General features: G+C 70.2%; 88 protein-coding genes, 2 tRNA genes, 1 pseudogene and 2 riboswitches (1 of these 93 cut by a window edge). Of the genes and pseudogenes, 34 read left to right on the forward strand and 57 right to left on the reverse strand.

Annotated features, from left to right (window positions below):
- Positions 1 to 1,009, forward strand: the 3' portion of a protein-coding gene (locus ACPL7H_RS11535) for an MFS transporter (RefSeq protein WP_424797054.1). Its footprint begins 266 nt before the window's first position; 1,009 of the gene's 1,275 nt are visible here — the last part of the coding sequence; its start codon lies beyond the left edge, outside the window; it ends in the stop codon at positions 1,007 to 1,009.
- Between the two features lie 19 nt (positions 1,010 to 1,028).
- Here ACPL7H_RS11535 and ACPL7H_RS11540 read toward each other — a convergent pair whose 3' ends face one another.
- From ACPL7H_RS11540 to ACPL7H_RS11580, 9 genes are all read right to left on the reverse strand, one after another.
- Positions 1,029 to 1,553: a tetratricopeptide repeat protein gene (locus ACPL7H_RS11540; protein WP_424797055.1), complete on the reverse strand. Its 525-nt coding sequence runs from the start codon at positions 1,551 to 1,553 to the stop codon at positions 1,029 to 1,031.
- A gap of 130 nt (positions 1,554 to 1,683) precedes the next feature.
- Positions 1,684 to 2,961, reverse strand: coding sequence for a DUF6350 family protein (locus ACPL7H_RS11545; protein ID WP_424797056.1), 1,278 nt, complete (start codon positions 2,959 to 2,961; stop codon positions 1,684 to 1,686).
- A gap of 87 nt (positions 2,962 to 3,048) precedes the next feature.
- Positions 3,049 to 3,483 carry a hypothetical protein gene (locus ACPL7H_RS11550; RefSeq protein WP_424797057.1) on the reverse strand — a complete coding sequence of 145 codons (435 nt, stop codon included), beginning with the start codon at positions 3,481 to 3,483 and terminating at the stop codon, positions 3,049 to 3,051.
- A gap of 123 nt (positions 3,484 to 3,606) precedes the next feature.
- On the reverse strand, positions 3,607 to 4,506 hold the full coding sequence (sucD, locus tag ACPL7H_RS11555) for a succinate--CoA ligase subunit alpha (RefSeq protein ID WP_424797058.1): 900 nt from the start codon (positions 4,504 to 4,506) through the stop codon (positions 3,607 to 3,609).
- A gap of 39 nt (positions 4,507 to 4,545) precedes the next feature.
- Complete coding sequence (sucC, locus tag ACPL7H_RS11560) at positions 4,546 to 5,721, reverse strand: ADP-forming succinate--CoA ligase subunit beta (RefSeq protein WP_424797059.1); 1,176 nt, start codon at positions 5,719 to 5,721, stop codon at positions 4,546 to 4,548.
- A gap of 108 nt (positions 5,722 to 5,829) precedes the next feature.
- The gene (locus ACPL7H_RS11565; protein WP_424797060.1) at positions 5,830 to 6,543 is read right to left on the reverse strand and encodes a TVP38/TMEM64 family protein; all 714 of its coding nucleotides are present in this window, start codon (positions 6,541 to 6,543) and stop codon (positions 5,830 to 5,832) included.
- 23 nt (positions 6,544 to 6,566) lie between these two features.
- On the reverse strand, positions 6,567 to 8,015 hold the full coding sequence (locus ACPL7H_RS11570; protein ID WP_424797061.1) for a hypothetical protein: 1,449 nt from the start codon (positions 8,013 to 8,015) through the stop codon (positions 6,567 to 6,569).
- A 78-nt stretch (positions 8,016 to 8,093) separates the two neighbouring features.
- The gene (gene pcrA / locus ACPL7H_RS11575) at positions 8,094 to 10,571 is read right to left on the reverse strand and encodes a DNA helicase PcrA (RefSeq protein WP_424797062.1); all 2,478 of its coding nucleotides are present in this window, start codon (positions 10,569 to 10,571) and stop codon (positions 8,094 to 8,096) included.
- A 48-nt stretch (positions 10,572 to 10,619) separates the two neighbouring features.
- The gene (locus ACPL7H_RS11580) at positions 10,620 to 11,009 is read right to left on the reverse strand and encodes a glyoxalase superfamily protein (RefSeq protein WP_424797063.1); all 390 of its coding nucleotides are present in this window, start codon (positions 11,007 to 11,009) and stop codon (positions 10,620 to 10,622) included.
- A gap of 37 nt (positions 11,010 to 11,046) precedes the next feature.
- On the opposite strand from ACPL7H_RS11580, the gene ACPL7H_RS11585 reads away from it, so the two are divergent.
- Both ACPL7H_RS11585 and mgtE read left to right on the forward strand, forming a co-directional pair.
- Positions 11,047 to 11,919, forward strand: a complete 873-nt coding sequence (locus tag ACPL7H_RS11585) for an alpha/beta fold hydrolase (protein WP_424797064.1) — start codon at positions 11,047 to 11,049, stop codon at positions 11,917 to 11,919.
- A gap of 216 nt (positions 11,920 to 12,135) precedes the next feature.
- Complete coding sequence (mgtE, locus tag ACPL7H_RS11590; RefSeq protein WP_424797065.1) at positions 12,136 to 13,503, forward strand: magnesium transporter; 1,368 nt, start codon at positions 12,136 to 12,138, stop codon at positions 13,501 to 13,503.
- A 17-nt stretch (positions 13,504 to 13,520) separates the two neighbouring features.
- Here the strand turns inward: mgtE and ACPL7H_RS11595 are convergent, their stop codons facing one another.
- Positions 13,521 to 16,532, reverse strand: a complete 3,012-nt coding sequence (locus ACPL7H_RS11595) for a glycoside hydrolase family 2 TIM barrel-domain containing protein (RefSeq protein ID WP_424797066.1) — start codon at positions 16,530 to 16,532, stop codon at positions 13,521 to 13,523.
- A gap of 206 nt (positions 16,533 to 16,738) precedes the next feature.
- Here ACPL7H_RS11595 and ACPL7H_RS11600 point away from each other — a divergent pair, with 206 nt between their 5' ends.
- Both ACPL7H_RS11600 and chrA read left to right on the forward strand, forming a co-directional pair.
- Entirely contained in the window at positions 16,739 to 17,662 is a 924-nt protein-coding gene (locus tag ACPL7H_RS11600; protein ID WP_424797067.1) for a class I SAM-dependent methyltransferase, read from the forward strand.
- Complete coding sequence (chrA, locus tag ACPL7H_RS11605; RefSeq protein WP_424797138.1) at positions 17,662 to 18,951, forward strand: chromate efflux transporter; 1,290 nt, start codon at positions 17,662 to 17,664, stop codon at positions 18,949 to 18,951. The genes ACPL7H_RS11600 and chrA overlap by 1 nt, the downstream gene beginning before the upstream one ends.
- A gap of 31 nt (positions 18,952 to 18,982) precedes the next feature.
- On the opposite strand, the gene ACPL7H_RS11610 is transcribed toward chrA, so the two are convergent.
- Positions 18,983 to 20,827, reverse strand: a complete 1,845-nt coding sequence (locus ACPL7H_RS11610; RefSeq protein WP_424797068.1) for a DUF222 domain-containing protein — start codon at positions 20,825 to 20,827, stop codon at positions 18,983 to 18,985.
- A 150-nt stretch (positions 20,828 to 20,977) separates the two neighbouring features.
- Here ACPL7H_RS11610 and ACPL7H_RS11615 point away from each other — a divergent pair, with 150 nt between their 5' ends.
- Positions 20,978 to 23,959 (forward strand): BTAD domain-containing putative transcriptional regulator, encoded by a 2,982-nt coding sequence (locus ACPL7H_RS11615; protein WP_424797069.1) that lies wholly within the window; start codon positions 20,978 to 20,980, stop codon positions 23,957 to 23,959.
- Here ACPL7H_RS11615 and ACPL7H_RS11620 read toward each other — a convergent pair.
- Entirely contained in the window at positions 23,916 to 24,986 is a 1,071-nt protein-coding gene (locus tag ACPL7H_RS11620) for a hypothetical protein (RefSeq protein ID WP_424797070.1), read from the reverse strand. The genes ACPL7H_RS11615 and ACPL7H_RS11620 overlap by 44 nt on opposite strands.
- A 198-nt stretch (positions 24,987 to 25,184) precedes the next feature.
- On the opposite strand from ACPL7H_RS11620, the gene ACPL7H_RS11625 reads away from it, so the two are divergent.
- Positions 25,185 to 27,329: an alpha-glucosidase gene (locus ACPL7H_RS11625; RefSeq protein ID WP_424797071.1), complete on the forward strand. Its 2,145-nt coding sequence runs from the start codon at positions 25,185 to 25,187 to the stop codon at positions 27,327 to 27,329.
- A gap of 4 nt (positions 27,330 to 27,333) precedes the next feature.
- Here ACPL7H_RS11625 and ACPL7H_RS11630 read toward each other — a convergent pair whose 3' ends face one another.
- On the reverse strand, positions 27,334 to 27,876 hold the full coding sequence (locus ACPL7H_RS11630) for a DUF1992 domain-containing protein (protein ID WP_424797072.1): 543 nt from the start codon (positions 27,874 to 27,876) through the stop codon (positions 27,334 to 27,336).
- Positions 27,877 to 27,963: 87 nt separating this feature from the next.
- Positions 27,964 to 28,554, reverse strand: a complete 591-nt coding sequence (locus ACPL7H_RS11635) for a GNAT family N-acetyltransferase (protein ID WP_424797073.1) — start codon at positions 28,552 to 28,554, stop codon at positions 27,964 to 27,966.
- An 84-nt stretch (positions 28,555 to 28,638) separates the two neighbouring features.
- On the opposite strand from ACPL7H_RS11635, the gene ACPL7H_RS11640 reads away from it, so the two are divergent.
- Positions 28,639 to 29,736 carry a YihY/virulence factor BrkB family protein gene (locus tag ACPL7H_RS11640; protein ID WP_424797074.1) on the forward strand — a complete coding sequence of 366 codons (1,098 nt, stop codon included), beginning with the start codon at positions 28,639 to 28,641 and terminating at the stop codon, positions 29,734 to 29,736.
- 190 nt (positions 29,737 to 29,926) lie between these two features.
- Here ACPL7H_RS11640 and ACPL7H_RS11645 read toward each other — a convergent pair whose 3' ends face one another.
- The 3 genes from ACPL7H_RS11645 to ACPL7H_RS11655 form a co-directional block, all read right to left on the reverse strand.
- Positions 29,927 to 30,514: a DUF3618 domain-containing protein gene (locus ACPL7H_RS11645; RefSeq protein WP_424797075.1), complete on the reverse strand. Its 588-nt coding sequence runs from the start codon at positions 30,512 to 30,514 to the stop codon at positions 29,927 to 29,929.
- Positions 30,511 to 30,891, reverse strand: a complete 381-nt coding sequence (locus ACPL7H_RS11650; RefSeq protein ID WP_424797076.1) for a phage holin family protein — start codon at positions 30,889 to 30,891, stop codon at positions 30,511 to 30,513. The genes ACPL7H_RS11645 and ACPL7H_RS11650 overlap by 4 nt, the downstream gene beginning before the upstream one ends.
- A 148-nt stretch (positions 30,892 to 31,039) precedes the next feature.
- Entirely contained in the window at positions 31,040 to 31,903 is an 864-nt protein-coding gene (locus tag ACPL7H_RS11655) for a hypothetical protein (protein ID WP_424797077.1), read from the reverse strand.
- A gap of 162 nt (positions 31,904 to 32,065) precedes the next feature.
- On the opposite strand from ACPL7H_RS11655, the gene ACPL7H_RS11660 reads away from it, so the two are divergent.
- Positions 32,066 to 32,461, forward strand: coding sequence for a hypothetical protein (locus tag ACPL7H_RS11660; RefSeq protein ID WP_424797078.1), 396 nt, complete (start codon positions 32,066 to 32,068; stop codon positions 32,459 to 32,461).
- Positions 32,462 to 32,519: 58 nt separating this feature from the next.
- Here ACPL7H_RS11660 and ACPL7H_RS11665 read toward each other — a convergent pair whose 3' ends face one another.
- From ACPL7H_RS11665 to ACPL7H_RS11675, 3 genes are all read right to left on the reverse strand, one after another.
- Entirely contained in the window at positions 32,520 to 32,897 is a 378-nt protein-coding gene (locus tag ACPL7H_RS11665) for a VOC family protein (protein WP_424797079.1), read from the reverse strand.
- A gap of 78 nt (positions 32,898 to 32,975) precedes the next feature.
- The gene (locus tag ACPL7H_RS11670) at positions 32,976 to 33,995 is read right to left on the reverse strand and encodes an aldo/keto reductase (RefSeq protein WP_424797080.1); all 1,020 of its coding nucleotides are present in this window, start codon (positions 33,993 to 33,995) and stop codon (positions 32,976 to 32,978) included.
- A 261-nt stretch (positions 33,996 to 34,256) separates the two neighbouring features.
- Positions 34,257 to 34,799, reverse strand: a complete 543-nt coding sequence (locus ACPL7H_RS11675; RefSeq protein ID WP_424797081.1) for a PadR family transcriptional regulator — start codon at positions 34,797 to 34,799, stop codon at positions 34,257 to 34,259.
- A 67-nt stretch (positions 34,800 to 34,866) separates the two neighbouring features.
- On the opposite strand from ACPL7H_RS11675, the gene ACPL7H_RS11680 reads away from it, so the two are divergent.
- The gene (locus ACPL7H_RS11680; RefSeq protein ID WP_424797082.1) at positions 34,867 to 36,006 is read left to right on the forward strand and encodes a serine hydrolase domain-containing protein; all 1,140 of its coding nucleotides are present in this window, start codon (positions 34,867 to 34,869) and stop codon (positions 36,004 to 36,006) included.
- Positions 36,007 to 36,040: 34 nt separating this feature from the next.
- On the opposite strand, the gene ACPL7H_RS11685 is transcribed toward ACPL7H_RS11680, so the two are convergent.
- Positions 36,041 to 36,514: an Lrp/AsnC family transcriptional regulator gene (locus tag ACPL7H_RS11685; RefSeq protein WP_424797083.1), complete on the reverse strand. Its 474-nt coding sequence runs from the start codon at positions 36,512 to 36,514 to the stop codon at positions 36,041 to 36,043.
- A 43-nt stretch (positions 36,515 to 36,557) separates the two neighbouring features.
- Here ACPL7H_RS11685 and ACPL7H_RS11690 point away from each other — a divergent pair, with 43 nt between their 5' ends.
- Positions 36,558 to 37,187 carry a LysE family transporter gene (locus ACPL7H_RS11690; protein ID WP_424797084.1) on the forward strand — a complete coding sequence of 210 codons (630 nt, stop codon included), beginning with the start codon at positions 36,558 to 36,560 and terminating at the stop codon, positions 37,185 to 37,187.
- Here the strand turns inward: ACPL7H_RS11690 and ACPL7H_RS11695 are convergent.
- The 3 genes from ACPL7H_RS11695 to ACPL7H_RS11705 all read right to left on the reverse strand — a co-directional run bounded on the left by ACPL7H_RS11695 (position 37,168) and on the right by ACPL7H_RS11705 (position 38,678).
- Positions 37,168 to 37,482, reverse strand: coding sequence for a YdeI/OmpD-associated family protein (locus ACPL7H_RS11695; RefSeq protein ID WP_424797085.1), 315 nt, complete (start codon positions 37,480 to 37,482; stop codon positions 37,168 to 37,170). The genes ACPL7H_RS11690 and ACPL7H_RS11695 overlap by 20 nt on opposite strands.
- A gap of 39 nt (positions 37,483 to 37,521) precedes the next feature.
- Positions 37,522 to 37,758, reverse strand: coding sequence for a hypothetical protein (locus ACPL7H_RS11700; protein WP_424797086.1), 237 nt, complete (start codon positions 37,756 to 37,758; stop codon positions 37,522 to 37,524).
- 83 nt (positions 37,759 to 37,841) lie between these two features.
- Positions 37,842 to 38,678 (reverse strand): sigma-70 family RNA polymerase sigma factor, encoded by an 837-nt coding sequence (locus ACPL7H_RS11705; RefSeq protein ID WP_424797087.1) that lies wholly within the window; start codon positions 38,676 to 38,678, stop codon positions 37,842 to 37,844.
- Between the two features lie 244 nt (positions 38,679 to 38,922).
- Between ACPL7H_RS11705 and ACPL7H_RS11710 the strand changes: the two genes are divergently transcribed.
- Positions 38,923 to 39,513, forward strand: coding sequence for a dihydrofolate reductase family protein (locus ACPL7H_RS11710; RefSeq protein ID WP_424797088.1), 591 nt, complete (start codon positions 38,923 to 38,925; stop codon positions 39,511 to 39,513).
- Positions 39,514 to 39,601: 88 nt separating this feature from the next.
- On the opposite strand, the gene ACPL7H_RS11715 is transcribed toward ACPL7H_RS11710, so the two are convergent.
- From ACPL7H_RS11715 to glp, 4 genes are all read right to left on the reverse strand, one after another.
- A tRNA-Ala gene (locus tag ACPL7H_RS11715) sits at positions 39,602 to 39,677 on the reverse strand.
- A 138-nt stretch (positions 39,678 to 39,815) separates the two neighbouring features.
- Positions 39,816 to 41,081, reverse strand: a complete 1,266-nt coding sequence (locus ACPL7H_RS11720; protein ID WP_424797089.1) for a hypothetical protein — start codon at positions 41,079 to 41,081, stop codon at positions 39,816 to 39,818.
- A gap of 120 nt (positions 41,082 to 41,201) precedes the next feature.
- Complete coding sequence (locus tag ACPL7H_RS11725) at positions 41,202 to 41,828, reverse strand: GNAT family N-acetyltransferase (protein ID WP_424797090.1); 627 nt, start codon at positions 41,826 to 41,828, stop codon at positions 41,202 to 41,204.
- Between the two features lie 59 nt (positions 41,829 to 41,887).
- Positions 41,888 to 43,096: a gephyrin-like molybdotransferase Glp gene (glp, locus tag ACPL7H_RS11730; RefSeq protein WP_424797091.1), complete on the reverse strand. Its 1,209-nt coding sequence runs from the start codon at positions 43,094 to 43,096 to the stop codon at positions 41,888 to 41,890.
- Between the two features lie 93 nt (positions 43,097 to 43,189).
- Here glp and ACPL7H_RS11735 point away from each other — a divergent pair, with 93 nt between their 5' ends.
- Entirely contained in the window at positions 43,190 to 43,807 is a 618-nt protein-coding gene (locus tag ACPL7H_RS11735) for a 5-formyltetrahydrofolate cyclo-ligase (protein WP_424797092.1), read from the forward strand.
- A gap of 333 nt (positions 43,808 to 44,140) precedes the next feature.
- Here the strand turns inward: ACPL7H_RS11735 and ACPL7H_RS11740 are convergent, their stop codons facing one another.
- The gene (locus ACPL7H_RS11740; protein ID WP_424797093.1) at positions 44,141 to 46,801 is read right to left on the reverse strand and encodes a penicillin acylase family protein; all 2,661 of its coding nucleotides are present in this window, start codon (positions 46,799 to 46,801) and stop codon (positions 44,141 to 44,143) included.
- Positions 46,802 to 47,015: 214 nt separating this feature from the next.
- Between ACPL7H_RS11740 and ACPL7H_RS11745 the strand changes: the two genes are divergently transcribed.
- Both ACPL7H_RS11745 and ACPL7H_RS11750 read left to right on the forward strand, forming a co-directional pair.
- Entirely contained in the window at positions 47,016 to 47,384 is a 369-nt protein-coding gene (locus ACPL7H_RS11745; protein WP_424797094.1) for an FmdB family zinc ribbon protein, read from the forward strand.
- Positions 47,385 to 47,550: 166 nt separating this feature from the next.
- Positions 47,551 to 48,198 carry an SAF domain-containing protein gene (locus tag ACPL7H_RS11750; protein WP_424797095.1) on the forward strand — a complete coding sequence of 216 codons (648 nt, stop codon included), beginning with the start codon at positions 47,551 to 47,553 and terminating at the stop codon, positions 48,196 to 48,198.
- 49 nt (positions 48,199 to 48,247) lie between these two features.
- Here ACPL7H_RS11750 and ACPL7H_RS11755 read toward each other — a convergent pair whose 3' ends face one another.
- The gene (locus tag ACPL7H_RS11755; protein ID WP_424797096.1) at positions 48,248 to 48,829 is read right to left on the reverse strand and encodes a dihydrofolate reductase family protein; all 582 of its coding nucleotides are present in this window, start codon (positions 48,827 to 48,829) and stop codon (positions 48,248 to 48,250) included.
- Between the two features lie 195 nt (positions 48,830 to 49,024).
- Here ACPL7H_RS11755 and mscL point away from each other — a divergent pair, with 195 nt between their 5' ends.
- A complete protein-coding gene (gene mscL, locus ACPL7H_RS11760; RefSeq protein ID WP_424797097.1) occupies positions 49,025 to 49,462 on the forward strand; it encodes a large conductance mechanosensitive channel protein MscL in 438 nt (145 codons plus the stop codon).
- A gap of 90 nt (positions 49,463 to 49,552) precedes the next feature.
- Here mscL and ACPL7H_RS11765 read toward each other — a convergent pair whose 3' ends face one another.
- The 7 genes from ACPL7H_RS11765 to ACPL7H_RS11795 all read right to left on the reverse strand — a co-directional run bounded on the left by ACPL7H_RS11765 (position 49,553) and on the right by ACPL7H_RS11795 (position 61,691).
- A complete protein-coding gene (locus tag ACPL7H_RS11765) occupies positions 49,553 to 54,421 on the reverse strand; it encodes a hypothetical protein (RefSeq protein ID WP_424797098.1) in 4,869 nt (1,622 codons plus the stop codon).
- 109 nt (positions 54,422 to 54,530) lie between these two features.
- Entirely contained in the window at positions 54,531 to 55,451 is a 921-nt protein-coding gene (locus ACPL7H_RS11770) for an AEC family transporter (RefSeq protein WP_424797099.1), read from the reverse strand.
- A 6-nt stretch (positions 55,452 to 55,457) separates the two neighbouring features.
- On the reverse strand, positions 55,458 to 56,432 hold the full coding sequence (locus tag ACPL7H_RS11775) for a LacI family DNA-binding transcriptional regulator (protein ID WP_424797100.1): 975 nt from the start codon (positions 56,430 to 56,432) through the stop codon (positions 55,458 to 55,460).
- Positions 56,433 to 56,602: 170 nt separating this feature from the next.
- The gene (locus ACPL7H_RS11780) at positions 56,603 to 57,952 is read right to left on the reverse strand and encodes an ABC transporter substrate-binding protein (RefSeq protein WP_424787384.1); all 1,350 of its coding nucleotides are present in this window, start codon (positions 57,950 to 57,952) and stop codon (positions 56,603 to 56,605) included.
- 264 nt (positions 57,953 to 58,216) lie between these two features.
- Positions 58,217 to 59,152 carry a carbohydrate ABC transporter permease gene (locus ACPL7H_RS11785; RefSeq protein ID WP_424797101.1) on the reverse strand — a complete coding sequence of 312 codons (936 nt, stop codon included), beginning with the start codon at positions 59,150 to 59,152 and terminating at the stop codon, positions 58,217 to 58,219.
- The gene (locus ACPL7H_RS11790; protein WP_424797102.1) at positions 59,145 to 60,104 is read right to left on the reverse strand and encodes a carbohydrate ABC transporter permease; all 960 of its coding nucleotides are present in this window, start codon (positions 60,102 to 60,104) and stop codon (positions 59,145 to 59,147) included. The genes ACPL7H_RS11785 and ACPL7H_RS11790 overlap by 8 nt, the downstream gene beginning before the upstream one ends.
- Before the next feature lie 252 nt (positions 60,105 to 60,356).
- The gene (locus ACPL7H_RS11795; protein ID WP_424797103.1) at positions 60,357 to 61,691 is read right to left on the reverse strand and encodes a Gfo/Idh/MocA family protein; all 1,335 of its coding nucleotides are present in this window, start codon (positions 61,689 to 61,691) and stop codon (positions 60,357 to 60,359) included.
- 235 nt (positions 61,692 to 61,926) lie between these two features.
- Between ACPL7H_RS11795 and ACPL7H_RS11800 the strand changes: the two genes are divergently transcribed.
- Positions 61,927 to 62,853, forward strand: a complete 927-nt coding sequence (locus ACPL7H_RS11800; RefSeq protein WP_424797104.1) for an aldose 1-epimerase family protein — start codon at positions 61,927 to 61,929, stop codon at positions 62,851 to 62,853.
- A gap of 74 nt (positions 62,854 to 62,927) precedes the next feature.
- Here the strand turns inward: ACPL7H_RS11800 and ACPL7H_RS11805 are convergent, their stop codons facing one another.
- Complete coding sequence (locus tag ACPL7H_RS11805; protein WP_424797105.1) at positions 62,928 to 64,046, reverse strand: acetylxylan esterase; 1,119 nt, start codon at positions 64,044 to 64,046, stop codon at positions 62,928 to 62,930.
- Positions 64,047 to 64,212: 166 nt separating this feature from the next.
- Here ACPL7H_RS11805 and ACPL7H_RS11810 point away from each other — a divergent pair, with 166 nt between their 5' ends.
- Both ACPL7H_RS11810 and ACPL7H_RS11815 read left to right on the forward strand, forming a co-directional pair.
- On the forward strand, positions 64,213 to 66,171 hold the full coding sequence (locus ACPL7H_RS11810; protein WP_424797106.1) for a DUF2207 domain-containing protein: 1,959 nt from the start codon (positions 64,213 to 64,215) through the stop codon (positions 66,169 to 66,171).
- A 200-nt stretch (positions 66,172 to 66,371) separates the two neighbouring features.
- Entirely contained in the window at positions 66,372 to 67,067 is a 696-nt protein-coding gene (locus tag ACPL7H_RS11815) for an SRPBCC family protein (protein WP_424797107.1), read from the forward strand.
- 6 nt (positions 67,068 to 67,073) lie between these two features.
- Here ACPL7H_RS11815 and ACPL7H_RS11820 read toward each other — a convergent pair whose 3' ends face one another.
- Both ACPL7H_RS11820 and ACPL7H_RS11825 read right to left on the reverse strand, forming a co-directional pair.
- Positions 67,074 to 67,253 (reverse strand): hypothetical protein, encoded by a 180-nt coding sequence (locus tag ACPL7H_RS11820; protein ID WP_424797108.1) that lies wholly within the window; start codon positions 67,251 to 67,253, stop codon positions 67,074 to 67,076.
- Positions 67,254 to 67,522: 269 nt separating this feature from the next.
- Positions 67,523 to 67,595 (reverse strand) — tRNA-Arg (locus tag ACPL7H_RS11825).
- A 218-nt stretch (positions 67,596 to 67,813) separates the two neighbouring features.
- On the opposite strand from ACPL7H_RS11825, the gene ddaH reads away from it, so the two are divergent.
- Together ddaH and rocD are read left to right on the forward strand one after the other, a co-directional pair.
- Entirely contained in the window at positions 67,814 to 68,695 is an 882-nt protein-coding gene (ddaH, locus tag ACPL7H_RS11830; protein WP_424797109.1) for a dimethylargininase, read from the forward strand.
- Between the two features lie 32 nt (positions 68,696 to 68,727).
- The gene (gene rocD / locus ACPL7H_RS11835; RefSeq protein ID WP_424797110.1) at positions 68,728 to 69,930 is read left to right on the forward strand and encodes an ornithine--oxo-acid transaminase; all 1,203 of its coding nucleotides are present in this window, start codon (positions 68,728 to 68,730) and stop codon (positions 69,928 to 69,930) included.
- 229 nt (positions 69,931 to 70,159) lie between these two features.
- Here rocD and ACPL7H_RS11840 read toward each other — a convergent pair whose 3' ends face one another.
- The 3 genes from ACPL7H_RS11840 to ACPL7H_RS11850 all read right to left on the reverse strand — a co-directional run bounded on the left by ACPL7H_RS11840 (position 70,160) and on the right by ACPL7H_RS11850 (position 73,412).
- A complete protein-coding gene (locus tag ACPL7H_RS11840) occupies positions 70,160 to 71,107 on the reverse strand; it encodes a universal stress protein (protein WP_424797111.1) in 948 nt (315 codons plus the stop codon).
- A gap of 227 nt (positions 71,108 to 71,334) precedes the next feature.
- On the reverse strand, positions 71,335 to 72,180 hold the full coding sequence (locus ACPL7H_RS11845; RefSeq protein ID WP_424797112.1) for a C40 family peptidase: 846 nt from the start codon (positions 72,178 to 72,180) through the stop codon (positions 71,335 to 71,337).
- Positions 72,180 to 72,349: riboswitch (cyclic di-AMP (ydaO/yuaA leader) on the reverse strand. Its footprint overlaps the gene before it by 1 nt.
- A gap of 370 nt (positions 72,350 to 72,719) precedes the next feature.
- On the reverse strand, positions 72,720 to 73,412 hold the full coding sequence (locus ACPL7H_RS11850; protein WP_424797113.1) for an iron dependent repressor, metal binding and dimerization domain protein: 693 nt from the start codon (positions 73,410 to 73,412) through the stop codon (positions 72,720 to 72,722).
- Between the two features lie 178 nt (positions 73,413 to 73,590).
- Here ACPL7H_RS11850 and serC point away from each other — a divergent pair, with 178 nt between their 5' ends.
- On the forward strand, positions 73,591 to 74,703 hold the full coding sequence (gene serC / locus ACPL7H_RS11855) for a phosphoserine transaminase (RefSeq protein WP_424797114.1): 1,113 nt from the start codon (positions 73,591 to 73,593) through the stop codon (positions 74,701 to 74,703).
- 180 nt (positions 74,704 to 74,883) lie between these two features.
- Here the strand turns inward: serC and ACPL7H_RS11860 are convergent, their stop codons facing one another.
- The 4 genes from ACPL7H_RS11860 to ACPL7H_RS11875 all read right to left on the reverse strand — a co-directional run bounded on the left by ACPL7H_RS11860 (position 74,884) and on the right by ACPL7H_RS11875 (position 78,834).
- Positions 74,884 to 76,215, reverse strand: coding sequence for an MFS transporter (locus tag ACPL7H_RS11860; RefSeq protein WP_424787368.1), 1,332 nt, complete (start codon positions 76,213 to 76,215; stop codon positions 74,884 to 74,886).
- Entirely contained in the window at positions 76,212 to 76,667 is a 456-nt protein-coding gene (locus tag ACPL7H_RS11865) for a MarR family winged helix-turn-helix transcriptional regulator (protein ID WP_424787367.1), read from the reverse strand. The genes ACPL7H_RS11860 and ACPL7H_RS11865 overlap by 4 nt, the downstream gene beginning before the upstream one ends.
- 323 nt (positions 76,668 to 76,990) lie before the next feature.
- Positions 76,991 to 77,686 carry a hydrogen peroxide-dependent heme synthase gene (gene hemQ, locus ACPL7H_RS11870; RefSeq protein WP_424797115.1) on the reverse strand — a complete coding sequence of 232 codons (696 nt, stop codon included), beginning with the start codon at positions 77,684 to 77,686 and terminating at the stop codon, positions 76,991 to 76,993.
- Between the two features lie 47 nt (positions 77,687 to 77,733).
- Entirely contained in the window at positions 77,734 to 78,834 is a 1,101-nt protein-coding gene (locus tag ACPL7H_RS11875; RefSeq protein ID WP_424797116.1) for a ferrochelatase, read from the reverse strand.
- Positions 78,835 to 79,156: 322 nt separating this feature from the next.
- Between ACPL7H_RS11875 and ACPL7H_RS11880 the strand changes: the two genes are divergently transcribed.
- Genes ACPL7H_RS11880 through ACPL7H_RS11890 form a run of 3 tightly spaced genes read left to right on the forward strand, consistent with a single transcriptional unit; the run spans position 79,157 to position 82,256 of the window.
- Positions 79,157 to 80,224 carry a FecCD family ABC transporter permease gene (locus ACPL7H_RS11880; RefSeq protein ID WP_424797117.1) on the forward strand — a complete coding sequence of 356 codons (1,068 nt, stop codon included), beginning with the start codon at positions 79,157 to 79,159 and terminating at the stop codon, positions 80,222 to 80,224.
- Positions 80,221 to 81,108 carry an ABC transporter ATP-binding protein gene (locus ACPL7H_RS11885; RefSeq protein WP_424797118.1) on the forward strand — a complete coding sequence of 296 codons (888 nt, stop codon included), beginning with the start codon at positions 80,221 to 80,223 and terminating at the stop codon, positions 81,106 to 81,108. Before ACPL7H_RS11880 ends, ACPL7H_RS11885 begins: the two co-directional genes overlap by 4 nt.
- Positions 81,109 to 81,119: 11 nt before the next feature.
- Positions 81,120 to 82,256 carry an ABC transporter substrate-binding protein gene (locus tag ACPL7H_RS11890; RefSeq protein ID WP_424797119.1) on the forward strand — a complete coding sequence of 379 codons (1,137 nt, stop codon included), beginning with the start codon at positions 81,120 to 81,122 and terminating at the stop codon, positions 82,254 to 82,256.
- A gap of 62 nt (positions 82,257 to 82,318) precedes the next feature.
- Here the strand turns inward: ACPL7H_RS11890 and ACPL7H_RS11895 are convergent, their stop codons facing one another.
- Complete coding sequence (locus ACPL7H_RS11895; protein WP_424797120.1) at positions 82,319 to 83,194, reverse strand: lysostaphin resistance A-like protein; 876 nt, start codon at positions 83,192 to 83,194, stop codon at positions 82,319 to 82,321.
- Positions 83,195 to 83,570: 376 nt separating this feature from the next.
- Between ACPL7H_RS11895 and ACPL7H_RS11900 the strand changes: the two genes are divergently transcribed.
- Positions 83,571 to 84,347 carry a FadR/GntR family transcriptional regulator gene (locus ACPL7H_RS11900; RefSeq protein ID WP_424787360.1) on the forward strand — a complete coding sequence of 259 codons (777 nt, stop codon included), beginning with the start codon at positions 83,571 to 83,573 and terminating at the stop codon, positions 84,345 to 84,347.
- A gap of 392 nt (positions 84,348 to 84,739) precedes the next feature.
- Here the strand turns inward: ACPL7H_RS11900 and ACPL7H_RS11905 are convergent, their stop codons facing one another.
- Positions 84,740 to 85,498, reverse strand: coding sequence for a DUF429 domain-containing protein (locus tag ACPL7H_RS11905; protein WP_424797121.1), 759 nt, complete (start codon positions 85,496 to 85,498; stop codon positions 84,740 to 84,742).
- 107 nt (positions 85,499 to 85,605) lie between these two features.
- Between ACPL7H_RS11905 and ACPL7H_RS11910 the strand changes: the two genes are divergently transcribed.
- From ACPL7H_RS11910 to ACPL7H_RS11925, 4 genes are all read left to right on the forward strand, one after another.
- Positions 85,606 to 87,267: a protein adenylyltransferase SelO gene (locus ACPL7H_RS11910; RefSeq protein ID WP_424797122.1), complete on the forward strand. Its 1,662-nt coding sequence runs from the start codon at positions 85,606 to 85,608 to the stop codon at positions 87,265 to 87,267.
- A gap of 46 nt (positions 87,268 to 87,313) precedes the next feature.
- On the forward strand, positions 87,314 to 87,517 hold the full coding sequence (locus ACPL7H_RS11915; protein ID WP_424797123.1) for a PLDc N-terminal domain-containing protein: 204 nt from the start codon (positions 87,314 to 87,316) through the stop codon (positions 87,515 to 87,517).
- 468 nt (positions 87,518 to 87,985) lie between these two features.
- Complete coding sequence (locus tag ACPL7H_RS11920) at positions 87,986 to 88,939, forward strand: hypothetical protein (protein WP_424797124.1); 954 nt, start codon at positions 87,986 to 87,988, stop codon at positions 88,937 to 88,939.
- Between the two features lie 142 nt (positions 88,940 to 89,081).
- Positions 89,082 to 89,188, forward strand: a riboswitch (TPP riboswitch).
- 42 nt (positions 89,189 to 89,230) lie between these two features.
- Positions 89,231 to 89,917, forward strand: coding sequence for a YkoF family thiamine/hydroxymethylpyrimidine-binding protein (locus tag ACPL7H_RS11925; RefSeq protein WP_424797125.1), 687 nt, complete (start codon positions 89,231 to 89,233; stop codon positions 89,915 to 89,917).
- Positions 89,918 to 89,979: 62 nt separating this feature from the next.
- On the opposite strand, the gene ACPL7H_RS11930 is transcribed toward ACPL7H_RS11925, so the two are convergent.
- Both ACPL7H_RS11930 and ACPL7H_RS11935 read right to left on the reverse strand, forming a co-directional pair.
- The gene (locus ACPL7H_RS11930) at positions 89,980 to 90,729 is read right to left on the reverse strand and encodes a hypothetical protein (RefSeq protein WP_424797126.1); all 750 of its coding nucleotides are present in this window, start codon (positions 90,727 to 90,729) and stop codon (positions 89,980 to 89,982) included.
- A gap of 212 nt (positions 90,730 to 90,941) precedes the next feature.
- Positions 90,942 to 92,426 (reverse strand): NCS2 family permease, encoded by a 1,485-nt coding sequence (locus tag ACPL7H_RS11935; protein ID WP_424789813.1) that lies wholly within the window; start codon positions 92,424 to 92,426, stop codon positions 90,942 to 90,944.
- Between the two features lie 320 nt (positions 92,427 to 92,746).
- Here ACPL7H_RS11935 and ACPL7H_RS11940 point away from each other — a divergent pair, with 320 nt between their 5' ends.
- Genes ACPL7H_RS11940 through ACPL7H_RS11955 form a run of 4 tightly spaced genes read left to right on the forward strand, consistent with a single transcriptional unit; the run spans position 92,747 to position 95,537 of the window.
- Positions 92,747 to 93,040, forward strand: a complete 294-nt coding sequence (locus ACPL7H_RS11940; protein ID WP_424797127.1) for a hypothetical protein — start codon at positions 92,747 to 92,749, stop codon at positions 93,038 to 93,040.
- On the forward strand, positions 93,037 to 93,978 hold the full coding sequence (locus tag ACPL7H_RS11945) for an NAD(P)-dependent oxidoreductase (protein WP_424797128.1): 942 nt from the start codon (positions 93,037 to 93,039) through the stop codon (positions 93,976 to 93,978). The genes ACPL7H_RS11940 and ACPL7H_RS11945 overlap by 4 nt, the downstream gene beginning before the upstream one ends.
- A gap of 29 nt (positions 93,979 to 94,007) precedes the next feature.
- Positions 94,008 to 94,826: an acVLRF1 family peptidyl-tRNA hydrolase gene (locus tag ACPL7H_RS11950; RefSeq protein WP_424797129.1), complete on the forward strand. Its 819-nt coding sequence runs from the start codon at positions 94,008 to 94,010 to the stop codon at positions 94,824 to 94,826.
- A 39-nt stretch (positions 94,827 to 94,865) separates the two neighbouring features.
- On the forward strand, positions 94,866 to 95,537 hold the full coding sequence (locus ACPL7H_RS11955) for a DUF305 domain-containing protein (protein WP_424797130.1): 672 nt from the start codon (positions 94,866 to 94,868) through the stop codon (positions 95,535 to 95,537).
- A gap of 307 nt (positions 95,538 to 95,844) precedes the next feature.
- Here the strand turns inward: ACPL7H_RS11955 and ACPL7H_RS11960 are convergent, their stop codons facing one another.
- From ACPL7H_RS11960 to ACPL7H_RS11985, 6 genes and pseudogenes are all read right to left on the reverse strand, one after another.
- On the reverse strand, positions 95,845 to 96,843 hold the full coding sequence (locus tag ACPL7H_RS11960; protein WP_424797131.1) for an O-methyltransferase: 999 nt from the start codon (positions 96,841 to 96,843) through the stop codon (positions 95,845 to 95,847).
- Positions 96,815 to 97,657: a polysaccharide deacetylase family protein gene (locus ACPL7H_RS11965; RefSeq protein ID WP_424797132.1), complete on the reverse strand. Its 843-nt coding sequence runs from the start codon at positions 97,655 to 97,657 to the stop codon at positions 96,815 to 96,817. Before ACPL7H_RS11965 ends, ACPL7H_RS11960 begins: the two co-directional genes overlap by 29 nt.
- Positions 97,654 to 98,613: an agmatinase gene (gene speB, locus ACPL7H_RS11970; protein ID WP_424787346.1), complete on the reverse strand. Its 960-nt coding sequence runs from the start codon at positions 98,611 to 98,613 to the stop codon at positions 97,654 to 97,656. The genes ACPL7H_RS11965 and speB overlap by 4 nt, the downstream gene beginning before the upstream one ends.
- Before the next feature lie 35 nt (positions 98,614 to 98,648).
- Positions 98,649 to 99,434 carry an SDR family NAD(P)-dependent oxidoreductase gene (locus tag ACPL7H_RS11975; RefSeq protein ID WP_424797133.1) on the reverse strand — a complete coding sequence of 262 codons (786 nt, stop codon included), beginning with the start codon at positions 99,432 to 99,434 and terminating at the stop codon, positions 98,649 to 98,651.
- Entirely contained in the window at positions 99,435 to 100,142 is a 708-nt protein-coding gene (locus ACPL7H_RS11980; RefSeq protein WP_424797134.1) for an SDR family NAD(P)-dependent oxidoreductase, read from the reverse strand. It lies immediately after the preceding gene.
- Positions 100,129 to 100,445: pseudogene (locus tag ACPL7H_RS11985) on the reverse strand (hypothetical protein); the annotation flags it as partial. The gene ACPL7H_RS11980 and the pseudogene ACPL7H_RS11985, both read right to left, overlap by 14 nt.

Raw genomic sequence — 100,445 nt, forward strand, 5'->3', positions numbered from 1 at the left:
CCTGGCCGCGGTGGTGCTGGGCACGATCGCCGGCCTGGCCTTCACCGATCTGCTGACCGTGCCCGTGCTGGCCGCCCTGGTGTTCGTGCTGGGGTTCACGACGATGTTCTTCCGCGCCGCCCAGCAGAGTTACCTGCCGGCCCTGGTGCCCACCCGGGTCCTGCCGCGCGCGTGGGCCCGCATCGAGCAGACCATGACGGCGGCCGAGTCGGTGGGTCCGATCCTGGCCGGTGCACTCATCCGCCTGACCTCCGCGCCGGTGGCGATCGTGGTGGCCGCGGCCACGCACGCCGCCTCGGCGCTGCTGCTGGCCGGCATCCGCCAACCGGAGACCGCACCGGAGGCGGCCGGCCGCCGGCACCTGATCACCGACCTGCGCGAAGGGGCCTCCTGGGTCTACCGGCATCGCACGCTGGCGCCGTACGCGATCGGGCTGCACCTGTGGTTCTTCTTCAACTCCCTGGTCATGACGCTGTACGTCTTCTACGCCAACCAGGACCTGGGTCTGGACTCCTTCGCCGTCGGCCTCACCCTGGGCTTTGCCGGCGTCACGGGAGTGGTCGGCGCCGGACTGGCGCCGTGGGCCGGGATGCGCTTCGGCATCGGGCGGGTGTGCGTGTTCAGCGACTGGCTCAGCCCGCTGGCCTACCTGGTGGTGCTGCTGGCCCCGGCCGGCCCGATGGCGGTGGTGGTGCTCAGCGCGGCATTCGCCCTGCACGGGGTGGGGATGGGCCTGAAGGGGCCGTTGGAGGGCAGTTACCGCAACGCCGTCACCGCCGCCCGGCTGCGAGGCCGGATGAACGCCACCATCCGCACCTTCAACTGGGGCATGCTGGCGTTCTCGGCCCCGCTGGCCGGGTTCCTGGCCGTGTGGTGGGGCAATCGCGCCACCATCGCGCTGGCCGTCGGCGGGCTGGTGGTGGCGGCGTGCGTGGTCACCTTCTCGCCCTTCCGCACCGCCCGGATGCCCGACGACGACGACGCCCCGGCGGTAGCCCCACCGTCGTGAGTCGCCGGTTCGGTCGCCCCTACTCGGCCGCGTCCTGCATCGCGACGGCGATCCCCAACCGCTGCAGGCTCTGCCGGGTGGAGGCCAGTTGGCCCTCGTCGACGCCGGCGGCCTCACGCAGGGCCAGCACCTCGGCGAACTCGGCCTCGGCATCTCGCAGCCTGCCCTGGTGGAACCACACCTTGGCCCGGTGCTGACGAATGACGGCGCTGCGCACGGGATCGTCACCGGCACGGGCGAGAAGGTCGGTGTAGATCGCCTCGGCCGCGTCGAGCTGACCCTGATCACGCAGGACGTCGGCCCGCAGCGCCTGGTACCGGACCGAGTCCGGGTCCTTGGTGTGCAGTTCGTCCAGTTCCTGGAGGGCGTCGTCGAAGCGCTCCTCACTCAGGGCGATGATGACCTCCGCAGCCGGGTCGTCCCCGGCGGCGGCGCGGAAGGCTGCCAGGTCGGTCACCTCCCCGCGCAGATCGCTACCGCGGATGCGGTACCCGCCGCCCAGGTCAAGATCTGCCACATCCACCGTCGATGAAACGTTGACCATGAAGCCCTCCCGTGTCGATGCTCAGGACCCTATGACACCCGCGCACGCAAAGGAAGCGTAATGGATGAGTATTTTCCTGCCGGTCGTGGCAGTGGGGAGGTGAACCTGGGAGGTGAACCTGGGAACCGCCTCAGTCCTTCGCCGAGCCTGCCTCCGCGCTCGCTCGTGCGCCCACCTGCGCGCGGACCCACTGCACCAGGCGCACCAGTGCGCGATGCGTGCCGGGGTGCAGGCCGATCACGGCCACGGTAGCCCCGGAACCCACCTGCCACGCCACCGCCAGGGCCATCCGGAACGGCTCCGGACCGGTGACGGCCATCGCACCCGGGCCGACCCCACCGGAGGACAACCAGCCCAGCCCGCCCACCAGCGCTGCCGTTGCGACCACGGCGAGCACCGCACCGGCCAACGACTGCCACAGCGGCGCCTGGCGTTGCCCACGCAGCAGCCACCAGCCGACCAGCAGACCGACCACCACCCCGGCCCCCGCCGTCAGCGGCAGACTCCCGGCCAGGCTGTCCGGTTCCGGAAGCGCCCCCAGCACCGGGATCACCGGCAGTGGGCCCGACTCGATCCCGGCGGTGGAGAACAGCGTGCCGGCACCGACGGTGAAGCCGGGCCCGAGCAGGAACGCCAGCGCCCACACGATCAGCACCGGGAGCAGCACCACCTGGGCGAGCACGATCACCACCGTGCTGACCGGGTCCGCCTGCAGGCTGCGCTGGATCTGGACGATCTGGTCGAAGCCGAGCGCCACCGCCACGATCAGCAGCGCGGTGGCCACGGCCAGCAGCGCCGCCGTGGCCCGCCAGGTCGCCCGGCCTGCCAGCCGCAGCCACTGCGGAAGGCGCCACCGTGCCAGGGCTCCGGGCGCCCGCGGGTAGCGTCCCCGCATCCCCCACACCGAACCGACGACGGCGACCACACCCGCCCCGATCAGCCCGAACGGCGCCCCCGGCGGGGTGGCCAGCGCCAGCAGCAGCGCTCCCAGGGCGACGTAGGTGCAGATCGCCACCAGTACCGGCGCCCAGTTGACCAGCCGGGCCCGGCGGACAGCGGCCGAGACCAGGAAGGTGTACAACACCGTCAGTCCCAGCGGGGTCACCGAGATCGCCGCATCCGCACCGTGCAGTGAGGCCCCGTGCGCCAGGAACCAGCCGGCGGTGCCCATCTGGGCGGCCTCGACCCAGCCCGCCGATCCCAGTGCCGGGGAGGCCGCGGTGGCGATGTAGGTCGCGATCGCCGGCACCACCAGCACCAACCAGCCCAGCATCAGTGCTTCGGCACCGGCGAGCAGTCCCCGCAGCCACTGGGCGGGCAGTCGGATGGCTCGGCCGGATCGGCCGTGGTCCCCGACGTGCTCGATCAACCGCGGCTGATAGGACGGTGGTCTGGCGGTGGTGGTCATGACAAGACCCATCGTCGCCTGCCCAGGGCGCTCACGGGCCGAGGGGCAACGGCGTGTCTGCACCGCTCCGCCGGCGGGCGGTGGGCCTCAGGAGAGGCCGATCACCAGTTCGGCCGGTCTGGTGCCGGGCACGTCGGCGATCAGTTCCACCACGCCGGGCTGCTGGTCCTGCGGAACCGGCACGGTGACCTCGAAGGTGCCGTCGGTGCCGGCGTCCACCGTCGTCAGGGTTACCGACCCGGCCGAGTCGACCATCTGGATGGCGACGTCGAGGTAGGGCACGGCCGGTTCGGCGAGGCGGAGTACCTCCCGGTCCGAGGCCGAGGCCCCCGGACATCCGTCCAGGAAGTTCTCCCCCATCACCAGGACCTCCTCGCCGGCGGTGGCGCTGGCCGGGCTGACACTGAGCACGGGCGCGGCGCAGGCGGCGGTCTCCTCGTCCGCCTCGGCACTCGCACACCCGGCGAGCAGGCCGGTCCCGACGAAGACGGCAGCGATCAGACGTGCCGAAGTGCCTGACACCACAACGCCCCCTCACGGGTCACCGAACATACCGACAGGATCAGATTAGGCTCACCGTCGGGGCGGCGCCACACGACGCCGCCTGGGCGCAGCGGGGCCGCCCCCGGTTCCGCGGTGGGCGCCTCAGGAGGCGCGGGACTCCAGCAGCTCGCGCACCAGCGCGGCGGTCTCCGAGGGGGTCTTGCCGACCTTGACCCCGGCGGCCTCCAGGGCGTCCTTCTTCGCCTCGGCGGTGCCGGAGGACCCGGACACGATGGCGCCGGCGTGTCCCATCGTCTTGCCCTCCGGGGCGGTGAACCCGGCCACGTAGCCCACCACGGGCTTGGTCACGTTGGCCTTGATGAACTCGGCGGCACGCTCCTCGGCGTCCCCGCCGATCTCACCGATCATCACCATGACCGAGGTCTCCGGGTCCTCCTCGAACGCGGCCAGCGCGTCGATGTGCGTGGTCCCGATCACCGGGTCACCGCCGATCCCGATCGCGGAGGAGAAACCGAAGTCGCGCAGCTCGTACATCATCTGGTAGGTCAGCGTCCCGGACTTGGACACCAGCCCGATCGGGCCGGCGCCGGCGATGTTGGCCGGGATGATGCCGACGTTGGACTTGCCGGGACTGATCAGGCCGGGGCAGTTCGGGCCGATCAGGCGAACGCCCTTGGCTGTGGCGTAGTTGTAGAACTCCGTGGTGTCCGCCACCGGCACACCCTCGGTGATGATGACCACCAGCGGCACCCCGGCGTCCACGGCCTCCACGACCGCGGCCTTGGTGAACGGCGGCGGCACAAACAGCACCGACACGTCGGCACCGGTCTGCTCCACGGCGTCGGCCACGGTGCCGTAGACCGGCACCGAGGTGGTTTCGCCGTCGACGTCGAAGTCGACCGACGTACCGGCCTTACGCGGGTTGACCCCGCCGACGATGGTGGTGCCCGAGGCCAGCATGCGCCGGGTGTGCTTCTGACCCTCGGCGCCGGTCATGCCCTGCACGATGACCTTGGAAGCGGAGTTGAGGAAGATCGCCATGGTGTGTGTCTCTGCGTTCTGTGTCGTGTGCGGGTTCGGTCAGGAAGCGGCCAGCTCGGCGGCCTTGTCGGCGGCACCGTCCATGGTGTCCATGACGGTCACCAGCGGATGGCCGGCTTCTTCGAGGATGCGGCGGCCCTCCTCCACGGCGTTGCCGTCCAGGCGTACCACGAGCGGCTTGGTGGCCGCGTCGCCGAGGATCTCCAGAGCGTGCACGATGCCGTTGGCGACCTCGTCGCACGCGGTGATGCCACCGAAGACGTTCACGAACACGCTCTTGACCTGCTCGTCGCCCAGGATCACGTCCAGGCCGGCGGCCATCACGGCGGCGGAGGCGCCACCTCCGATGTCGAGGAAGTTGGCGGGCTTGACACCACCGTGCTGTTCGCCGGAGTAGGCGACCACATCCAGGGTGGACATCACCAGGCCCGCGCCGTTTCCGATGATGCCGACCTCACCGTCGAGCTTGACGTAGTTCAGGCCGGACTCGGCTGCCTTGGCCTCCAGCGGGTCGGTCTCGGCGACCTCGGCCAGTTCGGTCCACTCGGGGTGGCGGAACTCGGCGTTGTCGTCCAGGGTGACCTTGCCGTCCAGTGCCACGACGTCACCGGATGCGGTGCGTACCAGCGGGTTGACCTCCACCAGGGTGGCGTCGGACTCGGCGTAGACGGTCCACAGCTTCTTGATCGCCTCGGTCACGCCGGCGGACACGTCGTCGGCGAACCCGGCGGCGGAGACGATCTCCGCGGCCTTGGCCTCGTCGATGCCCTCGCTGGGGTCCACCGCGATGCGCGCCAGCGCCTCCGGGCGCTCCTCGGCGAGCACTTCGATCTCCACGCCGCCCTCGACGCTGGCCATGGCCAGGTAGCGGCGCTCGGCACGGTCCAGCAGCACCGAGAAGTAGTACTCCTCGGCGATGTCGGCGCCCTCGGCGATCATCACCCGCTGCACGGTGTGCCCCTTGATGTCCATGCCCAGGATCGCCTCGGCGTGTGCCTGGGCCTCATCGGCGGAGCGGGCGACCTTGACCCCACCGGCCTTGCCGCGGCCACCGACCTTCACCTGGGCCTTGACCACGACGACCCCGCCGTCGGCCGGGAGCAACTCCTCGGCGGCTGCTCTGGCCGCCTCGGGGGTGGTGGCGACGATGCCGCCGAGCACGGGGACCCCGTGCTTCTCGAACAGATCACGTGCCTGGTACTCGAACAGGTCCATGTGCGCCTTCCGTTGTTCCCTCCGTGACAGCCACGGGTCACCGCATCGCAGCCTATCGCGGTTTCACATGGGCCTGAACGTTCGTGAGGCCGGCATCACACCTGTCCGCTACCGCAGCCCGGCACCCGGCAGCGGCCGCCGTGAGGTACCCCGCCAGCTTCGCCAGGCCCAGATCGTCATCGCCAGGACCACGGCCCAGGCGATCGCCACGACCACCCCAGTGACCACGGTGGGGTCGGCGGCGAACGCCCCGACGGCCACCAGCGAGACCTGCCCGGGAACCGTGGCCAGCACGCTGGCGACCACGAAGTCGCGCTGGCCCACGCCGAAGGCACCGCTGCCGTAGTTCACCGGCCAGTACGGCACCCCCGGCATCAGGCGCAAGGTGTACACGGCGTGGAAGCCCTTGCTGCTGAGTCGCTCCTTCACGGTGGGTCCGTGCCGGCCCAGCATCCGCTCGACGGTGGCCATCCCGAGGCCGCGGGCGAGCCAGTAGGCCCCCCAGCACCCGGCCAGGACCCCGATCACCGACAGGATCGAGCCCTCCAGCACCCCGAACAGCACACCGGCACTGACCGCCATGATCGACACCGGGATCGGGGTGGTGGCAACCAGGGCGTAGGAGACGGCGAAGACGATCCGGGCCGCCCAGCCCCACTGCTCCAGACCCTCACGCAAGTCCTCGATGGCGGGCAGGCGCACGTTGAATGCCAGCCACAACATGACCAGCACGACGACGACGAGCGCCGCGTTGCGCAGGAAGACCCCCCAGTGCGGACCGCTACCCGGCGGCGCCTGCACGCCCGGCTCATCGACAGTCACCACCCCACCCTAGGCGGTGTACGTCAGTGCTCCGCGGCGGCGGGGAACGCCAGGAGGGTGGCCTCGTCGGCGTGCACCGCGATCGCGTCGTCGTTGCCGTGCACCCAGGCGTCGGTGAGGCCGGTCCGGTCCAGTTCCGCGCCGGTCGCGGCGTCCAGCCGCAGTAGTTCGGTGGCCGGAGAACCCCTCTGGACACCGAGCACGATCACGTCGGTGCCGGAGACCTGTCGTGAACCGGGCGACCCGGCCCCCTCCCCGGCCCCGGCCGCCCACAACTGGGATCCGGTGGAGGCTGCGCGGGCCTGGATCAGGTCCGTGCCCACGCTCACCAGCCAGGCACGCTCCCCGTCCACCTCCACCGCTCGGACCGGGACGCCGGTGTCCAGAGTCAGCCCGATCGAGCCCTCGGTGCTCCACAACTCGTTGCCATCGAAGTCATATGCGACGGCGCCCTCGTCCTCAACCACGCACGTGCGGCTGGCCACGTCCCGGCTCGCGGTGAAGTGCCCGCAGGGTTGGCCCTCGGGGTACATCCGCGCCCGGCCGGTGTCGAAGTCCGCCAGGGCGAGCACGCTGGTGGTGGCACTGTGCCATGCCTGCAGCGCAACCTGGTGCTCGGAGACCGGCCACATGGAGATCATCTCGACCGCACCCTCGGTGAGCGCCACGCGGGTTTCGGTGTCGAATTCGATCACGTCGGTGCCCACCTGCCCGGTGTCGAGGTCGAGGCTGTGCACCTGCACCTCGTTCCCGTCCATCTGCCAGTACCAGGCCCGCGTGCCATCGGGCGAGGACACCCCGGTGACCTCGCCGGTGACCTCCAGCAGTCCCAGCACCTCGCCGGTGGCGGCGTCGATGCTGGCCGCTGCCGCGCGAGGCTCGGCACCGGCACCGGCACACGGCTCACCGAGCGCGTCCACCAGGACCGAGCCGGGCGCGCCCGGTTGCACCGAGGCCTGCTCGGTGCAGGAGAACAACGCCGCCACGGGCTGCTCCCACACCTGGTTCCCCTCGGCCCAGGTCAGGCCGCGCAGCGTGGTGACGTCGCCGTCGGCGTCGATCAGCGCCACGTACTCCCCGGCCGAGGCGGCCTCGGGAAGGTTGTGCCGCTCCCGCACATCGGCGTGGGTCCATACCTGCTGCCCGTCTGCGTCGACGGCGATCACGTCCCGGGTGATCACCTCACCGAAGGACTGGTCCCCGGTGGCCAGCAACGCCAGATCCGCGGTGGCGGTGACGAAGTAGGTCCGCGCCGGAAGTTCGGCCCACTCACCGAGAGTGGTCGCACCGGTCGGCTCCTCCTCGGGCTCCTCCTCAGCCTTCTCCTCGGGCTCCTCTGCTTCCGAGGGCGCGCTCGGCCCCTCACTCGTGGGCTCGGGCGTCGGTTCGTCCCCCTCGGCTCCGGTGCACCCGGCGAGCAGGAGCGCTCCCGCCGCGATCATCACCAGGCACGACCCCGTGCTGGCCTCCATCGGTCCTCCCCTGTGCGGACGCACGACTGACATCGGCACCTTCCCACGAACGCCGCCGGACGTCACGGAGAAATCGCGCTAGAGCTTGGCGACCGGGGAGAAGCGCAGCAGCAGGCGCCTGGTGCCGGTCTCACCGCCGAAGTCCACCTTCGCCACCGCGTTGTGCCCGGCACCCTCCAGCCCGACCACCCGGCCCATGCCGTAGGAGTCGTGGGTGACCCGGTCCCCTATCGCCAGGGAGGGGATGTCGGTGCGGGGAGTGGCCGAACCGAACGACGGCGTGCCCTCCCCCGCGCTCGGCGGGGCGGAGGGGCCGCGCGAACCTCCGTGCCGGGGCCCGCCGCTGCCGCGGCCGGCGTAGGGACCGCCGCGCAGCAGACTGATCGAGGACTCCGCGCGCTTCCAGTCCAGCAGTTCCACGGGCACATCGTCCAGGAAACGGCTGGGCGGGAACTCGTTCGGCATCCCCCAGGAGGTACGCACCGCCGCCCGGGACAGGTACAACCGCTGCTTGGCCCGGGTCAGGGCCACATAGGCCAGGCGCCGCTCCTCGGCGAGTTCGTCCTCGTCGGCCAGGGACCGCTGGTGCGGGAAGGTGCCGTCCTCCAGCCCCGTGACGAAGACCACCGGGAACTCCAGGCCCTTGGCGGTGTGCACCGTCATCAGGGTGATCACGCCGGAGTCCTCGGCGTCGGGGATCTGGTCGGCGTCGGCCACCAGGGCCACCCGCTCGAGGAAGTCACCGAGGTCGCCCTCCGGCTCCGCCTCGGTGAACTCCATCGCCACCGCGTGCAACTCGGCGAGGTTCTCCACCCGGGAGGCGTCCTGGGGGTCCTCGCTGGCGCGGAGTTCGGCCAGGTAGCCGGACCGTTCCAGGGCGGCATCGAGCACCTCGGCCGGCCCGGCCCCACCGTCGGCGAGCGCGCGCAGGCCGGCCATCATCTCCGCGAACGCCTGCACCCCGGACAGCGCCCGGGTGCCCAGTCCGATCGCGTTCTCGGCGTCGTCGACGGCGGCGCCGAAACTGACCCGCTCCCGCTCGGCGTGGGCGGCCAGCATCGCCTCGGTACGGTCCCCGAGGCCGCGCTTGGGCACGTTCAGGATGCGGCGGGTGTTCACGGCGTCGTCGGGGTTGGCGATCGCACGCAGGTAGGCCACGGCGTCCTTGATCTCGCGGCGCTCGTAGAACCGGGTGCCCCCGACCACCCGGTAGGGCAGGCCCACCCGGATCAGGACCTCCTCCAGCGCCCGGGACTGGGCGTTGGTCCGGTAGAAGATGGCCACATCCGCCGGGGTGATGCCCTCGGAGTCAGCGAGACGATCGATCTCGGAGGCGATGAAGCGGGCCTCCTCGTGTTCATTGTCCGCGACGTAGCCCACCACCTGCGGTCCGGCGCCGGAGTCGGTCCACAGGTTCTTCGCACGGCGGCCCGTGTTCCGGGAGATCACGGCGTTCGCGGCGGACAGTATGGTCTGGGTGGAGCGGTAGTTCTGCTCCAGCAGGATGGTGGTGGCCCGGGGGTAGTCGGCCTCGAACTCCACGATGTTGCGGATGGTGGCGCCGCGGAAGGCGTAGATCGACTGGTCGGCATCACCGACCACGGTGAGTTCTGCGGGAGGCACCCCGCCGCCGCCGGTTGCGTCGTCGTCGTTCTGGGAGACCCCGACGAGTTCGCGCACCAGGACGTACTGGGCGTGGTTGGTGTCCTGGTACTCATCGACCAACACGTGGCGGAACCGGCGCCGGTAGTGCTCGGCCACGGCGGGGAAGGCCTGCAGCAGGTTCACCGTGGTCATGATCAGGTCGTCGAAATCCAGGGCGTGGGCCTGGCGCAGACGCTCCTGATACGCCCGGTAGGCGGCGGCCAGGTTCTGCTCATAGGGGTTGGAGTCGTTGACCGTGGCGGCGTAGTCGTCGGGGTCGATCAACTCGTTCTTCAGGTCCGAGACCCGGTTGCTGAAGGCCTTGGGCGGGAACCGCTTGGGATCCAGGTCCAGTTCCCGGCAGACCAGGGTCATCAGCCGTTGGGAGTCCGCGGCGTCGTAGATGGAGAAGGAGGAACGCAGACCCAGCGTCTTGGCCTCCGAGCGCAGGATCCGCACGCACGCGGAGTGGAACGTGGACACCCACATCGACCGCGCCCTGGGCCCGATCAGGTCCGCGACCCGCTCGCGCATCTCCGCAGCGGCCTTGTTGGTGAAGGTGATCGCCAGGATCTGGCCCGGCCGGGCCCGTCCGGTGGCCAGCAGATAGGCGACCCGGTGGGTCAGCACCCGGGTCTTCCCGGACCCGGCGCCGGCGATGATGAGCAGCTGCCCGCCCTCGTGCACCACGGCGGCCCGTTGGGCGGGGTTGAGGCCCTCGAGCAGTTCCTCGGCACGCTCCCGGGCGGCCCGGGCGGCGGCCTCCTGGGCCTGCTCCGGTCCCACCGGTTCCGGCCCGACCGGGATCTCCTCACCGTCGTGGCCGTTGCGCGGGGGCATGGTGGTGGGCAGGTGGGCGGCCGCACTCGGTTCGCCGGAGGCCAGGTGCAGGTTGTCGAACAGTGAGGTCATAGCACCGCTGAGCCTACGTCGTCCCACCCACAGGGTCCGAACCGCGGGTCAGGTCTGGGGCTGGCAGAACCGCAGCACGTTCCCGAACGGGTCGGTCACGCTCAGTGTCGGCCCACCGGCGGCGTCCGGTTCCACAGCGGGCAACTGCGCGGAGTAGCTGGTGGCGGACAGGTCGGCGTGCAGGGTGGCCACGTCTGCCACCGGCACCCACACCACCGTCCCCGGGGTGCCGTCGCCGTGGTGCTCGGACAGGTCCAGGACCATCTGGTCCCGGCGCAGCCGCCGGTACAGCGGCAGGCCGGGTTCGAAGCGGTGGTCCCACAGCACGGTGAACCCGAGGAAGTCCTGGTAGAAGCGCGCGGCGGCGCCCTCATCGAACATGCGCAGCACCGGGACCGGGTGGCCCAGGCCCGCACCGGCGTCGGTCGTGGTGTTCATGTCCCCACCTTCCTCGTAGGGGTTTAGCGTAGGCGGAGTGAGCGCTCCGAGCCCAGAGGACATCCTGATCCACCGCCCGGAGGGCACCTGTTTCACCCTGCGGTGGTATCCGGGGCCGGCCGGTGCACCCGTGGTGCTGGTGGTGCCGGCGATGGGGGTGCAGGCCGGGTACTACAACAAGCTCGCACCGGCCCTGCGCGAGGCGGGGGTGTCGGTGGCGGTGACCGAACTACGCGGACACGAGACGTCCGGGGGGCGCAGGCCCTCGCGCCGCTACGACTTCGGCTACGCCGACCTGGTCGAGGACGTGGGCCGGTCGGTGGACGAACTGCGCGTGCGAGTGCCCGGGGCGCAGATCCTGCTGCTCGGGCACAGCCTCGGCGGACACGTCGGGTCGGTCTACGCCGCCCAGCACCCAGGCACCCTGGCCGGGTTGATGCTGGTGGCCACGGGGTCGGTGTGGTGGCGGCTGTGGGACTGGCGGATGTACGCCATCGGGGTGCTGATGAGCCTGCTGACGGCGCTGCTGGGGTACTTCCCCGGCCACCGGCTGGGTTTCGCCGGCCGGGAGGCCCGCGGCCAGATGCGCGACTGGATCCGCTTCAACCGGACCGGGCGGTTGGAATTCGGCGCTCCCCGCGTCAACCACGACCCGGGGCTGGCGAGGTTGGAGCTGCCGATCCTGGCCGTCTCCTTCGAAGGGGACTCCTTCGCCCCACCGAAGGCCCTCGAGGGCCTGCTGGCCAAGTTCGACCGCGCCCGGATCACCCGGTTGCACCTGGGTGCGAAGGAGCAGGAGCCGCCGGGACACCTGCGGTGGGCCCGGCGCCCCGAACTCCTCATCGGGACGATGACGACCTGGATCGACAGCTCCGCCGAGCACTTCCGAACCGGAGACCACCGGGGCTGAGCACCAGGCGATCCGTCCCGGTGTGACGCTCACGATTGCCGTCGTCCCGCGACAAGGGCACACTGGTAGGCAGATCCCGGCAGTCCCGAGCGCAGGAGGTGAGTGCGATGCGCACCGACCCTCCTAGTTGCCGGCCGCGCGGCATCGTCGTCACCCGCTGACGCACCGGTGCCCGCGGCGCCCCGCGTCTCGTCCCGCTGACCTCGAGGATCCGCCATGCCACAGCACACCCTTCCCGGCGAGCGCCGCACCGAACCGACCGGTTCGCTTGAGGACCTGCTCACCGAGCACCAGTACACCGCGGCGGCCGCCTGGCTGAACGAACACGCCGCACACGTCATCGCCGACGAACTGGCCCGGATTCCCCCGGACACCGCAGCGGTCGCGTTCCGGATGCTCGCCAAGGACGACGCCCTGGAGGTGTTCGAGGAGCTCGAACCCACCGACCAGCAGGCCCTGCTGGAAGGCATGCGGGGGCCCCGGTTCTCCGAGCTCGTGGAGGGGATGGACCCGGACGACCGCGCCCGGATGCTCCGGGAGGCCCCGGCCAAGGTGGCCAAGCGGGTGCTCGCCGGCCTGAGCGCGAGCGAGCACCAGATGACGGCGGCTCTGCTCGGTTACCCGGACGGCTCGGTGGGCCACTACATGACGCCGGAGGTGGTCGCCCTGGCCGAGGACCTGTCGGTGGCCGCGGCGCTGGAGGTGGTGCGCGCCAAGGGTGGTGAAGCCGAGACGGTCTACACCCTCCCGGTGGTGAACTCCTCCCGCCGGCTCCGCGGCGTGGCCGAGTTGCGCGAACTGGTGTTGTCCGACCCGACGGCGATGGTCTCCGACCTGGTCTCGACGGCCCCGACCTACATGTTCGCCACCGACCCGGCCGAGGACGCCGCCCGGTTGATGAGCGAGGCGAACCTGCTGAACCTGCCGATCGTGGACTCCGAGAAGCGCCTGGTGGGGATGCTCACCTTCGATGACGCGATCGAGGTGCTCGAGGAGGCCGAGTCCGAGGACGTGGCCCGCCAGGCCGGGTCGGCCCCGTGGGAGGGGCACTACATGGCGGTGGGCGTGCTGCGCCTGGCCCGCACCCGTGCGGTGTGGCTGAGCCTGCTGCTCCTCGCGGCCACGCTCACGGTCGGTGTGACGCAGGCGTTCGAGGAGACCCTGGCCCAGGTGGCCGCCCTCGCCCTGTTCATCCCGATGCTCATCGGCGCAGGGGGCAACGCCGGCGCCCAGGCCGCCACCGCGTGCGTGCGCGCCATCGCGGTGGGTGAGATTCGGATCTCGGACCTGGGCCGGGTGATCTGGCGTGAGGCGCGGGTCGGTCTCCTGCTGGGAACCATGCTCGCCGTGCTGGGCCTGGGTATCGGTGCGGCGTTCGTGGACTTCCCGATCGCGGTGGTGGTGGGCATCTCGCTGATCCTGATCTGCGCCTGGGCCGCCACGATCGGGGGCACCATGCCGCTGCTGGCCCGCAGGTTCGGGATCGACCCGGCCGTGGTGTCCGCCCCGATGGTGACCACCCTGGTCGATGCCACCGGGTTGGTGATCTACTTCGTCACCGCCAGGCTGGTGCTCGGGATCTGAGGCCGGCCGTGCCGGGCTCAGACCGCTTCGATGGTGACGGCGTAGCCGACCCGCTGCGGGACCAACCGATCGGCCACGAACACGTCGGGACCGCAGGCGGCGGTACCGATGCCGTTCACCGCGGGGTCCAGTGTCAGCCAGGACACCTCATCGGGTACCAGTTCCTGCGTGTGGGCGGCGGCGGTCAGCGCCTCGGCGGTCCACGGGCGCACCGTGGCGTTGAACCCCGGGGAACCTCCGGCGGCGCGGATGCGCAGACCCGCCTCGCCCTCAGCCCCGAGCGCCAGCTCCCGCACGTCGGTCAGGTTGCCGTTCTCCTGCGGGTGCACGTACGGGGTCTGCAGCCCGGCCAGGTCGGAACTGAACCGCCCCACACGGGTGCCGGCGGAGGTGTCGGGGTAGGCCTCGCCGGGGCCGCGGCCGAACCAGGACACCTGCTGCACCGGGCCGGCCACCGCGAGGCGCAGACCCACCTTGGGCCAGGTGATCACCGGGCCGGGGATGCGTCCCCGGTCGTGGGGGTTGGTGCGGAACTGCCCCACCGGGTCGATCTGCACCCGCAGACCCAGCGCGGTGCCGTCGCTGCTCCAGCGGTAGGTGGTGCGCACCCCGGCGTCCCGGCCGGCGGCCATCGACATGGTCACGACCACCAACTCATCGCCCTCGGCGGCCACCGACTCGGTGCGGTGCAGCAGCCGGTCCAGGCCCAGTTGGCGCCAGTTCCGGGCCTGCCCCCGCTTGCTCAGGTCGTTGTCGGTGGGGGCGCGCCACAGGTCGGCACGGGGGCCGTCCAGACGCACCTGTCCCACTGCCTGCAGCAGCCCATCGGGACTGAACCGCGCGGGCCCGAGGCGCCACCCGTCGTCGTCGGCCTCGGGGGCGACCCCACCGGCCAGATCAACGACAGCCGGTTCGGCCAGGCGTCGCTGGCCCAGGCCCAGTTGGAGGCCCGCCGGCACCCCGGGGGCCTCAGCGGCAGAAGTTGCCCGCACGTCGAGCCACCACTCTCCCGCGCCCTCGGCCTTCAGCGCCTCCAGCGGCAGGTCCACCTCCACCGCCGAGCGTGCCGGAACCGCCGGGACGTCCAACTCGCCCTCGGTGACGACGTGCCCGTCCCGGTGCAGGGTCCAGGTGAAGGTGACGTCGGAGGTGTCGATGATGTCGCGGCGGTTCTCGATCACCGCGGTGCCCTCGCCGATGGTGATCCGGATCGGGGCGATCACCGCGGCGTACTCCACCAGCCCCGGGGAGGGGGTGCGGTCGGGGAAGATCAGGCCGTCGGCGATGAAGGTGCCGTCGTGGACCGGCTCGTCGAAGTCCCCGCCGTAGGCGAAGAACTCCCGGCCCTGCTCGTCCACCTGCCGGATGCACTGGTCGATCCACTCCCAGATGAAGCCCCCGATCAGGCGCGGGTGGGCATCGAACAGTCGCTCGTAGTCCACCAGCCCGCCCGGGCCGTTGCCCATCGCGTGCCCGTACTCGCACAACAGATAGGGCAGTTGGCGGCGCCGGGCGTCCGCTGCGCCCTCGCGGGTGGCGTCCTCGGCGTGCACACCGATCCGGGCCACCTCATCGGGATGGGTGTACATGTGGGAGTACACATCCACGTAGGTGCTCTCCCGGTCGCCCTCGTAGTGCACCATCCGGTCATCGTCGCGGGAACGGATCCACTCAGCCATGGCCGCCAGGTTCGCTCCCGTCCCCGATTCGTTCCCGAGGGACCACATGATGATGCTGGGGTGGTTCTTGTCCCGCTCCACGGTGCGCCGGATCCGGTCCAGGTAGGCCTCGGTCCAGCGCGGGTCGTCGCTGGGGTTGCCCACCCAGCCCACCTGCTCGAACCCGTGGGTCTCCAGGTCGCACTCATCGATCACCCACAGCCCGTACTCATCGCACAGGTCCAGGAAGCGCGGGTCGGGCGGGTAGTGGGCGGTGCGCACGGCGTTGATGTGGTGGCGCTTCATCAACTCGACGTCGGTGCGCATCATCTCCTCGCTCTGGGTGCGCCCGGTGTCGGGGTGCCACTCGTGCCGGTTCACACCCTTGAACCGGATCGGGCGGCCGTTGACGAGAACCTGCGCGTCCTTGACCTCGATGGAGCGGAACCCGATGCGCAGGGTCAGGGTCTCGGCGTCGGTGGTCACGGTCGCGGTGTACAGCTGCGGCGACTCGGCGCTCCACGGCTGCACCGGGCCCGCGTCGATGTCGGTACCGGCCTCCCCGTCGATGCCCAGTTCCGGGATGGCCACCCGTGCCGATGTCGTCCCTTCGGCGAGGTCGGCATCGATCCGGAGCGTGCCGGTGCCCGTGGCGTGGTCATACCCCGCGCGCACCCGGACGTCCTCGATACCGCCCAGCGGACGTTGGCGCAGCGAGACCGAGCGGAAGATGCCCGAGACCCACCACATGTCCTGGTCCTCCAGGTAGCTGGCGGCCGACCACTGGTGCACCTGGACCGCCAGGGTGTTCGCCCCGGCGCGCAGGTGCTCGGTGACGTCGAACTCGGCGGCCAGCCGCGAGCCGGTGGACCAGCCCAACTCCACCCCGTTGACCCAGGCGGTGAAGATCGAGTCGACACCCTCGAACCGCAGCACCCACCGGTCCAGGCCCGGGTCATCGACGGTGAAGGTGGTGCGGTACTGCCCGGTGGGGTTGTCGTGCGGCACGTGCGGGACGTCCAGCGGGAATGGGTAGATGACGTTGGTGTAGGCGGGGGTGGAGTAGCGGGCCCGGCCGCGCGGCAGCAGGGTGCCGTCGGCGTCGCGCAGCCCTTCGATCTGCCAGGCGCTGGGCACGGTGATGTCGTCCCAGCCGGCGTCATCGAAGGCCTCCTCGGCAAAGCCGGCGACCGCGGCGTCCGCCCTGGGTGCGTAATGGAACTTCCAGGTGCCGTCCAGGTCGATCACCTGGGCGCTGGTCCGGGCGGTGGCCCGGGGTGCGAGGCGACCGGCACCCGGGGTGAAGCTGGTGAGACGTTCGGCCAGATCCTCCGTGGGCGCGGCGGTAGAGGGGATTTTCGGGGCAGACACGGTGCCAACTCCTTGGAAAGTCGTCGCTCGGGGCTTGGGGCGGGCCGGGTGGTCCGCCGGCGCGGCCGCTGGGGCCGGTGCACGCCACTGTTCACCAGCCTATGGGGTGGTCCGCGGGCGGGCGCGGCCGGGTGGGCCGGAGCGGACATATCCGTGCTGCTCCGGCCGCCGGCAGGCTGTGCTGCCCGCGCGCTAGCCTGGCGGTGATGACACCACCCCGATCCAACTCGGCCCCGGACCTGCCGCCCATGGCCATACCCGAGGCCCTGCTCACAGCGTGGCGGGCCGAGGAGACCGGCCCGGCCCAGGGGTGGGATTTCTCCGCGCTGGCCGGCCGGGTGGAGGAGTCGCCGGTTCCATGGGACCTCGACGATCTCTACCGCGAGCGCCTCGCCGGCGCCCGGTCGGTCCTGGACCTGGGCACCGGTGGTGGCGAGCACCTGTTGCGGTTCGTCGACCTCCTACCTCCCGACACCATCGCCACCGAGGGGTGGGAGCCGAACGTGCCGATCGCCCGGGCAGCACTGGCCGGCCACGGGATCGAGTTGGTGGCCTTCGCCCAGCCGGATGATGCGGCCGACCCGGCTCCGATGCCCTTTCCCGACGCCCGGTTCGACCTGGTGCTGAACCGGCACGAGTCCTATCACCCGGTGGAGGTTGCCCGGGTGCTGCGGCCCGGGGGGTACTTCCTCACCCAGCAGGTGGACGGCCGCGAGTTCGGTGAGGTCCGCGGGGCCTTCGGCCTGGGACCGCACGCTCCGGGCGTGACCTACCGGGTGCTGCGGGAGGGCCTGCTCGGGGCTGGTCTGGAGATCGTCGACGGCGCCGAGTCGGTGGGCCACTACGCGTTCGCTGACATCGCCGCCCTGGTGGCCTACCTGCAGTTGATCCCCTGGGAGGCCCCGGCCGACTTCACCGTGGACCGCTATGCGCAGGCCTTGCACTCCCTGCACCAGCGCGGTCCGGCCCGGGGCGAACCGCTGCTGGTGGAGCGGCGTCGGTTCTGGCTGCTCGCACGCAAGCCTGCCGGCCCCGGCCCTGCGCCCGGCGCGACGGCGAACCCTGCGTCCCGCGCTGCTACTGATCCTCCCAAGCCTGCGCCCGCTCCCGCGCCGGCCGAGGACGATTGATACCCGTGGCTCCCCCTGCCTCGGCGCGTTCGGGCGGTTCAGTGCTGGAGGTGTTCTGGATCTTCTTGCGCCTGGGCCTGACCAGTTTCGGCGGACCGGTGGCGCACCTGGGCTTCTTCCGCACCGAGTTCGTCCAGCGCCGACGGTGGTTCACCGACACCGCTTACGCCGACCTGGTGGCGTTGTGCCAGTTTCTGCCCGGACCGGCCTCCAGCCAGGTGGGCATGGCGATAGGGCTGCAGCGGGCCGGGGCGGCCGGGCTAGTGGCAGCGTGGTTGGCCTTCACGCTGCCCTCGGCGGTTGTGTTGGTGGCCTTCGCCTTCGGTGTGCAGGCCCTCGATGCCTTCGGGCAGGGGTGGCTGGCCGGGCTGAAGGCCGCTGCCGCAGCCGTGGTGGCCCACGCCGTCTTGGGCATGGCGCGCACCCTGACTCCCGACCTTCGCCGCGCCCTCATCGCGGTGGCGGCCCTCGTCCTCGTCCTGGCCGTGCCGCACCCGCTGGTGCAGGTCGGGGTCATCGTGGCGGCCGGGTTACTGGGGCTGATCGTGCTTCCCCGCGATTTCGGGGCGGGGGCGGCTGAGAGCACCAGGAATGGCACCGGGACGAGCGAAGACGCCACCGAGGCCGGCCGGGACAATGCCGGGCGCGGCGCGACCGAGGGGCACCGCAGCGTCGGGGGGCGCCGCACGCTGCCGGCGGTGAGCCTGGGCCTGTTCGCGCTGTTGCTGGCTGCCCTGCCGCTGCTGGCCCGGTGGAGCGGCCACGGTGTGGTGGAGATGGCCGATGTCTATTACCGCACCGGCGCCCTGGTGTTCGGTGGCGGACACGTGGTGCTCCCGCTGTTGCAGACCCAGGTGGTGACCACCGGAATGGTGGATGCCGAGGCGTTCCTGGCCGGTTACGGTGCCGCGCAAGCGGTGCCCGGCCCCCTGTTCACGTTCGCCGGCTACCTGGGCGCGGCCAGCTCGGTGCCGCCATCGGGCATCCTCGGTGCGGCGATCGCGCTGGTGGCGATTTTCCTGCCCTCGGCGCTGCTGGTGCTCGCGCTGCTGCCGTACTGGGACCGGTTGCGCCGTCGGATCCGCGTGCGCCGGGCGCTGGCCGGGGTGAACGCCGGCGTGGTCGGGCTGCTGGCGGCGGCCCTGGTGAACCCGGTGATCACCCAGGGCGTCACGACCCTGTGGGGGCTGGTGCTCGCGCTGGCCGCGTTCGCCGCGTTGGCATGGTGGAAGGCCCCCTCCTGGGCGGTGGTGCTGCTGGCAGCTCTAGCGGGGTTCGCGCTTCTGTGAGTCGCGGACAACCCGCCCGGCGGGCCCGGGCTCAGAATGGCGGCGGGTCGGTGCTGGTCGGGAACTCGCCCGGGTCGCTGGTGGCGGGAGGCTCCGCGCGCAGGTCGACTGAGCCGGGCGGATGGGGTAACTCGGGCGAGCCGGCCGCGTCTGGCCGATCGGGCAGGCCAGGCGGTTGCAGCCGGGCGAGGATGGCGGTGATGTCCTCGGCGCGTTCGGCGCAATCACAGACGCCGGGCCGGGCATGGGCAGGGGTTCGGCACATCGCTCGTGCCCATTCGACTTCGCTGACTATCCCGGGTGACAGGGGGGCGGACTCGGTGAACATCTCTGGCTGGTCGGCGTGCTCGACACGTATCGCCTGGAGCTGCCGATGCAGGACCGGTAGGTCATGAGCGGGGTCGACGACCTGCGCGGCGCGGGTGTAGGTGTAGCCGAGCGGGGAGGTCCAGTGGGTGTCACCGGTGGCCGGCTCACGAGTGACGCTCCAGGCTCCGGCGGTCTTCAGCCCGTGGTGGCGTGCGCACAGCAGGTGCAGGTTGCCCTGATGCGTCTGTGCCCACGCCGGCAGGTCGGAGGTGAACGGAACGATGTGGTCGATCTGGCAGCGCCGCCCTGGCTGGCGACAGGTCGGGAACCTGCAGGTGACATCGCGGTCGAGGATGAACTCCCGTAGCGCCACCCCGGGCTGGTAGGAGTCACACGCGAGGACCCCCATCGCGGCTAACGCTGCCGCCGGATCGTCGGGTAGGCATGGCTGCGGTGGGACGTGCTCCGGTACACCCTGCTGTGATGGGACGCCCTCCGGTAGGCCTTGCTCAGGCGCGGTTCGCCGCAGCGCAGCCCGCTCCCCTGTGGTGTGCTGTGGTGGCACCGGCGGCGGTTGCGCGGTGCCATCGAGCAGATCCGTGTGCACCACCCTGCTGGTGATATCGGCGGTGCCAACGAGATGACGGATGATGTCGGCGGCCAACGGCCCGTGCCCGGCCAGATACCCCGGAGCATCATCGTCTCCGTCGAGGGTGGATTGGGCCACGGTGAAGACCATCTGCGGGCGCTTACGGTGCTGGGTGGGAAGGTCCTGCCCGTCTGGAGTGGTCCCGCTACTGAGAATCTGGCGGATGATCCCCATGAACGCATCCACCCGACGCGCGGCGATCGGACGCTCATCCTCCGGCCCGTCCTTCACCGCCAGCGCGTCGAGCACACTCATCGCCGCCGCCGCGTCCACTGCCGGTAGGTAGAACGTCAGGTACGCCATCCCATCCTCGGTCGGCTCGGCGCGCACATACCGGTCCTTGACCGCTTCTTCGTGGCGCGCCTGGGCGTTCTCGGCATCTACCGCCAATGCCGCCGCCTGCAACCGGTGCCGCAGCTGGCCCACGGTCAATTCCGGCGCATCAGGCAGGATCGTTCGGTGTATCGCCCGCCCCTGTCCCGTCGGCAACGTCTTGACCGCATCGATGAACACCCGGGCTTTGGAGAGATCGATCTCGCCACCGAGTAAGGCGAAGTGCACCTCTGAGTACTGATCCAACGCCGCGGCACGATCCAACCGTCCCTCGGCCGCCCGGGTCGACAGCGCCATCCGTGCGGCGATCTCCTCACCCCAGCCCGACCGCGAAGGGACCCGCAACAGGGCCTGCAGGATCTCGGACTCGATCCCGTCGATATTGGACCGCACCTGCCCGCACGCGGCGGCCAGCTCGATCAGCACCCCAGGATCATCCGGGGCGGCATCGAGATAGGTCTTCAGGCGCTTGAACCGCTCCCACCCGGCCACCGGCGCGCCGAGGTACCGGGCGGCGGCCTCTCGTGCCGCGGGCCCCCGCCCAGGGAAGGAATCCCCCGTACTCGGCGCCGATGTGGTGGACATGAAGACCACGCTAGACCCCACCACTGACATTCATAGAACGTGCGTGCGATCTGGGTGCCCTGCAATCCGCCAGATCTCCGCACCACATCCACTCCGCGATCAGCACCCGTTCCCTGCCCCCGGAGCAGCCCGACATGCTTGAATCGATTGATGAGCAAGGTCGGCAGTGACGTGCACATCGGGCTGCTCGGGCCGCTCCAGGTCTGGATCGACGGGGAACAGCGGCCGATCACCGGGCCGATCCGGCGGGCGCTGCTGGCGGTCCTCGCCCAGCATCCGGGTGAGGTGCTGAGCGTGGACCTGCTGTGTGAACTCGCCTGGGACGGCGCTCCGCCGGCGACAGCGGAGAGCGCGTTGCGGGTGCACGTGTCCCATCTGCGCAGGATGCTCGGCCGACCCGATCTGCTCGAGCGGATCGGCACCGGGTACCGGCTCGCGATCTCCCGGGAGCAGGTCGATATCGCCGAATTCGACCGGCACACCAGATCCGGTCGGGAGGCCCTCCGCTCCGGCGACCTGGAACGGGCCGGACACGATCTACTGGCGGCGAGGAGCCTCTGGCGGGGTCTGCCGCTGGCCGATGTCCGCTCCGGCGCCACCGCCGAGATCGAGCGGATACTGACCCAGCGCAGTGAACTCAACGTGGACCTGGCCGAACTGCAGATGCGCACGCAGGGCGCGAACACCGACACCGGCGACCTGTCCGCACTCACCGTGGAGCGCCCGTTCGATGAACGCGTCTGGAGTCTGCTGATCACCGCCCAGTACTGGAACGGGCGGCAGGGTGATGCCCTGCAGACCTACCACCGCGCCGTGGCGGCACTGGATGAGGAACTGGGCGTGCAGCCGACTGCGGCGCTGCGCCGGCTCCAGGAGCAGATCCTGCGGCACGACCCGGCCTTGGATCCACCGGCCGCGGCAAACGTCGACCTGCCGGTGTTCGCGACCTCCTTCGTCGGGCGATCCGCAGAGATCGAGGCAATCACCGCCCTGATCGGCCGGCACCGGCTCGCTACCCTCACCGGCCTGGGCGGGGTGGGCAAGACCCGGCTGAGCGTGGCCGCGGCGGAGGCGTCGGCGGCTCACTTCAACCACGGCGTCATCTTCGCCTCGTTCGAGGCCCTGGAGGATCCCGCGCTGGTTCCCTCCGTCGTCGCTGCTGCTCTGGGTATCTCCGCTGCCGACGTCGAGGGGGTCGCGGCTGCGCTCGACACCCGGGAGCAATTGCTCGTGCTCGACAACTGCGAGCACGTGGCCGAGGCGGTGGCGGACCTCGTATCGGGTCTGCTCGCCGCCTGCCCCCGCGTCCGGGTTCTCGCCACCAGCAGGATCCCGTTGAACGTCGTCGGTGAGTCGGTGTGGGTCACGCCCATGCTGGAGGTCTCCGTCGACGGGACGGGCGCACCGGAGGCGGTGCGGCTGTTCCTGGAGCGGGCCCGCCAAGCAGGCCCCGGCACCGTGCTGCCGGACGACGACGATCCTCGCCTGCGGGAGGTGGCCACCCTGCTCGGCGGCCTTCCGCTGGCCATCGAACTGGCCGCCGCGCAGTGCGGCGTGCTCACCGTCTCGGACGTGATCGACCAGTTGCACCGGAACCTGGGTTCGGCTGCTTCGGAACGGGACCGGCCCACCCGGCACCGGTCCATGGAGGTGGCGCTGACCGGGACGTTGGAGCACCTGCGGCCTGCGGCCCGGGAGCTGCTGAGCCGCATGCGCATCTTCCGCAGCCCGGTGGGGGTCGAGGCGATCGAGGCGGTCTGCTCCGACTCGACGGTGCCGGGCGGGGACCTTCCCGCGCTCCTCGCCGAACTCACGCACGCGGCCGTGGTGGTCGCCGACCTCAGCGGAGAACGCGGTCGGTACTCGTTACTGCCCCCGGTACGCCGTTCTGCGCCACAGGTGCTCTCCCGCCTGGGTCACGCCCCACCGGAACTGCAGACCCGCCATCTGGAGTACCTGCACCACCAGGTCCGGGAGGCCGTGACGCACGTGGGCGGCCCCGGCGAGGCACCGGCACTGGCCGGCCTGGGTGAACTCGATGCGGACCTTCGCGCGGGGTTGGCCCACGCGGTGGAAACCGATCCGCAGCGGGGCCTCTCGATGGCGGCGGCGCTGTCGCCGTTCTGGATGCGGCGGCGCATGCATACCGAGGGACGCCGATGGTTGCGCCAGCTCCTCGAGGCGGGCGACGATGCCGACCCGGCTGTACGAGGGGCCGCCCTGCACGCCGCCGGTGGCCTGGCCTGGGACGACGGCGACCGGCCCGCTGCGGAGGACCTGCTGCACCAGGCGTGGCAGATCCGCAAGGGCCTGCGGGACAAGGCCGGGCAGGCGCTGACCCTGAACAACATGGCCGGGCTGGCCTCGGACCGGGGCCACCACGCGGGTGCGTATGAGATGTGGAGCCGCGCCCACGGACTGTTCGTGGAGAGCGGCCACGCGGTCGGCACAGCCGCCACCGAACTCAATCGCGGCATCGCTGCGCACAAGTCGGCTCGGCTCGACGATGCCGCGACGCATCTGGAGAGCGCCCGGACCGCCTACCGCGACCTGGGCAGCACGCACATGGAGGCGATGGCGCTGGAACGTCTCGCGGGGATCGAGGCCGAACGGGGGCAGCATCGGGCGGCGATGATCCTGACCCGCTCCGCGCAGGCGATCTACGCTGACGTCGGTTCACCGGAGCAGCAGGCACGGCTGGGCTGGCAGCGCGCACTGCGACACCGCGCCCTGGGTGAGGAGACCGAGGCCCGGGAACTGGTGCGGACGGTGGCCCAGGCCGTGGTCACCGATGAACTCCTCGACGCCTGGTGGGTTTCCGGCCTGATCGAAACCAGCGCAGCGCTCGAGGTGCCCGAGCGACCCGGGCACGCCGCCGGATTGCTCGGGGTGGCCCGCCGGCACCGCGAACGCAGCGGGCACGGGGCCGACCCCACCACCGTGCCCGATCTGCCGGATGTGCTCACCCGCCTCGGTGAGGTGCTCGGACCCGAACGCCTCACCGAGGAAATGGCAGTCAGTGGCGCGCGATCGGTCGCGGTGGTGGTGGCCGGGATCGCCGGCCTGGGCCGGCAACCGGACCTGCCGGTCAGCGCTCGGACAGCAGCACGGCCGGCTCCTCGACCATCGTGAACTCCATCGGCACCTGGTTTTCGGCGAACCGGTCATCCGATGTGATGGGCTCGTAGTCGAGCACCAGGGTGTACTCACCGGCGTAGGCCTCATGGACCGGTAGCCCGGTGAGCGAGACTGTGGATCCACCACCGGGGACACAGCCGCGGTCACTCATGCCGAGGTCCACGGTGTCGGTGCCATCGGAGGTCAGCAACGCGAAGTTGTTCCCCGCGCCCCGGCTCCAGCACTGCTGGCGGTCGGTGTCGTTGCGCACCTCCACCATCAGTTCCAGCACGGCGGTGCCGTCCTCGGTACCTTGATCGATGTCCCAGCGCAGGTCGGCCTCCTGAACGGTCACCGTCAACTGGCCGCCCACGTCGAAGGCCTCCCCGACCAGACCGGGCTGTTGCACCGGGATGCGCGTGATCAACTCACCCTGGCTGCCCAGCGGAGCCTGAGCCCGGCTTCGCTCGGGGGAGCCGACCAGCACGATGGCCCGGTCCTGATCGAAGGTCTCCAACTGGTCGGGGTTGAGCGGGATCTCGACTTCGAGCGGCCCGGTGCCTCCGCTCGGCACCGGATCGCCGATGTTCCGTCCCGATGACTCGAAGGAGTGCCCCGTCTCGGGGTCCTCCCATTCCAGGACGAACCCGGCGTTGGCCGGTGCGCTGCTGCTTCCGGGGTTGGTCACGCTCCCGGTCAGGATCACGCGCGCCCCCTGGACCCGGTCGCTCTGGTTGTGCTCGGCGTCGACGTCGATGACGTCCAGGGACTCGATGGTGTACTCCATGCCGCCGACATGCACCGTGGCACCGACCTGCTGGGGCTGCACCGGCAACGGTTCCAGGTCCCCGCCGGCCTCCTCGGCCTCCACGGTCTCCTCGGCCTCATCCGCGGCGGGCTGGGCCGGCTCGGCGGCGGCGAGGCCGTCGTCGTCGTCGATCTCCTCGTCCTGACCGGGTCCTCCGAGGCCGTCGGGCAACATGCCGCACCCGGACAGCATCAGCATCACACCGGCAGCCGCCGCCAGCAGTGTGATTCGCATGTTCCGTCTCATCGTCGATCCTTCCCTCATCCCCCGGTGCCTCCTCGTCAGAGACTTCCTGACCGGCGTCAACGGCGACGCTAGGAGACCGCTGTTAAGAACCTGTTAAAGGCCCCGCCGACTAGCACTGCCCTTCCCCGGGCGCCGCGGGTCGAAGTGCGAGAACATCAGCGCGAACCGAACCACGTGGAGGTATCGATGGCCCGACCCGATGGGCAGACCAGGATCAAGGACGTCTACGCCCACCCGGTGGGCCGGGACGCGATCGACAAGGTACTGCTCCAACTCGGACGCTCCCGGCGGTGGGTGACCAACCCGGTGGTGGCGAACCTGCCCCTGGCCGCCGTGGCGCGCCTGGCCCGCCGCAGCGTCGGCCCGGGCTTCGCCGACGCTTTCCTCGCGGTGCTTGCCGACCATCCCGAGCGGTCCGGCACCCCGGACGGGCCGCACGACGTCCCAGTACCCCCGGGCACGGCGCCACCTCCCGCCCCCTGGTGGCACTCCGCCGTCTTCTATCAGGTCTATCCCCGCTCCTTCGCCGACTCCGACGGCGATGGCATCGGGGACCTGCGCGGGGTGATCTCCCACCTGGACTACCTGGCGGACCTGGGGGTGGACTGTGTGTGGCTGTCCCCGATCTTCGACTCCCCCAACATGGACATGGGCTATGACGTGCGTGACTACCGCGCGGTGATGGAGGAGATGGGGACCCTGGAGGACCTGGACGAGTTGATCGCGGGCTGTCACCAACGGGGGATGCGGATCATCCTGGACCTGGTGGTCAACCACACCTCCGATCAGCACGAGTGGTTCCACGCCGCGGTACGGGACCCGGATGGACCCTACGGCGAGTACTACCATCTGCGTCCGGGCCTCGCGGGTGAGGACGGGTCCGGGCCGCCGCCGAACAACTGGAGGGCGTTCTTCGGGGGCCAGGCCTGGCGGTGGATCCCCGAGGCCGAGCGCTGGGCGTTGCACCTGTTCGCGCCCGGGCAGATGGACCTGAACTGGGACAATCCCGCGGTGCGCCGCGAGGTCGCCGACATCGTGCGCTGGTGGCGCGAACGGGGCATCGACGGCTTCCGCCTCGACGTCATCAACTTGATCTCCAAACGGCCCGGCCTGCCCGACGGCGACGACGGAATCGGGGACCTGATCGGGTTCCCCGGGATCGAGAACTACTTCTACGGCCCCAACCTGCACACCTACCTGCGTGAACTGCGCGCCGACGGGTTCACCCGCTCCCCCGACGAACCCGCACCTGCCTCGACCGCCCGGGCCCGCGACCGCGACGGCCTGATCGGCGACCGGCTGCCCCCTGATCCGGTGGGAGTGATGGTCGGGGAGACCCCGGGAGTGGGGGTGGAGATGGGACGCCTGCTCAGTGCGGCCGGACGCGGTGAACTGGACCTGGTGTTCAACTTCGACGTGCTGGAGAACCCCGGCCGCATCCGCTGGGACGACTACCGCTACGACCTGCGATACCTGAAGACCTACTATCAGGACTACCTGGCCCGGCTCGGTCCCGATGACCACCTGGCCCTGTTCATCGAGAACCACGACAACCCGCGGATGGTCTCCAAGGCACTCGGGGACAAGGACCACATCCCCCATCAGCGCACCGCGGTGGCCAAGGTGCTGGCCACGATCCAGTTGACGCTGCCCGGCACCCCGTTCATCTTCCAGGGCCAGGAGATCGGGGCGATCAACCAGGACTTCACCTCGGTGATCGACCTGCGGGACGTGGAGTCACGCGACCGCTTCGCGCAGTTGCGGGAGGAGGGGCGCACCGAGGCCCAGGCCCTGGCCGAGGTGCTGCCCGGGGCGCGGGACCACTCCCGGGTGCCGATGCGCTGGCAACCGGGAGAGACCACCGGGTTCAGCGCCGGCGATCCGTGGCAACCCGGGGTGGAGGACTCCAGCGGATTCACCGTGCTGGAGCAGGACGGCGAACCCGGCTCGGTGCTGAACTTCTACCGGAACCTGATCCGACTGCGCCGGGCTCATCCGGCCCTGGCCGAGGGCGACGTGCACTTCTGCGCTCCCCGGTCCCGCCACTACTTCGGGTGGCTGCGCACCGGCCCCGACGGTGAGGTGTGGTTGGTGGAGGTGAACCTGACCGGGCGGCCCATCCGGCGCCCCCGCCAGGTGCTCGGCGACCGGCTCGATGCCCTGCTGCGCCGGGCGGGTACGGGCGGTGCGGGTGGCGCAGGCGCGGGCGGCGCGGGCGGCGCGGATGAGTTGGCGGTGGTGCTCGGCACCACCGCCACCCGGGGGAAGATGATGGCCCCCTACCAGGTGGTCATCGCCGGGGTGGGCGCCACCCCCGGCGTGCCCCACTGAGCGCTCAGGTCCGGCGTTCGCGTCGAAGTATCCGGCGCCACCAGGGGGCACGGCGCGGCTGTGGCACCTCGGCTGGTTCGTCCCCGGGTGCACCGCCCTGCCCACCCGAGGCTGCGTCGTCGTCGGGCGTTGCCGGGGCCGTCCGGCTACGGGCGGTGCGCCACCCGGTGACGACCTCCTCGACGTCGGCGCGCCCGACCGGCAGCACCGGCCCGCTGGGAGCGCGGATCCACTCCGCGACCCGCCGATTGAGTTCGTGAACCGCCGCGCGGACCGACTCCTCATCCGGGAGGTCCCGCACCACCTCGGGCAACTCCGCGATCTCCTTGCGCAACTGCAGAGCGGGGGGCAGGAGGACGTGGGCCGGGACCTCTTCCTCGCGGATCTTCTGGTGCACCCACCAGTCCTCATGCACCGGTTCGTCCAGGCCGGGTAGGGGCTTGCCGGCACCGGGCAGGTTGTCGAACTCGCCCCGCTCCCGGGCCTCGTGGATGAGCCGGTCCACCCAGGTGTGGATCGGCACGCCGCCTGGAATGCGCTGGGTCATCGCCTGCCAGTGTGCCCGCCGGCGGGCGCGTCGGTCCAGCATGTCTCGCTGCTGTTCCGCCTGCCGGTGCCGTGGTACGGCCAGCTCCTAGGCCACCGGTGCATCCGTCGCCGTACCACTGGGCCTGACGACGGCGTAGAGCACCATGTCCCGGCGCCGGCCCGCGATCTCCTGGTGGCTGTGGAGCAGACCCTCGCGCAGGTAGCCGGCGGCCTCGGCGGTGCGGATCGAGGCGTGATTGTCGGGTTCGATGTACAACGCGATCCGGAACAGCCCGGGCACGGTCCAGGCGAAGTGCGTCAGCGCGGTGAGCGCGTCAACGGCCAGGCCCTGTCCGCGGGCGAAGGGGGCGAGGGCGTACCCGGCGCTGGCGCGCCCTGCTCCGAACTCCCTCAGCCACAGGCCGCAGTGACCAACTGCGCGACCGGTTGCGGCGACGGCGATCGTGAAGGAGAAGCCGCTCCCCTCCGCGTGGCGGCGTTGCTGGCGACGTACCCAGGCACGCGCCTGGGACGGGGTGGCCCGGGCGGGCAGGGAGCCGGTGGCGGGAACATAGGGATCGGTCGAAAGGTCCCTGGCCATCGTCACGTCCTGCTCGGTCACTGCGCGCAGCAGCACTCGCCCGTGCCTGGGCGGGGTGTCCGGCCACGGGGGCAGTGGCGGGGAGTTGGTGCTCACCGTCCGGAGGTTACCGGCATAGGTCAGCAGCCCCGGGGCCGCGTTCAGGTGGCCGACTCGGCCAAAGTGCATGACGCTTCTGCCATGAGCACCAAGAAGGCAGCGCGCACCGGGGACCGCAACCCCGAAGGTCCCACGGACCTGAAGGCGCCTACGTGGAAGTACACCCTGAAGCGGGCCGCCGCGGAATTCACCCGCGACCAGCTCGTCGACCGGGCCGCCGCCCTGACCTACTTCGCGGTGCTGTCGATGTTCCCGGCGCTGGTGGTGCTGGTCTCCCTGCTCGGCGTGCTCGGCCAGGGGGAGGCCACCACGAACGCGATCTTGAACATGCTGACCGAGTACCTGCCCGAGGACACCGCCGACCAACTGCGCGGACCGATCAGTTCGATCACGGAGAGCCAGGGCGCCGGGCTGGGTCTGGTCATCGGTATCCTCACCGCGCTGTGGACCGCGTCGAACTACGTCAACGCCTTCAGCCGGGCGATGAACGCGGTCTATGAGGTCGCCGAGGGGCGTCCGATCTGGAAGTTGCGCCCGCTGATGTACCTGCTGACCGCGGTGCTGATCATCCTGGTCGCGATCGCGGCGCTGATCCTGGTGGTCAGCGGCCCGGTTGCCCGCTGGGTCGGGGATCTGGTGGGCCTGGGTGAGACGGCGGTGCTGGTGTGGGACATCGCGAAGTGGCCGGTGCTGGTCCTGATCGTGATGCTGGTGCTCGCGCTGCTGTACTACATGACCCCGAACGTGAAGATGAAGAGACTGCGCTGGGTCAGCCCCGGAGCGCTCCTGGCGATCGTGACGGCCGCCCTGGCTACCGCGGGCCTCGGCTTCTATGTGGCCAACTTCGGCTCCTACAACGCCACCTACGGCGCGCTGGCCGGAGTCATCATCTTCCTGCTGTGGCTGTGGATCATGAATCTGGCCATCCTCTTCGGCGCTGAGTTCGACGCCGAACTCGAACGCGGCCGTGAACTGCAGAGTGACATGCCGGCCGAGGAACACATCCAACTGCCGCCCCGCGACGACACCCAGATCGTGAAGAAGAAGGACAAGCGTGCGGACCTGGTCGAGGAGGCGGCCACGATCCGCCGTAGCGCGGGCGCAAAGGGCGAGGGCCGTGGCGAGGGTCGCGCCCGCGGCCGGGGTGGCCGCAGCCGCCGGGGCGGCAGCACCCGCTGAGGCCGGACCCGCCGCACACGGTAGGACGACGCAATAGCCCGCCCGACGGCGTCGCCGCCTGTCCGACGACGCACCTGCCCGGCCCCACGGGTTCACGTCAGCAGATGGTCACCCCTGCCACCCCACACACAGACGAAGGTCCCCGGCGTACGTGCCGGGGACCTTCGTCCGTGGGAGTGGCCGACTGGGTTCAGTTGCTCCCGCGCACGTTCTGGGCCGAGTCCTCGGCCCGTGACCGAACGTCCTGAGCGGCGTCCGTGCCTTCCTCGCGCACATGCTGCGCGCCTTCGGTGGCGGTGTCCCTGACCTCCTGCACCGCCTGCTCGGCGGGCTCGCGGAGGTGCTCGGCACTCTCGCTTGCCATCGACTTGACCTCCTCGGTCGCGTGGCTGACCGCGTCACTGGACTTGGCCTGATCCACGAGTTGACGTTCCTTGCGGGAGGAGGGGATCAGCCCGGCGACCAGCAATCCTGCGCCGAAGGCGACCAGGCCGGCAGCCAAGGGGTTGCCCTCAGCCCTCTCCTTCACCCGGTGCGGGGCTTCGCGTGCCATGTCACCGGCTCGGGAGGTCTGGGCACCGATCGAGTCCGAGGCGTCCTCGGCGGCCCCGAAGACCTTGTCCTTGGCCCCGGCGACCGCGTCACGGACCTTCTCCCCCTGACGGTGGGCGATGTTCCGGGGGCTGGTCTTGTCGGTGAGCGCGTCGACGTCCCGGCTGAGGTCAGCCCGGGTGCGTTCGACGTCTCGACGGATCTCATCTGGGTCTCTGGTGCTCATCGGTGTTCCTGTCCTTTCACGGCGTCCGGGATCTTCTTGACGGTCCGGGTGGTCTGGGGAATGCCCGCGATCTCCTTGATCTCCTTGCGGCCGGTGACGGCCAAGATTGCGGCGATGATCGCCCAGAGGACGGCGACGATCAGGCCGGACCAGCCCAGTGCGGGCCAGTCCGCTCCGTCCGCGCTGAGCAGCACGCCGAGCGCCCACCACAGGGCGAGCGAAGCGAAAAGCAGCACGAAGTGCCCGGCCACGCCCGCGCCACCGAACAGTCCGGCTCCCTTCCCGGCCTTGCTGACGCTCTCGGTGATCTCGGCCTTGGCCAACTCCACCTCCTGGCGCACCAGGGTGGAGAAGTCAGCGGTGAGGTTGCCCAGCAACTCTCCGACAGATGCGTCCTCGGGGCGGGAGGTCGAGGAGGCCTCGGGGGACCGGCTGCGGCGGGGTGGGGTGCGGCGTTGCCTGCCCCTCCTGCCTGCGACCTGGGCCCGACCGCAGGGTCGGGTCTGTGCTCTGGGGTGGTGGTCATCAGGTGGCCCTTCCCTCGTCATACGGCCCGCTGTGCTGGCCGCCGGAGGGGCGCGGCGGCGCGGGCGGAATGGTGGGGGGCGGGACCCTGTCTGCGGTGCGCGGTCGGGGCGGCACCGGGGGTGGGGTCGCTGCCGGTACTGGAGGCGGGGCCGCTGCCGGCACCGGCACTGCCGCGCCGGACGTGCCCCCTCCCGTCACTGCGGCCGGTGCGGACGCCGGTGAAGCGCCACTGCCCGCCGCGTGATCACCGCCGTCGTCCTGCCCGGCATCCTTGAGACCGCGCGCGATCCTTCCGGCCGCCAGGCCCAACCCTGCGGCGACGAGCACGAACATGCCCGGACGACGACGGGCGTAACGCTTGACCTCCTCCAGTACCGCCGAAGGGTCGCGACCCTCCAACCAGCGCCCGGCGTCGCCGGCGGTTTCCGAGGCCCACCGCACGAGGGTCGCGGCGGTTCCGTCCTGCTCGGCTCCATCGGCCATCTGGCGCGCTTGGGAGGAGAACCCTTGAAGTCCGTTCGTGAACCGTTCCAACTGGGTCCCGGCCTGTTCGTTCAGTTCGGTCGACGTCTGCCGCAGCAGATCCATCGCCTGGCGCTTGGCCTCCCCGACGGTTTGTCTGGCCTCGTCCGCGGCGGTCTCGGCCACGTGCGCGGCCTGTGCTTGAGCGTTCTGAGCGGTCTTGGTTGCTTCCTGCTTGGCTGTATCCGCCCTGCTGTCAGCGGATGCGCCGCCGGAGTCGTGCGACCCGGTAGCCGCGATCGGCTCGGACGTCTGGGGCATGGGATCACCGACTGGATCGGTGACGCCCCCGCCTGAGACTGTGGGGCCCTGGGGTGGGCGGTTGATGTCCTCAGTCATCGATTCGGTCCTTCCGGTTCTGATCCGTCTCGACGCGGGATGGCTCGAGGGAGGAGATCAGTGTGCGCGGGCCCGGGCGATAGCGCGCGCTCAACCCAGAAAAAGGGCTTCTCGACGCGGGATGCGAGGTGCTCAACACCCTGATCCGCTACTTTGCTGGCCATGGACCATCAGGAGTACTCGGACCTCACGCAGCAAGCCAACGCGGCCTTCGAGGAGGGCCGGGCGCAGGAGGCGGTCCAGATATTCCATCGTCTGATCAGCAGCGCCACCTTGCCGCAGGTCGATCGGTCGGTGATGGCGGTCAACCTCGCCACCGTGCTGCAGAAGTCGGGCGCCGATGCCCGGCAGGTCGAAGCGGCCTACGACCAGGGCATCGCGTTGGAGCAGCGGGTCTATCGCAGTTTCGTCCGTGAGCACAAGGCTTCCTGGCTGGACGAGAGCGGGCGTCCGGGGGAGGCGGCGATGATCTACCGGCAACTCCTGGCCGAGCACTGGCCCAGCAGCAGCGAGCGCCTGCGCTTCCAGCACAACCTGACCCTCGTGACCGGTCCCTGACGCGATCGCTGAAACGGCGCCGGCGAGGGCCCGGGGTGGTCAGTTCCTCGGTCCGTCGTCACGAGGTCGCGGGCCCCGCGACGTGCCAGAGCTGGACGGGGTTTCCCTCGGGGTCGTGCAGCGAGGCGAACCGTCCGTTCGGATAGGGCTCGGGGTCGAGGGAAACGTCGATCCCGGCGCCACGGAGTCGTTCGATCATGCCGTCGAGGTCGTCCACCCGTAGGTTCAGCCCCCACCCGGACGGGCCGAGGTGGTCGTTCGGCCCGTCACCACCGAACGGGGCGAACACGGTCGGTCCGGCTGCCTGGTTCCACGCCGGCGCGTCGTAGGAGGCCGGTGGCCGAAGCACGTCGAGGTGCTCGGCGTACCAGGCGCTGAGCCGGTCCGGGTCCCGTGCCCGGAAGAAGAATCCTCCGATTCCGATCACGCGTGCCATGTCTGCTCCCTTCGTCCGGGCAGAGTATCGCCCCGGGATGGTTGCCTCCCCGGGACGAGGTTGGGGCTGTCGCGACCTTCAGCGGCGCTCCGGGGAGTCGGCGAGCAGTTCGGTGATCTGCGCAGCGACGGGCGCCGGGAGCGGCCCCAACTCGAGGGTGGTGGCGTTCTCCTGGGCCTGCTCGGGAGTGCGGATGCCGGGCAGCGGGATGATCGCCTCGTCCAGGGCCCACAGGTAGCCCAGCGCACCCTGGACCAGACTGCGCCCCCCGGCGGTGAGGAGTTCGCGGACGCGGTCCAGTCGTTCCAACCAGGCGTGCATCTCACCCTCGTCGAAGTACGTCCACCAAGGGGTGTCGAGCCGGACGTCGCCCGGCCCGGGACGGCGGTCGGGCGCGTAGCGGCCACTGAGCAGACCCATCGCGAGCGGTGATCGGGCAAGGACGGCGAGCCCGTGGAGGCGGGCGACGTCGAGGACTGCGGAGGACCACCCGAACACGTTGACCTGCGTCTGCACGGCCACGCAAGACCGCGATGAGGCGAAAGTCTCGACGATCTCCGGTGCGTCCTGGCTGGTGCCGAACCACCGGATCTTCCCGGCATCGACCAGTTCCTCACAGGTGGCGACGACGTCTTCGGCCTCGGCGAGGCTCCGGGCGCCGCCATGGAGTTGATAGAGGCCGATGGCCTCGATGCCCAGCCGCCGCAGGCTCGCCTCGCACTGGGTGCGGATGCTGGCCGCGGAGACGTCGTGTCCGCGGTCGGTGCGGGTGGCCTCGTCGAAGAGGTGGCCGAACTTCGTGGCGACGACGACGTGATCCCGGGCGTCCGGGTTCAGTTCCGCCAGGGCCCGGCCCAGGACGCGTTCGCTGTGCCCGGTCCCGTAGATCGCCGCGGTGTCGATCAGGGTGATTCCGTGGTCGAAGGCGGTGCGTAGGGCGCGCAGGCTCACCTCGTCGTCGGCCGGTCCCCATCCCGCATCGCGGCCGTCGACGGTGAATGGGCCACCCATGGCCCAGGTCCCGGCGCCGAGCGCGGAGACCTCGGGACCTTCGCGGCCGAGTCTGCGTGGGGGTGTGCGGGTGATGTTCGTGGTCATGGGATCACTCCTTCCGGGCTTCGTGTCATCACTGTGCTGCCTGGAGTGCACTCCAGGTCAAGACTCGCACGAACCCAGGCAATCGTTAACGACAGACCCGAGCACCGACGGGCCGCTCCCGGTAGGGCATCGAGCCTGAGCGCTGGCTGCGATGACGACGCCATCACACAGTCGCAGGCACGCCGTCAGGTCGCCGCGATGACCGGCGCCGTCGCCAGTGCCATCTCCACGCGCATCACGCCGTCATCCGCACTATCCGCCTCACTGGCCGGATGCGGCGCCGTCCCGCTGCGCCAACGCGTCGAACCACGCCACCGCATGGCGACCCATGGTGATCCCGTAGTCCAGCGTGGCGCGCTGGTAGGCGAACACGTCGCTGAGCTCCGCAGGCACCTCCATGGTGTCCAGGCGCTCCTCCAATTCGGTGAACTCGGCGAGATCTGCGGCGGCTCGCTCCTGCATTCTGCGCAACACGGGCGAGCGGTCCCCCGGTTCCAACAGACCCAGAAAGAACAGCCGGGGCAGCGCCGCCAGTTCCAACTGAGGCCCGGTGATCTCCCCGGTCATCCACTCGTGGAACTCCTGCCGGCCCGCCTTGGTGGTGCGGTAGGTCTTCTTACCCCGACCGCCGGGTTCCACGCTGGCGACCTCGATCAGGCCCTTGCTCAGGAGGCTGTCCAGAGCCCTTTTGATGCTGCCGGAACTCGCGCTGTAGACGAGGGAGACGCCCACCTCGACGTTCTTGATCAACTCGTACAGGCTCTGCGGGCGCAGGAGTAGGAGCCCGAGGATCACGTGTGCCACCGGACAAGTCTATTCTGTTGACCCTCATAGACATGTCTAGTAGACAGGTTCCAATGAAAGGACCTCGATGCGAACGCCACGGCGCACCTTCCTCGCACCCGACAACCGCGTCAGCGCTGACGTCGATGCCGGCCTGAAGGACCTGGTGCGCACCCTCAGCGCCAGGTCCCGGCTGCACCACGTCAACCTGGCCATCGCCGGCGATGATGGGCGGTCCTGGTCAGGTGCTGCCGGACCGACCGACGACGAACTGCAGATCCGCCCCTCCACACCGTTCTTCATCGCCTCGATCACCAAGCGGTTCATCATCACGCTGCTGCTGCAGGCCTACGAACGCGACGAAATCGACCTGGACGCACCCATCACCGCCTACCTGCCCGATTCGGTCACCACCGGGCTGCACGTGCGCGGCGGAGGGGACCGCTCGGGCGAGATCACCGTGCGCCACCTCGCCAGCCACACCTCCGGCCTGCCGGACTTCTTCGAACGACGACGCGGGGCACCGAGCCTATTCAAGCAACTGCGCGCGGGCCAGGACACCTCCTGGGACTTCGACGACGTCCTCGACATCACCCGCAACCAGCAACGCCCGCACTTCGATCCGCAGGACCTGGGTGCGCCCCGACAGCGGGCCCGGTACTCCGACACCGGGTTCCAGTTACTGATCCGCATCCTGGAGTCGGTGACCGCCCGCTCCTTCCCCGATCTGCTCACCGAGCGCATCACCGTCCCGCTCGGCCTGGACCGGACCTGGCATCCCGCCGGTCGGCCCGCGGCACCGGACCTGCCGGCCACGGCGCCGCTGCATGCCCGGCGCCGCCGGGTGACCGTCGACCGCGTCATAGCCTCCAGCAACGACCTGATCAGCACCACCGGCGACCTGCTCGCCTTCGAACGCGCGCTGGTGGCTGGTCATCCGTTCCGGGACCCCGGCACCCCGAACCTGCTCACCGAACGCGCCAACCGACTGCGCAACGCACCGGGCCTTCGCTACGGGCTGGGCACGATGATCTTCACGGTGAACCGGCTCATGTCGCCCTCGCACGCCCCGGTCACCCTTGTGGGACACTCCGGTTCAACCGGCACCTGGCTGTTCACCTGCCCCGAACTCGGGGTGCACCTGGCCGGCACGGTGGACCAGACGCAGGCGAACGCACTCCCCTTCCACATCATGGCCCGGTGCCTACGGATCTGGGCGCGGGCCTGAGTGGTGCCAGCCGGCAGCCTCGAGGCACGCGGCGCTACGGCGACGGGGCCGGCCCAGCTGCCTCTCGGAGAGCGAGCCGGGTCTGTGTCTGGGCAGCTCCGGCGTCCTTCTTCAGCAGTCTGAGCAGACGGTCGAGCGCTGCGGTGTCTCTGGCGCGCACGCGCAGCAGGTAGTCGTAGGGGCCGGTGACGTGCACCGCGTCGATGATCTGGTGAACTCCGACCGCCCAAGCGAGAAACTCTTCTGAATCACGGTCCGGATGCAGGCGCACATCGATGAACGCCTCCAGCCCAGTGGTGCTCTCGGGGACGTCGGAGCCCAGCACCGCTCGATAGCCCACGATGACACCGCTGTTCTCCAGGCGTCGGACCCTGACCGCGACAGCATTGGTGCTCAAGCCGACCTGTCGCCCGATCGCACTGAACGAAGCGCGGCCATCCACGTGGAGAATGCTGATGATCTGCTCGTTGATACGGTCCACATGGCGAATTATCTCACGTGATGACACATTCGTGCAGTTACCTCGTCTGGTAGCCCTGACACTCGTCGGCATGGAGTTCATCGCCGTGTTCGGGGCCGGCCTGGTCGCCGGGCTGGCTCTGGCGGTCCCTCTCGGAGCCATCGGAGTCCTACTGATCCACGAGGGAACTCTCCGGGGGTGGGCCGGCGGTGCACCCGCAGCTCTCGCGGTCGCAACCGTGGACCTGCTCTACTGCACTACCGCTGTGGCGGCAGGTGCCGCTTTCGCGCCGGTGATCGCGACCTGGGCTCCGTGGCCGGGAATCACCGGTGGCACAGCCCTGGTCGCGCTCGCCGTCTGGAACCTGGTCCGGACGAGACGCTCGATCGTCGAGGCCAGGCCTAGCGATGACGCCCCCCACACACGGTCCAGCCACCGCTACCTGCTGTTCTTCGGCCTGACGGCGATCAACCCAGCGACCCTGGTCTACTTCGCGGCGATCGTGACCGGCCTATCGACACTCTCGACCTCCACTGTCGCTGCCGCACTGTTCGTCGCGGGGGTCGCGCTGGCATCACTGAGCTGGCAGCTTCTGTTGGTGCTCGCTGGAGCCATCCTGCGCTGGCGGACCGGTGCACGGTTTCGACACCTGACAACGCTGACCGGAAACGGCGTTGTGGGCATACTTGGCGTACTGATGATCACGGGCGTGGTCTTCTGAGCCGGCCGGGTTCCCGGTGTTTGCATCCGGGCCAGCAGCATGGTCGGCGTTCACCGTTCTGCAACTTATCCAAGGCGACGCGGATGCGGCGCTGACGCGTGGTCTCTTGCTTGGCGTCTTCGACCCAGCAGATGAACTCGTTGCGGGCCAGGGGCGTGATCGACTGCCAGGCCGCCAGAGCGGAGGTGTTGCCGATGACTGCCTCGCGCAGGTCGGTGGGTAGTGGGTGCACCACTCCACCGGGCACATCCTGGCTGTTCCTGGGGACGAGTGTCGGGCTCGTCGTCGGGTTCATCGGACTGTCGCTTCTCGTACGCACGTCATGGCGGGGTTCTCAGTTCTTGGGAAGGTCGGCGAAGGTGTTCTGCACATCGCGATACCAATCGAGCGACTTCTTCGGATGGCGCCAGCGGCCTTTCATGGCGTCACGAGCCGGCTGGTGGGAGGCATCGCCGGCCTTCACCGCGTCCCTGAGGTGACGATCGTGGGCTTTGATCACGTGGTCGGCAGTTTCGCCAGTGTGTTCGAGGCCGCAGGGCCCTCCCAGCTGGCGGCAGGTCATAGTCTTCATGGTCGTTTCCCTCTGGTGGTAGCGGTGATGGTGAGTCCTACATCTTGGTGACGAGCAGGAACCGGCGAGTGTGACCGCCGAGATCAGGAGCGTCGTTCTGGACCCTCGCGGCGCGACACCCGGGCCAGCACGTCGGGCTCCGCGCGGAAGGTGATCGTGCTGACCACCCCGTTGCGCAGCGTGAAATCGAAGACGACCTTCGCCTCTCCTCGGTGGAACCAGGCCGCAGCAGGCCGGTCATCGATGTAGACCGGCAGCGCAGCGTGCGCGCTGCCGTTGAAGAACGTCGCCACCTCGTGACGGCCCTCGATCCGCTCCGGCGTGCCAACGAGGACCGCGGCGGCATCGGCACTGACCACAGCCTCAGGGGCAAGGAGCCGTATCAGCCGCTCGAACTCCCCGTTACGCGCTGCTGCCATGAACGCGTCAACGACCTCCCAGTTGGACGCCTGGTCCTCGGACGAGGGTTGGCGCACCTTCGCGCGGGCCCGTGAGGCCAGTTTGCGGGCCGCCACCGGTGTGGTCTCGAGCATGGCGGCAACTGTGGAGAACTCGAAACCGAAACTGTCGTGCAGCACGAACGCCACGCGCTCCTGCGGCGAGAGCCGATCCAGTACCACCTGCAGGGCGACGCCGACCGTGTCAGCCAGGGAGACTTCCTCCGCGACATCGGGCGCGAGGCTGGTTGGTTCTATCTCCTCCGCCGGCACCGGCGTCCTGGAGCGAAGCCGGTCCAGGCACAGGCGGGTGGTCACCGTCGTCAACCACGCCGGGAGGCAGTCGATGTCTGTGTCGGAACGTTCCAGCCGCAGCCATGCCTGCTGCACCACATCCTCGGCCTCGGCGTGATCGTTCAGCACACCGGTTGCCAGGCGAACTAATCGAGGCCGCTCCCGCTCAAAGACCTCCGTCTGATTCACACCGATCGCCCTTCCTTCCGTAGCCGTTACCGGAATGACGCACCGGCCGTGACGAATGTGACCCAACACCGACTACGACTCACCAGGCGCGGCGCGTCGGATCCGGTCGGACCGCCGACGAACACAGCCCTGACCACGAACCCGAGCCTAATGTCCGCGCACGGAGCGCCGGCGGATTGATTTCTTACAAGTCCGACGGCTCACGACTCGTTAGGTTGTGGGTACCAGAGCAAAGGAGAGTCCCATGCGCAAGGTGGTGATGTACGCATCGGTGTCGGTCGACGGCTTCATCGCGGACGAGAACGACCGGCCCGGACCTCTGTTCGACTGGTTGACCAGCGGCGACGTGCCGTTGGACGACAGCGGATTCTTGACGGTGTCGCAGGCATCCTACGATCACACTCGGGCCTACTGGGACCAGATCGGGGTGACAATCGTAGGTCGCCACGTCTTCGACATGACGGACGGCTGGGACGGAACGCCGCCGAGCGGGATCGACCACGTCGTCGTCGTGACCCACCGGGGCAGGCCCGAGGGTTGGCATCCCGGGGCGCCGTTCTACTTTGTCGACGGCATCGAGGCCGCGGTGGCGAAGGCACAGGAACTTGCACGTGGCCGCGTGGTCGAGGTCGGCGCCGGGGACGTTGGGGGCCAGGTCCTTGCCGCGGGTCTGGTCGACGAGGTGCGCATGGACGTCGTACCCGTGGTGTTCGGGTCCGGCAAACGCTACTTCGGGTCGGTCGACGCGCAGCATCTGTTGGAGGATCCCGACGTGGCCATTCAAGGCGAACGAGTGCTCCACCTAAGCTATCGAGTCCGCCGTTCACCGGACTGAGTAGGTGCGCGAACTCTCCTAGAGGCCGACACCCATAGGCGGGCGTCGGGGTATCGGCAAAGCCCAACTGGCCGACAACCTCACCCTCTGGTGGAGCTAGGGGGATTCGAACCCCCGACCTTCTCATTGCGAACGAGACGCGCTACCAACTGCGCCATAGCCCCAGGCAGCACCAAGATTATCACCCGGTGCCCGGTGATTCCCACCCCTGGTGGCGCGGACCACATCACTCCGGGCGCACCCGCCGCGGCCCACTCAGCGACGGCGCCCGGACGACGCCATGGACTACCGCCAGGTGCGGACTACTGCCCGACGGCGCGGCGACGCTCCAGCACCGACTGCAGATCCATCGTGGGCCGCTTGGCCTCATCGGTGCCGGTGGCCGCAACCGGAGCCGACGACGACGTAACCCCGGCCGCGGTGGCAGCCTCGCCCTGGGTATCGAGACGGGCGGACTCCTGCTCGGCGAGGACCTGTTCGGGTGTGGCCGGCGGCGCCTGGGCGTCGGTGCGCGCACGCACTGTCTGCTCCACCTCGGCCAGCGTCAACTCCCGCTCCACCTCCGCATCGGCCGGCGCGGGAGCGGACTCCCACTGCGGGGACTCATAGGCGGCCACCTCCCGGCGCGGCGCGGGTGCCTTGAGGGTGTAGGTCGGCCGTGGCACCGGGACCGGCGTCCAGCCTTCGGCTGTGTCGATGGCGACCGGATTGTCGATCGTGGCCGGATCCACCGAGATCCGCAGGCTTCCGGTGCGTTCGCTGACCGGGGTGCGCTTGGGCGGGGCGACCGGTGCGTCCTCGCCGGTGCCGCCGTCGGCCACCGCGGCCTTCGTGGCTTCGCCTCCCTCCTGCGTCTCGGCTGGAGCGGGGGCGGCCTCACCCTGGGAACTACGACGGGCGTGCCGCACCGCGAGCGGACCGGTCGCCGTCGTCGGTTTATCCTGCTCGACTCGCTCGGCGCCGGCGGCGGACGACCCGGTGGCGCTGCGCCGTCGCGGGTTGCGGTCGGTGCGGGCCGGGCGGTCGGAGCGTTCGGCCTCGCGGCTCTCCGCCAGAGCGGCCCGGACCGCCGCGCGACGCCCGGCTACCCCGGCGGCCACCAGCAGCACCGAGGCCACGATCGGCGCGGCGATCGGCAGCGTGATGGTGGCGAACAGGGTCCACAGCGCGGCGGTGAGGAACACCAGACCGAGCAGCAGGACCCGACGACGGCGTGCGGCCGCAGCACGTCGGCTCGCCGCTGCAGCGCGGGCGGCGCGCATCGCCGCGACCCGGCGTGCTTCGGCGGCGCTACGCGAGGCGGGTGGGGCGGGCTGGCGGTCCATCGGGGCCTCCGGTTCACGGGCGCTGGGCGTGTGCAGGTACACCCGAGCGGTGCTGGAGTATTGGGGTGGGGTTCCACCGGCGCGGGCCAGCACCCGCAGGTTGGTGGAGAAACGGTCATCGACCCGCGCATCGCTCACCACTTGCCGGGAGCGGATCAGCGCGGGAAGCAGGTAGCCCAGAGACATCAGCACGATGGCCAACAGGACGAACCCTGCGACGCTCTCGACCTGTCCCGTGCTCACCCTCCTGACGGTAGAACCGCCGGGCGGGCGAATCGATCAGCCGGTGCGGCGTGTCGGTGCCGACATGGCCAAGACCGGTGTGGCAATGCCCGCAGGGCCGGGTCCGACCGGCTCCCGCCGTCATTCCGGGGCCGAGAGCCGATCCAGCATCGAGCCGGTGACTTCCTCGGCGGTGACGGCGAAACTGCGGTGATCGCGCCAGAGCCCCTGGATGTGCAAGTAGCGCCGGCGCAGCCCCTCCTCGCGCATACCCAACTTCTGCGGCACCCGGAGGCTGGCGGCGTTCTCCGGGCGCACGTTGATCTCCACCCGGTGCAGCCCCAACGCGCCGAAGGAGTGGTCGATCGCCAACGCGACCGCCCTGGTCATCAGCCCCTGCCCGGCCACGTGCTCGGAGATCCAGTAGCCGATGTGTGCCGAGTGCAGGGAACCCCGGGCCACCCCGGCGATGGTCAGTTGGCCCACCACCTGTCCGCGCCACTCCAGCACGTAGGCGTACCCGATGTCCTGGCGGGCCTGGACGCGCTGCTGGCGCACGTACTCCGCGAACGTCATCGAGGGCGCTGGCGGGCCCGGGTTGGTGGCCTCCCACGGCGTGAGCCAGTCGAGGTTGGACTCTCGCAGGCGCTGCCAGGCCGCCCGGTCGCTCCGGTTCATCCGGCGCAGCATCAGGTCGCCGGCGCGCAGGCCGTGGCGCAGGTCCGCATCCCGCAGGGAGCCGCGACCCACCCGGGGTGGTCGGGGCATCGCTCCCCCACCCGGCCCCTGGCGCGGTGCGCCGTGCCCCGCCCGACCCGGAGGCATGGTCAGCTCTCCAGCACCATCGCGGCGAGTCGGTCGCCGGTGGCCACGTGGCCCACGTCCTGGGGCACCACCACCAGCGCGTTGGCCCTGGACATCGACGTCAGGAGCAGCGGGTCCCCGGTCGGAGCGGCGCGGTAGCCCTCATCGGGGGTCCCGGTCAGGTGCACCGGGACGAACTCGCGCCGTTCCAGCGGGGAGGACCACCCCCGGGTGACCGCGGCAGTCACGGTCGGCCGGTACAGATCGGCGTGCCCGGCCATGGACAGCAACGCCGGGCGCACGAACACCTCGTACCCGATCTGCGCCGCCACCGGGTTCCCCGGTAGGCACACGATCGGGGTGCCCTCGCCCACCTCCCCCACTCCGAACTGACGGCCCGGCGCGATCGCGACGTTGTCGAACCGGACCGTGCCCAGCGGCGACAGGACCTCTTTGACCGTGTCGTTGGCCCCGGCCGAGAGGCCGCCAGTGGTGATGATCAGATCCGCCCGCACCAACTGGTCCTCGAGCACCTCGCGCAGGCTGGAGCGCTCATCGGGCACCGCCGCCACCCGGAAGGTGGACCCACCGGCGTCCTGCACGGCCGTGGCCAGGGCATGACCATTGGCGTCATAGACCTCGCCGGCGCTGATCCGCCGGCCCGGTTCCACCAGCTCATCGCCCACCGACACCAACACCACCCGCGGTCGCGGATGCACGCTCACCCGCGAACGGCCCAGCGCAGCCAGCAGCGCGATCTGCCGGGCCCCCACGCGTTCCCCGGCAGCCAGCGCGACCTGGTCGGCCCGTAGGTCCGCACCCTGGGTGCGCACGTTCGTCCCGGGGCCTACTTCAGTGCGGACCTGGACGGTGGCCATGCCGCGGTCGGTCCGTTCCAAGGGGACGACGGCGTCTGCTCCGACCGGAATAGGCGCACCGGAGGCGATCCGCACCGAGGACAGCGCGACCAGGCGCTCGGTCTCCCGGGCGCCGGCGCGCACCTCATCGAGCACCCGCAGGCTCACCGCGCGGTCGGGGTTGGCTCCGGCCACGTCCACCGAGCGCACGGCGTAACCGTCCTGGGTGGCCACGTCACGGGTGGGTAGGTCCGCAGGGGCGAGGACGTCCTCGGCGAGCACGCAACCCACGGCGTCGTGCAGCACCACGGCCAGCGGGGGCAGCGGTTGCAGCAGGTCGAGGATGGCCCGCAGATGGGCGGAGACCGACTTCATCGGCGCTGCATCTCTTCGGTCCGGATCCAAGCACATGACATGGGTGCAGGTTATCGGTGCACAACCTCATCGGACTAATGAGAGAGTTGGCGTATGTGGTCAGTGTCGAGCACCCTCCCTCCCGGGACAGACCTGGAGGTCGAGGACGCCAAGATCCTGCTCCGTGAAGCCATCCGGGCACACCGCAGGGAACGGTCCGAGCGCGAGTGCGCGAAGGCCGCCCAGCAGATCGCCGAACACGCCGAAGCCCTCCTGGAGGGTGTCGGGTGTTCGGCGATCTACGCCTCGCGCCGGTTCGAGCCGGGGACCGAGGCGCTCATCGCACGCATGCACGAGCGCGATATCCGGATCCTGATGCCGATGCTGGGGGCCGGGCTGAGCCGTGATTGGGCGCAGTACCGGCCCGGGGAGCCGCTGGAGGTTCGTGCGCCCGGGCGCCCTCCGGAGCCGGCCGGGCCGGGCCTGGGTGAGGATGCGATCCGCGAGGCGGACCTGATCATCGTGCCCGCGCTCAGCGTGGACACCGGTGGTTTCCGGATCGGGCAGGGTGGTGGCTGGTATGACCGGGTGCTGCGCCACGCCACCCCGGGCGCACCGATCTACGCCCTGACGTATGACGATGAGATCAGTGACGAACCCCTGCCCCGGGCAGAGCACGACCATGTCGTGCACGGCGTCATCACCCCGAACGGCGTGCGCACCCTGGCCTGAGCCGCCCGCTCCCTCCCCAGCACGCGCACCCGCCCACCCGCGCACCCCCCGCGCCCCCGCGCACCCCCGCGCCCGCGCGCCCGCCGCGCACCCGCGCACCCCCGCGCCCGCGCGCCCGCCCGAACCGCCCGAACCGCCCGAACCGCCCAATTGGACAGTTGCAGCGACCCCACCACCCCCAGCCCCGCCACAACCGCACAATTGGACAGTTGCAGCGCTCCCACCACCCCCTGCCCCGCCACACGCGCGCAATTGGACGGTTACGGCGGTGGGCGGTGAGTCGCGAACGCGGGTGGCTCCGGGATCCGGGGCGGCCGGACGGGGCCGGCGGGGTCAGTGGGCCGGGATCAGCGTGAGGGTGTCGGCCTCGTGCTCGTCCACCGCGGCACGGGAGTAGTGCCAGGTGAAGGTCTCCCCCGCAGCCCAGGCGCCGAACTGGTCGTCATAGGCATCGGCTGCCGGGTGACCGGAGTTGCCGGTGAAGGACACCCAGGTGGAGGCGTCGAAGTCGGCCAGGTCTGCCACCGCGCGCATCGAGGGGACGGTGGTGACGGAGTAGTCGGGATAGCCGCCCTCCCATGCCGAGGCGTCCCATCCGGTGGCGTTGACGATCGACGATCCGCCGCCCACCTCTTGCGGGTCGGGGTTGACGAAGGAGCGGATCGGGCCAGGCGCCTGTTCACCGAGGACGGGGTGCAGCGGCGCGGCCTGGTGCAACCGGCCCCACTGCCAGGACTGCGGGTCCTTGCCCAGACTCACCGTCAGTTGTTCGCGCGCATCACGCAGGGCCAGGGAGAGGATCTCATCGCGCTGTTCCACCACCGTCAGGGTGGCCCGGTTGTCCCACCACTCGTTGTCCTCGTCCTCCAGCAGGTGGGTCACCACCTCCAGCCAGCGGCTGCCCCCGGTGGGCCGGTCCGTCACCGGCATCTGGTCCCAGAAGGTCTGGTTCAGCAGGTTCACCCATACCGAGGCGAAGTAGGCCGCTGCCGCCGAATCCGGGGCGTTGCGGTAGTCCCACTCCTCGAACAGTTCCACCGCCTCGGCCACGAAGGCGTCTTCCATCTGCACCTCCAGCAGCACCGGCACCAGCACTTCGGCGTAGGGGTTGTGATCGTCCAGGTGGATCGCGTTCATATCCGCCGCCGTTAACCGTGCACCGGCCTCGATCTGGGCGGTGATCAGATCCCGGATTCGTTGCGAGCGGTAGCCGTAGTCGAAGTCCACACCCAGGAAGGGGCCGGTAGCCGGGCCGGTCACCGGCTGGTTGGCGGCCACGATGAACCCTTCGTCGGGGTTGGTCTGTGCGGGCATGTCCTCCGGTTCGACGAAACCTTGCCAGTCGAAGCGGGAGTCCCAACCCGGTCGCGGCCAGGTGCCGTCGGAGGGCACCGGCGAGTCGGCCACATCGGCGCGGATCGGGATGCGCCCGGGCGCCTGGTAGCCGATGTCGCCGTCGGTGGTGGCGAACACGATGTTCTGGCTGGGCACCTCGAACAGCGCGGCCGCGGCGGCGATGTCCTCGGCATCGGTGGCGGTATTGATCGCGAAGATCGCCTCGGCGGTGCGGCCGGGTTCCAGCGCAGTCCAGGACAGCGCCACCCCGAACCCGGCCAGGCCCATCGGCGGAGCATCCTCCGGCAGGGGGGTATCGGCGGCTTCCCGGGTCTGATGGATCGCGTCGGAGATGATCGGACCGTGCGGGGTGCTGCGCACGTTGATCGCCACGTCCTCGCCACCGTTGACGGCGATCACCTCACGCCGCTCCACGAGGGGAAGCCGCTCGTCGTCGTGCAGGTAGGTGCCGTCGGGGTAGAGGCGCTCGAGGAAGAAGTCCGAGACGTCGGCGCCCAGGTTCGTCAGCCCCCAGGCCAGGTGGTCGTTGTGTCCGATCACCACACCGGGCAGACCGGCGAAGGAGAATCCCGATACCGAGAACGGGCACGCCTCGCTCACCTCCACGCAGTGCAGACCCACCTGGTACCAGATGCCCGGCGCAGAAACTCCCAGGTGCGGGTCGTTGGCCAGCAGGGGCATCCCCGAAGCGGTGTGCTCTCCACCGATCACCCAGGAGTTCGAGCCCACGCCGTCGCCCTCCCCCAGCGCGTGCGGCACCGCTGTCAGCGCCGATAGGGCGAACTCGACCGCCTCCTGGGCATCGAGTTGGGCCAACGCACCGGCGCCGCCGTCCGCACCCGCATCAGCGTCCTCGACCTCGGCGTCCTCGCCGTCGTCGGCCGCTTGATCCGGATTGGTCTCTCGTGCCGCGGCATGGGCCTCGTACTCGGCGTCGGTGGGCAGTATCGGCAGGTTCCGGTCGGTCGGGTGGGGCGGGAACAGCGCCTCGACCATCTCCAGATCATCCGTCTGGCCGAACACCGCGGCGCGCTGGAGTTCGTCGGAGTAGTTGCCCAACAGGTCCCACGCCATCGCCTTCAACCAGGCCAGGGAGTCCACCGGGTGCCACGGTTCGATGTCCTCCACCTCGACGCTGAAGCCCAGCACGGTGTACTCCAGCGCCAGTTGGCTGGGTTGGCGACCCTGCAGGTAGGCGTTGACGCCCTCGGTGTAGGACTCCAGGTACTCCTTCACGGTGGGATCGAGCATCTCCCACTCCTCCTCGGCCACCGCACGCCAGCCCATGGTGCGGATCACCGTGTCCGGCGCCACCGCGGCCTCACCGACCAGTTCCGACAGCCGCCCGGCGGTCAGGTGCCGGCGGTAGTCCATCTCGAAGAAGCGGTCCTGGGCGTGCACGTAGCCCTGGGCGAGGAACAGGTCGTCGGTGTTGTGGGCGTAGATGCGCGGGATGCCGTTCTCATCGCGGATCACGTCCACCTGCTCGGCCAGCCCGTCAACACGGAACTCCCCGTTGAGGGAGGGCAGCGGGCGTCGCACCAGCGCCACGGTGGTGATCAACCCGGCCACCAGCACCACCACCAGGGCCGCAGCCAGCCCCAGGGAGACGCGACGCATGACCGAGAGAGGACTCACACTGGGCAGGGTAACGCGGCGCGATGGCCCGGCGCGCACTGACACTCCACTGCGGGCGGTGCCCGACACTCCCCCGCGGGCGGTGCGGCGCGACGCCGGTCACACCACTGCTGCACGTCGGGGTGGGCCACGTCACGGCAACTTCGCTCCGAAACGTTTACAATCCCTCTGGCGGCTGCTGTACCCGGGCCGCGCTTATCCCAGCGGAGGGCACGTGCCGAACTATTCCTATGCCTGCACCGAGTGCGGGCACGCCTTCGACATCTACCAGGCGTTCAGCGATGACGCCCTGACCGAGTGCCCGCAGTGCCAGGGGGTGCTGCGCAAGAAGTTCTCCGCGGTCGGCGTGGTGTTCAAGGGGTCGGGGTTCTACCGAAACGACGCTCGCGGCTCCAGTTCCACCACCGAGTCCGGTGCGGCCAAGGACACCAGCAAGAACGGCGACAGCAAGCCCGCTGCGGCGAAGGAGTCCGCGGGCAACGGGAAGACGGCCGACGGCGGTTCCTCCTCGAGTTCGGGCGGCGACTCGAGTACGTCGACGACGGCGAAGAAGACCCCCGCCAAGGCCGGCGCCTCGACCTGAGGGAACCCGGGCAGGGCTGGCGCGCCGGTCTGTCCCGTCCTCACCCCTCCACAGCCGCACCACCCGGGACCGGCCGTCCACATCGGCGGTGCTGAACACGAACCGGCTGCCCGTGCCGTGCCTACCGTGGCGCCATCACCGGCACGTTCGGACGGGGTGGAGGACGATGAAGGTACGGACCAGGGCCACCTTGTGGCGGATGCGCTGGCTGATCGCGGCGGCGTGCGTGGGCACGGCGATCGCGGTGGTGCTGCTCCAGGTGCGCCCGCCCGGCCCGGCCACCACACCGGTGGTGGTGGCCGCTCATGATCTCAGCGCCGGCATCGTGCTCGGCGCCGACGACCTGCGCGTGCGGCACGACCCCGACCCGCCGGCCCACCAGCCTGCTGCCGAGGATCTGATCGGCCTGCGGATGTCGGTGGGATTGCCGGCCGGGATGCCGCTGGCCACCACGATGCTGGTGGGCCCGGGGCTGGCGGACGGGGCTCCCCCGGGAACCGTGGTGGCTCCGGTGCGATTGGCCGACCCCGCGGTGCTGAGCCTGGCCCGGCCCGGGGATCTGGTGGACCTCTACCTCGCCCCGGCGGACACCGGTGGGCAACGCGAGGAGGCCGATCTGATCACCCAGAGCGCGGTGATCCTGAGTCTGCCCGAGGCGGCTGGGGAGGATGCGGGACCGTTCGGGACGCTTGCCCCGCCGAGCAGTGGTGACGTGGTGATCCTCGCGGTCCGGGCCGGTGACGCGATTGCGTTGACCGGCGCCAGCGGGTTCGCCCCGTTCCGGGCCGTGCTCCGGAACGGGACGCCCGAGTAACACCGCCTCGCCAGGGCGCACCCGGCCCCAGCGGTACCGGGACCCGGTGCTACCCGGCCTGGTCGTCTTCCTCAGAACCACGTGGCACGCCGTAGCGAATGAGCACGCCACCGGTGTCGACGGTTCGCGACTCGATGAGCGTCAGCCCGCGCGGGCCGTGCGCACCCTTGAACAGTGGGGTCCCGGCGCCCAGGAGCACCGGAGCGATGCCGAGCAGCACCTGGTCCACCAGGCCGGCTTCGAGGAGGGAATGGGTGAGCGTGGCGCTGCCGAACACGTAGATCGGCCGGTCGTCGGCGCGCTTGCGGCGTCGCAGTTCATCGACGATGTTCGCGGTTACCTCGGTGTTCTGCCAGGACGCCTCGGTGAGCGTGCGGCTGGCCACGAGTTTGGCGATGGAGTTCATGTAATCGGCGATCTCGGGCTCAGTGGTGTCGGTGGGCCAATGTGCGGCCATGCCCTCGTAGGTGTTCCGGCCGAACACCAGAAGGCCGGCCTCCCGCCCGATGTCCAGGCTGAGCCGGCGCAGGTCCTCACCCCAGATGTACTCGTGGTGACTCAAGTCCCACGGGTCGACCCCTTCGAAGAATCCATCTGCGGACACCACGTTCCAGGCGATGAGAGCGCCCATCGCACCTCCCTCTGATTGCATATGACAACTGGTTGTGATCGGAGAGTATTCGTTCTGGTGGCGCCCGACAAGATCATTGCGGCCTACCCGGATCGGCCGGCGCGCTATTGTGCTGGCAGGTGCGAGCGGCTTCGATGCGTTCTGCACCCTCTCTTCGAGTACTCAGGCTCGGGGAGGTTCGGGAGAGGACCAGAGATGTTCCAGGGATTCAAAGACTTCATCGCCCGCGGTAACGCCATCGACCTTGCCGTCGGTGTGGTCGTCGGCGCGGCGTTCACCCTCGTGGTGACCAACGTCGTGGACAACGTGCTCAACCCCCTGATCGCCGGGCTGGTCGGGGAGCCGAATTTCGACACCGTCCTGTCCTTCCAGATCGGTGACGCGCTGGTGATGCCCGGCACCGTGATCACCGCACTGATCAACTTCCTACTGGTGGCACTGGCGCTGTACTTCGTCGTGGTGACACCGATGAACAAGTTCAACGAGCGTCGCCAGGCGGGCGCGGAGGAAGAGGTCGAGGAGCAGATTCTGCTGCTGCGTGAGATCCGCGACTCCCTCGCCGCCCAGAACGCGCCCGGCACCCCGGGCACCGGCGCCCCCGGCCCGGTCAACCCCGCCGGCCCGACCGTCTGAAGTCGGCAGCGGCCGGAGCCGGGCGCGTTCCGGCTCCGGCTACGTCCTCACCGCGGATGCCTCACTGCCTGGATCTCACACGCCTAGGTCTCACTGCCAGTGCGGTGGGCGTTCTGTCAGGATGCGCTCGTCGTCGTCCTCGCTGCGCTCGCCCCACGCCCGGGGATCGTCCTCGCGGGCCCGGTCCGGCATCACCGGCGACCACACGGGTCGGTCGGGACGCTTGGCAGGCTCGGAGCGAGCGTTCCCGGTCACCTCAGCGCCTGCGGTGGACCCGGCCTGCGGCTCACCGGAACCGCTGCGCCGCGTTGAGCGCCTACGCCGACCCGGGGCGTGCCGCAGGTCGGCCCGGCGGGTGGGTTGCGGGCCCAGGTCGAGGGTTCCCTGCGCGGCGTCGTCGCCGGCCCCAGTACTGGAGTTGGTGCCGGCCGCGGTGGCGGAGTCACTGCCCCTGACCGGCATCTGGTCGGTAGGCACGGGTGCACCGGCATCGACGGGACCGGTAGCCGCCGCTGTTTCCGGAGCCGTGTCCTGCTCCTGCTCCTGGGCCGGCTGCTGCGCCTGCTGGTGCGCAGCACCGGGCTCGGTCCCGGCGTCGCTCGCGGACTCGGCCTCGGTGTCGGCCTCGGTTCCTGCGTCGGCCTCGGTCCCTGCGTCGGTCCCCGCCGCCGACTCCGGCTCGAACTCCCCCTCGGCCAGCGCCAGCCCGGAGCGTGCCACCACGTGACCCAGCACCGCGGTCGCGTGCTTGCCGCGGCGGCGCAGCCCCAGCGCCTGGGCCAGTTCGGTGCGCAACTGAGCCGCAGTGCGGGGCCGGTTGTCCGAGCCGATCCAGGCCAGCAGTGCGTCGAGTTCGTTGTCACCGTAATCGCCCAGCGGGCGGCCGGGCTCGATGTCGGGTCGGGCGCTGCGCTCCCCGGCGATCGGGGCCACCGCGTCCATCAGCGGCGCTTCACGGGCGCCGGCGATCTGCTCACCGCGCAGCGCCGAGAGGGTGGCGTTGGTGGTCACCAGCGGGTCGTCGTCATCCACCACCGTGCGGGGCGGCACCACCGGTGTGGCGGGCGCCTTTCCGCCGCGGCGCTCGGTGACGATGTCGCTGACCTGTGCGGCGATCTGGGCCGCGACCGTCTGCGGATCCATGAACACTGCCGGTGAGTAGACCATCCGCACGTGCCAGCCGCGGTTCTGCAGCCGTTGCACCCAGTGCCGTTCCCGCAACCGCAGACTCGGTTCGGCCACGTAGTCGTCGTCGTCGGTCAGCACCGCCAGCACCAGTTCACCCGGCAACGCCGGGTGTCCCACGGCCAGCGGGATCCGCACACCACCGGCCCGGCCGTACCGGGGCACCACTCGCAGCCCCCGGCGGCGCAACCGGTCGGTCAGGTCACTGAGCAGTGGATCGGCCACGTGCTCGCCGTCCTCCTCCCCGGCAGGTGCCGCACCGTCCTCGGCGAACTGCAGGACCTCCCGCAGCATCTGGCTGCCGGGGTTGCGCAGCCGTTCGGGGTCCAACTCACCGGCCCGGAAGCAACTGATCACGCTGAGCCGGTGCCGGGCCGCGTCCAGGGCGTCGATCAGGTAGGCGGCTCCGTCCGAGCCGGAGACGGCGCCGAACCGGTGCAGCACCCGCCCGTGCGGGGTCTTGCCGAAGCCGAGGCTCAGGATGACCGCGTCCCGGCGCAGTCCGGCGGCGGCCTCGATCTCCACCACGGTGAACGCCTCGGCGGCTGCGGCGTCGAAGAAGCGTTCCAGCGTGCGGGAGCCCTGCGCGGCGTTCAGTACCGCCTCGCGCACCCGGTCGGCGTGCCGGGTGTTCATGGCGATCACCGCGAGGGATTCCTCCGGGCGGGTCAGTGCATGGTCGATCACCTGGTCCACAGCCCGGTCCACCTCGGCCTGCACGCTCTCGACCACCTGGGAGTCCGGGGTCGGCATCCCGGAGCCGTCCACCACCTCCAGGCGGATCGGGGCCTGCCGCGGCGGGGCAGGGATCGGGCGCACCAGCCCCTCGTAACCGTGCCCGGCCAGGAACGCGGCGATCTCCGGCTCCTGGTCCACCAGGTCACCGGACAGGGTGAGCCTGGGCAGCCAGGAGACCTGCTGCACCAGCCCGGTGCCGGCGCGCCTGGTGTCCCCGACCACCACCACCTGTTTGGCCCGGGCGATCGCGGGGATGGCGTGCTCGGCGGGCAGGTGCTGCACGGCGTCGAGCACCAACAGGTCCACCTGGTCGGCCGGGCCCAGCACCGTGGGTACCACCATCGGCGGGACCAGCCATACCGGGCGCGGCTCCCAGGCCACCTCCCCGAACCGGGCCAGCATTTCCTTCAGGTCGGCCAGACCCCCGTGCGCGGCCCGGTAGAACTCCTGGGCCCGGGGTCGGTCGGCCTCGATCGCGGCCCGCACCCGCCGGCGCAGTGCGGAGAGCACCGGGGCGGTCAGGGAGTCGATGTGCGCGGAGTCCAGCCGGCGCAGCTCCTCGGTCATCTGCGCGAGGGTGTCGGCGTCCATGTCCGACAACGCCGGGTCAGCGGCCAGCATTTCCTCCAGCACGCTGGACCACCAGGCCAGTTCGAACTCGGCACCCACCATCGCGGTCGGGATGCGCCGGGTCGTCAGATCCTGCACCAGCGGAGCCAGGCCCATCGAGTTCAGCACCGACAGCGCCGCGGCCCGTTCGGGCATCTGGCGCACCGAGTCATCGTCGGCGCCCAGGCGCTCCATCCGCGTGGCAAGGTCGGTCAGCGGGATCTCGGACAGGTCCTGCCCACCCACGGTGGGGGCGAGTACGCCGCCGAGGTCCTCCAGCAGGCCCTGGACCCGGCGGTGGGTCTCGGTGATCTCCCGCAGCCCCTGGGGCAGGTGCGGCCAGGAACCCCCGGAACAGTGCTTGCGCCACTGATCCCGGCGGCGCTCCACCTGCACCAGCTCCTCGTGCAGGTTCGGCACGGACACCCCGGGTCGAACCAGGTCCTTGGCCTGGCGGCGCAGCCGGCGCCGCTCCGCCCAGCCCAGGTCCACGTCCCGCTCGACGCGCCATGCCCGGGTGGCGGTGGCGGCGGCCATGTCCTTGGCGGAGCGTTCGAACACGTGGGAGTTGAAGATGTCCAGGGAGGCCCGGATGCCCTCCAGGAGGCGCAACTGGTCACCCCACTGGGTGAACGTGGTGGCCTGGTCCAGGCCGGTCTGTGCCGAGGTGGCCTCGACCTGCTCCAGCAGGGTGGGCATCAGTTCCGAGAGCGAGCGCACCTGCTCCAGCGTGGACAGGGCGTGTTCGGCGCTGGTGAGCTCGGCACCGAACCAGGGAGTGTCGGCGGCCCGGAGCCGGAAGGCACCCAGGGCCGCGGCACGGGCCAGCGCCTCACGGGCCCGTACCCGCCCGTCCTCATCGAGCGTCACCACCGGTCCGTCCAGGCGCACCTGGGTACGCGGACCCGGGCGCTGGGAGGTCAGCGCCGCCAGGGACTGCAACGCCTCGTGCACCGAGGCCTTCCACGGCTCCCGACGCTGGTGCAGGGCCTCGACGAACCCCTCGAGCGTGCGGCGCACCCGCACCAGTTCGGCACGGTCTGTGGCGAGTTGCTCCGCGTCGACCTCGGGTTCGGCCGGGTTGAGCCCGTCGACCACCCGCAGCACCGAACTGCGCCGCCAGGTGGGGTCCCCGCACAGGTCCAGGGTCAGGTCCGCCAGTCCGAGGCTGCGCAGCCGGTCCATCAGCCCGTGCGCGGCGCGGCGGGACCCGGGCACGTAGGCGACCTTCTGCCCGGCGGTCACGGCCTGGGCGAGCACCGCGGCGACCGTGCCGGGCACGTCCACTCCCGGCGGGGCATCGATCAGCAGGTGCCCGCCGCTGGCGACTGCGTCGAGCACGTGGTGCTGGCTGCGGTCCAGATCCCCCACGCCCGGTTCCTGCGCGGGCGGGCGGTCCGGGCCCACCGGCTCGGGCAGCGACTGGGAGGCCAGCTTCTCCCGAGCCCCCGGCTCACCGGCCAGGGCCGCGATCAGGTCGTGCCGGGGCACCCGGTCCTGCAGGGCCTCGAGGTCCTCCGCGAGCGACTGGCCGGGGTGCACGAACGCACCCAGCACGATCCGTCGCTCCAACTGGAACTCCTCCAGCTCCCCGCCCAGCGCCGCTACCTCATCCAATGCACTCTGCGGGCTGAACCCGTGCGGGGTCATGGTGGCGGCGGCGATCGCGCCCGGATCCAGCGCCACCCCGTGCTCCTGCAGGTCCCGCACGAGCACCGGGTTCAGTTCCACCGCCGGGTCGAGTTCCAGGTCGATCTCGGACTCGCTGCCGTGCACATCCAGGCGCACCGGGCGCAGCAGCACCGGGGCGCGCACCACCCGGGTCGCGACCTTCTCGGTGGGGAAGGCACGGGTCACGTCCTGGGGGCCGGAGCGCTGCATCGGCGCGTTCGGGTCCGCCTCCTGGGCCGGCGCGGACGACGACGCACCCGCCGTAGCGGCGCCAGCACCTGCCGTCGCGCTCCCTGAGGCCGGGGAGGGCGCCGACGGCGCCACGGCGGTGTCGGCCGCGGTGCCCATCCTGGTGCGCCAGGTGGCCACGCCCACCGCGACGTAGGTGGGGGCCACGCCGTAACGCTGCGCAAGTTCGTCGGTACGCGCCGACACCACCCGGATCCGGCGGCGGGCCTGCGCCAGCGCCGAGCCCTCCCGGATCAGGTTGCTCAACCGGGTGGGACGCCCGGCGAACAACTGGGCGATCCCGGAGGGGTGGGCCGAACTCAGATCCACCAGCGCATCACCGAGGGAGCGCACATCCCACAGCCCGCTGCCACCGCTGAGTTCGGACAGGCCGGTGTGCCAGCGCTCCACCGCCTCAGCCACGATCCGCTCCCGCGGCGTGATCGGCTCGGCGCGCGGCGGCGCCTCCGGCTCGCCGCGCGAGCGCGAGCGCCCACCGGCGATTCGGGAACGACGTACGGGGATCACGTTTTCCACGCTAGACGCTGTGAGCGGTAAGTCGGGGCTAACCCGCCGGATGTCGGGTATTTGCGCCGAAGATCACTGCCGATGGGGCGCAAGGGGCATATTCGGGCGATCAGGTGAGCAGGCCCGCGATGACCAGCAGGGCTACCGGGCACAGCACCGTGGACAGGAAGATCGAGTCCCGGGCCAGCACCACCCCGCGGTTGTAGCGCACGGCGTGCACGAACACGTTCTGGGCCGCCGGTAGCGCGGCCAGCACCACCACCGCGAACAGGGAGGCCTCGTCCAGGCCCACCGCCCACCCGATCAGGAAGGCACTGACCGGTTGCACGATCAGCTTGAGGATCACCGTGACGCCCACTTCGATCATCCCCACCCCGCGTCCGGCCCGCGGGCCGACCCGCAGGGAGACCCCGTAGGCCAGCAGCATCGAGGGCACCGCCATCCCGGCGATCAGGTTCACCGGCTCGGCCACCACCATCGGCATCTCCCAGCCGGTCAGGGCCAGGGCCAGCCCCACCAGGGCGCCCAACAGCAACGGATTGGTCACGGTGCGCACGGTCAGCGCGCGGCGGGAGGTGCCGGCGGCTGCGGTGGAACGGTCCAGCACCGCCAGGGCCAGCGGTTGCAGCACGATCAGTTGCAGCAGCAGCACCGGGGCCACCAGAGAGGCATCGCCCAGCACGTAGGCCGCAATCGGCAGGCCCAGGTTCCCGGCATTGACGTACATCGAACTCAGCGTCCCGATCACGGTCTCCGGCACGGCTCGTTTGAACCACAACCGGGAGATGAGCAGGAAGGCGCTACCGGAGACCACCACCGCCGCGGAGGTGACGGCGAGGTTGAGGGAGAACAGGGTGGCGACGTCGGCGTCGGCCATCACCGTGATCATCAGCGCCGGGCTGGCCACGAAGAACGCGAGTTTGGCCAGCATCTGCTGGCTCTCCTCGCCCAGCAGCCGTACGTGGGCCAGCAGTGCACCCAGGGCGATGATGGCGCCCAGGACGGCGAAGCCCTGCAGGACGGCGGTCATGGCACCTCACCGCGGTGCCGTGGAGTGACGCACCACCAGTTCGCATGAGAGTCGTTGATGTTCCACAGGGTAGTCCGGTTCCGCCATGCGTCGCAGCAGCATCTCGGTGGCGGTAGCGCCCATCGAGGCCCCGCCGGAGCGCACCGTGGTCAGTTCCGGATCGAGCATCCCCTCGGCGATCGCGTCGTCGAAACCCACCACGGAGACGTCTCCGGGCACGTCCACGCCGAGTTGCTGCAGCCGCGTGATCACGCCCCAGGCGATCAGGTCGTCATAGGCCAGCACCGCGCTGACGTCGGCATCGCGGACCACGTCGGCTGCTTCCCGCCCGCCCAGGTAACTGGGTGGGTGCGGCCCGTCGAGGATCAGTTCCACACCGCTGGCCTGCGCGCCCTCACGAACACCGGCGAGTTTGGCCGCACCGGACCAGGACGCGGCCGGGCCGTCCAGGTACAACACCCTGCGGTGGCCCAGCCCGGCCAGGTGCTCAACCGCCGCGCGCATCCCCTCGGCGGCATCGACGACGACGGCGTCCACCCCGTCCACCAGGCGATTCACCAGCACGGTGTCGCGCTGCGCCGCCACCGCCGCGATCTTCGCCGAGGGCATCCGCGTGGACACCAGCACCAGCCCGTCGACCTGCTCCACCAGCCGCCGGCACAGGCGTTCCTCGGCGCGCGGGTCCTCGCGGGAGTCGGCGAGGAAGACGCCCAGGTCCCGGTCCTGGGCGATGTCGGCGATCGCGACCAGGATGGGGCCGTAGAAGGGGTTGGCCACATCGGGCAGCAGCACCCCGATGTTGCCCAATCGTCCTGTCACCAGTCCACGGGCGGTGCGGTTGGGCCGGAAGTCCAGGGACGCGGCGATCGCCAGGACGCGCTCCCGGGTCTCGCTGGAAACCCGGCCGTGCCCGTTCAGGGACCGGGAGACGGTCGCGATGGAGACACCAGCGCGCTTCGCGACGTCGTGGATGGTGGCCATCGCGCCTCTCTGCTCGGGTGCGCCAGGGCACCTGTAGTTGCGCTGCCGCGGCCGGATGGACCGGCCGCGGCAGCGCGTGGTCGTCGGTCGCCTCCCGCTTGGTGCGGGTGGCGGCACGGAACCCCACCGCCGCAGGAGAGTACTGTGCCTGCGGCGGTGGGCCGGGCGGATCAGTCGCCGGTGATCTCGCTGGCCTCGGCGATGAACTCCTCGGCCGCTTCCTCCGGGCTGATTTGTCCGAAGAGCACCTGCTCGTTCAGCCGCTCGAGCAGGCTGGCAACTTCACCGGCACCGGTCGGCGGGGACGGGGTGGCGTCCACGATGTCCGGGGAGATCTCGGCGATCCAGTCCGCGGCCTGCTGCTCGGACTCGGGCAGTTCCTCCAGGATCGCCTCGCGAACCTGCATGTTCGCCGGCAGCCCACGGTCGGTGAGCAGGATCTCACCGGCCACCTCGCTGTTGAGCATCCAGTCCAGGAACAGTGCCGCTTCCTCGGGGTGCTCCGAGGTGGCGGACATGGACAGGGCCATGGCTGGCTTCAGGAACAGGCCGGTCCGCTCGAACTGAGACTCACCCGGGTAGCGCAGCAACTGCAGGTCCCGCCCGGACGCTCCGGCCAGGGTTCCGAGTTGGTTGGTCCAGAACATCGAGATCGCACCGTTGTTGGTGGCCACTAGGGACTGCTCCGGGCCGCCGGCGGAGAGTTCGAGCGACTCGCTGGCCGAGGGGGCGGCGCCGGACTCGATCAGGTCCAGCGACATCTGCCAGCGTTCGGCCATCAACTCGGCGTCGAAGCCGATCTCGCCGTCCTCGTTCCACAGGTTCTGTCCGTGCTGGCGCAGCCAGATGGCCAGGTCGGGCTCAATGAAGCCATACTCCTGGGTGCCGAACGTGCCGGCGTCAGTGTTGGCCGAGATCTGCTCGGTGATCTCTGCGTAGTCCTCCCACGTCCAGGTGGTGTCGTCGGGGAAGTCCACTCCGGCCTCTTCGAACACCTCCGGGTCCACGATCATCGCGCGTACGTTCACGCCGGTGCCGATACCCCAGAGGCCGCCGTCGAACTCTCCCGAGCCCACCAGGGAGTCCTCGATCTGGGAGGTGTCGATGTCGAACTCGTTCAGGTCAGCCAGCACCCCGCGCGAGGCATATTCGCGCAGGTAGCGCTCTTCCTGCATGAGCACGTCCGGGGTGTCACCGCCGGCGGTCTGGGTGGCGAGTTTGTCCCAGTACCCGCCCCAGTCGGTGTAGTCCGGCTGGACCTGGATGTGGGGGTACTCCTCCTGGAAGGCGTCGATGAGGTCCTGGTTCATCTGGTGCCGGGTGTCGGAGCCCCACCAGGAGAACCTGATGGTGACCTCCTCGGCGTCGCCCTCGCCATCGGCCTCGTCGACTTCCTCGACCGGCTCGCCATCGGCGGCCGGCTCGTCATCGTCCAGGTTGTCAGCCTGTCCGCAGGCGCTGAGCACTAATGCCCCGGCGGCCGCGAGTGCGGCGACCTTGAGAAGGCGCGGTTGCGCCATTCGTGTCCTCTTCATTGTTCTTCCTCCTGGGACTTTTCACTTCGTTGTGCGTCATGGTCATGAGGCGGTGACGCCGTTCCGCCGGTCTCGGTTAGTGCACGGTTACCCGTCGGGGCATGACTGCGCACTCGGGGTATTCGTGAAATATCTTGAATCGGTGTGTGCGGTGCGTTATTTCTGACTTTCTTCCCGTCAGCGCGAATGTTGTCTCTGCATCGAGTTCGCTTTCGTTTTGTCGGGTTCGTGACTCATTCGGTGTGCTTCCTATTTGATTCCGGTGGTGGCGATGCCTCGGACGAGATATCGCTGGCCCAGGAGGAAGACGATGAAGAGGGGGATGAGGGAGACGATGGACATCGCGAACATCGCACCCCATGAGGATTGTCCGGTGGAGTCCAGGAAGGTCCGCAGGGCGATGGGCACCGTGTAGCGGTCCGGGCTGGTCAGGAAGATCAACTGGGAGAAGAAGTCGTTCCACGTCCAGATGAAGGTGAAGATCGCGGTGGTCGCCAGCGCCGGGGTGGATAGCGGCAGCATGATCTGGAAGAAGATGCGGGGGTGTCCGGCGCCGTCGATACGGGCGGCTTCGTCGAGTTCCTTGGGGATGCCGCGGAAGAACTGGACCATGAGGAAGACGAAGAAGGCGTCGGTGGCCAGGAGTTTGGGCACGATCAGGGGCAGGAAGGTGTTGATCCAGCCCAGCTCGGAGAACAACACGTACTGGGGCACGATGATGACGTGGATCGGCAGCATGATCGACATCAGCATGATCGCGAACCACAGGCCGCGGAATTTGAAGTTCAACCTGGCGAAGGCGTAGGCGGCCAGCGCGCAGGAGGCCAGGTTCCCCAGCACCGCCCCGGCCACCACGATGGTGGAGTTGAGCAGATAGTGGGAGAAGGGGTGCAACAGCGCGTTCCACCCGTGGACGTAGTTGTCGGTGGTGAACTCCCCCGGGATCAGGCCCGGCTCGCGGAAGATCAACGCATCGGGCTTGAAGGAGGAGGAGATCATCCACAACAGCGGGTAGATCATCAACGCCCCGAAGGCGATGAGCAGCAGGTGCTTGCCGACCTTGCGGACCCGCACCGCCGGGGGGATCCTGCGCACGTTCGACTTCGGCCGCTCGGTGGGCTCGGCGGGACCGATCACGGCCTGTGCGGCGCCGGCGCCGGGCTGGCGGGTGGTGGAGTCAGTCATTGTAGAAAACCCAATACTTCGAGGCGAAGAAGTTGATCGCCGTCATCGCCGCGACGATGATCAACAGCAACCACGCCATCGCGCTGGCATAACCCATGTTCAAGTTCGCAAAGCCCTGCTGGTACAGGTACAGGGTGTAGAACAACGTGGAGTCCACCGGGCCACCGGTGCCGTTGGAGACGATGTAGGCCTGGGTGAAGGTCTGGAAGGCGTTGATCACCTGCAGCACCAGGTTGAAGAAGATGATCGGGGTCAGCATCGGGATCGTGATCGAGCGGAACTGGCGGATCTTGCTCGCCCCGTCGATGCTGGCCGCCTCGTAGTACATCTCCGGGATCTGCCGCAGCCCGGCCAGGAAGATGATCATCGGGGACCCGAACGTCCACACGTTCAAGATCATCAACGTGCCCAACGCGTAGTCCGGGTGAGACACCCACCCCTGGGTACCGATCTGGATCAACGGCTGCACACCGTTGAACCACTCCAGCACCTGGTTCACCAACCCGTTGGTACCGAAGATCTGGCGCCACAAGATCGCGATCGCCACCGAGGACCCCAGCAGCGAGGGCAGGTAGTACACCGACCGGTACAACGACAGCCCGCGCAACCCCTTGTCCAGGATCAACGCCAACCCAAGTGCCGCACCCAACTGCAACGGCACCGAGATGAAAACATACGAGAACGTCACGAACAACGCCTGGATCAGCCGCGGATCGTTGAACATCCGCACGTAGTTGTCCAGCCCGATCACATTCGGATCGGACAACAAGTCGTAATCGGTGAACGACAGATACAACGACGCCACCAACGGCCCCGCCACAATCAACGCCAGGCCCACGAACCACGGCCCCAGGAAGAACACCGCCGCCTTACCGTCATTACGTTCCGACGGAGAGCGCGTAGGCCGCCCCGCCTTTGACCGCAATTTCGACAACTCACCTAAAGCAGCCATTACCCACCCCCCGAAACATTCCGGCACCAGCGGGTGCCGATCGGGTCCATTTCCATCATGCGGCTTCCTTGTCGCTCTGGGTGGTGGAGCCCGCTCACGCGGCCATCCACTCCGATGATCTGACTCTTTGTTGGTCGTGTGCGTAAACGCTTTCGCAGAGAGTAGCACGAGGCATCCCACCGCAACAGCCCCTGGTGGCTACCGCGGCGATTGATGCAGAACCGAAACATTTGCCCGTCCCGGACCGGGCGGTCAGGTCGCGTCGTTGAGGCGCAGGTCGGCGATGTCCACCGGGGCGCCGGTACGCAGGGACTCGTTGCCGGCGATGCCCACCGAGACCGCGTGGATGCCGTCGGTGTAGCCCGCCGGGCGGCCGAGCGGATCCTCCCCCGGGCCGCGGAAGACGTCGGAGAGCAAGATCGCGTCGCCGCCACCGTGCGAACCCTGCCCCATCGGGATCGGGTGCTCGGTGGCACGCTGCCAGTGCTCCTGCACCACCAGGTGCTCCCCCTTGGGTCGCAGCGCGTCACTGTCCTGCGCCTCCCGGGCACTCGGGTCCAGCACGCCCTCGGCGGTCATCGCCACCGAACCGCGCTCAACCACCTCCAACTCGGCCCGGCCCTTGGTGCCGTTGACGGTGACGCGGTAGCCCTCCCAGGGCGCGTGGGCGTTCAGGGAGTAGGTCATCACCGCGCCGCCGGCATAGTCCACCAGCACCGCCACGTTGTCCTCGATGGTGATGCCGGCGTCGAACACATCCCGGTCGCGCAGGTACCCGTCGTGGTGCTCGGCGTCCAGGTAGAGCCGGCGCAGCCGTTCGTCCTCGCGTAGATCCAGCGTCCACGGGTCATTGCCCGGCGCCGGGGTGCCGCGCTCGGGTCGCGGGCTTGGTGCCTGAGCGATGCCGGCGCCCTGGTCGCCGTAGAACTTCAGGCCACCGCGAGCGTAGACACGCACCGGCACGTCGGCCAACCACCAGTTGACCAGATCGAAGTGATGGGAGGACTTGTGCACCAGCAGGCCGCCGGAGGAGTTCTTGTAGCGGTGCCAGCGGCGGAAGTAGTCCGCGCCGTGCATCGTGTCCAGGGCCCACTCGAAGTGCACCGAGGTGACCTGGCCGATGCGGCCGGAGGCGATGACCTCCTTCAGGCTGGAGTTGCGCGGGGAGTAGCGATAGTTGAACGTCATCACCACCGCCTTGCCGCTCTCGGCCACGGCGGTGGTGATGCTGCGGCAGCCGTCGGCGTCGATGGTCAAGGGCTTCTCCACCACGACGTCGGCGCCGGCGCGCAGGGAACGGGAGACCAGGTCGGCATGGGTGTGGTCCGGGGAGGTCACGATCGCCACATCCACGGCTTGCTCGGCGATCATCTGCTCCAACTGGTCCGGTGCGTAGCGCGGCAGCGCCCGGCCACCCGCGGCCTGGACCACCTCGTCGTAGTAGTCGATCCGGCCCGGGTTCACATCGCACCAGGCCACCAACTCCGAGACCGGCGCGTGCTCGCCGAGGATCGCGTTGATGTACATCTGCGAACGGTGTCCGGTGCCGACGACGGCGTAACGGCGGGTACTGGGCTGGTCGGCCATCGAGTTCCTCCTGGAGGCCGGCAGTGAGCACCGGCATTGGTGTCTGCGTAAACGCTTCCACGCATCATGCCAGGTCGATCGTGGCGCTGGCAACGCCCTGCCCGGATCGTGTCGATACGACGGCACCGCCGCCGATGGGGACCCCGTACGACGGCACCGCAGCCGATGGGGACCCCGTACGACGGCACCGTGGGCCCATCGGGCCCCGTGCGCGCGCGGTGAGTATCGTGTGGCCGTGACCATCACCACCAACGAAGCCCCCCTGCCCACCGGCGCCGCCTTCGAACTGCAGCGCGGCGACCAGTACGCCGTGATCACCGAGGTGGGCGCGCACCTGCGCGCCTTCCGGACCGGCGGACGCGACGTCGTCGTCCCCTTCGCCGAGGACGAGTTGCCACCGGCCTACCACGGCGCGGTGCTGGTGCCATGGCCCAACCGCATCCGCGACGGCGCCTACACCTGGGACGGGGTGGACTACCAGCTCGACATCAGCGAACCCGGTCGCAACACCGCCCTGCACGGCCTGGTGAACTGGAAGCGCTGGCGCACCATCGACCACAGCGCGGCCTCCGTCACCCTGATGATCGAACCCCCGGCCACGCCCGGCTACCCCTTCCAGCTGGCCACCACGATCCGCTACGCCCTGGGGCCGGGCGGGCTGGAGATCGAAGTGCGCACCCGCAATATCGGCAGCGCGGCCGCGCCCTACGGGATCGGGTTCCACCCGTGGCTCTCCCCCGGCGAGGGCGGGCTGGATGAGGCCACCTTGCAGTTGGACGCCACCAGGTGGGTCGCCACCGACGACCGGTTGCTGCCCACCGGCACCCAGGAACTGCCGGAGGAGTTCGACTTCCGCGAGCCCCGGAAACTGGGCGGCACGGTGCTCGATGATGCCTTCGTCGGCGCCACCTACGACGCCCAGGACCTGTCCTGGTTGCGTCTGCGCGGGGCCGACGGGCACACCGCGGCGGTGTGGATGGACCGGACCATGGGTTGCTGGCAGATGTGCACCGGGGATGAGCTGCCCGGCCCCGCGCGCCGCACCGGCCTGGCCGCCGAGCCGATGAGCTGTGTCGCCGACGCCTTCCGCACCGGGGATGACCTGGTGCGCCTGGAGCCCGGCGATGACCACTACGTGCGCTGGGGTCTGACGCTGCAGTAACCGGATCGGGCGAGGTCGCCCCGCCCGCTCGCGCATGGCGCCGTCCCGCGCCGTCGGCCGCTACCCAGCGGCCGCTATCCCAGCGCCCGGGTGAAGAACGCCGCGGCGTCGTCCTGCATCTGCGGGGTCATCCGGTGCGGCTCGTCGAACCAGGCGCTGGAGTACTCGACGGCGGCTGGGTCCGCGGCCCGCAGCATCGCATCGGCCGCGTGCATGCCCGCCGGGGAGAACAACGCGTCCTGGGTGGCGAACTGCACGTGCATCGACTGGCGGGTGGGGGCGTGCGTGGGGATCAGCGGCCACTCCGAGTAACGCAGGATGCCCGGGGAGTACATCAACCAGGAGTGGGCGTCGATGTGCGCGGGCAGCAGCGAGTCGAACGTGAACATCATCCCGGCCACCAGGTGCGCCCGGATCCGGGGGCTGAGCGAGGCGAGCAGCATCGCCCGGCCACCGCCCCCGGACAGCCCCATGGTGCCGATCCGATCGACGTCGACCATCGGCAGGGAGGCCAGCACGGTCAGTGCGGCCAGGTCGTCGTGGGCCACCATCCCGGCGAAGGTGGTGCCCAGCATCAGCGCGACTTTGGCCACGGTGTGCTCGTGGTCGGCAGCGAGGGTGTTGTAGATCCGCTCCGGGGTGGCCTCCTCGCCCTGCTCGCGCCACAGCGCCATCTGTCCCTGCAGGTGGAAATCGGCCCGGGCCGGTCGCGGATCGAGGGTGAAGGCGCGGCTGCCCCACACGAACGCGTCGTGGGCCAGCACGGCGAAACCCTGCCCGGCCAGGTGGTTCGCCACCGCCTGACCGCCGTACATCTGTGCTCGCAGCGCCAGGGACTCCGGGGTGTCCTGCTCCCCCAGGTCCACCAGCCGTTCGGCGCCGACCCACTTGTTGCCCGAGTGGCAGTGCATCAGCAGGATCGCCGGCAGCGGGCCATCGGCACCCTCGGGTGTGCACAGGTAGGCCGCGGTGGCCGGGCCGTACCCCAGTTGCCAGGACAGGCGCAGGGTACGCACCCCCTCGGCGCTGGTCGCCGCGCCGTGGGTGACCTGGAGCTGCGTGGGTGCGGCCGGGGGCGCGAGCACCTCGGCGAGCCCGCCGGTGGGTGCCTCGCCTCCCGCGGCGCCGCCGGCGAGCACATAGTCCGCCCAGTCCTCATAACCCGCAATCGCGTTCGGGCGCTGCTGGCTCATTCCTTGCTCCACTTCGACGTCGACCCCGGGGCACCGAGAATTGCTGCGGACGCCACGATCCTACGGAGGGGCAGGCAACAACCGACGACGACGCATCTCGCCATGGGCACTCCTGCCCACCCGGGATGGTGGTCGGGCGGGCCCGCGGGCCAATACGGTGGCACGGATGACTGTGCTGAGATCCGCTCTGCTCGCTGTGGCCGTCGCCGTCCTGACCGTCGCCGGGGTGAGCGCTACGGCCGCACCGACGCAGGCCGACGCCCGTGACGACGTCGTCCGGGCCTTGGATGTGGAGATCACGATCGACGCCGGGGGGCTGGTCCACGTCACCGAGACGTATGAGTGGGACTTCGGCGACCGTGACGGTCTGGGGCTGCGACGGGAACTCGCCCAACGGTTCGCCTGGCCGCACGATCCCGACCTGATGCGCCTGTACCGCTACGACCAGTTCGACGTCCACAGCCCTTCCGGGGCCCCGGCGGAGCACTGGATCAGCGAGCGCGGGGCCTACCTGAGGGTGGACATCGGAGCCCCGGACGGCTCCGACGACACCCGCACCGGGGTGCAGACCTACGAACTCGGGTACACCATCGCCGGCGCCCTGAACGCGATCCGCGACGACGACGAGGTACCCGACCAGGACGAGTTCTTCTGGAACGTCACCGGTGATGAGTGGGAGGTCCGCTTCGACCAGGTCACCACCACGGTGACCGGGCCGGTGGACATCACCGATCACCGCTGCTGGGAGGGCCCGTCCGGTTCGGACCAGCCGTGCGCCGCCGAGGCCGCGGGCAGCACCGCCACGTTCGCCACCGGGACGCTCCGGCCCGGGCAGCAGCAGACGGTCGCGGTGGCGTTTCCGGCCGGCACCTTCGACGACATCGAGCCGATCCTGGTCCCGGCCGAGGGGGACGTGGTGGGCTTGACCGCCGGCCAGGAACGCATCGCGCAGGTGACCGACCCGATCGTGAACACCCTGACCACGTACTGGCCGGTGCCGGTGGGGGCGGTCGTCCTGGCCTATGCGTTGCTCCTGGTGCGCCGGTACCGCCAGGGCCGCGATGACCACTTCGTCGGGATTCCCCCGGGCACCTTCCCGCCGCCGCACGCCCGCGAGACCCACCCGGTGGCGCAGTTGCAGCGCAATCCACCTGAGACGGTCCGGTTCCAGCCCCCCGAGGGTCTGGCCCCGGCGGTGGCCAGCCGGCTCGAGCACAAGGTCAGCGACGCGCACGCGCTGGCTGCCACCATCGTGGATCTGGCCGTGCGGGGGTTCCTGACCATCCGGGAGGCGAAGACCGACCGGCGCGGCCGGGCCAAGGACTGGGACGTGACCCTGGCGCCCGATGCGGCGCAGCGGCGCTCCGAGTTGGCCGAGTTCGAGGACCGGGTCCTGATCGACCTGTTCGCCACGCAGCCGACGGTGCGGTTGAGCAAGGAACGTTCCCGGCTGACCAAACTCACCACCACACTGCGCACCCGGGTGGCCGAGCAGATCGACGCCCAGGGGCTGTTCACCCGGCCGGTGTCGGCGTCGGCACGGCGGAAGAGCGGACCGACCCGCCGGGGCCGGTCGTTGGTCTGGCAGATCGCCGCGGCCGTGGTGCTGCTCGGAACTGCCTTCGTCGGCACCAGCGCCGACGTGCTGCCGCCCTCAGCGGTGCGTCTGACGGTCATGCTGCTGATCGTGTTGGGACTGTGGCTCGTGCTGCGCGCGATCACGTTCGTCACCTCGTTCCGGCGCAGCGCCACCGGCCGGGCCTTGTATGAGCAGTTGCGCGGGTTCAAGATGTACCTGTCTGCCGCCGAGGCCAACCAGATCCGCTTCGAGGAGGGCATCGACGTGTTCTCCCGGTACCTGCCCTACGCGATCGTGTTCGGGGTGGCCGAGCGGTGGGCGAAGATCTTCGAGGAGCTCCAGGCTCAGGGCCGCGCGCACGTGAACACCGGTTGGTACGTCGGCTTCCATCCCGGAGCGGTGCCCAGCGTGGCTTCGATCGCCTCGTCGATGAACTCCTTCGTCGGCGCTGCCTCGCCCACCTCCGGTTCCAGCGGGGGTTCGGGGTTCGGCGGTGGGGGCGGCGCCGGTGGCGGCGGCGGTGGCGGCGGTGGGGGCGGGCGCTGATCCTGCTGGGAGCGGGGGCTGCGGGTGGTGGTGCTGGGCGCGGTGGGCTGCGTGCCGATGGTGCTGGGCGCGCTGGGCTGCGTGCCGGTGGTGCTGGGCGCGCTCAGCGCCCGGGCGCGGCTGCGGTTGACACCGCCCAGGACCTTCGCACCTGTCCGGGCGGCGGTTCCGGTGCCACGATGGTGGGTGAGGTGATGTTCATGTCCACCCGACGCGCCATCCTGGGGCTGGCGGCCGCCCCGTTCGTCTCGCTCGCGGTAACGACCGCCGCCGTGATGATCGCCGGCGCGCACCGCCGCCTCGGCCTCACCCCGCAGGAGGCGGCAGCCCCACTGCCGGGGGATTACCTGCTGCCGGATGCCACCGTGCAGAACGACCGGGCCATTCTGATCAACGCCGCCCCAGCACGCATCTGGCCCTGGCTCGCCCAGATCGGGCAGGACAAGGCAGGGTTCTACTCCTTCGAGACCCTGGAGAACCTGGCGGGGTGCCAGATCGCCGGCGCCACCCGGATCCACCCCGAGTGGCAGGACGTCCAGGCCGGCGACACCCTGGCCCTGCACCCTCGGGTCCAGTTGCGTATCGCAGCGGTCGATCCCGGGGTGCTGCTGGCTGCCACCAACGCCGGCACCCCGGTGCTCGCGGACACCGGCATGGGTTACACCTGGACTCTTCACCTCGTTCCGCTGAACGATCCGGACTCGGACCGCCCGCTCACCCGCCTGCATGTGCGGGAACGCTACGCCCCACGAACCCGCCTACAGCGGGCACCGGTGGAGGCGACCAGCCTGATCTCGGCCTTGATGACCTGGCGGATGCTGAACCGGATCGCCGGCCTGGTGGAAGGGAGCATCACGCCGGCGACTGAACCGGACCGGCCCGCTCGACGGCGGTGACGGCGGTCAGGGGGTCGGGCGGCCACCGCTCTTGCGACCGGCGCTACGGCGCAGTGCGGCGATGATCACCGTGCCGAGGAACAGCACGATCCCGATCAGGCCCAGCCAGATCAGGCCCTCCAGCGCGAACCCCACGATCGAGACCAGCACCCACAGGACGAGCAGGACCACAACGAGAACCTTCATGTCTCCAGCCTAGGGTCTCTGCTCGGCGCCCGCTGGAGATCGCGGGCCCCGGTCACACGTCCAGCCTGCACGCCCGGGGTGCGGGTCACCTCCTGCAGGCAGAGGAGATCAGCCGCACACGACTTGATCCACGGCGTCAACTCGGGAAAGCGGGTTCCGCCCCTGGCGTTCAACGAGACGATGCGCATCGCCCAAGGGCTAGTGCTGACCGGCGCGCCGGCGCTGAGCGCGCCCCACCGCCAGTGCCCCGCACCGGCGCCCAACTCCAGCGCCCCCGGCGCGATTCGAACGCGCGACCTACCGCTTAGGAGGCGGTTGCTCTATCCCCTGAGCTACGGGGGCGGGGGCGAGCAGCACCGGGCCGGAGCGAACCCGGGCCCACACTTCTCGCGCACCGATCGTAGGGCACACACCAGCCCCGCCGGTAATCCAGCCACCCCCACACAACGCGCGGGTTTCTGTGACAATCACATGTGTGGCCCACCACCCAGGGGCCGCACCCGCGATCCGGCACCGGGCCCACCAGGCCAGGGCTTGGACCACGAACCGAAGGAGCATCGATGCCCGCTCACTATCTGATGTGCCCACCCACGCACTTCACGGTCTCCTACGAGATCAACCCCTGGATGAACGCCAAGGTCTCCACCGACGTCGACCGCGCGATGAGCCAGTGGGACACGCTGCGCCGCACCTATGCGGACCTGGGGCACACCGTCGACGTGATCGACCCGCTGCCGCAGTACCCGGACATGGTCTACGCCGCCAACGGTGCCACCGTGATCGGCGGCATCGCCTACTCCGCCAGGTTCCGGCACAACGAGCGCGCCGGCGAAGCCCCGGCGTACCTGGACTGGTTGGGCCGGGCCGGGTTCACTCCCGTCGAGGCCGCCGAGACCAACGAGGGCGAGGGGGACCTGCTGTGCACCAACGGGTACATCCTGGCCGGGACCGGTTTTCGCACCTCCGCCGCCGCGCACTCCGAAGCCCAGGAGGTCTTCGGCCGCCCGGTGATCTCGCTGCAACTGGTGGACCCGCGCTTTTACCACCTCGACACCGCACTGACCATCCTGCGCGATGACCTGATCGCCTACTACCCGCCCGCCTTCTCCCCCGGCTCCCAGCGGGTGCTGCAGCGCATGTTCCCCGAGGCGATCGTGGCCGGCGACGCCGACGCCCAGGCCCTGGGCCTGAACGCCGTCAGCGACGGTACCCACGTGGTGCACGCACCGGGAGCGACCAACCTGGCCGCGCAGGCCCGCGAGCGCGGATTGGAGCCGATCGCGGTGGACACCTCCGAACTGCTCAAGGGCGGTGGCGGCGCCAAGTGCTGCACCCTGATCCTGCGGAGTTCAACCAAGGCCGACGACGACGCAGCCGCGAGCGCACTACCCGCCCTGGGCGCCCTGCGCCCGGGTGAGGCCGACGACGGCGCAGCCCAGTGATTCCCGCGAGTCACCGACGAGGAGGTCGCACGATGACGAACAACCCCCACACCACGAACGCACCCGGACCGCTGGCGCCGAACTATCACCCGCTGGAGGTGGAGCTGGCCACCGCCGAGGGCGCGATGGTCACCGACACCAGCGGCCGGGAGTACCTGGACTGCCTGGCCGGGTACTCGGCGCTGAACTTCGGTCACCGCCACCCGCACCTGGTCCGGGCCGCCAAGGACCAGTTGGACCGGCTCACCCTGACCTCCAGGGCGGTGAGCCATGAGCATCTGGAGCGGTTCGCCGGCGCGGTCACGGAGTTGACCGGCACCGAGATGCTGCTCCCGATGAACACCGGCGCCGAGGCGGTGGAGACCGCGATCAAGACCGCCCGCAAGTGGGGGTATGAGGTCAAGGGCGTGCCGGCCGACCGGGCCGAGATCATCGTGGCCGACGGCGCCTTCCACGGCCGCACCACCACGATCATCTCCGCCTCCACCGACCCGGCTGCCCGGGAAGGATTCGGTCCCTACACCCCGGGCTTCGTCGTCGTGCCCTACGGTGACGCCGCCTCGGTGCGCGCGGCGATCACGCCGGACACCGTGGCCGTGCTGCTGGAGCCGGTCCAGGGCGAGAACGGGGTGATGATCCCGCCGGAGGGCTACCTGGAGCAGGTGCGCGCGGCTTGCGATGAGACGAACACACTGCTGGTGCTCGATGAGATCCAGTCCGGCCTCGGCCGCACCGGGGCCACCCTCACCCAGGAGCTGTTCGGCGTGCGCGCGGACCTGACCACGCTGGGCAAGGCCCTCGGTGGTGGAATCGTGCCGGTCTCTGCGGTGGTGGGCCGGGCCGATGTGCTCGGTGTGATGACCGCCGGTACGCACGGGTCCACCTTCGGCGGCAACCCGTTGGCGTGTGCGGTGGGGATCGCGGTGACGGAACTGCTGGCCACGGGTGAGTTCCAGGCCCGGGCGCGCGACCTCGGTCCGAGGCTGGAGGGCCCGGCCAAGGATCTGGTTGCCGACGGGCTGGCCACCGACGCCCGGGTGATCGGCTTGTGGATGGGCCTGGACGTGGTGTCTCTGTCCGGGCGTGAGGTCAGTGAGCGGCTGGCCGCCGAGGGCATCCTGGCCAAGGAGACCCACGACAACACCATCCGCTTCGCCCCGCCGCTGACGGTGACCGAGTCGGACCTGGACCGCCTCATGGACACCCTGGGCCGGGTGCTGCGCAGCGCCCGGTAGCCCCCCCGCCGCCGTCGCCACCCCAACGCCACCGCCGTCGCCACCCCGCCTCCGCCGCCGCCATAGCCGCCGCCGCCGAGGGCGAGCCTCCCAGCCGAAGGCGAGTCCCCCAAGGCTCGCCCTCGACGCTCACGCTCGCCCTCGCCGCCGCAGGGACGGGTTGGGGGTGGGGTGGGGGTGGGGGTGCCGCGGGGGCCGGGTGGGCGCCGTGGGGTGGCGGGCTGGCGGCTTAGTGCCGGCGCCGCTTCCAGTTGAAGGCGTGGTCCTCGGGATCGTCGGTGCTGCTGGTGGGCACCACCATGACCGGGCAACGGGAGTGATGCAGCACGGTCTGGGACGTGGAGCCCAGCAGCATCCCGGTGAAGCCGCCGCGGCCGCGCGAGCCGACCACCACCAGGTCCACCGCGGTGGAGAACTCCGACAGCAGCGCCGCTCCGGTGCCATCCAGGGCGTGCCGGCGCACCTGCACCGAACGACCCTGACTGGCCCGGTCCACCGTGACGTCCAGGCCGGTCTTGACGTCGGCCAGCAGGGTCTCCCGGTCCACCCCGGAGGGCAGCCAGCCCAGCAGGCCGGCGCCGGCGCCCATCGGCACACCGACCACGGCGGTCAGTTCCGCCTCCCACCGTTCGGCCTCGTCGATGGCCACGTTCAGGGCGAGTTTGGCCGAGTCCGACCCGTCCACGCCCACCACGATCCGGCGCACCGGCAACGGCAGACCGGCGTCCTCGTCGTCCTCGCCCTCCCGGTGCGGCACCACCACGGTGGGGCAGTGGGAGTGGGCCGGTAGCGCCGAGGAGACGGTGCCCAGGATCCGTTCGGCGAATCCGGACCGGCCCCGGGTGCCGACGACGGCGAGGCGCACCTGGGCGGACAGGTCCACCAACACTCCGGCCGCGTCGCCGGTCTCCAGGGCGCTGGTCACCTGCACACCCACGCCCTCACAGCGGGTGAGGGCCTCGTCCAGGACCGCTTGCGCGCCGTCGCGGATGGCGGTGTCGTCCAGGGTGGCATACCCGCCGTCGATGGTTCCGGCGGCGAAGGTGGGCAGCGCGTAGGCACACACCAGGTGCAGGTTCCAACCCGACTTTCCGGCGTGGGCCAACGCCCAGTCCAGTGCGTTCAGGCTGGCGGCTGATCCGTCGACTCCGACGAGGATCGTGGGTTCGCGTTCCATACCGGTCTACCCCCGTTTTTTGGGCTGATCTTGACCATTGTGCTACAAGCCTGACGGTTGCGGGGCATGTCGCCGGAAAATCTTATAGCTGTCTCATCGGAGCTGTTCATCGGTGCCTGTGCCAGCACCTCTCCGCACGGGCACGCAGGTACACGACGCACCGGTGCGCACAGCACAACGGCCCGCCCCGATGCGGGACGAGCCGTTGTGAGTGGTGCGTGTGCCGGTCAGCCCATCACACGGATGAACGTGGGGCTCGAGTTCCAGATCGGGCCCTCGTGCAGGGGTGAACTGGGGTTGCGAGCCGCGATGTGCTGGCCGTTGCCGGTGTAGATGCCCACGTGTCCGGGCCACCAGACCAGGTCGCCGGGCCGCGCCTCAGAAGCCGAGACCACACGGCCGGCGTTGCGCTGGGCCGAGGACGACCGGGGCAGGGAGACACCGAACTGGGCGTACACGTAGGCGGTGAAGCCGGAGCAGTCGAACCCGGCCGGAGTGCTACCGCCGTACACGTACGGGGTGCCCGTGTACCGGCGGGCCAGGTTCACCACGGCAGAGCCGGAACCGGACGCGGGTGCGGCGCTCTGCGTGGATTCGCTCGCGGGCTCCTCGGCCTGCTGCTCCTCCGCCTGCTGCGTCTCCTCCTGAGCCGGAGCGGCGGTGCGGTTGCCGGTGCGGGCCGCCGGGGCGGTGGCCGCGGTGGGCCGCTGCGTGGTCGCCGCCGGCGGGGGCGGTGGGGGCGGAGGTGGTGGCGGGGCCTCGGAACTCACCACGGCCGCGGTGAAGGACCAGTCGGTGTCGGCGTCGACCGAGATGGTCGGCGAGGTGCTGACGGAGTCGCGGTCACCATCGAGCACCACGTTGGCCAGCGAACCGAGGCCGGAAGCGGAGTTGGACACCTGGGGGGCAGCGGCCGCGGTGGAGGCGCCCATGGTCAGCGCCAGTCCGGAGGAAGCAACTACGGCCAGTGCACGACGACCGGTGGTGCCGGCCACTGTGGTGCCGAAAGCGGTCAGGGGGGTGGAGGGCCGGCACGCTGCGCGGTGGCGGGCTCCGGTTGTGCGTTGAGTCAAAATCTTCTCCACGCGCCTACGGGGTGAGCTGTCGGGTTCGGGTTGGAGATTCACCCGGTCTTACCTGGCGAACCAGGTGGGACTTCACCCCTAGGTGCTCGCGCACCAAAGGTTGGGTCCCCCGTCCCTGTCAATTGCGTCTGTCGGGACCTGCTGGCGGTGACAGGGTTCGGCGCCGCCTGCGGGTACTCATCGATGGAGGGGACGACGAGCACGGCTGACGTTACCCGACGCACCCGGCAAAAGTCACATTCCGGTCACAATTGGTTCTGTGAAATGGTTCACAGGATCTGCCCCTGGCGCCTACGTCCCCAGAAAATGGTGGAATTCCGAGGCAACGGCGCGATCGACGAGACGCTGTGTCATCGCCACAATGTGGACTGCGCCACATGCAGGACGCCGCTCTCGTGACCCGCCCAGCGAGCGCGCGGGCTGCGGCTGTGCTAGATCCACGGCACCGAGCACCTGCCGGCGGGCCCTCCGGCGCCCCGTCCCGAACGCACGCGGGCGTCACACGGACACCCGCTACGGGCACCGGATCACCCCGGCTCGGCGGCGCTGACGAACAGGTGCCCCACGGTGTCCTCGGTGAGCTCCAGACTCTGTCCGTTCACGGTCAGGTCTACCGCTGCGCCGTCGGTCTGGGCGCGGAAGCCCACCCCGGGCACCAACCCGACGCGCTCGAACTCGGTCAGCAGCTCCACATCCACCTGCAGCGGCTCCCCGATCCGCACCAGCGTGTAGTGGGCCGGATCGGCGGTGATAGCGGTGCTCAGGGACGTACCGGGCAGTTCGGCGACACCGGCGACGGGCTGCCCGATCTCGGCGGGGCCGGGGATGGTGTTGCCGTAGGGATCCTCCCGCGGGCGCTCGAGCAGTTCGAGCAACTGCTGCTCCACCCGCTCGCTCATCACGTGCTCCCACCGGCAGGCCTCTTCGTGCACGTAGGGCCAGTCGAGTTTGATCACATCGGTCAGCAGCCGTTCGGCCAGGCGGTGCTTGCGCATCACCTGGGTGGCCCGCCGCAGGCCCTCATCGGTCAGTTCCAGGTGCCGGTCACCGGAGACCACCATCAGGCCGTCCCGTTCCATGCGCGCCACCGTCTGGGACACGGTGGGCCCGGAGTGACCCAGACGCTCCGCGATCCGGGCGCGCAGGGGCACCACGCCGTCCTCGATCAGTTCGAACACGGTCTTGAGATACATCTCCGTGGTGTCGATCAGGTCGCTCACGTGCCTGCCCCTTGGTGGTCGCCGCATTCCTCCCGTCAGCCTAGTGCCCGGCGTCCGGCTCCGGACCGGGTGCGCCGCACCTCCTGCGCGCCCTGCCGGCAACTCTCCCGCCCAGGGCCGGCCGGCCGCGCGCCGCAGCGCTCCTGGCGAGGCCGGCGGACCTGCGATGATCGTGCCCATGAACGATCCCGCGATCGCCATCCCGGCCTCGATCCGTCCCGCGGACGGCCGGTTCGGCTCCGGTCCCGCGCGCATCAGGCCGGAGCAGAGCCAGGCGCTGGCCGCCCTGGGCACCACGCTGCTGGGCACCTCCCACCGTCAGCCCCCGGTGCGCTCCCTGGTCGGCCGCGTCCGGGAGGGTCTCGCTGCCCTGTTCAACCTCCCCGAGGGGTACGAGGTGGCCCTGGGCAACGGTGGCGCCTCGATGTTCTGGGACGCGGCCACCTTCGGATTGATCCGCACCCGCTCCCAGCACGTCCGGGCCGGGGAGTTCGGCGCCAAGTTCGCCGCCGCCGCGAGCGGCGCACCGTTCCTGGCCGACCCGCAGATCCTCACCGCCGAACCCGGCAGCACCCGCTCCCCCGAGGCCGCTGCGGGGATCGATGCCTACTGCTGGGTCCACAACGAGACCTCCACCGGCACCCTCACCCCGGTCAGAAGGGTCGACGACGACGGTGCCCTGATGCTCGTCGACGGCACCTCGGCCGCGGGTGGGGTGGAGGTGGACGTGAGCCAGACCGACGCCTACTACTTCGCCCCACAGAAGGCCCTGGGCTCCGACGGCGGCCTGTGGCTGGCCCTGTTGTCCCCGGCCGCGATCGAGCGGGTCGAGGAACTGGGTCAGCGCTGGGCGCCGGCGTCGTTGTCCCTTCCCGCGGCGCTGGCCAACTCCCGGCAGGACCAGACCGTGAACACCCCGGCGATCGCCACCCTGGTGCTGTTGGCCGAGCAGGTCGACTGGTTGAACGACCAGGGCGGCCTGGACTTCGCCGCGGCGCGCACCGCGCAGTCCTCCCAGCTGCTGTACCAGTGGACCACCGAGCGTGACTTCGCCACCCCCTTCGTGGCCGACCCGGCACACCGCTCGCCGGTGGTGGTCACGATCGACTTCGAGGAGAGCATCGATGCCGCGGTGCTGGCGAGGGTGCTGCGCAACAACGGCATCGTCGACACCGAGCCCTATCGCAAACTCGGGCGCAACCAGTTGCGGATCGGCACCTACCCCTCGGTGACCCCCGAGGATGCCGCAGCGCTGACCGCCTGCCTGGATTACGTCGTCGAGCGTCTGTAGTCGCTTCGGTCCAGTGCGCCTCTTCGCTGACGTACGTGGGCGCCGGCCGCGCGCTCGGGAAAGTGGTGGTCCAGGTCCGCTGACCCGGCGCTCCCGCAGGAGCGCCAGGAGGCTGAGGGCGGTGCTGGTCAGCCGGCCGGGCAGGCGACGCTGGGCAGGCGGTGCTGGTCAGCCCCCCGGTCAGGCGGCGCTGCCGGCGTTCACGCCCTCCTGGGTCCTGAGTTCCTCGCGGGCCCGCGCGGCGTCGAGTTGCTCGTGGCGGTTCTGCACCAGCAGGTGCGGACGCTGCCGGAGGCGGTAACGCACCCGCACGTCCTCCCGCTTCACGGTCCACAGAGCGGCGATCCCCGCCACCAGGATGGCGGCGATCGCACCGATGCCGATCGCCCAGCGGGCGCCCCAGTTCTCCGCGATCCAGCCCACCACCGGCCCGCCGATCGGGTTCCCGGCGAAGAAGACCACCAGGTACAGGCTCATCACCCGGCCGCGCACGTTGGGGTCGGTGGTGATCTGGATGGCGGCGTTGGCCGAGGTCAGCATGGTCAGGGAGAAGTAGCCCACCGGGATCGCGCTGAGGGCGAAGAGCTCGTAGGTGGGCATCAGCGCCATCGCCCCGGAACTGATCCCGAACCCGAAGGCCGCGCCCAGCACCAGGCGCAGCCGCGGGCGCTGGCGCCGGGCGGCCATCAACGCACCGGCCAGGGATCCGATCGCCAGGATCGACCCGAGCACCCCGTACTCCCCCGCACCCATGCCGAACTCGTCGTGGGCCATCACCGCCGAGGTCATCTGGAACTTCAGGCCCAGACCACCGATCACGAACACCACGATCATGATCGTGATGATGTCGCTGCGCCCGCGCACGTAGCGCAGGCCCTCGCGCAGTTGCCCCTTGGCTCGTACGGGACGGTCGCGGCGCTGCAGCAACTCGGACTTCATCGCCAGCATCGCCCCGATGGTGGCGGCGAAGGTGAGCGCGTTGAGCATGAACACCCAGCCGGTGCCCACCACCGCGATCAGCAGGCCGGCGACGCCGGGGCCCACCAGGCGGGCGGCGTTGAAGGAGGCGGAGTTCAGCGCCACCGCGTTGGCCAGGGAGGACGTGGGCACGATGTCGGAGACGAACACCTGCCGGGCCGGGGCGTCGAAGGCGCTGAGCACACCCAGGGCCAGTGCGAAGAAGTACACGTGCCACACCTGGGCGGTACCCAGCAGCACCAGGGCGCCCAGGGCCAGGGCGAGCACGCCCATTGCGGCCTGGGTCATCATCAGCATCTTGCGCCGGTCCACCCGGTCGGCGATCAGCCCGGCGAAGGGGCTGATGAACACAATCGGGAGGAACTGCAGGCCGGTGACGATTCCAACGTGGATCGCCGAACCTTCGGGCAGCACGGCAAGGACCAGCCAGTCCTGGGCCACCCGCTGCATCCAGGTGCCCACGTTGGCGACCAGGGCGCCGATGAACCAGATTCGGTAGTTGTACAGACGGAGTGAGGCGAATATCGAGCTCACTGGTTGTAGAGCCTCCTGAGGATCTTCTCTGCCTCGGTGAGCGTTGCGCGCTCGGCGGGGGTCAAGGTTGCGAGTCGTTTGGACAGCCACTGATCGCGGCGGCGCCTGGTCTCTTTGACCAGTTCGGTACCGGCGTCGGTGGGCGTGATGAGCACTTGGCGGCGGTCCTCGGGATGGGTGGTGCGCTCCACCAGGCCGGCATCGACCAGACACTGCACGGTGCGCGTCATCGACGGTGGTCGCACGTGCTCACGTTCAGCGAGCTCTCCCGGGGTCATCGCACCCAGTGCCACCACCGTGGCGAGCACGGCGTGCTGACCCTCGGGGATCGACATGGACCGCTGGGCCCGCAGACTGCGGGTGAGTTTCAGCAGCGTCATGCGCAGCCGCGTCGGGAACCCGACGTCGGCCACCCTCGGGCCGGGGTGCTTGGGGGCAGGAGAAATGCTCACTGCGGAGATACTACATCGTTAGTTTCGCTAAGTAAAGGTCTTGACCTTAGTTTTGCGAAATAAACGCGCTCTTTAGGCGCCAGTGCGGAAACCATGAAAAGCGACTGGGTTTCCGGTGGTGCCCGCGTCTGCGGGTCACATCCGGCCGGCGGCCGGAGGCCGGAGGCCGACGACGACGCAGCCCACCATGGGTGCAAGCGATCACCGACGACGCAGCCCACCATGGGTGCAAGCAGCGCTCACAGGCGATCGATGACCGCATCCCGCCATGGGCCACAGGCGGCGGGCACGGTACCGGGTGAGCGCCCCGCGGCCCCGACTGGTCAGGCGCGCGGCAGCCGGTCGACGATCTCGGCCAGTTCCCGGCGCGGGCCGGTGAAGAAGGGCACTTCCTCGCGCACGTGCCGGCGGGCCTCGGTGGCCCGCAACTCACGCATCAGGTCCACGATCCGGCCCAGGTCGTCGGCCTCGAACCCGAGCAACCACTCGTAGTCCCCCAGGGCGAAGGCGGAGATGGTGTTGGCCCGTACGTCGCCGTAATCGCGGGCGGCCATGCCGTGGTCACGCAGCATGGTGCTGCGCTCGGCCTCGGGCAGCAGGTACCAGTCGTAACTGCGCACGAACGGGTACACGCACAGGTACCCGCGCGGCGCCTCCCCGGAGAGGAACGCCGGCACGTGGGCGCGGTTGAACTCCGCCGGCCGGTGCGTGCCGATCTGGGACCACACCGGCTCCAGCATGGCTCCGAGCGCACTCGCACGGAGCCGTTGGTAGGCCTCCTGGACGACCTCGACGTCCTCGGCCCACCACCACACCATCAGGTCGGCATCGGCCCGGTACCCGGCCACGTCGTACCAGCCCCGCACCTGCAGCCCGTCGATGAGGTCCAGCGCGGCCAGGGCGTTGCGCACCACCAGGGCGCGGTCCTCGTCGTCGGCCGGGACCGCTTCGGTGACGCGGAACACCGAGTACATCGCGTAGGAGGTGGCGGCGTTGATCGCCTCTGGGGTGGTGCTCATGTTGCTCCTTCAGTACGAGATCGGGGGTGCTGTCGGGGCGGTGGCACTCAGTCGGCGGTGCCCGCCAATACCGGGATACCGGTGACCTCGCCGTGGCGCATCCGGCAACTGCCGGGTGGGGCCTCATCGGGGAAGGCGGCCATCTCGCCGCGCACCACCACATCGGGGTCCTCCCCGCGCTCGCGCCCGGCGCGCTCCAGGACCAGGTCCACCAGCCCGGACACGAACGCCGGGTGGATGCCCGCGGTGGTGGCGCAGGCAGCCTGCAGGCCCAGTTCGGCAGCGGTCTCCAGCGCCTCGGTCTGCAGGTCCCAGGCCACCTCCATGTGGTCGGAGATGAACCCGATCGGGGCGATCACCACCCGCTGCGTGCCCGCGCCAGCCAACTCGGCCAGGTGGTCGTTGATGTCCGGTTCCAACCACGGCGTGTGCGGGCTGCCAGACCGCGAGCAGTACGACAGCGACGACGACACCTCCATCCCCGCTGCGCGCAGGTCCGCATCGATCACCGCCCGCACGTCCTCATGCTGCTGGCGGTAACCCGGGCCGGTGACCTCCGAGGCCTGCTGCATGGTGGTGGGGATCGAGTGGGTGACGTAGGCGATGTGCACGCCGGCATCGGCCTCTGGCACCTGGCCCACGGCGTCGGTGATCGCGTGGACGTTGGCGGCGATGAAGCCGGGGTCGTTGAAGAAGGGCCGCAGCACGTCGATGACCAACCCCTCCCCCTCGACGCCCAGGTCCGCCACCGCCGCGGCCAGGTGCTCGCGGTACTGGCGCGACCCGGAGTAGGAGGCATACGCGCTGGTCACCAGCACCAGGATCCGCCTGGCACCGAAGGCCACCGCATCGCGCAGGGTGTCGGTGGTGTAGGGGTGCCAGTTCCGGTTTCCCCACAGCACCGGAAGTTCCACGCCGCGGGCCCGCAGCTCGGCCGCCAGCGCCGCCCGCAGGGCCAGGTTCTGCTCGTTGATCGGGCTCTTGCCCCCGAAGGCGAAGTAGTGCTCCCCCACCTCGGCCAGCCGCTCCTCCGGCACCCCCTTGCCCCGCACCACGTTGCGCAGGAACGGCAGCACATCCTGCTCGGCGTTGGGGCCCCCGAAGGAACACAGCAGCAGGGCGTCATAGGGAGCGGCGGCGTGGGTCATGGGTGTCGCGGTCCTTGTCGAGGTGGTCGTCGGTGGCGGGGCGGTGGTCGGTGATCGGGGAGTCCGTCGGTGGCGGGGCGGTGTCGGTGTTGGGGTGGTGGTCGGTGGCGGGGCGGTAGCCGGTGATCGGGCAGTGGTCGGTGGCGGGGCGGTGTCGGCAGTCGGGGCGGGTGCCGGTGTGGACCTGGCACCCGATCCGGCCGCGCCAACCGGCGCAACGAACCGGCCGCGCGCCGGCTCCGAAGCCGGTGTGGCGAGGCCCACCGTAACATCAGATGAACTACTTGATCTGATGAAGTGGATGTGTCAGGTTGAACCCTCGATGACCGATCTCGCCAGCCCGCCACGGCCGACGACGCAGCCCCCCGAGCACGTCGCCGCACCTGCGCCCAGGGTCGCCCGCCGGGCGTTGTGGTTGGCCGTGGGCGCCACCCTGGCCCTGTTCCTTGCCGCCGGGATCAGCGTGAGCCTGGGCACCCTGCGCCTGGACCCGGTGGCCGCTGTTCGCGCGGTGTTCAGCCCCGATGACTCCCAGGTGGCCACCGTGGTGTGGGCGATCCGGCTGCCCCGGATCGTGGTGGCGATGCTGGTGGGTGCGGCCCTGGCCGGGGTGGGCGTGGTGATGCAGGCGGTGTTCCGGAACCCGTTGGCCGACCCGGGCGTCACCGGAGTCTCCTCCGGCGCCGCCGTGGGCGCCGTGGCCGGGATCACAGCCGGGCTGGCCGGGTCGCTGCAGTGGGGTGTACCGATCGCGGCGTTCACCGGGGCCCTGGTGGTGGCCCTGCTGCTGCAGGCGGTGCTGCACACCAACCGTGGCGCCTCCACCTACACCCTGATCCTGGTGGGGGTTTCCATCAACGCCTTCGCCGGGGCGCTGATCTCGATCCTGGTGGCCAACGCCCACGACGACGCCCTGGCCCGCGGCGCCGTGTTCTGGCTGGCCGGCGACCTGGAACTACGCACCTGGAACCACGCCGCCATCGCGGTGATCCCGATCGCGCTCGGCCTGGGCCTGCTGCTCACCCGCACCCGGGCCCTGGACGCGTTGCTACTCGGCGACGACGTCACCTCCACCTCCGGGTACAACGTGCACCGCACCCGACTGGTGCTGCTGCTGATCGCCTCCCTGGTGACCGGTGCGGCGGTGGCGGTATCCGGCGTGATCAGTTTCGTCGGGCTGGTGGTCCCGCACGCGGTGCGGCTGGTGATCGGGGCCAAGCACGCCCTGCTGCTGCCGATCTCGATCGTGGGTGGGGCGCTGTTCCTGGTGCTGGCCGACACCGCCGCCCGGGCAGCCTCGGTGACCCTCGTGATCCAGACCGGAGCGGTGGCCGCCCTCATCGGCGCGCCGGTGTTCCTGGCGCTGTTGCTATCCAGGCGGCACACATGAGCGCCGGGCACACCGCGAGCGCGCACGCCACCCACGCCAGCGCCACCGAGGCCCGCGCCACGCACCCCCCGGCCGCCGCGCACGATCTGGTCCTGTCCGGCCTGGTCGCCCACCGCGACCGGCCCCTGTTCGATCCGATCGATGCCACGGTGACCCCGGGCACCCTGCTCGGGCTCGTCGGGCCCAACGGGGCGGGCAAGTCCAGCCTGCTCTCCGCCGTCGTCGGGCACGGGGTGAGCACCTCCGGAGGGGTGCGCTACGGCGAGGCGGACCTGCACTCACTGCGCCCGCGCCGCCTGGCCGAGGTGCTCAGTTACATGACGCAGGACTCCTACGCCCCGAACGAACTGCGGGTGCGCGACGTGGTCGGTGTCGGGGCCCGGGCCAGCGAGCGGTCCGGCGGCACCGAGGAGCGCATCATGGCCGCGCTGGACCGTGTCGGCGTGGCCGAGTTGGCCCCGCGTCGCTACGCCCGCCTGTCCGGTGGGGAGCGCCAGCTTGTGCAGGTGGCTCGGATCCTGGCCCAGGACGCGCCGGTGATGCTGCTCGATGAGCCGACGGCGGCCCTGGACCTGGGTCACCAACTCACCGTGATGCACGCCCTGCATGAGCGCGCCGGCGCCGGGCACATCGTGATCGTCACCATGCACGACCTCACCCAAGCGCTGCGCTGGGCAGACCGGGTGGCGGTCATCGCCGAGGGCCGGGCCACCTTCGGCGCCCCCGCTGAGGTCATCACCCCCGGGCTGATCCGGGATGTGTACGGGGTGACCGCCGAGGTGTTCGACTCCCCCAGCGGCGCCCCGACGCTCAGCCTGGTGCGCCCCACCTGTCCCACTGCCAGTACCTTCACCCGCCGCCACCCCGAGGTGGCCCGTCCCTGAAAGGGGTGCCGATGCGTCCGACGTCGCCTGGTGCCGCCCTGCCGCCCACCCGATCCGCTGGTGCCGCCCCGCCGCCCACCCGGTCCGGCCGGGGGCTCCTGCGCCTGCTGTTCCTCCCACTGGCCGCGCTGCTGCTGATGTTGGGCGCGTGCTCCTCGGGAGTGCCCGCGGACGAGCCGGACGGGGCAACCGAGGACGCCACCGAGCAGTCCGGCGGCGAGCAGTCCGGGGAGACCGGAACCGCCGACGACGACGCCTCCGCGCAGGACGAGGGCACCCAGGAGCAGGGTTTCCCCCGCACCGTGGACGTGCCGGCCGGCGACGACCGCCCCGCCACCGAGGTGACGATCCCCGCCGAACCGCAGCGGGTGACCGCGCTGACCTATGAGACCGCCGCCCTGGTGGCCGAGCTCGGCGCGGGTGAGAACCTGGTGATGGCCCCGGCCGAAGCGGCCAACCCGGTGCTGTCCAACCAACCGGACGTGATGGCGGACGTGGAGCACCACATCGCCTCCGAGTCCGCCGTGGACGCCGAGGCCGTGATCGCCTCGGACCCGGATCTGGTGGTCTTCAACGACCGGCACGGCATGGAAGAAGGGGTGGGCCGGGTGCTCACTGAGGCCGGTTTCCCGGTGCTGGTGCTGCCGAACACGTTCTCCTCGGTGAGCGAGATGCTCACCAACATCGATCTGGTGGGCACCGCGCTGGGGATGGAGCAGGAGGCGGCGGACCTGGCGACCACCCTGTCGGACGGGCTGGTGGATGCCTCCGACGAGGACGGACCGAGTGTGTTGGTGCTGAGCAACCAGGCCGGTCGCCCGTTCGTGACCGCCGGGGGTGCCTTCCCGTTGGAGGTGGTGCGCCTGGCCGGTGGCCGGGACGCCAGCGCCGACCTGGGCATGGTCCGCAGCGGCCCGATCTCGGCCGAGCAGGTGCTGGCGGCCGATCCGGACCGGATCCTGCTGGTGGACATGAACGGCTCCGGTGAGACGATCTTCGCCGACTTGCTGAACAACCCGGCGGTGGCCGCGCTGCCGGCGGTGGCCGAGCATGAGCCCTTCCTCGTGGAGGGCAAGTACGTCCAGGCCCTCGGGTTCACCAGCACGGTGGAAGGCCGCGATCAGATCGCAACGTGGTTGGATCAGTAGCCGACGGACCACCGTGGCGCTGCGTCGGTCGTTGGGGGGTCAGCCGGCGACCAGAAGCCACCTCAGGTCAGCAGCGAGCCGGCGCCCACCCCGGCGTGGATCGCGATCTCCGGCGCGCAGTGGGCCAGGTAGGCCAGCCACACCGACCCGGTCCGTGCCCGCACCCACCCCATGATCAGGCCCAGCAGGCCGGTCAGGATGATCTGATCCGGCGCGAACACCAGCCCTTCGGTGGTGAGCAGCAACCCGTGGCCGAGGCCGAAACTCAGCGTGGTCAGCACCAGGCCCCACCCCACCTTGGCGCCGAAGAATCGCCACGGCGTGCCCAGGGCGCGGTCCAGCAGGGCGATGAGCACGCCACGCCAGAGCAGTTCCTCCACGAGGTTGGCGTGAGCCAGGTCGAACAGCAGCCGCTCGGTGGAGTGGAAGCCGTCGAACGTGCTGTCCCCGGAGGCCACCGTCAGGGTGACCAGGAGCGCCTGGATCGTGAAGACCACGGCGATCACCACCAGGGCCGGGCGCAACGACCCCTGCACGGGTGCGCGCACGCCGACGTCCGCGCGCGCCCATCGGCCGAGCATGACCAGCAGGATGGTCAGCCAGATCAACTCGAACGTCTTGCCCTGCCAGTTCCAGTCCAGGTCGGCAAAGAAGCCGATTCCGGGCAGGGCGTGCACCGTGAAGCTGAGGAGCAGGAACGCCGCGGCCACCACGACCGGCCGGCCGGAACCGGGGCGGCGCCGGGCAGCCAGCAGCACTATCGGCGCCAGTACCAGGCACTGCAATACGAACGAGGCCGCCCCCGCACCGACCTCGGTGATGGTGCGTACCGGACCGGCGACGACGGCCACCACCGCCACCATGACCGCCACGGTGCCGAGCACCGGCAGCACCCAGCGGGTGGTGTCCGCTGGGGAGGGCGGGCGCTCCGTCGGCATGGGCGGACGCTCGCCCGGGGAGGGCGACCGGGACGACGACGGCGGACCGGTGGAGATGTGGGCGTGCGGGTCGATCAGGCTCTCCTTATCAAGGGGGTGGGCAGGGAGATGACACGCGTGCGCACGGGCGGTGCCCGGCCGGCGCAGTGCCTGTGGAGGGTTGTTCCTGTCCCACGGGCTCGAGCCGCGCAGCCGACACGCTAGTAAGCACCCCGGCGTGCGCGGCAGTGTCAGACGTCATGAGTCAGCGGAACTGGCCTCGGCCCTTGCCGCTCCAGACCACCGCCCTGCAGGCAGCCGGAATACGGCTGAGGACGCCACCGGTGCTCGGTGCAGCGGGCCACGCCTGCACCGGCAGCCTTCCTATACTCCTGTGATGGCCACCACAAGCGGTACCGAGCGGGCCCGCACCACGCTCGCCTATCTGCGCCGCCAGATCACCACCGGTGCCTGGGCGGTGGGCGAGCGCATCCCGATCGAACCCGAACTCACCGAGATCCTGGGCGTGGGGCGCTCCACCGTGCGTGAGGCGGTGCGATCCCTGGCCAGTATCGGGATGCTGGAGACCCTGCCCGGGCGTGGCACGTTCGTGCGCTCGGCGACGCCCACCTCCAGCGTGCTCTCGGAGTTCCTCACCGCCTACACGTTGGAGGAACTGCTCTCCTACCGTCGTGCCCTGGAGGTCGAGGCCGCCCAGCAAGCCGCGTTGCATCGCAGCGACGAGGACGTCGAGGCCCTGGAGGCCGCGGCAGCCGCGACCCTGCGGCCCGGGCAGTGCCCGGTGATGACACCGCAGCCCGATGCGGACCTGGCCGCCCGGTTCCACTACCTGCTGTTCGACGCCGCCAAGAACCGCCTGCTCGCCTCCCTGTATGCCGGGATCACCGAGAAACTCGCCGAACCCGCCAACGCCGAGCGGCTCACCCACGCCAGCGATGTGCTGTCCATGCACAAGGAGCACGAACGCATCGTGGATGCCGTGCGCCGCGGCGACTTCATCGACGCCGTGCACGCGATGGCCGATCACATGGACAACGACCTGGTGATCCTCACCCCCGACGATGAGATCATCCCGCCGCTGCGCCGCTCACCCGACGATCAGGTGCGGGTCGAGGCCGCCCGCGCCGAGTCGGCCGAGCGCAGCACAGGCTGAGAGGTTCGCCCCGGCCCGCCTGCTCGCCGGCACTGCGCCGGTCATATCCCTACCCGCGCGGCGTGGTCTGGGCGGCTTCAGGTCTGTCTGTCCCGTGGCTCCCGGGTGGACCGCGGGTCGGCGCCCCGGGTGGACCGCGGGTCAGCGCCCCGGGTGGACCGCGGGTCAGCGCCTTCACGGTGCCGTTGCCGCAAGACCTTGCGCGCGATCAATGCGACGGCGGCAATGGTGGCGGTGATCAGAAGGATCACGATCACCGTGGTCACCAGGTCATAGGTGGCAAAACCGGACTCGATAGTTCAGAACTCCGCATCGGTCGGGTGAACCCGGAGTGACGCGTTCACGCTGGCTGCGACGTACACCTCGAGCATGCCATCGCGCATCCTGGATGACTACCCCCGCCCCGACCGTGGCACTCGCGGGGTGTGTGGATGGGTAGGCCGTGGCGGGGCGATGATGTAGCCGGCCGCGGCGTCGCCGTAGACCTGCAGGGCGCCGGGGCGGTGGTGCCACAGCCAGGCCAGGTGGGCGCACAGGATCGCATCGATCTCGTCCTCGATGCGGTTCAGGTCGATCTGTCGCTTCGCCCGGTCGGCCGCGAGGCGGATCTGCTGCCACCGCGGGTTGCCGACCAGGGCCAACTCGGCCAGGGTCTCCATCCGGTCCAGCACGGCCAGCATGCCGATGCGCCGCGATGGCACCGGGCCCTTCTTGTACTTCAGCGTGCGCCCCAGCTCGAACAGCCCCACCATCGCCGCGTGCGGGTAGACCTCGATCGCCACCGGTGTCGCAACGTCGCCCCGGTGCGCGGGATCGGTGTGCCAGCCGTGGCGGCCCGCCAGCACCGCGGCCCGTGGCGGGTTGAAGTGCGCCCGCCCGAGGTTGCTGGTGTGGCAACTGGCCTCATACGCCCCGTAGGACTGTCCGATGAGGCGTTCGCACTGGCGCATCCCGGTGGGGTTGGTGACGATCAGCGGTGCGTCGATCGCCACGCTCACCACACCGGCCCCGAGCCCGGTCAGCCAGTCATCGATGTGCTCATCGGTGACCATGCTGGTCGAGGACACCAGCGCTCCGCCCTGGTCCACCGCGGCAAGCCCGGTGCGGGCGCGGGTGGACCAGGCCAGGTCGATCCCGATGTGCATGCTCATGCCCGGCCACACTATTCCCCGGGTTGGCACGGTCCGGGGCTTCTCCCGCACCGGGGCCTCGAGGGTCTGCCCGAGCATCGGCGCCGGGGGCGGCGTATCGTCGAAACATGACCACCACCGCCCCACCGAGCAACCTGCTGCACGGCACCTTTGCCCGTGAGTTGCCGGAATTGGCTGTGCCGTGGCAGGCCGAGAAGGCCCCCGAGCCCCGGCTGGTCGCGCTGAACGACACCCTCGCCGGTGAACTGGGTCTGGACCCGGAGTATTTGCGCAGCCCGGCCGGCCTGCGGTTCCTGCTCGGCAACGAGGTGCCCGAGGGCGCCACCCCGGTTGCCCAGGTCTACGCCGGCCACCAGTTCGGAACCTATGTGCCGCGGCTGGGTGATGGCCGGGCCCTGCTCCTGGGGGAGGTCACCGACAGCCACGGCGACTTGCGTGACCTGCACCTGAAGGGCTCGGGGCCCACCCCGTTCGCCCGCGGCGGGGACGGGCTGGCCGCGATCGGCCCGATGCTGCGGGAGTTCCTCATCAGCGAGGCGCTGCACGCTCTCGGGGTGCCGACCACCCGGTCGTTGTCGGTGGTGGCCACCGGCAAGGCGGTGATGCGTGAGCGTCCGCTGCCCGGTGCGGTCCTGGCCCGGGTGGCGGACAGTCATCTGCGGGTGGGCACGTTCGCCTACGCCCGCTCCACCGGTGATGAGGATCTGCTGCGCCGTCTGGCCGATCACGCCATCACCCGGCACCACCCGCAGGCGCGCGAGGCTGAGAACCCCTACTTGGCCCTGTTCGAGGCGGTGTTGGCCGCGCAGGCCGAGTTGGTCGCGAAGTGGATGCTGATCGGGTTCGTGCACGGGGTGATGAACACCGACAACACCACCATCTCCGGGCAGAGCATCGACTACGGTCCGTGCGCGTTCATGGACGCCTTCGACCCGGGCACCGTGTTCAGCTCCATCGACGCCCTGGGTCGCTACGCCTACGGCCGCCAACCACAGATCGCGCAGTGGAACCTGGCCCGGTTCGCCGAGACGCTGCTGCCGCTGATCAGTGCGGACCAGGAGCAGGCCGTCGAGTCGGCCACCGCGGCGCTGAACACCTTCCCGGCGGTTTACTCCGCCGCCTGGACGCGCGGCATGCGCGCCAAACTCGGACTGGAGTCATTCACGCCCGACGACGACGCAACCGACCTGATCAGCGACCTCACCTCGCTCCTGGGTGCTTGGGGTGTGGACTACACCTCCTTCTTCCGCCACCTGACCACAGCGGCCGGCGGGGACGCGGGCCCGGTGCGGGCGCTGTTCGAGGGTGCGGGTGGGGATGACGTTCCGGCGCCGACACTGTTCGGCGACGCCGATAGTGACCAGGTTCCGGCACCGACGCTGTTCGGCGACGTCGATAGTGACCAGGTTCCGGCACCGACGCTGTCCGGCAGTGCCGGTGGCGATGGGGTTCCGGCCCCGGCATCGCTCGACGGTAACGGAGGCGACGCGGCGTCATCGACCGAGCGGCCTGCCTTCGAGCCGTGGCTGCAACGCTGGCTCTCCTATCGCCCGGACGCGAGCGTGATGGCCCAGGTGAACCCCATCTACATCCCGCGCAACCACCTGGTCGAGGAGGCCCTCGCCGCTGCCGGCACCGCGGACCTGGGCCCCTTCGAGGAATTGCTGGACGTGATCACCCAGCCCTTCACCGAGCGCCCGGGACTGGAGCGCTACACCGAGCCCGCCCCGGCCGAGGCCGCCCCGTTCGTGACCTACTGCGGAACCTGACTTCCCAGGTCACGTACCCATCCGGGCGCGTTGTTAGGGTCGGGACATGTTTGAAGCCGCCGCAGGAGGCCTCGTGGTCGTCGTCTTCGCGCTGGCGTGGCTGGCGCTCATCGTCGCCGCGCTCATGTCCATCGCGCAGTCGCGCAACTACACCTCCGGAATCAAGGCGCTGTGGGTGCTGGCCGTGTTCGCCCTACCCTTCCTGGGCCCTTTGGCCTGGTTCCTCATCGGCCGCCACTCCTACGGCTAACAACCCACCAGCCCCCCACCCGGCCCCAGCCCCAGCCCCCGGCCCCCAGCCCCCGGCCCGCGACTTCCGGCCCCAGCCCCCGGGCTCCCGACTCCCGGCCCCGGCCCCCGGGCTCCCGACTCCCGGCCCCGGCCCCCGGGCTCCCGACTCCCGGCCCCGGCCCCCGGGCTCCCGACTCCCGGCCCCGGCCCCCGGGCCCCCGACTCCCGGCCCCAGCCCCCGGGCCCCCGACTCCCGGCCCCGGCCCCCGGGCCCCCGACTCCCGGCCCCGGCCCCCGGGCCCCCGACTCCCGGCCCCGGCCCCCGGGCCCCCGACTCCCGGCCCCCGGCCGGGGGATGACGGGGTGGGCGGGGGCGATGGGCATGGTTGAGGCAGGGGGTGGGCGGGTATGCACAGGGGGAAAACTGTGTCCACAGGTGCTGACCTGCAGCCGCTATGGGCGCAGGGGATTGGTGCTTACTGGCGTCATGCGCACGGTGCCGATCCCGGAGGGCCTGCTGCGGTACACCCGCTGGCAGTGCGGCCTCATTTCGACCGCGCAATGTCGGGCTCTGGGCATCAGTGCCGACCGGTGCGCCACCCTGGTGGCTCGCAGGATGTGGCAGCGGGTCGTACGCGGCGTCTACGACACCGAGCCGGACCGTCCAACGAACTTCGACGTGGCCCGGCGCAAGGCCGCCTGGACCGGCCTGCTGGCGATGGGTAAGAACGCCATCGCCGTGGGTTGCTGCGCCCTGGCCCTGCACGGGGTCGCCGGACTGCCCCAGCAGTTGACGCCGGAGGTAGCAATCACGGGTGGGCGCTGGCTGCGGGGACCGGTCGGCGTCGTCGTGCGCCGATATCGCGACGTACCGGTCCGGGTCCGGTACGCCGGCTGGCAGGTGAGCGACGTCCCCACCGCGCTCGTCCACGCTCTGCCGCTCCTGCGACGTGATCACGGGGTGGCCGTAATCGATTCGGCCCTCAACCAAGGGCTCATCAACACCAGCGACCTCACCGACGTCCGCCGGCGACTGCAGGGGCGGCGCGGTGCCGCTCGGGTCGGCTCGTGGTGGCCGCTGGTGGATGGTCGCGCCGAGTCGCCATTAGAGACGTGGGCACGGCTCGACTGCCATGACCACGACCTGCCACCGGATCAACTCCAGGTGGTGTTGCGCGATGCCACCGGTACGTTCATCGGGCGCGGTGACATGGGGTGGCGGCGCCGTGACGGCGGTTGGATCATCGTCGAGATGGACGGACGCCAGGTCCACAGCGAACCCGAGGCGCTCTTCCGGGACCGGCAGCGCCAGAACCGGTTGCTGGCCGAGGCGGATGCCACCATCCTGCGATTCACCAGCCGCGACCTGCGTCCCTCGGGCACCATCGCCAACCAAGTCCGCCAAGCCCTCACCCCCACCTCACCCACCCCCACCCCCTAACCCCAGCCCACCAGACCCCGCCGAAGTCAGCATTGATCGGCTGAACCTGCAGGTAGAACCGACTAATGCTGATTTCGCCGGTAGGCGCCCGAGGCCGATCGGCACCCGAGTGGACAGCGCCGGTCCGCCACGGTTAGCGTCGAACCAACCCCCGGGGAGCGCGCAGAGCGCTGAGAGTGCGGAGAGTCCGCAGACCCGTCCACCTGATCCGGTTCGTACCGGCGTAGGGAGTTGGGCACCCGCCGATGAGCATCGGCGGCTCATGAGGTACCCCGGGGCCGGAGGACACCGATGAGCACCACCGGCCACGGCAGCACGGAGAAGGTCGCCACGACCGGCACCAGCGCGGCCACCCCACGCGAACTGGGCGTCGGGATGCGATTCAGCATCCACCCGCACACCGACGACTTCGTGCGCGTGATCCTGGACTCCCTCACCGAGGTGGAGGCGAGCGGCGTCGCCGAGGGGCTGGTGATCGAGACCGACGAGGTCAGCACATACGTCGGTGCCCGGGCGGTGCCGGCCGAACAGGACCTGGCCGGTTACCTCGTGGCTGCCATCGCCGCCGCCTCCCGGCACTCCGGTGGCGGGCACGTCGCCGCCCATGTGCTGTTCTCCCGCGGTTGCCCGGGCGAACGTACCTGCGACCTGACCTCCACGATCCTGCCCGAGGTGGCCCCGGTGCGCCTGGAACCCACCGGAATCGAGGCGGTGGCGCAGTGGTCGCTGTACCCGCTACTCGATGGTGGGGACGATGCCGGCGAACACATGTCCATCATCGAGGCGGCCATCACCCGAGCGCAGGAGCGCGGCGTTGCCGCCCCAGCGGCCCACTACGCCACCAAACTCACCGGTGACCTCGCGGAGGTGGTGGCCACCGCCGTCGACGCGTGGGCCCAGGTGGGCACCACCGTCCCGCACGTGGCGACCCACCTGACCATCTCGGTTGGCTCACCCACGCGGGCCCGCGGGAGGTAACCGCGCCAGACCAGTTCACGAGGGCCCGTCCGCCTCGCGCACTGGCCGTGTGGGGTACGCGCTCAGGGAGCCCCGCCGCGCACCGTGGTGACCAAGTCGGTGAGGCTGGGCGTCGCCGGGGTGGAGGCGAACCCGAACCGCACCGGCGGGTCGATCGGAACCATCGCGCCCAGGTCCGTTCCATCCCACGAGGTACGAGCACCGGCGAGACGATGGAGGTCGCTCGCGCCGTAGTACTCCCTGCGCCCACCCCCGGCCGAACCGCGGGTACGCACCCCTGGCAGGGCCACCCGCGCGACCGGATCGGTCAGGAGGGTGAACCAGGGCGCACCGGCCACCGCAGCGGGCAGCGCGCGCAACAGCCAACCCACCGCTGCCCGCTTGCCGATCTGCACGGTTGCGGACAGCGGGCCGGCTTCGATCTGCCACCGCTCCCCCGCCATGGTGGGCACGGTCCGCGGCAGCGCCTCGGCCGGTACGGGCGGCTGGGAGGAGCCGGGATCTGCCATTCCCCACGCAACGGCGTCACGCGCACGCGCACCTGCCGGGGGCCTGGGTGCATACCGGTGCACGGTCACGTTCGCGGGCTCGACGGCATCGAACTGGTACGTGGCCGAGACGAACTCGGCGACCTCCGTCGATGGCGCCAGCAGCACTCGATGCCCGTGCGGATGCTGCACCATCACCCCCGCGAATGGCCCCAGCGGAGTGGTGTGCCAGTTGCCCACGACGAACCGGGTTCCACCCGCGGTCCCCCACCCGGCGATCCGACCGGAGAACCTCCAGGTGCGGGGCGAAGCGGAGCGGGTCATACCCCATGGTCCATCGGCGGGCGCCGGTGCACCAACCGCAGCGCGGTCACTCGGAGCAGCAGTTACCCGGTGCACCTACCCACCCGGAGCACCGGCCCACCCAGAACACCGGCCCACCCGGACCACGCGCCAAGCCCAAGCCGCCGGCGGACGCGCCACCCGCGCCGCCCCGCGCCCGCCCGCGCCGCCCAGCGCCCGGACCGCCGCCCGGACTAACCCCCGAGCAGCGTTCCGATCGGACCGCGCACGAAGTAGAAGACGAACATCAGCGAGGTCACCCACATCAGCGGGTGCACCTTGCGGATCCGGCCGGCACCCACCTGGATGATCACGTAGGCGATGAACCCGGCGCCCATCCCCGCGGCGATGGAGAAGGTCAGCGGCATCATCAGGATGGTCAGGAACGCCGGGATCGCCACCTCGGTGCGCTTCCAGTCGATCCCGGTCACCTGGGCCATCATCAGGAAGCCCACCAGCACCAACACCGGCGTAGCCGCTTCGAAAGGCACCAGCGCCACGATCGGGGAGAACAGCGTGGCCAGCAGGAACGCGATGCCGACCACCACGCTGCTCAGCCCGGTCCGGGCACCCTCACCGACACCGGCTGCGGATTCGATGTAAGCGGTCGCCGTCGAGGCCGATCCCGCGCCGCCGGCGATGGCACCGAAGGAGTCCACCACCAGGATCTCTCGGGTCCGCGGCGGGTTGCCCTGCTCATCCAGCAACTTGGCCTCGGCGCCCACGGCCACCATCGTGCCCATGGTGTCGAAGAAGTCGGCCAGCATCAGGGTGAACACCAGCAGCAGGACGACGACGATGCCGACCTTCTCGATCGACCCGAGCAGGGAGAAGTGGCCCAGCAGGGCGAAGTCGGGCAGCGAGATGATCTCACCGCTGATCTCGGGCGGGTTGAGCTGCCAACCCCAGGGGTTGTCCTCCGAGGCCCGCCCCACGTTCAGGAACGCCTCGGCGAGCATCGCCAGGCCGGTGCCGACCACGATCGCGATCAGCAGCGCCCCGCGAACCTTGCGCACCCACAGGATGCCGGCGGTGAACAGCCCGATCACGAAGATCAGCGAGGGCCACCCACCCAGCGACCCGTTCAGCCCCAGTTCCACCGGCGTGGCCATGGAGGCCGGGATCCGGATGATGCCGGCGTTGACGAGGCCGACGAAGGCGATGAACAATCCGATGCCCACACTGATGGCCATCTTCAACTCGAACGGAACCGCGCGGAACACCGCCTGCCGGAACCCGGTCAGGACCAGGACGAGCATGATGATGCCCTCCAGCACCACGATGCCCATCGCGTCGGCCCAGGTCAGCCCGGCGTCGGGCAGCGCGGCGATCGAGTAGGCCACTACGGCGTTCAGGCCCATGCCTGCGGCGATGGCCAGTGGGAATCGCGCCACCAGACCCATCGCGATGCACAGCACCCCGGCGACCAGGGCGGTGGTCGCCGCCACCCGGGGGACGGCCAGCTCCTCGATCCCGCCGATGAAGTTGCCCGTACCGTCGGGCACGGTGCCCAGGATGAGCGGGTTGATGACGATGATGTAACTCATCGCGAAGAACGTGACCAGGCCGCCGCGGATCTCACGCCCGATGGTGGAGCCACGCGCGGAGATCTCGAAGTAGCGGTCCAGGAAGCCGGCGAATCCGGAGGTGCGCTCATCCTCGCGCGTGGATTGTCCCATGGGGCACTATCTTGGCCAGCCCAACTCGGTTCCGTCCAATCCCGCCCATCAGGTGGGAATTGCCCGACGACGGCACCTCGCCCGACCGCAGCGGGTCACCACCGCAGCACCGCCACCGCCGCACGGTTCACCGTCGGCGCGTCCCTACCACCGCCGCGCACGCCTCACCGTCGGCACACCTCACCACCGCCGCGCACACCTCACTAACGCCGCGCCACTCACCGCCGTCGGCGCGCCCTTCACCACCGCCGCCGCACGGCCCGCCAGCGCCGCCGCACCCGCCGCACCACCGCAGTAGCCCGAGGCTCTACCATCAACAGGTGCGCAGCCTCGACCCCGAACGAACACCACAGGAGTTGCAGCCGGCCAGGGTGCCCTCCGTGCTGATGTTCAGCGTGGGCATCCTGATCTGGTTGGCCGTCCTGCTGGTGCTCGGCGCCCGCCACCTGCTCGGCTACGGCGCCGACGGCCGACTCGTCTCGCTCGCCGTGGCCGGCGTCGTGCTGGGCGCGGCCGGCCTGATCTGGGCCTGGCTACGCCCACGTCCCGAATTCGCCGCACCCACCGGCGCACCCACCACCGAACCCGCCCCCGACCCCCAGGACCCTTCGTGAAACTGCTCCTGCCCGACTCCATCAACCTTGACCTCAACCTGCCCGACCAGGTGCAGCCCGTCACCTACGCGGTGACCGAGCCGATCCCGCAGGAGCACCGCGATGCCGAAGCGATCGTGCTGTGGGCCACACCCGGGCACCGCATGGGCGAACTCCCGGCGGAACTGCCGAACCTGAAGTGGGTGCAGGGCCTGATGGCCGGCATGGACGCCGCGGTGAACGCCGGGTTCAGCGAGGACATCACGATGACCTCCGGGCTGGGTCTGCACGCCGGTCCAGTGGCCGAGCACACCCTCGCGATGGTACTGGCCGCGGCCCGCCGACTGGACCTGTGCGTGCTCTACCAGGCCGACAACGAATGGGACGAGACCCGCCTGGGCGGCAACCAGGCGCTGCGCACCGGCAACTTCTCCACCCTGTCCGGGGCCCGGGTGCTGATCTGGGGCTTCGGCTCCATCGGGCAGAAGCTGGCCCCCTGGATGGCCGCGATGGGCGCCACCGTGACCGGGGTGGCCTCCACCGCCGGGGAGCGAGCCGGGTTCCCGGTGATCACCGCGGCGGACCTGCCGGACGAACTCCCCCGCACCGATGTGCTGATCAACATCCTGCCCGCCAACCCCCGCACCGAGGCCATCGTGGACGCCGCGGTGTTCGAGGCGCTGCCGCAGCACGCCTGGTTCGTCAACGTGGGCCGCGGGGCCACCGTGGATGATGCGGCGCTGCTGGAGGCGTTGCACCAGGGCAGCATCGGCGGAGCCGCACTCGATGTGTTCCGCACCGAACCGCTGCCAGCCGACGACCCGTACTGGTCCGCTCCGAACGTGATCATCACCCCGCACTCGGCCGGTGGGCGTCCGCGCAACTCCGAGCCGCTGATCGAGCAGAACGTGCGCGCCTACCTGGCCGGGGAGGAACTGGCCGGGCTCGTCACCCGCTGACCGGTGCGCATCGGCCCGCTGAGGACGTCATGACCGTCCGTACGGTGCACGTGCCGATCGAGCGGATCGGTACGTGGATCACCGGCTTCGCCGACCGTCACGAGGGGGCCGTGGTGCTGCCCGAAAGCACGGCCGACGACGACGGAACCGAGGTCGTGCGGATCCGCGGCGGTGACGGGGAACTCGCCGAGTTCTCCCGGTGGCCCCTCGGCTCCGGTGCCTCCGGCGGGCGGGCCAGCCATGGCACCGGCCTCGACCTGCGGGCCGGGGAGGAGCCCGGCACCGCGCACGCCACCGACCCGGGCGCCACCAACCCCGACGCCACCAGCGCGGACTACCCCGACCCCGACGCCACCAACCCCGACGCCACCAGCGCGGCGACGCTGGCCGCGATCAGCGCCTGGTGCGCCCCGCCGACCCACCTGGGACTGGTGCTGATCCGCCGCGGAGGTTACGCCGTCGGCCGGGCCGAAGGCCCCCGGCTGCGCTCCCACAAGAGCGGCACCAAGTACGTGCAGTCACGCACCGCGGCCGGCGGGTGGTCCCAGCAGCGGTTCGCCCGCCGGCGCGGCAACCAGGCCGATGCGCTGGTGGGTGCGGTGGTGGAGTTGGCCGCGGCGCACCTGCTGCCCGGCCCGGCCGGGTCCGCGCCGGAACTGCCGCAGGGATTGGTGGTCGGCGGGGACCGGGCGCTGGGTGAGCAGGTGCTGGCCGATCCGGTGCTGGCGCAGGTGGCCGCGCTGCCCCGGCGCACGTTCGCCGATCTGCCCGAGCCCCGCTTCGTCGTGCTCGAACAGGCCCTGCGACGCGGGCGCAGCGTCCCCATCCGGATCACCCCGGCCAAGTAGGGTGGAGCGCGTGATCGTTCCTACCCCCAGCCCGGCATGATGCGCCGCCGCCTGGTCAGCGCCGCGGTGGCCCTGGTGGCCGCACTGGCACTCAGTTCCTGCACCGACCCCTCCCCGGAGCGCCCCGAGCCCACCGAGACCGAGGAGACCACCGCCGCCGAAGAGGAGGAGCAGGAGGACGAACCGGAGGCCGAGCCGCAGTTCAGCGACGACGACGTCACCCACGCCCAGGAACTCATCGCGCTGCACCGCACCAGCCTGGAGTTGCACCAGGTGATCCGGTCCAAGGCCGATGTGGTGGAGGAGGTGGACACGCTCTCCCTGAGTCTGTACACCTCCCACTACGACGAGGTGCAGGCCCTGGAGGGTATGCTCACCGACTGGGGTGCGGAGGTTCCCCAGGAGCAGGACACCGAGGTGGTGACCGATGCCGAGATCCGTGAACTCGGTCCGGCGTCGGGGGATGCGGCCAACGCGCTCTACCTGGAGCAGATGATCGCGCTGCACGAGGCCCGCTCGAGCATCTGCGAGGACGTGATCCTGGACGGGGAGAACCCTGAGTTGGTGGACCTGGCCCAGTCGATGCTGAACAGCCAGCAGCACGAGATCACGCACATGCGGGAGATCCTCGGCGGGCTCGACGTCGAGGACGAGCCCGACGACGGCGGCGACGGCGACACCGCCGACGACGACACCGCCGACGACGACTGAGGCACCACTGCCCTTGCATCGCCTGCACCCGCGCGCCCCGCTGGGCGAGGGCAGCGTCCGCTGGCCCTCGGGGCGGGCCGCCCACGCTCCCCGGCCACCGAGGGCGATCGTTGCCACCCAGGGCGATACCTACCGGGCTCGCCCTCGGCTGCCAGGCTCGCCCTCGGCGCGACGTGCCGGCCGGGTCGGCGCGCGGGCGCCGACCCGGCCCGCGCGGCCCGCTGGGTGGGGGTCGCGGCCGCGGGCCCTCGGGGCGGGTCTGAGGGGCCAGTCCAGGGTGAGCACGGTGGTGGCGGTGGCGCCCCGGTCAGTACTCCAGGCGGCAGTGCAGCGGAGCGCGCGACTCACCCAACACGCACACCCCCAACGGGCCCAGGTCCACCGACGCCGCCACCGAGGGTGCAGTGCTGATCTCCTGCCACGCGTGCCGCATGCCCTCGGACCAGTCGATGTCGTCGAGGACCACCACCCCGCGGGGCATCACGGCTTCCACCCGCGCGAAGTAGTCGGTGGTGGCCTGCCCGTCGTGGTGGCCGTCGATGAACACGTAGTCCGGTGCGGCCTCGCCCAGGACCGCGGGTAGGGTGTCGGCGAAGCGGCCCGGGACCACCCGGGCGATGCCGGACAGGTCCAGGGAGGCCAGGGTCGCCTCGGCAACCTCGGCCAGGGCTTGCCCGCCCTCCAAGGTGACCAGGTGGCCGTGCCCGTTCAGGCGCAGCGCGGCGGCCTGGTAGGCGGCGGAGATCCCCACCGCTGCGCCCATCTCCACGCATGAGTGGGGGCGGGTGTGCCGCACCAGCCGCATCAGCAGCGCCGCCCACATCCCGTCCTTGCTCGCCACCGTGGTCAGGCGCCCCAAAGACTGGGTGCCCAGGCGCCCGGCCGCGGCCTCGTCGTCGGTCGGCCTTGCGGTGGTGGGAGCGCCGGCGCCGTAGTCGCGGTACTCCACCATCCGGTCCGAGGCCCTGAGTTCCTCCCGGCGGACCTCGATGCGCTCGGCGACCTGCTGTTCGGCCGGGCTGAGTTCGCGGCGGGTGACGGCGACCAGGACCGCCTCGATGAGCGGGTCCAGTTCGCGCGGGGCGCCACCCAAGCCCGCGATGGCCGGGATTCGGGCGCCGGCGGAGGTACGCAACCGGCGGGCCAGCCGCGAGGACGCCAGCCGGCTCCCCGTCGAACGTGCTCGCACCCCGGCCTTCTCCTCCCGCGCGTGGCTCTGCCCGAGAAGTCCACTGACGCTGCGCACCCACGTCCCGGCCAGGGCGTGACTGGTGAGGTCATCCCTGGTCGAAGATGCTGCGGGCATGGCTGGCGATCTCCGCCATCGTGGCCACCCACACTCCCTGCGTCTGCACGACTTCCTGCATGAGTCGGCCGAGTTCCTTGGCGCGCCCGGGCCTGCCGGAGAGGAACGGATGGTTCGTCAACACCCAGCACCCACCCGCCTCGTGCAATCCGTAGAATTCTTCACGCCACAGCGCAGTGGCGTTCGCAGCCGTCTGGATCGGCCCCAGCATCGAAATATCAGGCAGGAAGCAGTATTGCTCCCAGTCGTCCAGCGCCCAGTGCAGCGGGATCTCAACGAGCGACTCGGCGTGGTGCTCGACCGTTAGCTCGTACGGGGCATCGGCGTCCATCAAGGATGAGTCGTAAAGGAACCCTCGCTCCACCAGAAGGTCAGGGGTGCGAGTGGACATGTCCCACATCGGCGCCCGGTAGCCCACAGGCCGTGAGCCCGTCAGGGCCTCGAGGATGTCCAGGCCGCGATCCAGTTCGTCGACTTCTTCGTCAACCGATACCGAGCTCGGCGGCAGGTGCCGGTACCCGTGGTGAGCGATCTCATGGCCGGCAGCCGCGATATCTCTGACAACCTCCGGGTAGCGCTCTGCGGTCATACCGGGAACAAAGAAGGTGGACCGAATCCGATGACGGTCGAGCAGGCCGAGTAGCCGCGGCACACCCACTCGTGGCCCATAGGCCTGGTGCGACATCACGCTCAGTCTCGATTCCGCTGCCTGACTTATCGCAAGCACCGCCGACTCGGCGTCGACGTCGAACGTGAAGGAAGCAGCACTCGTGGCGCCTGCCGGCCAGGGTAAGGGCTGTCCGGGGTTCGTCACGGCCGCACCTGCGCGGCCATGATGGAGAGCAGTTCGTAGGCAATGTGCGCGGCTGCCACCGCCGTGATCTGGGCATGATCGTACGGCGGCGACACCTCCACGATGTCAGCGCCGACGACGTTGAGGTCGCCGAGGCCTCGCAGCAGTTCCAGCAGTTCGCGGCTCGTCAGGCCGCCCGCCTCGGGGGTTCCGGTTCCCGGAGCCATCGAGGGATCCAGCACGTCGATATCGACCGAAACATAGAGAGGGGCATTGCCCACCCGCTCGCACAATCGCGCGAGCACAGCGTCGACTCCGACGCGATCGAAGTCGCGGGTATGCACGATGGTGAAGCCGAGGCGCTCGTCGTCCTCCAAGTCCGCACGCCCGTAGAGCGATCCCCGGATTCCGACATGTGCGGAATGGTCCTTGATGAGCAGTCCCTCTTCGATGGCTCGCCGGAAGGGCGTCCCGTGCGTATAGGGGGCGTCGAAGTACGTATCCCAGGTGTCCAGGTGTGCATCGAAGTGCAAGAGTGCGACGGGACCGTGGACTCTGGTGAGCGCCCTCAATGAAGCGAGCGCGATGGTGTGGTCGCCACCGAGCAGGACCGCCGGCCGGCCACCCTCGAGTAGCGGCTGCAGGCCAGTCTCTATGTCATTGAGCGCTGCTTCGATGTCGAATGGGTTGCAGTCCAGGTCACCGGCATCGACAACTTGGGCGGTGGCGAAGGGCGAGATGTCCTGGGCCGGGTTGTACGGCCGAAGCAGTCGCGACGCCTCCCGTATTGCAGAAGGCCCGAACCGAGCCCCGGGACGGAAGGTCACACCCGCGTCGAAGGGCACCCCGACCACCGATACGTCCGCCTCACCGACGTCGGACATCCTGGGCAGCCTGGCAAACGTCGTCAGTCCCGCGTATCGGGGCGATCGTTGCCCGTCCGTCGGTCCGATCGGTCCCGGGTTACGTACATCCATCCTTACCCCTCTGGTTGCTGCCTGATGTTGCGCCCTCACACGCGTGAACGCGTGGTACCACCGTTGGCCTGGATCGTCTGGCCGACGAAGGAGCGGAGTTCGAAGTCGGCGAGAAAGGCGATGAGGTCCGCGATCTCCTCGGGCTGACCGAGCCGACCGGCGGGAATTCCTTCCCGGTACTCGTCGTGCATCTGCTCGATCGTCAGGCCCGCTGCATCGGCATCGACCTGGAGTTGTGGCGTGTCGATCACCCCGGGCGCCACAGCATTAACCATGATTCCCTCCGGCCCGAGTTCACGCCCGAGACACTTCACGAGAGATATCAGACCCGACTTCGACGCCGCGTACGCGCTTGCGTCTCGCCAGCCGGTGACGCCCCACTCACTCGAGACCACGACGATCCGGCCCTCTCCGATCCTGCGCATCCCTGCCAGGACGGACTGGATGAGGTTGAAGGTGCCGCCGAGGTTCGTGTCGACCACGTGCCACCAGTCCTCGAGGTCTGCCTCGATCAGGGGGGCCATCGTCATCGCCGCGTGGTTGGCTACCAGGACGCTGACGGGACCGATCGACCCCTCAAGCTGGGCGATTGCTGCTCGCGTCTGTTCCCAATCCCGGATATCTGCCGGGGCAACGACGCCACCGATCTCCTCGGCAAGGGCCTGGAGTTCTGGCGTGTTGCGCCGGGCGTTGACGGCAACCGTTGCCCCAGCGGCGGCCAGCCTCCGAGATTCAGCCCGCCCGATGCCGCCCGTGGCGCCGGTGACGAGCGCGACCCGACCTTCGAGATCAGGACGCCCACCCGAAGTCCTACGTTCCACTCAGATCACCGCTCCCGAGTTCGGTCCGAACACTTCACCAACGCAGAACGTTCCACGCTCGACCAGGAACCGCACTGTGGCCGACACCTCGGCGGGCGTCGCCAGTCGGCGGCTGGGCAACGTGGCCAGGAAGCCGTCCTCGCGCCAGGGTGAATCGTGAGCCAACAGCGGCGTGTCGGTGGGCCCTGGAGCGACGGCGTTCACCCGGATGCCGTCACCGATCATCTCCAGCGCGACCGAACGAACAGCACCGAGAACAGCACCCTTGGCAGCCCCGTAGTGTGCGTCCCGGTCTCCGCCGCCAATAGCGAGTTCGCTCGCGATCGCGACGATCGCTCCGCCGCCACCGGCGCGCATGGAAGGAGCAACTGCTCGGGTCAGATTGATGAAGCCGCCGAGATGTACGCGGAGCATGCGGTTCCACTGGTCATGGCCAATCTCGGAGACCGGCGTCATCTCGTAGTGTCCCGCAGCCGAGACCGCGGCCCTGATGGGCCCCAGCCGTTTGGTCACCTGGTCGACCACCCGCAGGACGGCGTCAGCGTCGTGCATATCGACGGTGTATGACGCCGCCAATCCCTGGGCCTCGTGCAGGTCCAGCCCGGCGACCGCCCACCCCGCATCGGTGAGTTCGTGGGCTACGTAGGATCCGATGCCGCTCGCGGCGCCCGTCACCACTGCGACCGGCACGGCCTCACCCGAGTCCATCGGGACGCATCTCCTCGCCGATCTGGTCATCGGTCACCTCGACTCCCGTCATGTCCGGGATGTTACGGCGAACCGTCATGTACGCGATCAATCCGAGGATCGTCAGAACCGCGGCACCGATGACGATCGACCAGTCCATGACGGGAAGGTCGTTCACCGCCCGGGGCCACGCGATATTGACCAGTTGTAGAACGACCCACACGGTCGCAACAATGGCGATTATTCCTGTGACTGACCCCAGGCTGAATTTCCCACTCACCCAACGCCCCCGCAGATAGACGATGGCGAAGCCAAGGACCGGGA

This window comes from Pseudactinotalea sp. Z1732, from assembly GCF_049724975.1.
GTDB lineage: Bacteria > Actinomycetota > Actinomycetes > Actinomycetales > Beutenbergiaceae > CALKWS01.

Coding starts and splice junctions, on each gene's coding strand:
- ACPL7H_RS11540 (WP_424797055.1), bottom strand. CDS start 1,553: ATGGTCAACGTTTCATCGACGGTGGATGTGGCAGATCTTGACCTGGGC.
- ACPL7H_RS11545 (WP_424797056.1), bottom strand. CDS start 2,961: ATGACCACCACCGCCAGACCACCGTCCTATCAGCCGCGGTTGATCGAG.
- sucD (WP_424797058.1), bottom strand. CDS start 4,506: ATGGCGATCTTCCTCAACTCCGCTTCCAAGGTCATCGTGCAGGGCATG.
- sucC (WP_424797059.1), bottom strand. CDS start 5,721: ATGGACCTGTTCGAGTACCAGGCACGTGATCTGTTCGAGAAGCACGGG.
- ACPL7H_RS11570 (WP_424797061.1), bottom strand. CDS start 8,015: ATGGAGGCCAGCACGGGGTCGTGCCTGGTGATGATCGCGGCGGGAGCG.
- pcrA (WP_424797062.1), bottom strand. CDS start 10,571: ATGACCTCACTGTTCGACAACCTGCACCTGGCCTCCGGCGAACCGAGT.
- ACPL7H_RS11580 (WP_424797063.1), bottom strand. CDS start 11,009: ATGAACACCACGACCGACGCCGGTGCGGGCCTGGGCCACCCGGTCCCG.
- mgtE (WP_424797065.1), top strand. CDS start 12,136: ATGCCACAGCACACCCTTCCCGGCGAGCGCCGCACCGAACCGACCGGT.
- ACPL7H_RS11600 (WP_424797067.1), top strand. CDS start 16,739: ATGACACCACCCCGATCCAACTCGGCCCCGGACCTGCCGCCCATGGCC.
- ACPL7H_RS11610 (WP_424797068.1), bottom strand. CDS start 20,827: ATGTCCACCACATCGGCGCCGAGTACGGGGGATTCCTTCCCTGGGCGG.
- ACPL7H_RS11615 (WP_424797069.1), top strand. CDS start 20,978: ATGAGCAAGGTCGGCAGTGACGTGCACATCGGGCTGCTCGGGCCGCTC.
- ACPL7H_RS11620 (WP_424797070.1), bottom strand. CDS start 24,986: ATGCGAATCACACTGCTGGCGGCGGCTGCCGGTGTGATGCTGATGCTG.
- ACPL7H_RS11625 (WP_424797071.1), top strand. CDS start 25,185: ATGGCCCGACCCGATGGGCAGACCAGGATCAAGGACGTCTACGCCCAC.
- ACPL7H_RS11630 (WP_424797072.1), bottom strand. CDS start 27,876: ATGACCCAGCGCATTCCAGGCGGCGTGCCGATCCACACCTGGGTGGAC.
- ACPL7H_RS11640 (WP_424797074.1), top strand. CDS start 28,639: ATGAGCACCAAGAAGGCAGCGCGCACCGGGGACCGCAACCCCGAAGGT.
- ACPL7H_RS11645 (WP_424797075.1), bottom strand. CDS start 30,514: ATGAGCACCAGAGACCCAGATGAGATCCGTCGAGACGTCGAACGCACC.
- ACPL7H_RS11655 (WP_424797077.1), bottom strand. CDS start 31,903: ATGACTGAGGACATCAACCGCCCACCCCAGGGCCCCACAGTCTCAGGC.
- ACPL7H_RS11660 (WP_424797078.1), top strand. CDS start 32,066: ATGGACCATCAGGAGTACTCGGACCTCACGCAGCAAGCCAACGCGGCC.
- ACPL7H_RS11665 (WP_424797079.1), bottom strand. CDS start 32,897: ATGGCACGCGTGATCGGAATCGGAGGATTCTTCTTCCGGGCACGGGAC.
- ACPL7H_RS11670 (WP_424797080.1), bottom strand. CDS start 33,995: ATGACCACGAACATCACCCGCACACCCCCACGCAGACTCGGCCGCGAA.
- ACPL7H_RS11680 (WP_424797082.1), top strand. CDS start 34,867: ATGCGAACGCCACGGCGCACCTTCCTCGCACCCGACAACCGCGTCAGC.
- ACPL7H_RS11690 (WP_424797084.1), top strand. CDS start 36,558: ATGGAGTTCATCGCCGTGTTCGGGGCCGGCCTGGTCGCCGGGCTGGCT.
- ACPL7H_RS11695 (WP_424797085.1), bottom strand. CDS start 37,482: ATGAACCCGACGACGAGCCCGACACTCGTCCCCAGGAACAGCCAGGAT.
- ACPL7H_RS11700 (WP_424797086.1), bottom strand. CDS start 37,758: ATGAAGACTATGACCTGCCGCCAGCTGGGAGGGCCCTGCGGCCTCGAA.
- ACPL7H_RS11710 (WP_424797088.1), top strand. CDS start 38,923: ATGCGCAAGGTGGTGATGTACGCATCGGTGTCGGTCGACGGCTTCATC.
- ACPL7H_RS11725 (WP_424797090.1), bottom strand. CDS start 41,828: ATGCCCCGACCACCCCGGGTGGGTCGCGGCTCCCTGCGGGATGCGGAC.
- glp (WP_424797091.1), bottom strand. CDS start 43,096: ATGAAGTCGGTCTCCGCCCATCTGCGGGCCATCCTCGACCTGCTGCAA.
- ACPL7H_RS11735 (WP_424797092.1), top strand. CDS start 43,190: ATGTGGTCAGTGTCGAGCACCCTCCCTCCCGGGACAGACCTGGAGGTC.
- ACPL7H_RS11750 (WP_424797095.1), top strand. CDS start 47,551: ATGAAGGTACGGACCAGGGCCACCTTGTGGCGGATGCGCTGGCTGATC.
- ACPL7H_RS11755 (WP_424797096.1), bottom strand. CDS start 48,829: ATGGGCGCTCTCATCGCCTGGAACGTGGTGTCCGCAGATGGATTCTTC.
- mscL (WP_424797097.1), top strand. CDS start 49,025: ATGTTCCAGGGATTCAAAGACTTCATCGCCCGCGGTAACGCCATCGAC.
- ACPL7H_RS11770 (WP_424797099.1), bottom strand. CDS start 55,451: ATGACCGCCGTCCTGCAGGGCTTCGCCGTCCTGGGCGCCATCATCGCC.
- ACPL7H_RS11775 (WP_424797100.1), bottom strand. CDS start 56,432: ATGGCCACCATCCACGACGTCGCGAAGCGCGCTGGTGTCTCCATCGCG.
- ACPL7H_RS11780 (WP_424787384.1), bottom strand. CDS start 57,952: ATGGCGCAACCGCGCCTTCTCAAGGTCGCCGCACTCGCGGCCGCCGGG.
- ACPL7H_RS11785 (WP_424797101.1), bottom strand. CDS start 59,152: ATGACTGACTCCACCACCCGCCAGCCCGGCGCCGGCGCCGCACAGGCC.
- ACPL7H_RS11790 (WP_424797102.1), bottom strand. CDS start 60,104: ATGGCTGCTTTAGGTGAGTTGTCGAAATTGCGGTCAAAGGCGGGGCGG.
- ACPL7H_RS11795 (WP_424797103.1), bottom strand. CDS start 61,691: ATGGCCGACCAGCCCAGTACCCGCCGTTACGCCGTCGTCGGCACCGGA.
- ACPL7H_RS11805 (WP_424797105.1), bottom strand. CDS start 64,046: ATGAGCCAGCAGCGCCCGAACGCGATTGCGGGTTATGAGGACTGGGCG.
- ACPL7H_RS11810 (WP_424797106.1), top strand. CDS start 64,213: ATGACTGTGCTGAGATCCGCTCTGCTCGCTGTGGCCGTCGCCGTCCTG.
- ACPL7H_RS11815 (WP_424797107.1), top strand. CDS start 66,372: ATGTCCACCCGACGCGCCATCCTGGGGCTGGCGGCCGCCCCGTTCGTC.
- ACPL7H_RS11820 (WP_424797108.1), bottom strand. CDS start 67,253: ATGAAGGTTCTCGTTGTGGTCCTGCTCGTCCTGTGGGTGCTGGTCTCG.
- ddaH (WP_424797109.1), top strand. CDS start 67,814: ATGCCCGCTCACTATCTGATGTGCCCACCCACGCACTTCACGGTCTCC.
- rocD (WP_424797110.1), top strand. CDS start 68,728: ATGACGAACAACCCCCACACCACGAACGCACCCGGACCGCTGGCGCCG.
- ACPL7H_RS11840 (WP_424797111.1), bottom strand. CDS start 71,107: ATGGAACGCGAACCCACGATCCTCGTCGGAGTCGACGGATCAGCCGCC.
- serC (WP_424797114.1), top strand. CDS start 73,591: ATGAACGATCCCGCGATCGCCATCCCGGCCTCGATCCGTCCCGCGGAC.
- hemQ (WP_424797115.1), bottom strand. CDS start 77,686: ATGAGCACCACCCCAGAGGCGATCAACGCCGCCACCTCCTACGCGATG.
- ACPL7H_RS11875 (WP_424797116.1), bottom strand. CDS start 78,834: ATGACCCACGCCGCCGCTCCCTATGACGCCCTGCTGCTGTGTTCCTTC.
- ACPL7H_RS11880 (WP_424797117.1), top strand. CDS start 79,157: ATGACCGATCTCGCCAGCCCGCCACGGCCGACGACGCAGCCCCCCGAG.
- ACPL7H_RS11885 (WP_424797118.1), top strand. CDS start 80,221: ATGAGCGCCGGGCACACCGCGAGCGCGCACGCCACCCACGCCAGCGCC.
- ACPL7H_RS11890 (WP_424797119.1), top strand. CDS start 81,120: ATGCGTCCGACGTCGCCTGGTGCCGCCCTGCCGCCCACCCGATCCGCT.
- ACPL7H_RS11895 (WP_424797120.1), bottom strand. CDS start 83,194: ATGCCGACGGAGCGCCCGCCCTCCCCAGCGGACACCACCCGCTGGGTG.
- ACPL7H_RS11900 (WP_424787360.1), top strand. CDS start 83,571: ATGGCCACCACAAGCGGTACCGAGCGGGCCCGCACCACGCTCGCCTAT.
- ACPL7H_RS11905 (WP_424797121.1), bottom strand. CDS start 85,498: ATGAGCATGCACATCGGGATCGACCTGGCCTGGTCCACCCGCGCCCGC.
- ACPL7H_RS11910 (WP_424797122.1), top strand. CDS start 85,606: ATGACCACCACCGCCCCACCGAGCAACCTGCTGCACGGCACCTTTGCC.
- ACPL7H_RS11915 (WP_424797123.1), top strand. CDS start 87,314: ATGTTTGAAGCCGCCGCAGGAGGCCTCGTGGTCGTCGTCTTCGCGCTG.
- ACPL7H_RS11920 (WP_424797124.1), top strand. CDS start 87,986: ATGCGCACGGTGCCGATCCCGGAGGGCCTGCTGCGGTACACCCGCTGG.
- ACPL7H_RS11925 (WP_424797125.1), top strand. CDS start 89,231: ATGAGCACCACCGGCCACGGCAGCACGGAGAAGGTCGCCACGACCGGC.
- ACPL7H_RS11930 (WP_424797126.1), bottom strand. CDS start 90,729: ATGACCCGCTCCGCTTCGCCCCGCACCTGGAGGTTCTCCGGTCGGATC.
- ACPL7H_RS11935 (WP_424789813.1), bottom strand. CDS start 92,426: ATGGGACAATCCACGCGCGAGGATGAGCGCACCTCCGGATTCGCCGGC.
- ACPL7H_RS11950 (WP_424797129.1), top strand. CDS start 94,008: ATGACCGTCCGTACGGTGCACGTGCCGATCGAGCGGATCGGTACGTGG.
- ACPL7H_RS11955 (WP_424797130.1), top strand. CDS start 94,866: ATGCGCCGCCGCCTGGTCAGCGCCGCGGTGGCCCTGGTGGCCGCACTG.
- ACPL7H_RS11960 (WP_424797131.1), bottom strand. CDS start 96,843: ATGCCCGCAGCATCTTCGACCAGGGATGACCTCACCAGTCACGCCCTG.
- speB (WP_424787346.1), bottom strand. CDS start 98,613: ATGGATGTACGTAACCCGGGACCGATCGGACCGACGGACGGGCAACGA.
- ACPL7H_RS11980 (WP_424797134.1), bottom strand. CDS start 100,142: ATGGACTCGGGTGAGGCCGTGCCGGTCGCAGTGGTGACGGGCGCCGCG.